119 protein-coding genes and 1 tRNA gene (2 of these 120 only partly in view) are annotated in these 110522 nt (G+C 72.5%); 78 read left to right on the top strand and 42 right to left on the bottom strand.

Annotated features, from left to right (window positions below):
- The 3 genes from JOD66_RS27870 to JOD66_RS27860 form a co-directional block, all read right to left on the bottom strand.
- Positions 1–1282 carry the 5' portion of a flavin monoamine oxidase family protein gene (locus tag JOD66_RS27870; RefSeq protein ID WP_205126152.1) on the bottom strand. The gene continues 404 nt to the left of window position 1, outside the view, so the window shows 1282 of its 1686 coding nt (coding positions 1–1282); it begins with the start codon at positions 1280–1282; its stop codon lies beyond the left edge, outside the window.
- On the bottom strand, positions 1279–2097 hold the full coding sequence (locus tag JOD66_RS27865; protein WP_205126151.1) for a carbon-nitrogen hydrolase family protein: 819 nt from the start codon (positions 2095–2097) through the stop codon (positions 1279–1281). The genes JOD66_RS27870 and JOD66_RS27865 overlap by 4 nt, the downstream gene beginning before the upstream one ends.
- A gap of 235 nt (positions 2098–2332) precedes the next feature.
- On the bottom strand, positions 2333–2788 hold the full coding sequence (locus tag JOD66_RS27860) for an Lrp/AsnC family transcriptional regulator (RefSeq protein WP_205126150.1): 456 nt from the start codon (positions 2786–2788) through the stop codon (positions 2333–2335).
- Positions 2789–2831: 43 nt separating this feature from the next.
- On the opposite strand from JOD66_RS27860, the gene JOD66_RS27855 reads away from it, so the two are divergent.
- The 10 genes from JOD66_RS27855 (at position 2832) to JOD66_RS27810 (ending at position 10149) form a co-directional block, all read left to right on the top strand.
- Positions 2832–3197 (top strand): hypothetical protein, encoded by a 366-nt coding sequence (locus JOD66_RS27855; protein ID WP_205126149.1) that lies wholly within the window; start codon positions 2832–2834, stop codon positions 3195–3197.
- Positions 3190–3630: a hypothetical protein gene (locus tag JOD66_RS27850; RefSeq protein ID WP_205126148.1), complete on the top strand. Its 441-nt coding sequence runs from the start codon at positions 3190–3192 to the stop codon at positions 3628–3630. The genes JOD66_RS27855 and JOD66_RS27850 overlap by 8 nt, the downstream gene beginning before the upstream one ends.
- Positions 3631–3702: 72 nt before the next feature.
- Positions 3703–4362, top strand: a complete 660-nt coding sequence (locus tag JOD66_RS27845; protein ID WP_205126147.1) for a helix-turn-helix transcriptional regulator — start codon at positions 3703–3705, stop codon at positions 4360–4362.
- Positions 4359–5777 (top strand): Fe-S cluster assembly protein SufB, encoded by a 1419-nt coding sequence (gene sufB / locus JOD66_RS27840; protein ID WP_205126146.1) that lies wholly within the window; start codon positions 4359–4361, stop codon positions 5775–5777. The genes JOD66_RS27845 and sufB overlap by 4 nt, the downstream gene beginning before the upstream one ends.
- A complete protein-coding gene (sufD, locus tag JOD66_RS27835; protein WP_205126145.1) occupies positions 5777–6940 on the top strand; it encodes a Fe-S cluster assembly protein SufD in 1164 nt (387 codons plus the stop codon). Before sufB ends, sufD begins: the two co-directional genes overlap by 1 nt.
- Complete coding sequence (locus JOD66_RS27830) at positions 6937–7272, top strand: non-heme iron oxygenase ferredoxin subunit (protein ID WP_205126144.1); 336 nt, start codon at positions 6937–6939, stop codon at positions 7270–7272. Before sufD ends, JOD66_RS27830 begins: the two co-directional genes overlap by 4 nt.
- Positions 7269–8027, top strand: a complete 759-nt coding sequence (sufC, locus tag JOD66_RS27825) for a Fe-S cluster assembly ATPase SufC (RefSeq protein WP_205126143.1) — start codon at positions 7269–7271, stop codon at positions 8025–8027. The genes JOD66_RS27830 and sufC overlap by 4 nt, the downstream gene beginning before the upstream one ends.
- Positions 8028–8029: 2 nt before the next feature.
- Positions 8030–9301 carry a cysteine desulfurase gene (locus tag JOD66_RS27820; RefSeq protein WP_205126142.1) on the top strand — a complete coding sequence of 424 codons (1272 nt, stop codon included), beginning with the start codon at positions 8030–8032 and terminating at the stop codon, positions 9299–9301.
- A 3-nt stretch (positions 9302–9304) separates the two neighbouring features.
- Positions 9305–9769 carry a Fe-S cluster assembly sulfur transfer protein SufU gene (sufU, locus tag JOD66_RS27815; protein WP_205126141.1) on the top strand — a complete coding sequence of 155 codons (465 nt, stop codon included), beginning with the start codon at positions 9305–9307 and terminating at the stop codon, positions 9767–9769.
- On the top strand, positions 9769–10149 hold the full coding sequence (locus JOD66_RS27810; RefSeq protein WP_205126140.1) for a metal-sulfur cluster assembly factor: 381 nt from the start codon (positions 9769–9771) through the stop codon (positions 10147–10149). The genes sufU and JOD66_RS27810 overlap by 1 nt, the downstream gene beginning before the upstream one ends.
- A gap of 8 nt (positions 10150–10157) precedes the next feature.
- Here JOD66_RS27810 and JOD66_RS27805 read toward each other — a convergent pair whose 3' ends face one another.
- The 4 genes from JOD66_RS27805 to JOD66_RS27790 all read right to left on the bottom strand — a co-directional run bounded on the left by JOD66_RS27805 (position 10158) and on the right by JOD66_RS27790 (position 12853).
- Positions 10158–10658, bottom strand: coding sequence for a hypothetical protein (locus JOD66_RS27805; RefSeq protein ID WP_205126139.1), 501 nt, complete (start codon positions 10656–10658; stop codon positions 10158–10160).
- 75 nt (positions 10659–10733) lie between these two features.
- Positions 10734–11957, bottom strand: coding sequence for a type II toxin-antitoxin system HipA family toxin (locus tag JOD66_RS27800; protein WP_205126138.1), 1224 nt, complete (start codon positions 11955–11957; stop codon positions 10734–10736).
- On the bottom strand, positions 11954–12181 hold the full coding sequence (locus JOD66_RS27795; RefSeq protein ID WP_205126137.1) for a type II toxin-antitoxin system Y4mF family antitoxin: 228 nt from the start codon (positions 12179–12181) through the stop codon (positions 11954–11956). Before JOD66_RS27795 ends, JOD66_RS27800 begins: the two co-directional genes overlap by 4 nt.
- 171 nt (positions 12182–12352) lie before the next feature.
- Complete coding sequence (locus tag JOD66_RS27790) at positions 12353–12853, bottom strand: SRPBCC family protein (RefSeq protein WP_205126136.1); 501 nt, start codon at positions 12851–12853, stop codon at positions 12353–12355.
- Positions 12854–12894: 41 nt separating this feature from the next.
- On the opposite strand from JOD66_RS27790, the gene JOD66_RS27785 reads away from it, so the two are divergent.
- Positions 12895–13521 (top strand): acVLRF1 family peptidyl-tRNA hydrolase, encoded by a 627-nt coding sequence (locus tag JOD66_RS27785; RefSeq protein WP_205126135.1) that lies wholly within the window; start codon positions 12895–12897, stop codon positions 13519–13521.
- Here the strand turns inward: JOD66_RS27785 and JOD66_RS27780 are convergent.
- Positions 13505–13960: a GNAT family N-acetyltransferase gene (locus JOD66_RS27780; protein ID WP_205126134.1), complete on the bottom strand. Its 456-nt coding sequence runs from the start codon at positions 13958–13960 to the stop codon at positions 13505–13507. The genes JOD66_RS27785 and JOD66_RS27780 overlap by 17 nt on opposite strands.
- Positions 13961–14047: 87 nt before the next feature.
- On the opposite strand from JOD66_RS27780, the gene JOD66_RS27775 reads away from it, so the two are divergent.
- From JOD66_RS27775 to JOD66_RS27765, 3 genes are read left to right on the top strand one after another with little or no spacing between them, the layout of a single operon-like run.
- A complete protein-coding gene (locus tag JOD66_RS27775) occupies positions 14048–14953 on the top strand; it encodes an ABC transporter ATP-binding protein (protein ID WP_205126133.1) in 906 nt (301 codons plus the stop codon).
- Positions 14950–16500 carry an ABC transporter permease gene (locus JOD66_RS27770; RefSeq protein WP_205126132.1) on the top strand — a complete coding sequence of 517 codons (1551 nt, stop codon included), beginning with the start codon at positions 14950–14952 and terminating at the stop codon, positions 16498–16500. The genes JOD66_RS27775 and JOD66_RS27770 overlap by 4 nt, the downstream gene beginning before the upstream one ends.
- A 10-nt stretch (positions 16501–16510) precedes the next feature.
- Complete coding sequence (locus tag JOD66_RS27765; RefSeq protein WP_205126131.1) at positions 16511–17416, top strand: phosphotransferase; 906 nt, start codon at positions 16511–16513, stop codon at positions 17414–17416.
- A gap of 11 nt (positions 17417–17427) precedes the next feature.
- On the opposite strand, the gene ypfJ is transcribed toward JOD66_RS27765, so the two are convergent.
- On the bottom strand, positions 17428–18393 hold the full coding sequence (gene ypfJ, locus JOD66_RS27760; RefSeq protein ID WP_205126600.1) for a KPN_02809 family neutral zinc metallopeptidase: 966 nt from the start codon (positions 18391–18393) through the stop codon (positions 17428–17430).
- 71 nt (positions 18394–18464) lie between these two features.
- Between ypfJ and abc-f the strand changes: the two genes are divergently transcribed.
- The gene (gene abc-f / locus JOD66_RS27755; protein WP_205126130.1) at positions 18465–20063 is read left to right on the top strand and encodes a ribosomal protection-like ABC-F family protein; all 1599 of its coding nucleotides are present in this window, start codon (positions 18465–18467) and stop codon (positions 20061–20063) included.
- Between the two features lie 84 nt (positions 20064–20147).
- On the opposite strand, the gene JOD66_RS27750 is transcribed toward abc-f, so the two are convergent.
- Entirely contained in the window at positions 20148–22706 is a 2559-nt protein-coding gene (locus JOD66_RS27750) for an ABC transporter permease (RefSeq protein WP_205126129.1), read from the bottom strand.
- Complete coding sequence (locus tag JOD66_RS27745; RefSeq protein WP_205126128.1) at positions 22694–23419, bottom strand: ABC transporter ATP-binding protein; 726 nt, start codon at positions 23417–23419, stop codon at positions 22694–22696. The genes JOD66_RS27750 and JOD66_RS27745 overlap by 13 nt, the downstream gene beginning before the upstream one ends.
- A gap of 81 nt (positions 23420–23500) precedes the next feature.
- Between JOD66_RS27745 and glpK the strand changes: the two genes are divergently transcribed.
- Genes glpK through JOD66_RS27730 form a run of 3 tightly spaced genes read left to right on the top strand, consistent with a single transcriptional unit; the run spans position 23501 to position 27539 of the window.
- Positions 23501–25030, top strand: coding sequence for a glycerol kinase GlpK (gene glpK / locus JOD66_RS27740; RefSeq protein WP_205126127.1), 1530 nt, complete (start codon positions 23501–23503; stop codon positions 25028–25030).
- On the top strand, positions 25027–26784 hold the full coding sequence (locus JOD66_RS27735; RefSeq protein ID WP_205126126.1) for a glycerol-3-phosphate dehydrogenase/oxidase: 1758 nt from the start codon (positions 25027–25029) through the stop codon (positions 26782–26784). Before glpK ends, JOD66_RS27735 begins: the two co-directional genes overlap by 4 nt.
- Positions 26784–27539 (top strand): SDR family oxidoreductase, encoded by a 756-nt coding sequence (locus tag JOD66_RS27730; protein ID WP_205126125.1) that lies wholly within the window; start codon positions 26784–26786, stop codon positions 27537–27539. The genes JOD66_RS27735 and JOD66_RS27730 overlap by 1 nt, the downstream gene beginning before the upstream one ends.
- On the opposite strand, the gene JOD66_RS27725 is transcribed toward JOD66_RS27730, so the two are convergent.
- Positions 27425–28336 (bottom strand): SURF1 family cytochrome oxidase biogenesis protein, encoded by a 912-nt coding sequence (locus tag JOD66_RS27725; protein ID WP_307823769.1) that lies wholly within the window; start codon positions 28334–28336, stop codon positions 27425–27427. The two genes, JOD66_RS27730 and JOD66_RS27725, sit on opposite strands and share 115 nt — an antisense overlap.
- Before the next feature lie 77 nt (positions 28337–28413).
- Here JOD66_RS27725 and moaA point away from each other — a divergent pair, with 77 nt between their 5' ends.
- The gene (moaA, locus tag JOD66_RS27720; RefSeq protein WP_205126124.1) at positions 28414–29406 is read left to right on the top strand and encodes a GTP 3',8-cyclase MoaA; all 993 of its coding nucleotides are present in this window, start codon (positions 28414–28416) and stop codon (positions 29404–29406) included.
- Between the two features lie 11 nt (positions 29407–29417).
- On the opposite strand, the gene JOD66_RS27715 is transcribed toward moaA, so the two are convergent.
- On the bottom strand, positions 29418–29615 hold the full coding sequence (locus JOD66_RS27715) for an acetone carboxylase (RefSeq protein WP_205126123.1): 198 nt from the start codon (positions 29613–29615) through the stop codon (positions 29418–29420).
- Positions 29605–29916, bottom strand: a complete 312-nt coding sequence (locus tag JOD66_RS27710) for a DUF3099 domain-containing protein (protein WP_205126122.1) — start codon at positions 29914–29916, stop codon at positions 29605–29607. Before JOD66_RS27710 ends, JOD66_RS27715 begins: the two co-directional genes overlap by 11 nt.
- A 43-nt stretch (positions 29917–29959) precedes the next feature.
- Here JOD66_RS27710 and JOD66_RS27705 point away from each other — a divergent pair, with 43 nt between their 5' ends.
- The 3 genes from JOD66_RS27705 to fabI all read left to right on the top strand — a co-directional run bounded on the left by JOD66_RS27705 (position 29960) and on the right by fabI (position 31910).
- Positions 29960–30175 (top strand): dodecin, encoded by a 216-nt coding sequence (locus JOD66_RS27705; protein ID WP_205126121.1) that lies wholly within the window; start codon positions 29960–29962, stop codon positions 30173–30175.
- Positions 30176–30415: 240 nt separating this feature from the next.
- Positions 30416–31126, top strand: coding sequence for a 3-oxoacyl-ACP reductase FabG (fabG, locus tag JOD66_RS27700; RefSeq protein WP_205126120.1), 711 nt, complete (start codon positions 30416–30418; stop codon positions 31124–31126).
- 1 nt (position 31127) lies between these two features.
- Positions 31128–31910 (top strand): enoyl-ACP reductase FabI, encoded by a 783-nt coding sequence (gene fabI / locus JOD66_RS27695; RefSeq protein ID WP_205126119.1) that lies wholly within the window; start codon positions 31128–31130, stop codon positions 31908–31910.
- Between the two features lie 3 nt (positions 31911–31913).
- On the opposite strand, the gene JOD66_RS27690 is transcribed toward fabI, so the two are convergent.
- A complete protein-coding gene (locus JOD66_RS27690) occupies positions 31914–32594 on the bottom strand; it encodes a YwaF family protein (protein ID WP_205126118.1) in 681 nt (226 codons plus the stop codon).
- Between the two features lie 18 nt (positions 32595–32612).
- Between JOD66_RS27690 and JOD66_RS27685 the strand changes: the two genes are divergently transcribed.
- Entirely contained in the window at positions 32613–33122 is a 510-nt protein-coding gene (locus JOD66_RS27685) for a SixA phosphatase family protein (protein ID WP_205126117.1), read from the top strand.
- A 100-nt stretch (positions 33123–33222) separates the two neighbouring features.
- On the opposite strand, the gene serB is transcribed toward JOD66_RS27685, so the two are convergent.
- Together serB and JOD66_RS27675 are read right to left on the bottom strand one after the other, a co-directional pair.
- Complete coding sequence (gene serB, locus JOD66_RS27680) at positions 33223–34434, bottom strand: phosphoserine phosphatase SerB (protein WP_205126116.1); 1212 nt, start codon at positions 34432–34434, stop codon at positions 33223–33225.
- Positions 34435–34447: 13 nt separating this feature from the next.
- On the bottom strand, positions 34448–35176 hold the full coding sequence (locus JOD66_RS27675) for an Rv1486c family protein (RefSeq protein ID WP_205126115.1): 729 nt from the start codon (positions 35174–35176) through the stop codon (positions 34448–34450).
- Between the two features lie 30 nt (positions 35177–35206).
- Here JOD66_RS27675 and JOD66_RS27670 point away from each other — a divergent pair, with 30 nt between their 5' ends.
- From JOD66_RS27670 to JOD66_RS27655, 4 genes are read left to right on the top strand one after another with little or no spacing between them, the layout of a single operon-like run.
- Positions 35207–36004: an ABC transporter ATP-binding protein gene (locus tag JOD66_RS27670; RefSeq protein ID WP_205126114.1), complete on the top strand. Its 798-nt coding sequence runs from the start codon at positions 35207–35209 to the stop codon at positions 36002–36004.
- Between the two features lie 9 nt (positions 36005–36013).
- Entirely contained in the window at positions 36014–36487 is a 474-nt protein-coding gene (locus JOD66_RS27665; protein WP_205126113.1) for an NfeD family protein, read from the top strand.
- Positions 36484–37542 carry an SPFH domain-containing protein gene (locus JOD66_RS27660; RefSeq protein ID WP_205126112.1) on the top strand — a complete coding sequence of 353 codons (1059 nt, stop codon included), beginning with the start codon at positions 36484–36486 and terminating at the stop codon, positions 37540–37542. Before JOD66_RS27665 ends, JOD66_RS27660 begins: the two co-directional genes overlap by 4 nt.
- On the top strand, positions 37539–38327 hold the full coding sequence (locus tag JOD66_RS27655; RefSeq protein ID WP_205126111.1) for a sulfite exporter TauE/SafE family protein: 789 nt from the start codon (positions 37539–37541) through the stop codon (positions 38325–38327). Before JOD66_RS27660 ends, JOD66_RS27655 begins: the two co-directional genes overlap by 4 nt.
- 1 nt (position 38328) lies before the next feature.
- On the opposite strand, the gene JOD66_RS27650 is transcribed toward JOD66_RS27655, so the two are convergent.
- Positions 38329–38709 (bottom strand): DUF4267 domain-containing protein, encoded by a 381-nt coding sequence (locus JOD66_RS27650; protein ID WP_205126110.1) that lies wholly within the window; start codon positions 38707–38709, stop codon positions 38329–38331.
- Positions 38710–38758: 49 nt separating this feature from the next.
- Between JOD66_RS27650 and JOD66_RS27645 the strand changes: the two genes are divergently transcribed.
- Positions 38759–39166 carry a DUF4190 domain-containing protein gene (locus JOD66_RS27645; protein WP_205126109.1) on the top strand — a complete coding sequence of 136 codons (408 nt, stop codon included), beginning with the start codon at positions 38759–38761 and terminating at the stop codon, positions 39164–39166.
- A 7-nt stretch (positions 39167–39173) separates the two neighbouring features.
- On the opposite strand, the gene JOD66_RS27640 is transcribed toward JOD66_RS27645, so the two are convergent.
- On the bottom strand, positions 39174–40133 hold the full coding sequence (locus tag JOD66_RS27640; protein ID WP_307823768.1) for an alpha/beta hydrolase: 960 nt from the start codon (positions 40131–40133) through the stop codon (positions 39174–39176).
- 116 nt (positions 40134–40249) lie between these two features.
- Here JOD66_RS27640 and JOD66_RS27635 point away from each other — a divergent pair, with 116 nt between their 5' ends.
- From JOD66_RS27635 to JOD66_RS27625, 3 genes are read left to right on the top strand one after another with little or no spacing between them, the layout of a single operon-like run.
- A complete protein-coding gene (locus JOD66_RS27635; RefSeq protein ID WP_205126108.1) occupies positions 40250–41404 on the top strand; it encodes an LLM class flavin-dependent oxidoreductase in 1155 nt (384 codons plus the stop codon).
- Entirely contained in the window at positions 41401–42045 is a 645-nt protein-coding gene (locus JOD66_RS27630; protein ID WP_205126107.1) for an FMN reductase, read from the top strand. The genes JOD66_RS27635 and JOD66_RS27630 overlap by 4 nt, the downstream gene beginning before the upstream one ends.
- Before the next feature lie 21 nt (positions 42046–42066).
- Positions 42067–43218 carry an acyl-CoA dehydrogenase family protein gene (locus JOD66_RS27625; RefSeq protein WP_205126106.1) on the top strand — a complete coding sequence of 384 codons (1152 nt, stop codon included), beginning with the start codon at positions 42067–42069 and terminating at the stop codon, positions 43216–43218.
- A gap of 147 nt (positions 43219–43365) precedes the next feature.
- On the opposite strand, the gene JOD66_RS27620 is transcribed toward JOD66_RS27625, so the two are convergent.
- Complete coding sequence (locus JOD66_RS27620) at positions 43366–43893, bottom strand: YbhB/YbcL family Raf kinase inhibitor-like protein (RefSeq protein ID WP_205126105.1); 528 nt, start codon at positions 43891–43893, stop codon at positions 43366–43368.
- Between the two features lie 62 nt (positions 43894–43955).
- Here JOD66_RS27620 and cobA point away from each other — a divergent pair, with 62 nt between their 5' ends.
- Entirely contained in the window at positions 43956–45197 is a 1242-nt protein-coding gene (gene cobA, locus JOD66_RS27615; RefSeq protein WP_205126104.1) for a uroporphyrinogen-III C-methyltransferase, read from the top strand.
- Between the two features lie 7 nt (positions 45198–45204).
- Entirely contained in the window at positions 45205–46032 is an 828-nt protein-coding gene (locus tag JOD66_RS27610) for a TrmH family RNA methyltransferase (protein WP_205126103.1), read from the top strand.
- Here JOD66_RS27610 and JOD66_RS27605 read toward each other — a convergent pair.
- A complete protein-coding gene (locus JOD66_RS27605) occupies positions 46029–46922 on the bottom strand; it encodes a LysR family transcriptional regulator (RefSeq protein ID WP_205126102.1) in 894 nt (297 codons plus the stop codon). The two genes, JOD66_RS27610 and JOD66_RS27605, sit on opposite strands and share 4 nt — an antisense overlap.
- A gap of 89 nt (positions 46923–47011) precedes the next feature.
- On the opposite strand from JOD66_RS27605, the gene mdlC reads away from it, so the two are divergent.
- The 5 genes from mdlC (at position 47012) to JOD66_RS27580 (ending at position 52936) form a co-directional block, all read left to right on the top strand.
- A complete protein-coding gene (gene mdlC / locus JOD66_RS27600) occupies positions 47012–48610 on the top strand; it encodes a benzoylformate decarboxylase (protein WP_205126101.1) in 1599 nt (532 codons plus the stop codon).
- A 14-nt stretch (positions 48611–48624) separates the two neighbouring features.
- Entirely contained in the window at positions 48625–49860 is a 1236-nt protein-coding gene (locus JOD66_RS27595; RefSeq protein ID WP_205126100.1) for an MFS transporter, read from the top strand.
- Positions 49857–51245, top strand: a complete 1389-nt coding sequence (locus JOD66_RS27590; protein WP_205126099.1) for an aldehyde dehydrogenase family protein — start codon at positions 49857–49859, stop codon at positions 51243–51245. The genes JOD66_RS27595 and JOD66_RS27590 overlap by 4 nt, the downstream gene beginning before the upstream one ends.
- An 87-nt stretch (positions 51246–51332) precedes the next feature.
- Positions 51333–52448 carry an NAD(P)H-dependent amine dehydrogenase family protein gene (locus JOD66_RS27585; RefSeq protein WP_205126098.1) on the top strand — a complete coding sequence of 372 codons (1116 nt, stop codon included), beginning with the start codon at positions 51333–51335 and terminating at the stop codon, positions 52446–52448.
- Positions 52448–52936 (top strand): carboxymuconolactone decarboxylase family protein, encoded by a 489-nt coding sequence (locus JOD66_RS27580; RefSeq protein WP_205126097.1) that lies wholly within the window; start codon positions 52448–52450, stop codon positions 52934–52936. The genes JOD66_RS27585 and JOD66_RS27580 overlap by 1 nt, the downstream gene beginning before the upstream one ends.
- Here JOD66_RS27580 and JOD66_RS27575 read toward each other — a convergent pair.
- Genes JOD66_RS27575 through JOD66_RS27565 form a run of 3 tightly spaced genes read right to left on the bottom strand, consistent with a single transcriptional unit; the run spans position 52927 to position 55910 of the window.
- A complete protein-coding gene (locus tag JOD66_RS27575; protein ID WP_205126096.1) occupies positions 52927–53844 on the bottom strand; it encodes an alpha/beta hydrolase in 918 nt (305 codons plus the stop codon). The genes JOD66_RS27580 and JOD66_RS27575 overlap by 10 nt on opposite strands.
- Positions 53845–53870: 26 nt before the next feature.
- A complete protein-coding gene (def, locus tag JOD66_RS27570) occupies positions 53871–54476 on the bottom strand; it encodes a peptide deformylase (protein WP_205126095.1) in 606 nt (201 codons plus the stop codon).
- Positions 54477–54485: 9 nt separating this feature from the next.
- Positions 54486–55910: a hypothetical protein gene (locus JOD66_RS27565; RefSeq protein WP_205126094.1), complete on the bottom strand. Its 1425-nt coding sequence runs from the start codon at positions 55908–55910 to the stop codon at positions 54486–54488.
- A 156-nt stretch (positions 55911–56066) separates the two neighbouring features.
- Here JOD66_RS27565 and JOD66_RS27560 point away from each other — a divergent pair, with 156 nt between their 5' ends.
- The 6 genes from JOD66_RS27560 (at position 56067) to JOD66_RS27535 (ending at position 62080) form a co-directional block, all read left to right on the top strand.
- Positions 56067–57503: a hypothetical protein gene (locus JOD66_RS27560; RefSeq protein WP_205126093.1), complete on the top strand. Its 1437-nt coding sequence runs from the start codon at positions 56067–56069 to the stop codon at positions 57501–57503.
- 71 nt (positions 57504–57574) lie between these two features.
- Complete coding sequence (locus JOD66_RS27555; protein ID WP_205126092.1) at positions 57575–58948, top strand: acyl-CoA dehydrogenase family protein; 1374 nt, start codon at positions 57575–57577, stop codon at positions 58946–58948.
- On the top strand, positions 58948–60165 hold the full coding sequence (locus JOD66_RS27550) for an acyl-CoA dehydrogenase family protein (protein WP_205126091.1): 1218 nt from the start codon (positions 58948–58950) through the stop codon (positions 60163–60165). The genes JOD66_RS27555 and JOD66_RS27550 overlap by 1 nt, the downstream gene beginning before the upstream one ends.
- A gap of 325 nt (positions 60166–60490) precedes the next feature.
- The gene (locus tag JOD66_RS27545) at positions 60491–61000 is read left to right on the top strand and encodes an RNA polymerase sigma factor (RefSeq protein ID WP_205126090.1); all 510 of its coding nucleotides are present in this window, start codon (positions 60491–60493) and stop codon (positions 60998–61000) included.
- Positions 60993–61547: a hypothetical protein gene (locus JOD66_RS27540; RefSeq protein WP_205126089.1), complete on the top strand. Its 555-nt coding sequence runs from the start codon at positions 60993–60995 to the stop codon at positions 61545–61547. Before JOD66_RS27545 ends, JOD66_RS27540 begins: the two co-directional genes overlap by 8 nt.
- Complete coding sequence (locus tag JOD66_RS27535) at positions 61544–62080, top strand: carboxymuconolactone decarboxylase family protein (RefSeq protein ID WP_205126088.1); 537 nt, start codon at positions 61544–61546, stop codon at positions 62078–62080. Before JOD66_RS27540 ends, JOD66_RS27535 begins: the two co-directional genes overlap by 4 nt.
- On the opposite strand, the gene JOD66_RS29705 is transcribed toward JOD66_RS27535, so the two are convergent.
- Complete coding sequence (locus tag JOD66_RS29705) at positions 62064–63101, bottom strand: galactokinase (protein ID WP_205126087.1); 1038 nt, start codon at positions 63099–63101, stop codon at positions 62064–62066. The two genes, JOD66_RS27535 and JOD66_RS29705, sit on opposite strands and share 17 nt — an antisense overlap.
- A 23-nt stretch (positions 63102–63124) precedes the next feature.
- On the opposite strand from JOD66_RS29705, the gene JOD66_RS27525 reads away from it, so the two are divergent.
- Positions 63125–63682, top strand: a complete 558-nt coding sequence (locus tag JOD66_RS27525) for a nucleosidase (RefSeq protein WP_205126086.1) — start codon at positions 63125–63127, stop codon at positions 63680–63682.
- Positions 63679–64536 (top strand): patatin-like phospholipase family protein, encoded by an 858-nt coding sequence (locus JOD66_RS27520; protein WP_205126085.1) that lies wholly within the window; start codon positions 63679–63681, stop codon positions 64534–64536. Before JOD66_RS27525 ends, JOD66_RS27520 begins: the two co-directional genes overlap by 4 nt.
- Positions 64537–64540: 4 nt before the next feature.
- On the opposite strand, the gene JOD66_RS27515 is transcribed toward JOD66_RS27520, so the two are convergent.
- The gene (locus JOD66_RS27515) at positions 64541–65134 is read right to left on the bottom strand and encodes a LysR family transcriptional regulator substrate-binding protein (protein WP_205126084.1); all 594 of its coding nucleotides are present in this window, start codon (positions 65132–65134) and stop codon (positions 64541–64543) included.
- Between the two features lie 45 nt (positions 65135–65179).
- Positions 65180–65455, bottom strand: a complete 276-nt coding sequence (locus JOD66_RS27510) for a Fe-S cluster assembly protein HesB (RefSeq protein WP_205126083.1) — start codon at positions 65453–65455, stop codon at positions 65180–65182.
- 137 nt (positions 65456–65592) lie between these two features.
- Between JOD66_RS27510 and JOD66_RS27505 the strand changes: the two genes are divergently transcribed.
- From JOD66_RS27505 to JOD66_RS27440, 14 genes are all read left to right on the top strand, one after another.
- A complete protein-coding gene (locus JOD66_RS27505; protein ID WP_205126082.1) occupies positions 65593–66537 on the top strand; it encodes a helix-turn-helix domain-containing protein in 945 nt (314 codons plus the stop codon).
- A gap of 75 nt (positions 66538–66612) precedes the next feature.
- A complete protein-coding gene (locus tag JOD66_RS27500) occupies positions 66613–66810 on the top strand; it encodes a hypothetical protein (RefSeq protein ID WP_205126081.1) in 198 nt (65 codons plus the stop codon).
- A gap of 27 nt (positions 66811–66837) precedes the next feature.
- Entirely contained in the window at positions 66838–67437 is a 600-nt protein-coding gene (locus JOD66_RS27495) for a methyltransferase (protein WP_205126080.1), read from the top strand.
- 68 nt (positions 67438–67505) lie between these two features.
- Positions 67506–67591: transfer RNA gene (locus tag JOD66_RS27490), tRNA-Leu, on the top strand.
- A 90-nt stretch (positions 67592–67681) separates the two neighbouring features.
- Entirely contained in the window at positions 67682–67900 is a 219-nt protein-coding gene (locus JOD66_RS27485) for a DUF6458 family protein (RefSeq protein ID WP_205126079.1), read from the top strand.
- A 154-nt stretch (positions 67901–68054) separates the two neighbouring features.
- The gene (locus JOD66_RS27480) at positions 68055–68585 is read left to right on the top strand and encodes a DUF1269 domain-containing protein (RefSeq protein ID WP_205126078.1); all 531 of its coding nucleotides are present in this window, start codon (positions 68055–68057) and stop codon (positions 68583–68585) included.
- Between the two features lie 10 nt (positions 68586–68595).
- Positions 68596–69150, top strand: a complete 555-nt coding sequence (locus JOD66_RS27475; protein ID WP_205126077.1) for a tetratricopeptide repeat protein — start codon at positions 68596–68598, stop codon at positions 69148–69150.
- Positions 69151–69256: 106 nt separating this feature from the next.
- Positions 69257–70333, top strand: a complete 1077-nt coding sequence (locus JOD66_RS29700; RefSeq protein ID WP_205126076.1) for an exosporium glycoprotein BclB-related protein — start codon at positions 69257–69259, stop codon at positions 70331–70333.
- Positions 70334–70605: 272 nt separating this feature from the next.
- The gene (locus tag JOD66_RS27465) at positions 70606–72309 is read left to right on the top strand and encodes an ABC transporter substrate-binding protein (protein WP_205126075.1); all 1704 of its coding nucleotides are present in this window, start codon (positions 70606–70608) and stop codon (positions 72307–72309) included.
- Positions 72296–73225 (top strand): ABC transporter permease, encoded by a 930-nt coding sequence (locus JOD66_RS28840; RefSeq protein ID WP_205126074.1) that lies wholly within the window; start codon positions 72296–72298, stop codon positions 73223–73225. The genes JOD66_RS27465 and JOD66_RS28840 overlap by 14 nt, the downstream gene beginning before the upstream one ends.
- Positions 73222–74208, top strand: coding sequence for an ABC transporter permease (locus JOD66_RS27455; RefSeq protein WP_205126073.1), 987 nt, complete (start codon positions 73222–73224; stop codon positions 74206–74208). Before JOD66_RS28840 ends, JOD66_RS27455 begins: the two co-directional genes overlap by 4 nt.
- Positions 74201–75223 carry an ABC transporter ATP-binding protein gene (locus JOD66_RS27450; RefSeq protein ID WP_205126072.1) on the top strand — a complete coding sequence of 341 codons (1023 nt, stop codon included), beginning with the start codon at positions 74201–74203 and terminating at the stop codon, positions 75221–75223. The genes JOD66_RS27455 and JOD66_RS27450 overlap by 8 nt, the downstream gene beginning before the upstream one ends.
- Positions 75220–76008 (top strand): ATP-binding cassette domain-containing protein, encoded by a 789-nt coding sequence (locus JOD66_RS27445; protein ID WP_205126071.1) that lies wholly within the window; start codon positions 75220–75222, stop codon positions 76006–76008. Before JOD66_RS27450 ends, JOD66_RS27445 begins: the two co-directional genes overlap by 4 nt.
- Before the next feature lie 76 nt (positions 76009–76084).
- The gene (locus JOD66_RS27440; protein WP_205126068.1) at positions 76085–76936 is read left to right on the top strand and encodes an alpha/beta fold hydrolase; all 852 of its coding nucleotides are present in this window, start codon (positions 76085–76087) and stop codon (positions 76934–76936) included.
- Here the strand turns inward: JOD66_RS27440 and JOD66_RS27435 are convergent.
- Both JOD66_RS27435 and JOD66_RS27430 read right to left on the bottom strand, forming a co-directional pair.
- A complete protein-coding gene (locus JOD66_RS27435) occupies positions 76923–77885 on the bottom strand; it encodes a LysR family transcriptional regulator (RefSeq protein WP_307823763.1) in 963 nt (320 codons plus the stop codon). The two genes, JOD66_RS27440 and JOD66_RS27435, sit on opposite strands and share 14 nt — an antisense overlap.
- A gap of 527 nt (positions 77886–78412) precedes the next feature.
- On the bottom strand, positions 78413–79384 hold the full coding sequence (locus tag JOD66_RS27430) for an AraC family transcriptional regulator (RefSeq protein ID WP_205126067.1): 972 nt from the start codon (positions 79382–79384) through the stop codon (positions 78413–78415).
- 70 nt (positions 79385–79454) lie between these two features.
- Between JOD66_RS27430 and JOD66_RS27425 the strand changes: the two genes are divergently transcribed.
- The 3 genes from JOD66_RS27425 to JOD66_RS27415 are packed head-to-tail and all read left to right on the top strand — an operon-like array spanning position 79455 to position 83108.
- Positions 79455–80909, top strand: coding sequence for a flavin-containing monooxygenase (locus tag JOD66_RS27425; RefSeq protein ID WP_205126061.1), 1455 nt, complete (start codon positions 79455–79457; stop codon positions 80907–80909).
- A complete protein-coding gene (locus JOD66_RS27420; RefSeq protein WP_205126059.1) occupies positions 80906–82585 on the top strand; it encodes a GMC oxidoreductase in 1680 nt (559 codons plus the stop codon). The genes JOD66_RS27425 and JOD66_RS27420 overlap by 4 nt, the downstream gene beginning before the upstream one ends.
- A 10-nt stretch (positions 82586–82595) precedes the next feature.
- Positions 82596–83108: an aminoacyl-tRNA deacylase gene (locus JOD66_RS27415; protein ID WP_205126058.1), complete on the top strand. Its 513-nt coding sequence runs from the start codon at positions 82596–82598 to the stop codon at positions 83106–83108.
- On the opposite strand, the gene JOD66_RS27410 is transcribed toward JOD66_RS27415, so the two are convergent.
- Positions 83071–83763 (bottom strand): hypothetical protein, encoded by a 693-nt coding sequence (locus JOD66_RS27410; protein ID WP_205126056.1) that lies wholly within the window; start codon positions 83761–83763, stop codon positions 83071–83073. The two genes, JOD66_RS27415 and JOD66_RS27410, sit on opposite strands and share 38 nt — an antisense overlap.
- A 40-nt stretch (positions 83764–83803) precedes the next feature.
- Between JOD66_RS27410 and JOD66_RS27405 the strand changes: the two genes are divergently transcribed.
- Positions 83804–85141: a M20/M25/M40 family metallo-hydrolase gene (locus JOD66_RS27405; protein ID WP_205126055.1), complete on the top strand. Its 1338-nt coding sequence runs from the start codon at positions 83804–83806 to the stop codon at positions 85139–85141.
- 96 nt (positions 85142–85237) lie between these two features.
- Here the strand turns inward: JOD66_RS27405 and JOD66_RS27400 are convergent, their stop codons facing one another.
- Both JOD66_RS27400 and JOD66_RS27395 read right to left on the bottom strand, forming a co-directional pair.
- Entirely contained in the window at positions 85238–85471 is a 234-nt protein-coding gene (locus tag JOD66_RS27400; protein ID WP_372442819.1) for a DUF5703 family protein, read from the bottom strand.
- Positions 85468–86421, bottom strand: coding sequence for an aldo/keto reductase (locus tag JOD66_RS27395; protein ID WP_205126053.1), 954 nt, complete (start codon positions 86419–86421; stop codon positions 85468–85470). Before JOD66_RS27395 ends, JOD66_RS27400 begins: the two co-directional genes overlap by 4 nt.
- Before the next feature lie 96 nt (positions 86422–86517).
- Here JOD66_RS27395 and JOD66_RS27390 point away from each other — a divergent pair, with 96 nt between their 5' ends.
- Complete coding sequence (locus JOD66_RS27390; RefSeq protein ID WP_307823760.1) at positions 86518–87360, top strand: undecaprenyl-diphosphate phosphatase; 843 nt, start codon at positions 86518–86520, stop codon at positions 87358–87360.
- A 2-nt stretch (positions 87361–87362) separates the two neighbouring features.
- On the opposite strand, the gene JOD66_RS27385 is transcribed toward JOD66_RS27390, so the two are convergent.
- Together JOD66_RS27385 and JOD66_RS27380 are read right to left on the bottom strand one after the other, a co-directional pair.
- Positions 87363–88754, bottom strand: a complete 1392-nt coding sequence (locus JOD66_RS27385; RefSeq protein WP_205126050.1) for a DHA2 family efflux MFS transporter permease subunit — start codon at positions 88752–88754, stop codon at positions 87363–87365.
- Positions 88751–89341 carry an NADPH-dependent FMN reductase gene (locus tag JOD66_RS27380; protein WP_205126049.1) on the bottom strand — a complete coding sequence of 197 codons (591 nt, stop codon included), beginning with the start codon at positions 89339–89341 and terminating at the stop codon, positions 88751–88753. The genes JOD66_RS27385 and JOD66_RS27380 overlap by 4 nt, the downstream gene beginning before the upstream one ends.
- A gap of 87 nt (positions 89342–89428) precedes the next feature.
- On the opposite strand from JOD66_RS27380, the gene JOD66_RS27375 reads away from it, so the two are divergent.
- Positions 89429–90034 (top strand): TetR/AcrR family transcriptional regulator, encoded by a 606-nt coding sequence (locus JOD66_RS27375; RefSeq protein ID WP_205126047.1) that lies wholly within the window; start codon positions 89429–89431, stop codon positions 90032–90034.
- 14 nt (positions 90035–90048) lie between these two features.
- On the opposite strand, the gene JOD66_RS28835 is transcribed toward JOD66_RS27375, so the two are convergent.
- The 4 genes from JOD66_RS28835 to corA form a co-directional block, all read right to left on the bottom strand.
- The gene (locus JOD66_RS28835) at positions 90049–90153 is read right to left on the bottom strand and encodes a CorA family divalent cation transporter (RefSeq protein ID WP_239545469.1); all 105 of its coding nucleotides are present in this window, start codon (positions 90151–90153) and stop codon (positions 90049–90051) included.
- A gap of 61 nt (positions 90154–90214) precedes the next feature.
- Positions 90215–90694, bottom strand: a complete 480-nt coding sequence (locus JOD66_RS27365) for a hypothetical protein (RefSeq protein ID WP_205126045.1) — start codon at positions 90692–90694, stop codon at positions 90215–90217.
- Between the two features lie 217 nt (positions 90695–90911).
- Positions 90912–91574 (bottom strand): hypothetical protein, encoded by a 663-nt coding sequence (locus JOD66_RS27360; RefSeq protein WP_205126043.1) that lies wholly within the window; start codon positions 91572–91574, stop codon positions 90912–90914.
- A gap of 37 nt (positions 91575–91611) precedes the next feature.
- Positions 91612–92592, bottom strand: a complete 981-nt coding sequence (corA, locus tag JOD66_RS27355) for a magnesium/cobalt transporter CorA (RefSeq protein ID WP_205126041.1) — start codon at positions 92590–92592, stop codon at positions 91612–91614.
- Positions 92593–92621: 29 nt separating this feature from the next.
- On the opposite strand from corA, the gene JOD66_RS27350 reads away from it, so the two are divergent.
- The 4 genes from JOD66_RS27350 to mshC are packed head-to-tail and all read left to right on the top strand — an operon-like array spanning position 92622 to position 95941.
- Entirely contained in the window at positions 92622–93350 is a 729-nt protein-coding gene (locus tag JOD66_RS27350) for a histidine phosphatase family protein (RefSeq protein ID WP_205126040.1), read from the top strand.
- Between the two features lie 20 nt (positions 93351–93370).
- Complete coding sequence (locus JOD66_RS27345) at positions 93371–93934, top strand: DUF3090 domain-containing protein (RefSeq protein WP_205126039.1); 564 nt, start codon at positions 93371–93373, stop codon at positions 93932–93934.
- An 8-nt stretch (positions 93935–93942) separates the two neighbouring features.
- On the top strand, positions 93943–94683 hold the full coding sequence (locus JOD66_RS27340) for an SCO1664 family protein (protein ID WP_307823758.1): 741 nt from the start codon (positions 93943–93945) through the stop codon (positions 94681–94683).
- Between the two features lie 22 nt (positions 94684–94705).
- Positions 94706–95941 (top strand): cysteine--1-D-myo-inosityl 2-amino-2-deoxy-alpha-D-glucopyranoside ligase, encoded by a 1236-nt coding sequence (mshC, locus tag JOD66_RS27335; protein ID WP_205126038.1) that lies wholly within the window; start codon positions 94706–94708, stop codon positions 95939–95941.
- 334 nt (positions 95942–96275) lie between these two features.
- On the opposite strand, the gene JOD66_RS27330 is transcribed toward mshC, so the two are convergent.
- Entirely contained in the window at positions 96276–97121 is an 846-nt protein-coding gene (locus JOD66_RS27330) for a PAC2 family protein (RefSeq protein WP_239545467.1), read from the bottom strand.
- 136 nt (positions 97122–97257) lie between these two features.
- On the opposite strand from JOD66_RS27330, the gene metH reads away from it, so the two are divergent.
- Entirely contained in the window at positions 97258–101043 is a 3786-nt protein-coding gene (metH, locus tag JOD66_RS27325; protein WP_205126036.1) for a methionine synthase, read from the top strand.
- 3 nt (positions 101044–101046) lie between these two features.
- Here metH and JOD66_RS27320 read toward each other — a convergent pair whose 3' ends face one another.
- Positions 101047–101673 carry a TetR/AcrR family transcriptional regulator gene (locus tag JOD66_RS27320; RefSeq protein ID WP_307823757.1) on the bottom strand — a complete coding sequence of 209 codons (627 nt, stop codon included), beginning with the start codon at positions 101671–101673 and terminating at the stop codon, positions 101047–101049.
- 77 nt (positions 101674–101750) lie between these two features.
- Here JOD66_RS27320 and JOD66_RS27315 point away from each other — a divergent pair, with 77 nt between their 5' ends.
- The gene (locus JOD66_RS27315) at positions 101751–102221 is read left to right on the top strand and encodes a cupin domain-containing protein (protein WP_205126034.1); all 471 of its coding nucleotides are present in this window, start codon (positions 101751–101753) and stop codon (positions 102219–102221) included.
- A gap of 4 nt (positions 102222–102225) precedes the next feature.
- Here the strand turns inward: JOD66_RS27315 and JOD66_RS27310 are convergent, their stop codons facing one another.
- The gene (locus JOD66_RS27310) at positions 102226–102897 is read right to left on the bottom strand and encodes a LysE family translocator (protein WP_307823755.1); all 672 of its coding nucleotides are present in this window, start codon (positions 102895–102897) and stop codon (positions 102226–102228) included.
- Positions 102898–102979: 82 nt separating this feature from the next.
- On the opposite strand from JOD66_RS27310, the gene JOD66_RS27305 reads away from it, so the two are divergent.
- Together JOD66_RS27305 and JOD66_RS27300 are read left to right on the top strand one after the other, a co-directional pair.
- Positions 102980–104425 (top strand): aminotransferase-like domain-containing protein, encoded by a 1446-nt coding sequence (locus JOD66_RS27305; RefSeq protein ID WP_205126033.1) that lies wholly within the window; start codon positions 102980–102982, stop codon positions 104423–104425.
- A gap of 84 nt (positions 104426–104509) precedes the next feature.
- Positions 104510–105163, top strand: a complete 654-nt coding sequence (locus JOD66_RS27300) for an HAD family hydrolase (RefSeq protein ID WP_307823754.1) — start codon at positions 104510–104512, stop codon at positions 105161–105163.
- Here JOD66_RS27300 and JOD66_RS27295 read toward each other — a convergent pair.
- Positions 105126–106073, bottom strand: a complete 948-nt coding sequence (locus tag JOD66_RS27295; RefSeq protein WP_205126032.1) for a RecB family exonuclease — start codon at positions 106071–106073, stop codon at positions 105126–105128. The two genes, JOD66_RS27300 and JOD66_RS27295, sit on opposite strands and share 38 nt — an antisense overlap.
- A gap of 73 nt (positions 106074–106146) precedes the next feature.
- On the opposite strand from JOD66_RS27295, the gene JOD66_RS27290 reads away from it, so the two are divergent.
- The 4 genes from JOD66_RS27290 to arc form a co-directional block, all read left to right on the top strand.
- Positions 106147–106902, top strand: a complete 756-nt coding sequence (locus JOD66_RS27290; protein ID WP_205126031.1) for a class I SAM-dependent methyltransferase — start codon at positions 106147–106149, stop codon at positions 106900–106902.
- Positions 106903–107000: 98 nt separating this feature from the next.
- A complete protein-coding gene (locus JOD66_RS27285) occupies positions 107001–108131 on the top strand; it encodes a site-2 protease family protein (protein WP_307823753.1) in 1131 nt (376 codons plus the stop codon).
- A 17-nt stretch (positions 108132–108148) separates the two neighbouring features.
- Positions 108149–109102: a tRNA (adenine-N1)-methyltransferase gene (locus JOD66_RS27280; protein WP_205126030.1), complete on the top strand. Its 954-nt coding sequence runs from the start codon at positions 108149–108151 to the stop codon at positions 109100–109102.
- 132 nt (positions 109103–109234) lie between these two features.
- Positions 109235–110522, top strand: partial view of a proteasome ATPase gene (gene arc, locus JOD66_RS27275; RefSeq protein WP_205126029.1) — the 5' portion only. 476 nt of this gene lie beyond the right edge of the window; only the first 1288 of its 1764 coding nucleotides appear in the window; its start codon is at positions 109235–109237; the stop codon falls past the right edge of the window.

Raw genomic sequence — 110522 nt, 5'->3', positions numbered from 1 at the left:
GCAGCGCGAGCCACTTCAGCGCGTCGTCGTTCCAGGTGTACGACAGGCAGATCGACGCGGCGCCGTCGTCCTCGAGCAGGTACGTCGCGCGGTTCAGCCGGTCGGTGAGCGTCATGCTCATCACGTCGCGACCGGTCGCCGGGTCGACGTCCTTCCAGAACGGCCGGTCGACGCGGACGAAGGTCTTCGACGACTGCATGTAGTGGGTGCGCTCCATCGCCATCCACAGGTCGGGAGAGAAGAGCGACTCGTCGACGTCGATGCGCGCCGACAGCAGCCAGACCTGGCAGGTGACCACGACGGCGTCGTACGACCGGGTGGTGCCCCAGCGGTCGGTGACCTCCAACCGGTCGCCCTCGCCGCGCGTGATCCGGGCCACGCCGGGCAGCGCCGAGCCGCCGTGCAGGCTCTCCAGGGAGGTGCCGGCAGGCCAGTGCACGCACTCCGGCTCGTCCCGCCACAGCCCCACCGGCAGCTGCTGCGCGCCCCCGTGGATCAGCTGGTGGTCCTCGTCGGCGTTGGTGAAGATCACCCGCAGGATCTCGAGCATCGAGTTCGGGAAGTCGGTGTCCCAACCGCCGGTGCCGAAGCCGACCTGGCCGAACACCTCCCGGTGCCGGAAGGAGCGGGAGCCGAACGCCTTGGAGTTGGCGAGGAAGCCGGAGAAGGTCTCCTCGTCGAGGCTGAGCACCAGCTGGTTCCACAGCTCCTTGAGGGCGGGCACGTCGCGCTCGGCGATCGCGCGCTGGGCGTCGGCGAAGCCGATCTCGCCCAGCGCCTCGTGCCAGGCGTCAGCGACGTCCTTGAGGAAGGCCGGGAGGTCGTCGTACCCGCGGGCGTAGAAGGACTCCCCGCCGAGCTCGACGACGGTGCTCGGCGTGGCCTCCGAGAGCGGGTTCGGGAACGGCGAGGTGCGCAGCCCGAGGTGGTCGATGTAGTGGAACAGGGCGCGTGAGGACAGCGGGAAGCGCATCCCGCCGAGCTCGGCGATCGGACCGTGCGGGCCGCCGAAGGGCTGCGAGCGCAGTCGCCCGCCGATCCGGTCGGCCTCGTAGACCACCGGCTTCAGGCCCAGGCGCATCAGCTCGAAGGCGGTCACCATGCCGGAGAGCCCGCCGCCGACGATCGCGACCTCGCGACCGTGGTGCTCGGCGGGGACCGAGCCGAGGCCGGCGGGGTGGGCCAGGTGCTCGTCGTACCCGAAAGGGAAGTCGGGGCCGAGCATCGTCACCGGAGCGGGTACGACGTGGGCCGGGTCTGGCGTGGTCTGTCCGGTGGTCATCGGGTCAGGCCTCCGTAGACCTCGGGCCGGCGGTCGGCCAGGTGGGTGTTGGCGCGGCGCGCGGCGTCGAGGGCCGCCGAGGTGAGGGTGCCGACGACCAGCCCCGGCCGGTCGTCGGCGCGGGCGAGGTCGACGCCGTCGGGCCCGACGACGCAGCTCAGCCCGGTGTAGGTGAGCTCGTGCTCGGTGCCGGCGCGGTTGGCATAGGCGACGGCCATCTGGTTCTCGAAGGCGCGAGCCGGTACGAGCAGGGTGCTGACGGCGTCGTACGGCGTCATCAGGGCGGTCGGGCACGCGAGCAGGTCCGCCCCGGCGAGGGCGACCATCCGCACCTGCTCGGGGAACTCGACGTCGTAGCAGACCAGCAGCCCGACCCGGTACCCGTCGACCTCGCCGACAGCCGGCGCGCCGTCGCCCGGGACGTAGGCGGCGGCCTCGTCCGGTCCGTAGAGGTGGGCCTTGCGGTGCCGGGCCAGCACGGTGCGGTCGCGGTCGACCAGCTCGGCGGCGATGTGGACCCGGTCGCCGTCCCGCTCCGGCCAGCTCCACGCGATCGCAAGTCCGTGCTTCGCGGCGAGGTCGGCGACGGCCGTGGCCATCGGGCCGCCCGCCGGCTCGGCGAGCTCGCCGGCCTGGGGAGCGACGTCGTACCCGGTCAGGGTGAGCTCGGGACACACCAGCAGCCGCGCGCCGCGGGCCGCCGCTTCGGCCGCGGTGGCGCCGAGGGCGAGGAGGGCGGCGGGCACGTCGAGCAGCGGCCCGTCCGGCTGCCATACGGCGACGACCAGGGCGTCGGCACGGGGGGAGTCGGTCACCCGGACAGCCTAGGAAGGCGGCGGCACAAGATCGAGGGGCGCTCGTTGCTGGGTGGCGGTGATTCGTTTCGCAGATCTGGGATCTGGCGGCGATCTGTTGTGCGTTGGGGTTGCTGGGTGGGTGACGGCGTGGGTGGTCAGGCCAGTCGGCGATTGGGCAGAGACCACAGGTGAATGGGCCGAATTGTTGCGGTTTGGTCCCAAACCGCAACAGCGCGCGGGTCCCAGGAAGACCTCAGTCCGGCAGGCTGCCCTGCTCCCGCCGAACGAGCGGCGAGAGCACCAGCTCACTCCGGGTCCGCGCTACGAACGGCTCACCCGCGATCCGCTCGACCACCTGCTCGAAGTGCCGGATGTCGGCGGCGTGGATGTGGAGGATCGCGTCGGCCTCGCCGGTGACGGTCGAGGCGGAGACCACCTCGGGCAGCCGGTCGACGGCCGCGAGGATCTCGCCGGGTGTGGTCGAGCCCTGGCAGTAGATCGACACGTAGCCCTCGGTCGACCACCCGACCACGGCCGGGTCGACCCGCACGGTGAACCCGGTGATCGCCCCCGACGCCACCAGGCGATCGACCCGCCTCTTGACGGCCGGCGCCGACAGCCCGACCCGCTGCCCGATCTGCGCGAAGGTGGCGCGTCCGTCCTCCAGGAGGGCGCCGACGATCAGGCGGTCGAGCTGGTCGAGCTGCATGCGGGTCATTGTCGCCGACGGCGAGCCGTCTACGCTGACCGCCGTGAATCCCTGGCTGTACGGCGTCGCGCTGGCTCTCGCCGGCGTGCTCGCCGTCGTCCTCGTCGTCGACCTGGTCCGCGACCGGGCGGCTCAGGACTCCCACTTCATCGGGCTGGCCGTGGTCGAGGTGGTCATGCTGGTGCAGCTGGTGGGGGGAGTCGTCGCCCTGGCCCGCACCGAGCGGGACATCGAGGGCGCGGTGTTCGTCAGCTATCTGGTCACCAACCTGCTGGTGCCGATCGTCGCCGCCTTCTTCGCGCTCGCCGAGCGGTCCCGGGTCGGCACCACGATCCTGCTGCTCGGGGTCGCGACCGTCGCCGGCCTCGAGGTGCGGCTGTGGGACGTGTGGGGTGGTCGCGGTGCCTGAGCCGTCCGCCCGCGGCGGCGCCGGCCAGCCGGCGCATCCGCTCTCCGAGGGCTGGGGTCGCGCCCTGGTCTTCGTCTACGGGCTGTTCGCGGTGGCCGCGACCGGCCGCTCCGCCGTCCAGCTCGGCCTGGAGCCCGGCAAGGCGCCGCTGGCGTACTCCCTCTCCCTGGTCGCCGCCGTCCTCTACCTGGTCGCCACCACCTGCCTGCTGCTCGGCGGCAGCACCGGTTGGCGGGTGGCCGGCATCGCGGTCACCATCGAGCTGCTCGGCGTGCTGTCCGTCGGCACGCTGAGCTATCTCGCCACGGACCTGTTCCCCGACAAGACGGTCTGGTCGCACTTCGGTCAGGGCTACGGCTTCCTGCCGCTGGTGCTGCCGTTCGCGGGGCTGGCGTGGCTGCGGCACACCAGTCCGAGCCCGACCGAGCGGTGAGGGTCACCTCACTAAGCCTTGCCTTCCTTGAACCGCCGGAATCAATAACGGCACACTGCTGTTGTGGAATTCGTGACCGAGACCGATCAGCCGACGCGTCAGCGCGTCGCGCGCTCGATCCTGGTCAACGGCCCGTCCACGGCGGCGGCGCTCGCGGAGCGCCTCCAGCTCACCCCCGCGGCCGTACGACGCCACCTCGACCAGCTGCTCGCGGAGGGCGCCGTCGACGCCCGCGACCCGCGTCCCGCCGGCACCCGCGGCCGGGGTCGCCCGGCGAAGGTGTTCGCGCTCACCGAGCGTGGTCGCGACGCCTTCGACCAGCAGTACGACGACCTGGCCACCGAGGCGATCCGCTTCCTCGCAGAGACGGTCGGGGAGGAGGCGGTGCGCGCGTTCGCCGAGCGGCGGGCCGCGTTCATCGAGCGCCGCTTCCCCGAGGTCGCGGCCGAGCACCCGGCGGCGTCGCCGGCCGAGGTGCTCGCGCTGGTGTTCTCCGACGAGGGCTATGCCGCCTCGGTCCGCGAGCTGCCGGTGGTGGGGGAGCAGCTGTGCCAGCAGCACTGCCCGGTCTCCCACGTCGCCCACGAGTTCCCCCAGCTGTGCGAGGCCGAGACCGAGGCCATCGGTCGCGTCCTCGGCACCCACGTCCAGCGCCTGGCCACCATCGCCCACGGCGACGGGGTGTGCACCACGTGCATCCCCTCAACACAGAAGGAGCAGGTCACGTCATGACCTCGATCGAAGAGCTGAACCCCGAGCTCAAGGGGATCGGTCGCTACGACTTCGGCTGGTCCGACAAGAACGACGTCGGCGCCAACGCCAAGCGCGGCCTCAACGAGGACGTCGTGCGCGACATCTCCTCGAAGAAGAGCGAGCCGGGCTGGATGCTCGACCTGCGGCTCAAGGGCCTCAAGCTCTTCGACCGCAAGCCGATGCCGACGTGGGGCTCCGACCTGTCCGCGATCGACTTCGACAACATCAAGTACTTCGTGCGGTCCACCGAGAGGCAGGCCCAGAGCTGGGAGGACCTGCCCGAGGACATCAAGAACACCTACGACAAGCTCGGCATCCCCGAGGCGGAGAAGCAGCGCCTGGTCGCCGGCGTCGCCGCGCAGTACGAGTCGGAGGTCGTCTACCACCAGATCCGCGAGGACCTGGAGGAGCAGGGCGTCATCTTCCTCGACACCGACACCGCGCTGAAGGAGCACGAGGACCTCTTCAAGGAGTACTTCGGCACCGTCATCCCGGTCGGTGACAACAAGTTCTCCGCGCTCAACACCTCGGTGTGGTCGGGCGGCTCGTTCATCTACGTCCCGAAGGGTGTCCACGTCGACATCCCGCTGCAGGCCTACTTCCGGATCAACACCGAGAACATGGGCCAGTTCGAGCGGACGCTGATCATCGTCGACGAGGACGCCTACGTCCACTACGTCGAGGGCTGTACCGCGCCGATCTACAGCAGCGACTCGCTGCACTCCGCGGTCGTCGAGATCATCGTCAAGAAGGGCGGCCGCTGCCGCTACACGACCATCCAGAACTGGTCCAACAACGTCTACAACCTCGTCACCAAGCGCGCGGTCTGCGAGGCCGGTGCGACGATGGAGTGGGTCGACGGCAACATCGGCTCCAAGGTGACCATGAAGTACCCGGCGGTCTACCTGATGGGCGAGCACGCCAAGGGCGAGACGCTCTCCATCGCCTTCGCGGGCGAGGGCCAGCACCAGGACGCCGGCGCCAAGATGGTCCACGCCGCGCCCCACACCTCCTCCTCGATCCTGTCCAAGTCGGTCGCCCGCGGCGGCGGCCGCACGTCGTACCGCGGCCTGATCCAGGTCAACGAGGGCGCCCACGGCTCGAAGTCCAACGTGCTGTGCGACGCGCTGCTGGTCGACCAGATCAGCCGCTCCGACACCTATCCCTACGTCGACATCCGCGAGGACGACGTGTCGATGGGCCACGAGGCGTCGGTCTCGAAGGTCTCCGACGACCAGCTGTTCTACCTGATGTCCCGGGGCATGGAGCAGGACGAGGCGATGGCGATGATCGTGCGCGGCTTCGTCGAGCCGATCGCCAAGGAGCTCCCGATGGAGTACGCCCTCGAGCTGAACCGCCTGATCGAGCTGCAGATGGAAGGTGCCGTCGGCTGATGACCGCCGAAGTCTTGGAGAACGCCCTCGAGAAGGTCGAGAGCCACCTCCACCCCGAAGGATCGTTCGACGTCGACGCCCACGAGGTGCCGACCGGTCGCGAGGAGATCTGGCGCTTCACCCCGCTCAAGCGGCTGCGCGAGATCCACGCCGACGCGCCGCTCGCCGGCACGTCGTACACGCCCACCTTCGACGCCCCCGAGGGCGTCAAGGTCGAGCGGGTCGAGGACGACTCGCTCAAGGGCGTCTCGGGGCTGGTGCCGTGGGACCGCATCTCCGCCCGCGCCCTGGCCGAGACGAAGAGCAGCCTGGCGGTGACCATCCCGGCCGAGGCGGTGCTGGAGCGCCCGGTCTTCGTGACCATCGAGGGCACCGGCACCGACGAGGCCACGGCGGCGCACGCCGTGATCCGCGCCGAGCGGTTCAGCCGGGCCATCGTCGTGCTCCGCTTCGAGGGCTCGATGACCCTGGCCGACAACGTCGAGATCGTGGTCGAGGACGGCGCCCAGCTGACCGTCGTGTCGATCGACGACTGGGCCGACGACGCCGTCCACGTCGGCCACCGCCACATCCGGGTGGGCCGCGACGCGCAGTTCAAGCACGTCGACATCACCTTCGGCGGCGACGTGGTGCGCCACGACACCACCGCCGACTACGCCGGCCCGGGTGGCGCGGTGGAGATGCTCGGCCTCTACTTCGCCGACGCCGGACAGCACATCGAGCACCGCCTCTTCGTCGACCACACCGCCCCCAAGACCAAGTCGAACGTGGTCTACAAGGGCGCGCTGCAGGGCGAGAAGGCGCACACCGTGTGGATCGGCAACGTGCTGATCCGCAAGGTCGCCGAGGGCATCGAGACCTACGAGGAGAACCGCAACCTGGTCCTCACCGACGGCTGCCAGGCCGACTCGGTCCCCAACCTGGAGATCGAGACCGGCGAGATCGAGGGCGCGGGCCACGCGTCCGCGACGGCGCGGTTCGACGACGAGCAGCTGTTCTACCTGCGCTCGCGCGGCATCTCCGAGAAGGAGGCGCAGCGCCTGGTCGTCCACGGCTTCTTCAACGACCTGATCCGTCAGGTCGGCGTCCCCGAGCTCGAGGAGAGCCTCGCCGCCACCGTCGAGGCCGAGCTCGCCAAGAACGTCCTCGAGGGTGCGCTGTGAGCTTCGAGCGCGTGGCGTCGCTGGCCGACGTGCCGACCGACGAGGCCCTCGGGGTCACCGTCGACCGCTACGACGTCGCGATCGCCCGCGACGGCGACGACGTCTACGCCCTACAGGACCTCTGCTCCCACGCCGCGGTCCAGCTCAGCGAGGGCGAGGTCGCCGAGTGCACCATCGAGTGCTGGCTGCACGGCTCGACCTTCGACCTGCGCACCGGCAAGCCCACCAGCCTCCCGGCGACCGAACCGGTCGCCACCTTCCCCGTCGAAGTGCGTGACGGCGACATCTACGTCGACGTCACCACGACCCTGAATGGAGTCACCCCCGCATGAGCACCCTCGAGATCAAGAACCTGCAGGTGTCCGTCGACACCGAGGACGGAGCCAAGGAGATCCTCAAGGGCGTCACGCTGACCATCAAGGACGGCGAGACCCACGCGATCATGGGCCCCAACGGCTCGGGCAAGTCCACCACGGCGTACTCCATCGCGGGTCACCCGAAGTACACCGTCACCGGCGGCGAGGTCCTCCTCGACGGCGAGAACGTGCTCGAGATGAGCGTCGACGAGCGCGCCCGCGCCGGCCTGTTCCTGGCGATGCAGTACCCCGTCGAGGTGCCCGGCGTCTCGATGGCCAACTTCCTGCGCACCGCCAAGACCGCCATCGACGGCGAGGCGCCCAAGCTGCGCACCTGGGTCAAGGACGTCAACGGCGCCCTCGACCGGATGAAGCTCGACACCCAGTTCTCGTCGCGCTCGGTCAACGAGGGTTTCTCGGGCGGCGAGAAGAAGCGCGCCGAGATCGCCCAGCTCGACCTGCTCGACCCGAAGTTCGCGATCCTCGACGAGATCGACTCCGGTCTCGACATCGACGCGCTCAAGGTCGTCTCCGACGGCATCAACGACTACGCCGCACGCGACGGCAAGGGCCTGCTGCTGATCACGCACTACACGCGGATCCTGCGCTACGTGAAGCCCGACGTCGTGCACGTCTTCGTCGACGGCCGGATCGCCGAGTCGGGTGGCCCCGAGCTGGCCGACGAGCTCGAGGCGAACGGCTACGAGCGCTTCACGACCGCCGGAGTCTGACCATGACCCTGGAGGGGCTCCTCCCGGAGCTGGCGGTCATCCGCAAGGACTTCCCGATCCTCGAGCGCACGCTCGCGGGCGGGCTGCCGCTGGTCTATCTCGACAGCGCCAACACCTCGCAGAAGCCGCAGGTGGTCATCGACACGATGGTCGACCACCTCGAGCGCCACAACGCCAACATCGCCCGCGCGATGCACCAGCTCGGCGCGGAGTCGACCGAGGCGTTCGAGGCCGCGCGCGACAAGGTGGCGGCGTTCATCGGCGCGCCCGAGCGCGACGAGGTGATCTTCACCAAGAACGCCTCCGAGGCGCTCAACCTGGTCGCCAACACGCTGGCCTGGGCGGGTCCGCTCCAGGTCGGCGCCGGTGACGAGGTGGTCATCACCGAGATGGAGCACCACTCCAACATCGTGCCGTGGCAGCTGCTCACCCAGCGCACGGGTGCGACGCTGCGCTGGTTCGGCCTGACCGACGACGGGCGGCTCGACCTCTCGAACGTCGACGAGCTGATCACCGAGCGCACCAAGGTCGTCTCGCTCACCTGGGTGTCCAACATGCTCGGCACGATCAACCCGATCGCCGAGATCGCCAGGCGCGCCCACGCGGTCGGCGCCATCGTCGTCGTCGACGCGTCCCAGGCCGCGCCCCAGCTGCCGATCGACCTCGCCGCGATGCCGGCCGAGGAGCGCCCCGACCTGCTGGCCTTCACCGGCCACAAGGTGGTCGGCCCGACCGGCATCGGCGTGCTGTGGGGCTCGCGTGCGGTGCTCGACCAGCTGCCCCCGTTCCTCGGTGGCGGCGAGATGATCGAGACCGTGCGGATGGAGGGCTCGACGTACGCCGGCATCCCTCACAAGTTCGAGGCCGGCACCCCGCCCATCGTCGAGGCGATCGGCCTCGGCGCGGCGGTGGAGTACCTCGGCCACATCGGCCTGGACGCGATCCACGCCCACGAGCAGGCGATCACCGCCTACGCCCTCGACGGCCTGCGTTCGGTCAAGGGCCTGACGGTGCTCGGTCCGCTCGACGCGGCCCTGCGCGGCGGCGCGATCTCCTTCGAGCTCGACGGCGTGCACCCCCACGACATCGCGCAGGTGCTCGACAGCCGGGGCATCGCCGTGCGCGCCGGCCACCACTGCGCCAAGCCGGCCCACGCCCGGTTCGGGGTGCAGAGCTCGACGCGGATGTCGTCGTACCTCTACACCGAGCCGCGTGAGATCGACGCCCTGGTCGAGGCGCTGGAATACACCCGCTCCTACTTCAAGTTGGACTGAGCGATGGCTGCCACCGACCTGGATGCCCTGTACCAGGAGATCATCCTCGACCACTACAAGAACCCCCACGGTAAGGGGCTGCGGGAGCACGCCGACCACACGGCCGAGGTGCACCACGTCAACCCGACCTGTGGCGACGAGGTCACCCTGCGGGTGCACCTGGCCGACGGGGTCGTCGACGACGTGTCGTACGACGCCCTCGGCTGCTCGATCTCGCAGGCATCCGCCTCGGTGCTCTACGACCTCGTGGTCGGCAAGAGCGTCGACGAGGCGATGGAGATCCACCAGGAGTTCCTCACCCTGATGCAGGGCAAGGGCGCCGTGGAGCCCGACGAGGACGTGCTCGAGGACGGCATCGCGTTCGCCGGCGTGGCGAAGTTCCCGGCGCGGGTGAAGTGCGCGCTGCTGTCCTGGATGGCGTGGAAGGACGCGACGGCGCAGGTCGTCGCGGGAGACGGAGACAAGTGATGAGCGAGTCCATCGACAACAGCGACCTGCCCGAGGTCCCCGAGGCCGGCGGCAGCACGAACGCCTCCTCCAACGTGGCCCTCGCCGACATCGAGGAGGCGATGAAGGACGTCGTCGACCCGGAGCTCGGCATCAACGTGGTCGACCTCGGCCTGGTCTACGGCATCCACGTCGACGAGAACACCAACCTCGTCCTCGACATGACCCTCACCTCGGCGGCCTGTCCGCTGACCGACGTGATCACCGACCAGACCGAGTCGGCGCTCGAGGGCCTGGTCAACGACGTCGCGATCAACTGGGTCTGGATGCCGCCGTGGGGTCCCGACAAGATCACCCCCGACGGTCGCGAGCAGCTGCGCGCCCTCGGCTTCAACGTCTGACGACGGGTCTAGCAGGGACCCCGGCCGTAGCGCCAGACGAACGCCGCGACGATCCGCCCCTCCGGCCCGCGGCCGGTCAGCGTCACCCGGTAGCTGCCGTGGTGCGCCGGACGGCGCACCCGGTAGTCGTGCTCGTCGACGCGCCGCACTCGTGCCGTGGCCCGGCAGGACGGGCTGGTCGAGCGCAGGCTCTGGTAGCGCGCCGTCCAGCGCCAGCCGGTCGCGGCGAAGGTGAGCCGGAGCGCGCCGTCGTGGCGCAGCGTCGGCTCCTTGCGCGGGCTGCGGTGGTCGCAGGTGCTGGAGCCGATCTCGCCCTCCGGGGTGACCACGTCGGGGTAGGTCCAGCAGTACTCCTGCACCGTCGGCTCGACCGCCCGGACCGTCGTGCCGACGGTGAGGCTCGGCAGGCCGGTGTCGCCCGCGGCCGCGGGTACGCCGGCCAGGGTGGCCAGCGCGGCCACCAGGGTGACCAGCGGGAGCGCGAGCGGGCCGCGCGGCAGCGGGAGCATCCCGCGACGCTATGTTCTCGCGACGCCGCGGCGTGGGGCTTCGGTCAGGAATTTACGAAACCGGTGCGCGGCGGGTCAGGCCCGGAGTCGCTGGCGTCGATGGTCGATCACCCGGCGCAGCTTGCGGATGCGTCCCGCGTCGAACGGGAGCCGGTCGAGATCGGGTAGCCAACGGTCCGCTCGGGCGGTCAGGTCGTCGAGCAGCCGGCGGCTGGCTCGCTCGGGGACGCCCAGCCGGAGGCCGAGTGCGATGAGGTCGTCGGCGCCGAGGCCGGCGTCGGTGCGTCCGCCGACGGCGAGCGCCATCGTGTTGTCGCCGTAGACCTGCGAGCAGGGCAGGTCGTAGGCGGGAGCGACACGCCACTCGCCGGATCCGTCCTGCAGCACCGAGAAGTTCTTGGCGTGAGCGTCGCCATTGCCGGTCAGGAAGGCGAAGGCCAGCTGACGAACGAGGTCGCGGCCGGCGAGGGCGGGTGCGTCACAGACGGCGCTGAGGGCTCCGAACACGCGGTCGACGCCGAGGCGGTACTTGTCAGCGGGCGGCCGTCCCGCGGCCTGGCACCCGTCCTCGACGGCCAGCGCGCGCACCGTGCCGTCGACCGTGACGCGGTCGAAGCGGCGGACGAGAAGACCGGGGGCTCCCTCCCGGTCGGTCACGAGCTCGTGGGCGGGGACGACGAGGCCGGAGCGGTGGGCGGCGCTGAGGAAGAAGGCCTCGTTCTCGACGAGGTGCGGATACTGGTCGACCGGATTCAGCTTGAGGATCGCGCGCTCGCCGGCCCGGGCGACGGGCAGGTTGATCATCGCGGCGCTCGTCTTCTCCTGGACGCCGGGCAGCGCGGCACGCTGGGCGTGCACGCCCAGCTCGACGAGAAGGTCGGCGAAGCTGATTCGCCCGATGTCCTCGATGGCCACCCGCGGTGGCACCTCGGCGGGGGTGGTGCCCTCGGCGACGGCCTGGACGTCCCCGATCGCGTCCGCGCCCACCGCGAGGAGCAGGGTCAGCTCGTCGTCGGCCGACGTCTTGGTCTCGCGTCGCAGCACGCCCAGGCGACGACCTTCGGGAAGCAGGCCGGCGAAGTACGCCGGCAGCGCGCCCCCGGGGGTGACCAGCGGATCCCTGGTGAGGGGGAGCGTGGTCGCGACCGGCTCCTCGCCGGCGTCGAGCCAGGCGTCGCGATAGCGGAACTCGATGCCGTCGCTGACCCGCGTGAGGGTGGCGGCCGCCCGGCCGCCCTTGTAGACGTCGGCGCGCTCGACGAAGCGCAGTGACGGCAGCTGTGCGGCGGCCTCGCTCACCGGATCTCGCTGTCGGCGCCGCGATGGATCTCCAGGTGGAGGCCGAGCGCGTTGAGGACCGCGACGACCTTGTCGAGCTGCACGGTCCGCTTGCCCTTCTCCAAGGCGTGGACGAAGCGCTCGGAGACGCCCGCCAGGTCGGCGAGCTCGTCCTGGCGGAGCCGCAGCACGGCCCGACGGGCGCGGACCTGGGCAGCCAGGTGGCCGCCCGGGGAGCCAGTCATCGGTGACCTCCTTCGGAAGGAACCGCACGAACGTGCGGCTGGAGTCAACGATAGCCAGTTCGGCGTGGAGAAGCACGCGGTTTCCGCACGTTCGTGCGGGTTGTGGCGGGACGGCGACGGGAGACCCCGCGCTATCCCAGGGTGGCCGCACGAACGTGCGGCTGACGAGGGTCAGGCGGCGTAGCGCGCGTCGGTGTAGCGGCGCAGGCTCCTCAGGAACCACCGGAAGGCCAGGTCGCAGGCCAGGCCGCTGAGCGGCATGAGGTGCCGGCCGGGGCCGCTGACGTCGAGGGCCAGGGTCCAGGTGAGCCGGCAGCCGCGCGGGGTCGGCTCGACGTCGTACCGCTCGGCGAAGGCGCGGATCGAGCGCTCCGAGGCCGCGTTGAACCGGAAGGCCATTCGCCGGCCGGGCTCCCAGAGCAGGAACTCCTCGGCACCCTTGAGTCCGCCGAGCATCGAGACCACGCGGGTGCTGCCGACGCCGGGCGGGAGCGGCGAGGTCCACTCGACGTGCCGGATCACCTTCGCCCAGCGCGGCCACGCGTCGGCGTCGGCGAACACCTCGAACAGCTGGTCCGGGGTGATCGCGAGGTCGACGCTGTTGGCGAAGCGGTGCGGGGCGGTGTCGACGTAGTCGATGCCCACGCGCTCGCAGGGGTGCAGGGCGGCCATGGCGTCAGAGTAGAACAGGTTCTTGTCGATAGGGTCCGGTTGTGCCCGAGGTCCTGGTCCCGCCCGCTCGCTGGCAGCGGTGGCTCGCGAACTTCGCGGCCTCCCACGGTGGTGTCGTGCAGGCGACCGTCGAGGGTGGCGTCCACGGCGCCGGCACCGACGGGTCCTCCTTCACCGCGCGGCTGCCCTTCTCCCGCGACTACGACGGGCCGCCGGACGAGCTGGCCGAGCATGCCGTCGCGCCGGCCGGCTGGGGCGTGCTGCTGGTGCGCAAGGGCGGCTTCGCGATGGCCCGGATCGAGGGCGGTGCGCTGACGGCGAGCAAGGTCGGCCGGCGGCACGTCCAGGGCCGGACCAAGGCCGGTGGGCAGTCGCAGCAGCGCTTCGCCCGGCGGCGGGCGAACCAGGCGCGGGTGGCCTACGAGGCCGCCGCCGATCACGCCGCGACGGTGCTGGCCGGGGTCGGCGAGGTGGTGGCCGGGGGAGACCGGGGCGCGGTGGACGAGGTGCTCGCCGACCCGCGGCTGCACTCGGTCGGCGTGGTCGGGCCGTGGCTCGCCGTACCGGATCCGCGGCGGGCGGTGCTCGAGCAGGCGCTCCGTGACGCCCAGGCGCTGGTGGTGAGCGTCCACAACGCCGGCGCCGCCGGGCTCAGAGCTCCCGGGTGAGGAAGACGCTGTGGGGGTCGAGGACGTAGCCCTCGAACGGGCCGCACTCGGTGAAGCCGCGGCCGAGGTAGAGGGTCCGGGCCGCGGCGAAGTAGTCCTCGGTGCCGGTCTCCAGGCTGATCCGGCGGTGGCCGCGCTCACGGGCCGCGGTCAGCACGTGGTCGAGGAGCAGTCCGGCGATGCCGCGGCGGCGAGCCGCGGTGGCGGTGCGCATCGACTTGAGCTCGGCGTGCTCGTCGGAGAGCCGCTTGAGCGCCACGCAGCCGAGCAGGAGGTCGTCCTCGCGGGCGGTCCAGAAGGTGATCGAGGGCGCGGCGAGGGCGTCGGGGTCGAGCGCGTGCACGCTCTCGGCCGGTGAGGTCGCGTACATGTCGCTGAGGTGCTCCTCGAGCAGGCCGAGCACGTCGGGTCGGCGCGGGTCGTCGGTCGCGATCTGCATGCCCCGATCCTCGCGTACGGCGGCGCGCGAGCCTCCGTCGAGGCCGAGCTCGACTCGGCGGAGGGCCCAGCGCTGCATCATGGAGCCATGACCAGCCCCCTCGTCGAGGTTCGTGGCCTCGTGAAGACGTTCGGCTCCTTCCGCGCCCTCGACGGGCTCGACCTGAGCGTCGAGCCGGGGGAGGTGCACGGCTTCCTGGGGCCCAACGGCGCCGGCAAGTCGACCACCATCCGGGTGCTGCTCGGCCTGCTGCGCAAGGACGCCGGCGAGGTCCGGATCCTCGGCGGCGACCCGTGGCGGGACGCGGCGAGCCTGCACCGGCGGCTGGCGTACGTTCCGGGCGACGTGAGCCTGTGGCCGAACCTGAGCGGCGGCGAGATCGTCGACCTGCTGATCCGGATGCGGGGCGCCGACCCGGCCGCCTCCCGGCGCGAGGAGCTGGTCGAGCGGTTCGCGCTCGATCCCACCAAGCGGGGCCGCGCCTACTCCAAGGGCAACCGGCAGAAGGTGGCGCTGGTCGCCGCGTTCGCCACCGACCCGGACCTGCTCATCCTCGACGAGCCGACCTCGGGCCTGGACCCGCTGATGGAGCAGATCTTCAACGAGTGCGTCGCCGAGCAGACCGCGCGCGGCGCGACCGTGCTGCTGTCGAGCCACATCCTCAGCGAGGTCGACCGGCTCGCCGACCGGGTGACCATCATCCGCGAGGGCCGGGTGGTCGAGAGCGGGCGACTCAGCGACCTGCGCCACCTCAGCCGGAGCCGGATCGTGGCCACCCTGACCGGCCCGGCCCCGGACCTCGGCGCCGTGCCGGGAGTGCACGACCTCGCGGTCGACGGCGGCCAGGTGAGCTGCACCGTGGACCCCGACGGCCTGCCCGCCGTGCTCACCGCGCTGACCGCCGCCGGCGTCACCGCCCTCACCAGCACCCCGCCCAGCCTCGAGGAGCTCTTCCTCGACGCCTACCGCGACCGCGCCGGAGCCGGGCGATGACCGGATGGCGGCTGCTGCTGCGGCTCGCGCTGCGCCAGGACCGGGTCCTCGCGCCGGTGGCGCTCGGCGTACTGGTCCTGATGAGCGTCGCGTCGGCGGCCGCGACCCCGGGCCTGTACGCCGACCAGGCCGACCGGGTGCGGGCAGCCGAGGCCATCAACGCCAGTCCCGCGATCGTCGCGCTCTACGGGCCGGTCCTCGACGTCACCAGCGAGGGCGAGCTGGCGATGACCAAGATGACCGTGCTCTACGCCGTGTTCGTGGCCGTGCTGTTCGTGGTCGTGGTGCGCCGCCACACCCGGGTCGAGGAGGAGACCGGCCGCACCGAGCTGGTCGGCGGCACCGCCGTGGGCCGGCAGGCGGCGCTGGTCGCCACCCTGCTCGAGGCCCTCGTGCTCGCGGTCGCGCTCGGCCTGCTCACCGCACTCGGCAACACCCTCGCCGGGCTGGACCCGGTCGGCTCGCTCGCCTTCGGCGCGCTGTGGGGCGGCACCGCGCTGGTGGCCGCGGGTGTCGGCGCCGTGACCGCCCAGCTCTCCGCGAGCGCCCGCACCTGCGCGGCGTACGCCGCCGGGGCCGTCGGCGTCCTCTACGTGCTCCGCGCGGCCGGGGACACCGGCCCGGCCTGGCTGAGCTGGCTCTCGCCGCTGGGCTGGAACACCCAGGTGCGCGCGTACGGCGAGGTGCGCTGGTGGCTGCTGCCCGGCTACCTGCTGGTGACGGCCCTGCTCGTGGCGGCCGCGTTCGCGCTCCGGTCGCGGCGCGACCTCGGCTCGGGGCTGGTGCCCACCCGGCCGGGCCCGCGGACCGGGTCCCCGCGGCTCGCGGATGCCTTCGCGCTGACGGTGAAGGTGCACGCCACCACGCTGGTGCTGTGGTCGGTGGCGGCGGGCGTCCTCGGCGTGGTGTTCGGCATGATCGCGCCCGGGGTCGGAGACCTGCTGGACTCGAAGGCCGCCCGGTCGATCATCGACGAGCTCGGCGGCGCGCTGGTCGCCGCGATCCTGTCGATCGTCGCGGTCGTCCTCACCTACTTCGCCGTGACCGTGGTCAGCCACGCCGGCCACGACGAGGAGGACGGGCGCGCCGAGCTGGTGCTCGCCACGGCGACCAGCCGCGGCCGGTGGTTCGCCGCGTCCGCGGTCCTGGCCCTGGCCGGCACCGCCTGGCTGCTGCTGGTGACCGGCGCCGGGCTGTGGCTCGGGTACGTCGCCGCCGACGGTCCCGGGATCGGCAACCTGCTCGTCGCGGCGCTCGCCTGGGCGCCCGCCGCCTGGGCGGTGGCCGCGCTCGCCGTGCTGTCGCTCGCCGCCGGCCTGCGCTGGTCGGTCCTGGTCTGGGCCTGGCCGGCTGCCTGCCTGACCCTGAGCCTGCTCGGCGACCTGCTGGACCTCCCGGGCTGGCTGACCGGCCTCTCGCCGTACGCGCACGTGCCGTCGGTGCCCGCCGAGACGTGGAGCTGGGGGAGCGCGGCGGGACTGAGCGCGGTGGCCGCCGCGCTGCTTACCGTGGCGTGGTGGCGGTTCCGCGAGCGCGACATCGGCTAGTTTGCCCACCATGTGGCAGCCCGAGCCCGACTGGGTGGCGCTCCCCGGCGGCACGGGGACGTCCACCGTCGGCGTGTGGCGCACCGCGCTCGGCGGGCGGCCCGTGGTGGTGAAGCGGCTTGCCGCGCCCGCGCCGGGGGATCCGGCCGGGCTCTCCGAGCGCGGTCATGCCGGGTACTGGCGCCGCGAGGCCGACGTCCTGCTGACCGGGCTCACCGCGGCCACGCCCGGCCTGCGCTCGGCGGAGGCGTCGGTCGAGGAGGACCCGGACGGCGTCACCATCGTCCGGGACTGGGTCGAGGACGCCGCGTCGAGCGGGCTGTTCCTGGCCCTGTCGCTGGGCCGGTTCGCCGGCGCTGACCTCGGCCACCCGGCATTTCTCGCGAGCTCGCTGCTCCGTGACCGGATGGCCCGGGTGGCCCGGCGAGGCGGCTGGCCGACCCTGGCCCGCACCACCGTCGCCGATGTCGCCGAGCATCTGTGGACCCACCGCGAGCGGATGCTGAGCCTGCTCGACGTGCTGCCCCAGGTCCCGCAGCACGGCGACCCGACCGCGCTCAACATCCCCGGCCGGGCCGGCGACGACGCGCTCGCCATCGACTGGGGCACGCTCGGCCACGGCCCCGCCGGCGGTGACCTGGGCTACCTGTCGCTGTCGTCGCGCGAGGAGTTCGAGCCGCTGCTCGACGCCTACCTGCTGGGCCTGCCCGACGGTGTCGCGGACCGCGACAGCGTGCTCCTCGGCGCCCAGGTGGTCTCCGTCTACACCGCACTCAACCGCGCCGAGTGGGCGCTGGCGCGGGTCGCCGGCGGCGAGGGGGCGCTGGCCGGCAAGTACCGGCACCCGGCCGTGGCGCCGCACCTGCGCGCGCTGCAGCGCACCTTCGCGCACATGGAGGCCCTGCTGGACCTCTAGCCTCCTCGGCGTCAGACCTTGGGGGCCGAGAAGGTGTCGCAGGCGTCGATGGTGCCCTCCTGGAAGCCCACCATGAACCACTTCTGCCGCTGGGCCGACGAGCCGTGGGTCCAGGCCTCCTGGTCGACGCGGCCGCCGGCCCGCTTCTGGATGTAGTCGTCGCCCACCGACTTCGCGGCCTCGATGGCCTGGTTGATGTCGTCCTGGGTCAGGTCGAGGATCAGCTTCTCGCCCGACGCGTCCTCGGTGGTGGTGGCGTGCTTGGCCCACATGCCGGCGTAGCAGTCGGCCTGCAGCTCGAGGCGGACGCCGTCGCTCTGCGGCCCGGTCTGCTGGCTGCGGACCTTGGCCATGAAGCCGAGCAGGTTGGAGATGTGGTGGCCGTACTCGTGGGCGAGGACGTAGAACTCGACGAAGCTGCCGTCGGGACCGCCGAGCTGGGCCTCCAGCACGTCGTCGAAGAAGGTGGTGTCGAGGTAGATCGTCTCGTCGCTGGGGCAGTAGAACGGCCCGACCGCCGAGGACGCCGCGCCACAGCCGGTGTTGACGGAGCCGGTGAAGGTCACCACGGCCTGCTCGGGGCGGAACTCGCCGCCGAGCTCGCTGCGCCAGTAGGAGGTCAGCGAGTTCTCGATCGCGACCCGGGCGCAGTCCTGGCTGTTGTTGGCGTCCTCGCCGGTCTGGCACCCGGCGTAGCGGTCCGTGCCCTCCTGGGCGTCGCTGAGCCGGGACGGCGAGTAGACGTTGCCGAGCCCGCCGGTGCCGCCCCCGCCGCCGCTGAGCGGGTTGCCGCCGAGCAGGAGGGTGACCACCACGACCAGGATCACGCCGATCAGGCCGCCGACGCCGCCCTTGCCGCCCGGGATGGGGAGCCGCATGCCCCCGCCCCCGAGACCGCCACCCAGGCCACCACCGCCGCCGGAGCCGGCGTCGCGGACCCGGGACTGGTCGAGGCGGGCCTTCGGATTGAATCGCACCACGGCAGCACCCTAGAGGACGGCACCGCCATTTAGGGGGCGCCGAACGGGCGTGGGAGAATGGCCGCCTCATGATCACGGTGCACCAGCTCGAGGTACGCGTCGGTGCGCGGCTCCTCATGGACGACGTCAGCTTCCGGGTCGGCCCCGGCGACAAGGTCGGCCTGGTCGGCCGCAACGGCGCCGGCAAGACCACCCTCACCAAGGTGCTGGCCGGCGACGCGCTGCCGGCGAGCGGCTCGGTCACCAACTCCGGCGAGCTCGGCTACCTCCCGCAGGATCCCCGGGTCGGTGACCCCGAGGTGATCGTCCGCGACCGGATCCTGTCGGCGCGCGGCCTCGACGACGCCGTACGACGGATGCGGGCCGCCGAGGTCGCGATGGCCTCCGACGACCCCGGCGAGCGCGACAAGGCGTTCCGCAAGTTCCAGCGCGCGCAGGACGAGCTCGACGCCGGGGGTGGGTACGCCGCCGAGACCGAGGCGCTCCAGATCGCGCAGAGCCTCGGCATCCCCGACCGCCTGATGGAGCAGCCCCTCGGCACCCTGTCGGGCGGCCAGCGGCGCCGCGTCGAGCTGGCCCGGATCCTGTTCTCCAGCGCCGAGGTGCTGGTGCTCGACGAGCCGACCAACCACCTCGACGCCGACTCGATCCTGTGGCTGCGGGACTGGATGAAGTCCTACAAGGGCGGCTTCATCGTGATCAGCCACGACAACGACCTGCTCGAGGAGACCGTCAACAAGGTCTTCCACCTCGACGCCAACCGCGCGGTCATCGACGTCTACAACATGGGCTGGAAGAACTACCTCACCCAGCGCGAGACCGACGAGGCGCGGCGCAAGCGCGAGCTGATGAACGCCCAGAACAAGGCGAAGACGCTCACCGACCAGGCCAACAAGATGCGGGCCAAGGCGACCAAGGCCTCGGCCGCCCAGCAGATGCTCAAGCGGGCCGAGAAGCTGATGGAGGGCGTCGAGGGCGAGCGCCAGGCCGACAAGGTGGCCGCGATCAAGTTCCCCACCCCGGCCGCCTGCGGCAAGACCCCGCTCTCGGCGCACGACCTGTCGAAGTCCTATGGCGCGCTGGAGATCTTCACCGCCGTCGACCTGGCCATCGACAAGGGCTCGCGCGTGGTCATCCTCGGCCTCAACGGCGCCGGCAAGACCACGATGCTGCGGATCCTCGCGGGCGTCGACAAGCCCGACACCGGCGAGGTCGTCGCCGGGCACGGCCTGAAGGTCGGCTACTACGCCCAGGAGCACGAGACCCTCGACGTCTCCCGCACCGTCCTCGAGAACATGCAGTCCGCGGCGCCCCAGCTGACCGACACCGAGGCCCGCTCGGTCCTGGGCTCGTTCCTGTTCTCCGGCGACGACGTGCACAAGCCGGCCGGCGTCCTCTCCGGCGGCGAGAAGACCCGGCTCGCCCTCGCCTCGCTCGTCGTCTCGGCCGCCAACGTGCTGCTCCTCGACGAGCCCACCAACAACCTCGACCCGGCCTCCCGCGAGGAGGTGCTCAACGCGATCCGGCGCTACGAGGGCGCGATCGTGCTGGTCACCCACGACGAGGGGGCGGTGCACGCGCTGGAGCCGGACCGGGTGCTGATCCTGCCCGACGGTGTCGAGGACCTGTGGAGCCCGGACTACGCGGACCTGGTGGCGCTGGCCTGACCCTGGGCTCGTCGTACCCGGCGATCGGGTCGTCGGATCGACGAGATCACGACCGAGATGCCGGGTGCGACGCCGAGCAGCCCCTCACTCGCTCGCGATCGCCTCCAGCACGTCGAGCCTGCCGGCGCGCACCGCCGGGACCACCGCGGCGAGCACGCCCACCACGATCGCCACCACGAGGAACGCGAGCAGCTGGCCGAGGGGGAGGCCGAGGCTGCTCAGGTCGTCGGAGAGCGAGCGCTGGAGCAGGATGCCGATGAGCAGGCCGAGGACCATGCCGAGCACGGCGCCGAGGACGGCGATGGCGACCGACTCGAGGGTGATCATCCGGCGCAGCTTGGCGCGGCTCATGCCCACGGCGCGGAGCAGGCCGATCTCGCGGGTGCGCTCGATGACGCTGAGGCCGAGGGTGTTCACGATCCCGATCACCGCGATCACGATGGCCAGCGCCAGCAGCCCGTAGATGATGTAGAGCAGCTGGTTGACCTGGTCGCGGATCTGGTCGGCGAAGCCCTGCTTGTCGAAGACGCCGACGATCGGGGCCGACGCGGCGGCGGCGTCGACGGCGTCGCGGACCTTCGCCTTGTCGGCGCCGGGCTCGATGAGGACGCTGAGGGTGGAGTCCTGGCGCAGCACGCCGGCGGCGACCAGCTGGTCGAGCGGGATGCTGACCTCGGAGGTGGTGTCGGAGGACTCGACGATGCCGGCGACCTTCAGCTGCAGCGTGGTGCCGCCCTGGAAGCCGAGGTCGAGCGGGTCGCCGACCTTCACGCCGAGCTCCTTGGCGACCGAGCGGAAGAGCACGGCCTCGGCGCCGGTGGGGGAGGCGACGCCGGACACGACGTCCTGGTGGTAGATCTCGGCGTAGGCCGCATCGTTGCCGGCGACGCTCACCGTGTCGCCCTCGCCCGGCCCCGAGGCGACGTGGGCCGCGGTCCACTGCTGGCGGCTGACCACCTCGACGCCCGGCACCTTCGCGACGTCGTCGCCGATCGAGGTCGAGAACGGCAGGAAGTTGGAGTTCTGCACCAGCAGGTCGGCGGTGAACTGCTCGTCGACGACGTCGTCGACCGAGGCGTTGAGCGAGGCGGCGAGCACGCCGATGGTGGACACCAGGGCCAGGCCGATCATCAGGGCCGAGGCCGTGGCGCCGGTACGACGGGGGTCGCGCAGCGCGTTCTCGCCGGCCAGTCGGCCGGTGGTGCCGAACACCGCGCCGAACAGCGAGCGGCACAGGGCGAGCACGGGCTTGCCGACGACCGGGCTGATCGCGGCGACGGTGAGGATCCAGATCACCGCGCCGACGCCGATCCAGGCCGCGTCGGAGCCTGGCGCGCCGACGACGCCGGCGACCGCGAAGCCGCCGCCGATGACCAGTAGCACCGCCCCGACGAGGGTACGGCGACGCAGCGACCCGCGCTCCGGCACGGCGTCGGCCCGCATCGCCGCCACCGGGGCGACCTTCGCGCCGCGCCGGGCCGGGAGATAGGCCGCCGCCATGGTCACGCCGATGCCGACGACATAGCTGGTCACGACCGCCCGCGGGGTGAGGTCGAGGGCCGCACTGGCGATGTCGAGCCCGATCGAGCGGAACAGGGCCGCGAGCCCGCGGGCCAGGACCAGGCCGAGGCCGATCCCGAGCGTCGTGGCGACCACGGCCAGCACCAGCGCCTCGAGCAGCACCGAGCGGGTGACCTGGCCGCGCCCGGCGCCGAGGGCACGGAGCAGGGCCAGCTCGCGGGTGCGCTGCGCGACCAGGATGGTGAAGGTGTTGACGATGATGAAGCCGCCGACGATCACGGCGATGATCGCGAACACCAGCAGGAAGGTGCTGATGATCCCGAGGAAGCTGCCGACCGCGTCCTGCGACTCCTCGGCGACCTTGTCGCCGGTGACCGCCTCGAAGCCGTCGGGCAGCACCTTCCGAGCGGCGGCGACCAGCTGCTCCTGGGACACCCCGTCGGCAGCGGTGAGACTGATCTGGTTGTAGACGTCCTTGCCGCCGAGGAACAGCTGCTGGGCCTCCTCGGTGGTGAAGACGAGCAGGGTGGCGCCGGCGGTGCCGCCGCCGTTGAACTCGGCGGTGCCGACCAGCGTCGCGGTCCGCTCCAGGGTCCCGAACGGCGCGAGCAGCTTGACCTGGTCGCCGACGCGGTAGTCGCCGGCCTTCGCGGCGGCCTCGTCGAGCACGATCTCGCCCGGCCCGCCCGGCCAGCGGCCCGACGTCAGGAGCAGCGCCCGCTCGCCGTCCATGTTGGGTCCGTCGGTGTGGTTGAAGGCGAGCGTCGGCGCGCCGGTGCCGCCGACGAGGGTGCCGTCGCTGGCGAGCAGGCTCATGCCGAAGCCGGCGACGTCGCCGTCGGCACGGGCGACCTGGGGCAGACCCGCGAGCCGGGTGACGTCGTCGGGGGTGAGCGCCCGGGCCGTCTGGCCGGAGACGCCACCGTCGAAGGACGCGGTGTCGGCGGCCCGCACCACGCCGTCGGGCGTGGAGCCGTGGATGATGCCGTCGAAGGTGGCCGACAGGCCGTTGCTGAACACCAGCACGCCGGACAGGAACGCCACGCCGAGGATGATCGACAGCCCGCTCATCACGAGCCGCACCTTGCGGGCCAGCAGGTTGCGCAGGGTCAGCCGAAGCACGTCATCCGCTCCAGGATCAGCTCGCGGTTCGGCTCACGCAGCTCGTCGACCACCCGGCCGTCGGCGAGGAACACCACGCGGTCGCAGTACGACGCCGCGACCGCGTCGTGGGTGACCATCACGATGGTCTGGTCGAACTCGTCGACGCTGCGGCGCAGGAAGCCGAGCACCTCCGCCCCCGAGGTGCTGTCGAGGTTGCCGGTCGGCTCGTCGGCGAACACGATGGACGGCTTGCTGACCAGCGCCCGCGCGCAGGCGACCCGCTGCTGCTGCCCGCCGGACATCTGCGACGGACGGTGGCCGAGCCGGTCGCGCAGCCCGACGGTGTCGACGACGGTGTCGAACCAGGCCTGGTCGGGCTTGCGGCCGGCGAGGCTCAGCGGCAGCAGGATGTTCTCGCGCGCGGTGAGGGTCGGCACCAGGTTGAACGCCTGGAAGACGAACCCGATCTGCTCGCGTCGCAGCGCGGTGAGGGCCTTGTCGCGCAGCCGGGACAGCGCGACCTCGCCGATCTCGACGTCGCCCGACGTCGGGGTGTCGAGCGCGGCGAGGCAGTGCATCAACGTGGACTTGCCGGAGCCCGACGGGCCCATGATCGCGGTGAACTCGCGGGCGCCGATGTCGAGGGAGACCCCGTCGAGCGCGCGGACCTCCGAGTCACCCGATCCGTAGCGCTTGTGGAGCTCGATGGCGCGCGCCGCGACTGCTGTCATGGCCCCACCCTGACAGAGCCCGCCGACGACCCGCATCCGGAATGTCCCTGAGGCACCCCGCAGGTCCGTAGGCTTCGACCCATGGCTGAGGCACGGTTCGTCGGGGCGATCGACCAGGGCACGACGAGCACCCGGTTCATGGTCTTCGACCACGGTGGCCGCGAGGTGGCCCGGCACCAGCTCGAGCACTCCCAGATCCTGCCCCGGGCCGGCTGGGTCGAGCACAACCCGATCGAGATCTGGGAGCGGACCTCCGCGGTGGTGCAGACCACGCTCGCTAAGGCCCGGCTCGGCGCCGAGGACCTCGCCGCCGTCGGCATCACCAACCAGCGGGAGACCACGATCGTGTGGGACCGCCGCACCGGTCGCCCCCTCACCAGCGCCATCGTGTGGCAGGACACCCGCACCGACGCGATCGCCGCCGCCCTGGACCGCGACGGTCGCGGCGACGTCATCCGCCATCGCGCCGGCCTGCCCCCGGCGACCTACTTCTCCGGCGGCAAGCTGCAGTGGATCCTGGAGAACGTGCCGGGCGCCCGGGAGGCGGCCGAGCGCGGCGACGCCCTGTTCGGTACGCCGGACAGCTGGGTGCTGTGGAATCTCACCGGCGGGCCCGACGGTGGCGTGCACGTCACCGACGTCACCAATGCCGGCCGCACCATGCTGATGGACCTGGAGACCCTGGACTGGGACGAGGAGCTGCTCGGGTTCTTCGGGGTGCCGCGCGCGATGCTGCCCGAGATCAGGGAGTCCTCGGCGCGCACGCCCTACGGCGTGACCCGGGCCAACGGCCCGTTCGGCGGCGAGGTGCCGATCACCGGCATCCTCGGCGACCAGCAGGCGGCGACCGTCGGCCAGGTCTGCTTCGCGCCGGGGGAGGCGAAGAACACCTACGGGACCGGCAACTTCATGCTGCTCAACACCGGCACCGAGATCGTCCGGTCGAAGTCCGGGCTGCTCACCACGCCGGCGTACCAGCTGGGCGACCAGCCCTGCGTCTACGCGCTGGAGGGCTCGATCGCGGTGACCGGGTCGGCGGTGCAGTGGCTGCGCGACCAGCTCGGGATCATCAGCGGCGCCGCGGAGTCGGAGTCGCTGGCCCGGCAGGTCGAGGACAACGGCGGGGTCTACTTCGTGCCGGCCTTCTCCGGTCTGTTCGCGCCGTACTGGCGCTCCGACGCGCGGGGCGCGATCGTCGGGCTGTCCCGGTTCAACACCAACGCCCACGTCGCGCGGGCGACGCTGGAGGCGATCTGCTACCAGTCGAGGGACGTGATCGAGGCGATGTCGGCCGACTCCGGGGTCGAGCTGGAGGTGCTCAAGGTGGACGGTGGGGTGACCCTGAACGGGCTGTGCATGCAGATCCAGGCCGACGTGCTCGGCGTACCCGTGTCGCGGCCGGTGGTGCCGGAGACCACCGCGCTGGGGGCGGCGTACGCCGCGGGGCTCGCCGTCGGGTACTGGCGCGACACCGACGAGCTGCGGCAGAACTGGCAGGAGGACGTGCGCTGGGAGCCGGCGTGGGACGAGGAGCGCAGACGGGCGGGCTACGCCCAGTGGCAGAAGGCGGTCCAACGCACCCTCGACTGGGTGGAGGTGGCGGAGCGGTGAAGGCGGCGCCCCTCTCCCCGCGGGCTCGCACCGCCGCGCTCAGGCGGCTGGAGACCCAGCCGCTCGACGTCCTCGTCATCGGCGGTGGGGTCGTCGGCTGCGGCGCGGCGCTCGACGCCGCCACCCGCGGGCTGTCCGTCGGGCTGGTCGAGGCCCGCGACTTCGCCTCCGGCACCTCCAGCCGCAGCTCCAAGCTGGTCCACGGCGGGCTGCGCTACCTGGAGATGCTGGACTTCCGCCTGGTCGCCGAGGCGCTCAAGGAGCGCGGGCTGCTCATGCAGCGGCTCGCGCCCCACCTGGTGCGTCCGGTGCCCTTCCTCTACCCGCTGACCGGGCTCGGCTGGGAGCGCTGGTACGCCGGCACCGGCGTCGCGATGTACGACGCCATGTCGAAGGCCAGCGGCTACGGCGAGGGCATGCCCGTCCACAAGCACCTCACCCGCCGGGGTGCCCGCAAGGCGTTCCCGTCACTGCGCAAGGACGCCCTGGTCGGTGCCATCCGCTACTACGACGCGCAGGTCGACGACGCCCGGCACACCATGTTCCTGGCCCGCACCGCCGCGACGTACGGTGCCGCCGTCGCGTCCCGCACCCGCGTGCTCGGGCTGATCAAGGAGAGCGAGCGCGTGGTGGGCGCCTCCGTGATCGACCTGGAGACCGGGCACCGCTTCGACATCCGCGCCTCCCAGGTCATCAACGCGACCGGCGTGTGGACCGACGAGACCCAGGCCATGGCCCGCGAGCGCGGGCAGTTCAAGGTCCGCGCCAGCAAGGGCATCCACCTGGTGGTGCCGCGCGACCGGATCCGCGGCGAGACCGGCCTCATCCTGCGCACCGAGAAGTCGGTGCTCTTCGTGATCCCGTGGAAGCGGCACTGGATCATCGGCACCACCGACACCGACTGGGAGCTCTCCAAGGACCACCCGGCGGCGAGCAGCAGTGACATCGACTACCTGCTCGAGCACGTCAACCGAGTGCTGGAGGTGCCGCTCACCCGCGACGACGTCGAGGGCGTCTACGCCGGGCTGCGCCCGCTCCTCGCCGGCGAGTCCGAGGCGACGTCCAAGCTCTCGCGCGAGCACGCCGTGGCCCACAGCGTGCCGGGGCTGGTGGTGGTCGCGGGCGGCAAGTACACCACCTACCGGGTGATGGCCGCCGATGCCGTCGACGAGGCGGTGCACGGACTGGAGACGGTCCTCGGCCGGCGTGCGGGGGAGTGCGTGACCGAGACCGTCCCGCTGGTCGGCGCCGACGGCTACCAGGCGCTGTGGAACCAGCGCCGCGCGCTCGCGGCCCAGTCCGGCCTGGCGATCAACCGCGTCGAGCACCTGCTGGAGCGCTACGGCTCGCTGGTGCTCGAGGTGCTCGACCTCATCGCCGCCGAGCCCGACCTCGGCGAGCCGCTGCCCGGCGCCGAGGACTACCTGATGGCGGAGGCGGTCTATGCCGTCACCCACGAGGGCGCCCGGCACCTCGACGACATCCTCACCCGGCGGCTGCGGGTCTCCTTCGAGACCTTCGACCGCGGGGCCGCGGCGGCGCCGTACGTCGCCGACCTGGTGCGCGGGCACCTGCGCTGGGACTCCGACCAGCACACCCGCGAGCTCCAGCACTACCTCAAGCGGGTGGAGGCGGAGCGCGAGAGTCAGCGGCAGCCCGACGACCACACGGCCGACGCGGCGCGCAAGGGCGCCCCGGACGTCGTACCCGTGTCGCGGATCGCCGAGGAGATCGAGTCGATGGAGTCTTCCTGATGGACCTGCAGCTCACCGACCGCGTCTACCTGGTCACCGGCGGCACCCGCGGCCTGGGCCGGGCCACCGCCGAGGCGCTGGTCGCCGACGGCGCCCGGGTGGTGATCTCGGGGCGGCACGAGGAGTCGGTGCGCGCCACCACGGCGGCGCTCGGCGAGTCGGCCCACGGCGTGGTGGCCGACAACGCGGATGCCGACACCCCGGGCCGGCTGATCGAGGCGGCGCGGGCCACCTGGGGGCGGGTCGACGGCGCGCTGATCAGCGTCGGCGGGCCGCCCGCCGGGCTGATCACCGAGATGAGCGACGAGCAGTGGCGCACCGCCTTCGACGCGGTGTTCCTGGGCGCGGTCCGGCTGGCCCGCGAGGTCGGCGCGGTGCTGGGCGACGGCGGCTCGATCGCGTTCGTGCTGTCCAGCAGCGTGCGCCAGCCGATCCTCGACCTCGCCATCTCCAACGGGCTGCGCCCCGGGCTCGCGATGGCCGCGAAGACCCTCGCCGACGAGCTCGGCCCGCGCGGCATCCGGGTCAACGGGCTGCTGCCGGGCCGGCTCGCGACCGAGCGGGTGGCCGAGCTGGACGCCGGCAGCGGCGACGCCGACGCGGCACGTGCGGCCGCCTCGGAGCAGATCCCGCTGCGGCGCTACGGGCTGCCGGAGGAGTTCGGGCGGGTGGCGGCGTTCGTGCTGTCGCCGGCGGCGTCGTACGTCTCCGGGGTGATGCTGCCCGTCGACGGCGGGATGCTGCGCTCCCTTTGATCGTTGCGCCGCGAGAAGGGCCCACCGGAGCGGCGCTTGGTGCCGACCCGCTCGCCCCGCGGGCCGAGCCTGCGCTCGTCCCACGCGAGGTAGCCGAAGCCGCCGACGGCGAGGACGCCGAAGAACCACCACTGCAGGCCGTAGAAGAAGTGGGGACCCTCACCGAGGTCGGGCAGCTCGACGGCCGCCAGCTCGGTCTCCGGCTCCGGGTCCTCCGACTTGAGCGCCAGGAACCCGGTGTAGACCTCCCGGTCGATCGCCCGGCCGATCGGGCCGCTGGCGATCGCCCGGGTGGAGTGGTCGTCGACCTCGGTGCTGCTGCCCGTGCCGTCGGCGCGGACCCATCCGGTCACCGTCACCCGGCCGGCCGGGGGAGCGGGCAGCTCGGCACCCTTGATCACCGGGTTGTCGGTGCCGTACCACCCGCGATCGACGAGGAGCGTCGTACCGCTGGTGGTGACGAGGGGGACGACCACCTCGACGCCGGGGTAGCCGTTGCGGGTGCGGTAGCGGACCACGACGGTGTCGTCCCGGACGTACTCACCGGTCGCGGTGACCAGCCGCCACTGGTCCTCCTCCGCGACCTCGCGACCGGGCGCGAGCACCTCAGCGACATCGATCGGGTCGCGCTGCTCGTTGGCCCGGACGACGGCGTTCTGCTCCTTGCGGTCCTCGAGGCGCCCGAACTGCCACTCGCCGAGCCACCAGGTCGCCCAGCCGACCAGGATGATGGCCAGGAAGAACAGCACCCAGCGGCGACTGAGCAGGAATCGCCACGAGGACAGCCAGGAAAGCACGGGACAACGGTAGCCATCGGGTCGGCGCGACCCGGCACCAGCCGGGAGCCAACCGGGGCGCCACCTAGACTGGGTGTGTGCAGCCTCTCATCGACCAGCACGGACGGATCGCGACCGACCTCCGGGTCTCGCTCACCGATCGCTGCAACCTGCGCTGCACCTACTGCATGCCGCCCGAGGGCCTGGACTGGATGCCGACCGACGAGCAGCTCACCGACGCCGAGGTGGTGCGGCTGATCGGCGTCGCGGTCCGCGAGCTCGGGGTCACCGAGGTGCGCTTCACCGGCGGCGAGCCGCTCGTGCGCCGCGGCCTGGTCGACATCGTGCGTCAAGTGCGCGCCCTCGACGCCGACGTCGAGATGTCGATCACCACCAACGCGCTCGGCCTGGCCCGCACCGCCTCCGCGCTCGCCGAGGCGGGCCTGAACCGCGCCAACGTCAGCCTCGACACCGTCCGCAGCGACACCTTCCACCAGATCACCCGGCGCGACCGGTTCGCCGACGTCGTCGAGGGCCTGGCCGCCGCCGAGGCCGCCGGTCTCGGGCCGGTGAAGGTCAACGCGGTCCTGCTGCGCGGCGTCAACGACGACCAGGCCCCCGAGCTGCTCGCCTGGTGCCTCGAGCGCGGCTACCAGCTGCGCTTCATCGAGCAGATGCCCCTCGACGCGCAGCACGGCTGGGACCGATCCTCGATGGTGACCGCCGACGAGATCCTGTCGTCGTTGTCCTCCGTCTTCCGGCTCTCGCCGGCCGCCGAGCCCCGGGGCAGCGCGCCCGCCGAGCTCTTCCGCGTCGACGACGGCCCCGCCACCGTCGGCGTCATCGCCTCGGTCACCCGCCCGTTCTGCGGCGACTGCGACCGGGTCCGGCTCACCGCCGACGGCCAGGTCCGCAACTGCCTGTTCGCCCGCACCGAGTCCGACCTGCGCACCGCCCTGCGCACCGGAGCCTCGGACGCCGACCTCGCCGCCCGGTGGCGCACCGCCATGTGGGGCAAGCTCCCCGGCCACGGCATCGACGACCCGACCTTCCTGCAGCCGGACCGGCCGATGTCGGCCATCGGCGGCTGAGCGGACTCCGGTCAGCGCTGCTGCTCGTGGGCGACGGTCTCCTTCAGGAAGCCCCGCGCGCCCAGGAACGCCTCGAGCGACTCCCGGTGCGCACCGCATGCCAGCCAGATCTTGCGCCGGTCGGGAGTGTGCAGCTTCGGGTTGTTCCACAGCAGCTGCCACCCGGCGGGCTCCCGACAGCCCCGCGCCGAGCAGACGTCAGGCTCCATGACCGCCCTGCTCGTCGTGGTGGGCCTGCCCCAGCTGCCGCTGCGCGTCCCCACCACCGGTGAGGGGCAGCTCGCTGCTGCGGGAGTCGCCGGCGTTCGCCATCACCACGGCGACGTACGGCAGCACGATGGCGCCCGCGATCAGGATCGGCCACAGCCAGTGGATCCCCGCCGCGCCGCTGATCGCCGCGCCGACGAAGCACAGGGTGCGGATGGTCATCGCGATGACATACTTCTTTTGACGCCGAGCCAGATCGTCCTGCGGACTGGAGCCGGCCGTGGTGATGCGGATGGCGTCCATGACCCCCACCCTACGCCCGGCACCCGCTGAGTACGCTGCTGGCATGTCGAACCGCACCTACCGCGTCAGCGAGATCGTCGGCACCTCCCCCGACGGCATCGACCAGGCCGTCCGCAACGCCATCGAGCGTGCCAGCCAGACCCTGCGCCACCTCGACTGGTTCGAGGTCACGCAGGTGCGCGGCCAGATCAAGGACGGGGCCGTCGAGCACTTCCAGGTCACGATGAAGATCGGGTTCCGGCTGGAGGACGACGAGTAGGTCGGGGCCTCGGGCGGCCCGCCGATTTGGTGGGTTTCGTTCGGAGCGCGGGGTGGTGGCGTTGCGGTTTGGTCCCAAACCGCAATTCTGACCCCGAATTGTTGCGGTTTGGGACCAAACCGCAACAAGCCCGCACCCCGCAGCTCCACCCCGTTTGTCGGGGTCCTACAACCCAGCGCCGGGAACTTGGTGCCCGCCGCCGGTGAGCCCGGACCACCGCCCCGACTAGCGTCACGGAGCGTGAGCCAACCACGTTCCGTCCTCGTCACCGGCGGCAACCGCGGCATCGGCCGCGCCATCGCCGAGGCCTTCATCGCCGCGGGCGACAAGGTCGCCGTCACGACCCGGAGCGGGGGTGCGCCGGAGGGCGCGCTCGAGCTCACGGCCGACATCACCGACCCGGCCGCGGTCGAGGCGGCCTTCGTGGCGGCCGAGGAGGCGCACGGGCCGGTCGAGGTGCTGGTGGCCAACGCCGGGATCACCAAGGACACCCTCCTGCTGCGGATGTCCGAGGACGACTGGACCTCGGTGATCGACACCAACCTGACCGCCTCCTTCCGCCTGGCCAAGCGCGCCGCGAAGGGCATGCTGCGGCAGAGGAAGGGCCGGATCATCTTCATCTCGAGCGTGGTGGGCCTGCTCGGCTCGCCGGGACAGGTCAACTACGCCGCGTCGAAGGCCGGCCTGGTCGGCATGGCGCGCTCGCTGGCGCGCGAGCTCGGGCCGCGCTCGATCACGGCCAACGTGGTCGCCCCCGGGTACGTCGACACCGACATGACGGCGGTGCTGACCGATGAGCAGAAGGAAGGGATCCGCAATCAGGTCCCGCTGGGTCGGTACGCCGACCCGACCGAGATCGCCGGGGCGGTGCTGTTCCTTGCCAGCCCCGAGGCGGCGTACGTGACCGGCGCGGTGATCCCCGTGGACGGCGGACTGGGAATGGGGCACTGAGATGACTGGAATCCTTGCGGGCAAGAACATCCTCGTCGCGGGGGTCACCCTCGACACCTCGATCGGCTTCGCGGTGGCGAAGTTCGCGCAGGAGCAGGGCGCCACGGTGCTCGTCTCCAACTTCGGCCAGGCGCTGCGGATCACCCGTCGCATCGTCAAGCGGCTGCCGGAGCTGCCGGCGGTGATCGAGCTCGACGTGACCGACGCCGAGCACCTCGCCGCCCTGCCGGACGCCGTGCGCGAGGCGCTGGGCGCGGACGCGACGCTCGACGGCGTCGTGCACTCGATCGCCTACGGCAACCCCGAGACGCTGCTCGGCGGCAAGTTCCTCGACGGACCGTGGGAGGACGTGGCGCAGGCCGTCCAGGTCTCGGCGTACTCCCTCAAGTCGCTCGCCGTCGCCTGCCGTCCGCTGATGACGAACGGCGGATCGGTCGTCGGGCTCACCTTCGACGCCAGCGTCGCGTGGCCGGTCTACGACTGGATGGGTGTCGCGAAGGCGGGCCTGGAGTCGTGCGCCCGCTACCTGGCCCGCGACCTCGGTGGCGACGGGATCCGGGTCAACCTGGTCTCCGCGGGCCCGCTGCGCACCCTCGCCGCGAAGGCGATCCCCGGCTTCGAGGACCTGGAGTCGATGTGGACGACCAAGTCGCCGCTCGGCTGGGACAACACCGACCAGGAGCCGACCGCCAAGGCGGTGTGTGCGCTGCTCTCCGATCTGTTCCCCGCCACCACCGGCGAGATCGTGCATGTCGACGGCGGCTTCCACGCGATGGGCGCCTGACTCCTAGCCCGGCGTACGACGAGCCCACCGCTGCGCCAGCACGGTGAGCAGTGCCCACACCACGACGACGATCCCGATCTCCTCGAGCACGTACCACGGCCACGGCCCGAGGAGGTCGAGGATCGACGTCCCCGGCTTGCGCATGAGGTAGCCGTAGTTGGTGTCGGCCACCCGGTTGAACGCGTACGTCGCGACCGCCCACCCCAACGTCGTGAGCACCGCCGCCCGGTAGTCGCGCCAGCTCGGCGCCCGGCGCAGCCCGATCACCAGGTAGACCGCCGCCCAGACGATGAGCAGGTGCAGCGCCCAGAACGCGAAGTAGCGCGGGTGGGGGAGGTCCTCGTTGAGCGAGGGCGTCAGCACGCCCTGGACGGTCAGGGTCAGCCCCCACAGGTAGGTGAGCGTCACCGGGAACGGGTGGTGCGTCCACAGCGCCCAGGTGGCCGCGATCCACGCCAGGTCGCACAGGTGCAGGGGGAGCGTGACGCCGAGGTCGAAGTCGTAGACCAGGTCGATCACCTGGAAGGGCACCGTCGCCAGGGGGATCAGCACGGCACAGGTCCGGCTGAACCGGGTCGGGCCGTCGTACGCCACCGCGTCCCGGCGGCCCACGAGCACCGCCGCCACCAGGCCCGCGGCGAACACGGCCAGCGGGACCAGATGGGTGATTCCGTACGGCGTCACGGGGACTACGATGCCCGGGTGGAGAAGCAACGGCTGCTCGTCGTCGTCCGACACGCCAAGGCCGAGCAGTTCGCACCCTCCGACGTCGAACGCGTGCTGAGCGACCGCGGGCGGGAGGACGGCCGGGCGCTGGGCGCCTGGCTCGGCGGCTTCGGCGTCGTCCCCGACGTCGCCTACGTCTCCTACGCCGCCCGCACCCGCGAGACCTGGGACGTCGTCGCGGCCGGCGCGGGCTGGCGGCTCGCGCCGCGGATCGACGGCAACCTCTACGGCACCGACGAGGAGGGGGTCTTCGAGCTGATCCGCACCACTCCCGCCGACGCCGACACGGTGGTAGTGATCGGCCACAACCCGACCATGGCGATGCTCGTCCAGCTGCTCGACGACGGCGAGGGCGAGGCGTCGGGAGCAGTCGAGCTCGGCAGCTTCCCGACGAGCGCCGCGGCGGTGTTCGAGGTCGCGGGCCCGTGGGAGGACGTCGCGGCGATGGGTGGGCGGCTGGTGGCCTTCGAGGTGGGCCGAGCCTGACGCTCGGAGCGGTACTTGACGGGCGTTCCTGTCACTTGTCGGGCGTTGCAACGGCCGACAAGTGACGGAATCGCCGGTCGACCGGCGATTCCCGCACCGCTCAGACCGGCGGAGCCGGGGTGACGATCCCGACCGCTGCGTCGGCCGCCTCGATCTCCTCGCGGGTGATGCCGAGGAGGTACATGATCGTGTCGAGGTAGGGCACGTTCAGCGCGGTGTCCGCCGCCTCGCGGACCACGGGGCGCGCGTTGTAGGCGATGCCGAGGCCGGCGGCGGCGAGCATGTCGAGGTCGTTGGCGCCGTCGCCGATGGCGATCGTGGCGTCCTCGGGGACGCCGAGGTCGGCGGCGAACTCGCGCAGCGCGGTGGCCTTGCCTGCCCGGTCGACGACCGGCCCGACGACCTCGCCGGTGAGGCGGCCGTCGACGATCTCGAGGGTGTTGGCGCGGGCGCGGTGGATGCCGAGGTCGGCGGCGAGCCGGTCGGTGATCTGGCTGAAGCCGCCGGAGACGATGGCGAAGCGGTAGCCGAGCCGGCGCAGGGTGCGGACCATGGTGCGGGCGCCGGGGTTGACGACGATGGCGTCGTACACCTGGTCGAGGACCGAGGCGTCGAGGCCGGCGAGCAGCTTGACCCGCGCGCGCAGGGACTCCTCGAAGTCGATCTCGCCGCGCATCGCCCGCTCGGTGACCTCGGCGACCTCGGCGCCGAAGCCGGCGTGCTCGGCGAGCATCTCGATCACCTCGCCCTGGATCAGGGTCGAGTCGACGTCCATCACGATCAGCCGTACGCCGTGGCGCAGCAGGTTGGCGGGCTGCACGGCGACGTCGATGCCGTGCGCGGCGGCGTCGACGGCGAGCAGCTGGCGCAGCCGGTCGGGGCGGGCGCCGGAGACGTCGAGCTCGAGCGCGGTGACGGGATAGCGGGCCATCCGCTCGATCCGGTCGATGTTGCCACCGCAGTCGGCGATCCGCCCGGCGACGGCGGCCATCGCGGAGGCCTTGAGGGGCGCGCCGATCACCGTGACGTGGGCGCGGTCCTTGGGGCGGGAGCGGTTGTCGCCGGAGCCCTTCTCGATCTCGACGGTCATCCCGAGCGCCTCGACGCTGGACTCCAGCCGGCGACGCAGCCGCTTGCGGTCGCGCGGCGCGGTGACCAGGACGCCGAGCACCAGCCGCCCGCGCATCAGGATCTGCTCCAGGTCGACGACGGTGACACCGGAGCCGGCGAGGCTGTCCAGCACCGCGGAGGTGACGCCGGGTCGGTCGGCGCCGGTGACCGTGATCAGGAGGGTGTCGTCGTGAGGGCTCATCGCGGGGTGCAGGCTACCGGTGCGCGTGCCCGGTGGCCGCCGGTGGCCAGCCGTCGGGCGAGCAGGCCGCGGTGAGCGCGTGCCGGGCCGCGCGCTCCAGCGGCTCCAGCGCGTCGCGCCGGGCGGCGGCCGCGCTCGCCGACAGCGCGCCGCCGTCGTCCTGGAGCGCGAGCTCGACGACCGCCTCGAGGTGCAGCGCCCGCCCGGCGAGGTCGACGCAGCGCGCGGGGGTGCCCGACGGCGCGGCCAGCGGTACGCCGGCGCGCAGGTCGTGCAGCTCGTCGGCGACGCGCGGCTGCCAGCGGGCGACGTCGAGGTCGGCGAGCAGGTTCGCCGCGGCGAGCAGCTCGGAGCGCAGCCGCCGGTCCGCTTCGCCGAGGTCGGGCGGGGGGCGCCGCTCGGCGGGCAGCACCGTCCACTCGACGGCCCGCCCGACCTGGCGGGGGACCAGCCCAGCGCCGGGCAGCAGGACCACCTCGCCGGCCTCCACGGCCGCCGCGGTCAGCTCCCGGGGGCCGCGCAGGCCGGCCGGGTCGCCGGGCGCCGGGAAGGCCGCGGCCACCCCGTCGGCGCCGGCGTTGCGGGCGGCGGCGAGCTCCAGGAGGAGGGAGGAGTCCCCACTGACGACATGGGTCACGTCGTCGCCGTGGACGGCGTCGAGGACCTCGTCGGGACCGGCGAGTCCGCGCAGCCAGGCGGTTCCCCACCATGCCAGCCGGGCGGACACGGGGAGTGCGCTCACCCGTCGACCCTACTCGTTAAGGTGGCTCGCATGTCCGCCGTGCTGGAGCTCGCCGAGGTGTCCGTGCGTCGTGGGCAGGCGACCTTGCTCGACCGGGTCAGCTGGGTGGTGCGCGAGGGCGAGCGGTGGATCCTGCTCGGCGCCAACGGTGCCGGCAAGACCACGCTGATGCAGATCGCCGGCGCCCAGCTGCATCCCACGTCCGGGGCCGTCGGGCTCCTGGGCGAGCTGCTCGGCACCGTCGACATCTTCGAGCTGCGCCCGCGCATCGGCGTCTCCAGCGCCGCCGTCGCCGAGCAGATCCCGCGCAACGAGACGGTGCGCGACCTGGTGCTCACCGCGTCGTACGCCGTGCTGGGGCGCTGGAAGGAGTCCTACGACGCCGTCGACCACGACCGCGCCGACGCGCTGCTGCGCGAGGTCGGCGTCGCCGCGCTGGCCGACCGCACCTACGGCACCCTCAGCGAGGGTGAGCGCAAGCGGGTCCAGATCGCCCGGGCGCTGATGACGGACCCGGAGCTGCTGCTGCTCGACGAGCCGGCCGCCGGCCTCGACCTCGGTGGCCGGGAGGACCTGGTCTCCACGCTCTCGGTGCTCGCCTACGACCCGCTCTCGCCCGCGACCGTGCTGGTCTCCCACCACGTCGAGGAGATCCCGCCGGGCTTCACCCACGTCCTGATGCTCCGCGGCGGTCGTGTGGTCGCGCAGGGGCCGCTCGAGGACACCCTGACCGCCGAGGCGCTGTCCGCGACCTTCGGGATGCCGCTGGTGCTCGAGCACCACGACGGCCGCTACGCCGCCCGGCGCAAGCAGCACCACCGCGGCTAGGCTCGTGCCATGGACTGGCTGCGGGAGCACCTGTGGGAGGCCTGGCTCGGCGCGGGCATCGTGCTCGCGGTGGCCGAGCTGGTCAGCCTCGACCTGTTCCTGCTGATGCTCGCCGGCGGCGCCGTCGCGGGCTCGCTGACCGCGCTGGTCACCGACAGCGTGGTGGTCACGGTCCTGGTCGCGTCGGCGGCATCCGTGCTGCTGCTCGGCGCCGTCCGCCCGCCGCTGGTGCGCCGCCTCCACGGCGGCCCCGACCTGGTGCTCGGCCCGGCCAGCCTGGTCGGCAGCCGCGGGATCGTGACCGAGCCGGTCGCCGCCCACCGTGCCGGCCGGGTCAAGATCGGCGGCGAGTCCTGGCTCGCCGTCGCCGAGCCGCCGACCGCCGACCTGGCGGTCGGCGAGGCGGTCGAGGTGGTCTCCATCGCCGGCGCCACGGCCCACGTCCGACCTGTCTCCGACCCCCGACTCGAGGAGCCCCGATGACCGTCCTGGTCCTGCTCGTCCTCCTGCTCCTGCTGGTCATCACCGTGATCGCGAAGTCGATCCGGGTGATCCCACAGGCCTACACCGGCATCGTGGAGCGGTTCGGCAAGTACAAGGAGACGCTGCCGGCCGGCCTCAACTTCGTGGTGCCCTTCATCGACAAGGTCCGCTACGTCATCGACCTGCGCGAGCAGGTCGTGAGCTTCCCGCCCCAGGCGGCGATCACCGAGGACAACCTCACCGTCGACGTCGACACCGTCATCTACTTCCAGGTGACCGACCCGATCGCGGCGACGTACGAGATCTCCAACTACATCCAGGCCATCGAGCAGCTCACCATGACCACGCTGCGCAATGTCGTCGGTGGCATGGACCTCGAGCAGACCCTGACCAGCCGTGAGTCGATCAACAGCGGGCTGTCCGCGGTCCTCGACGAGACCACCGGCCGCTGGGGGATCAAGGTCAAGCGGGTGGAGATCAAGGGCATCGACCCGCCGCCGTCGATCAAGGACGCGATGGAGAAGCAGATGCGCGCCGAGCGCGACAAGCGCGCGCTCGTGCTCACCGCCGAGGGTCAGCGGCAGTCCGCGATCCTGACCGCCGAGGGCAACAAGCAGTCCGCGATCCTCAACGCCGAGGGTGAGCGGGAGTCCCAGATCCTGCGGGCCCAGGCCGAGCGGGAGGCGCAGATCCTGCGCGCGCAGGGTGAGGGCCAGGCCATCCAGACGGTCTTCCAGGCGATCCACGACGGGCGGCCCGACCAGTCGCTGCTGGCCTACCAGTACCTCCAGATGATGCCGAAGATCGCCGAGGGCGACGCCAACAAGGTGTGGGTGATCCCCTCCGAGATCACCAAGGCGCTCGAGGGGCTCGGCTCCTCGATCCACGAGATCGCCGGCATCCCGAAGTCGACGCCCGGCCCGGCCAAGCGGGTCGACATGGGCCCGACCGAGCTCGAGCTGCCCGACACCGGCACGAGTGCCGCCGTCCAGGAGGCGATCGCCGAGGCCGAGAGCGCCGCCCACCCGGGCCAGAAGGATCCCACCGCCGAGTGACCCTCCTCGAGATGGCGGCGGTGCTGCTCGCGGGAGTCGGGGCCGGCACGATCAACGCGGTCGTCGGGTCGGGCACGCTGATCACCTTCCCGACGCTGCTCGCCCTGGGCGTGCCTGCGGTGACCGCCAACATGTCCAACAGCCTGGGCCTGGTGCCCGGCGGCGTCGCGGGCGCCTTCGGCTATCGCCGCGAGCTCGCCGGACAGCGCGAGCGGGTGCTGCGCCTGCTCGCCTTCTCGACGACCGGTGGCGTGCTGGGCGCCGTGCTGCTGCTCGTGCTGCCTCCCGGCGCGTTCCGGGCCGCCGTACCGGTGCTGATCCTGCTCGGCATCGTGCTCGTCATCGTTCAGCCCCGGCTGTCCCGGGCGGTCGCCGCCCGCGCCGCGGAGCGGGGGGAGGGCGCCGCCGAGCGGTCCTGGTGGGTGCCGCTGGCGGTCTTCGGGACCGGCGTGTACGGCGGCTACTTCGGCGCCGCGCAGGGCGTCATCCTGATGGGCGTCCTCGGCATCGGGGTCTCCGAGTCGCTGCAGCGGCTCAACGGCGTCAAGAACGTGCTCGTCGCGGTCGTCAACGGCGTCGCCGGCCTGATCTTCGTGCTGGTCGCCGAGCTCGGCCTGCTCGGCAGCGAGGCCAGGATCGACTGGCTGATCGTGCTGCTCGTCGGCGTCGGCGCGGTGTGCGGCGGCCTGCTCGGCTCCGCCGTCGGCCGCACCCTGCCGCCGATCGCGCTGCGCGGCGTGATCGTGGTCGTCGGCCTGGTGGCCGTGGCCACGATGGTGTGGTGAGTCAGGCGGTGGCCTTCGCGCGGCCCCGGCCGCGGACCAGGGCGAGCACGCCGGAGCCGACCGCGCCGGCCGCGGCGCCGATGAGCATCCCGCTGGAGAGCTTCGAGACATTGCGCTGACCGAGCTCGATCACGCCGTTGGCGAGGTCCGCGCCGTCGACGGCGATCCCGACCACGGTGAGATTGCGGCGCAGCGGTCCGCGGGCGACCAGGGTGACCGCGCCGAGGGCGATCTCCCGGGCGCCGAACATCCGGCCCATGTAGCCGAGCTGCGGGTTGCTGGCCGGGTCCAGGCCGAACACCCGGGCGGTGGTCGAGGGAGCGGCGAGCGCGCCGACGCCGATGGCGATGCGGCCCAGGGAGAGTCCGGTGACGGGGTCCATGAGGGGAACCCTAGTGGTCGGGCCCGCGCCCCCGTGGGATCCTTCCGCCATGACGACTCCGCCCTCCGGGAACGACCCGTACCAGCCCTACGGCCAGCCCCAGGCGCCGTACGGCCAGGCGCCGTACGGGCAGCCGGCGCAGCCGTACGGGTACCCGACGCCGCCGACGACCAACGGCCTGGCGATCGCCTCGCTCGTGGTCAGCGTCATCTCGCTCACCGCCTGCCTGGGTGCGACCGGCATCATCGGCGCGATCCTCGGCCACGTCGCCAAGAGCCAGATCCGGCAGCGCAACGACCAGGGCGGCGGGCTGGCGCTGGCCGGCATCATCGTCGGCTGGGTCGGCTTCGCGCTCTTCCTGCTCGGCGTGGGCGCCATCATCGCGCTCGGCGTCTGGGCCGAGAGCAACGTGGACGACTGCTACACCCGCTCGGACGGGGTCTACCGCTGCAGCTGAGCGCGGCTCAGGTCCGGACGTAGGCGCCCAGCCAGCGCTCGATCTCGTCGTACGCCCGCGCCCGGGGCTCGCTGCGGGAGAGTACGACGTCGTGCACCGCCCCGGGGACGGCGACATAGGTGACATGGCGGCCGACGGCGACCGACCAGCGCCGGATCTGCTCGACGTCGAGGACGATGTCGGTGGTGAAGACCTCCTCGTCCATCGCGGTCGGGTGTCCGCTGCGGTCCGAGGAGAGCACCAGCACCGGCGCCGGCACGTCCAGCCCCGCCTGCAGCCGGGCATGGCCGTGCCGGACCGCGCGCAGCCAACCGAAGCGCACCGGGAAGGACTCGACCGGCTTCCAGGTGAGGTCGAAGTCCCACTCGCCCTCGTGGTCGCGGTGCAGGCTGCGGGCGTAGTAGCCGCTGACGTCGCGGGGCAGCTCCCGCAGCGGCCGCCGGCGTCCGGCCTCCTCGATGATCCGGTTCGCGACGGGGGAGCGCATCCAGGCCCGCCCCTGCAGGTCCAGCCAGGGTGAGTTGAGCAGCAGTCCGGCCAGCTCGGGCGGCTTGCGGTCGTCGGCCCACAGCGCCACGACCAGGCCGCCCGTCGAATGGCCCGACAGCACCACGCGTCGATGGCCGTCGCGGACCGTGATCCGCTCCCACGCCGCGTCCAGCTCGGCGAAGTACTCGCTCAGGTCCGCGACGTACGTCGCCGACTGGTGCGGGCGCAGCGAGCGGCCGTACTTGCGCAGGTCCAGGCCGTAGGTCGCGAACCCGCGCTCGCGCCACCACGCGGCGTACTCGGTGTGGAAGAAGTAGTCGGAGAAGCCGTGCACGTGCAGGGTGGCGAGTCCGGTCGGCTCCGCGGCCGGGTGGCTGACCAGGGTCGCGACGACCTCGCCCTCGAAGTCGTCGTCGAGAGCGATCGTCTCCGCCATCCACGGCTCACCCAGGATGTCGACGGTGCTGGTCTCGGTCACGGCCCGAGTCTAGAGAGCACGGTGCGGCCCGGTGTCCGCGATGGACGGACGATGGAATATAGTTGACATGTCACCTGTTGAGCCGGGTGACTGACCACCACCACCAGGAGCGGACCATGCAGATCGGCATCTTCACCGTCGGCGACGTCACCACCGACCCGACGACCGGGCACACCCCGTCGGAGTACGAGCGGATCAAGGCCACCGTCGCGATCGCGAAGAAGGCCGAGGAGATCGGGCTCGACGTGTTCGCGACCGGCGAGCACCACAACCCGCCGTTCATCGCGTCGAACCCGACGGCGACCCTCGCCTACATCGGGGCGCAGACCGAGCGGATCATCCTCTCGACCGCCACCACGCTGATCACCACCACCGACCCGGTGCTCATCGCCGAGGACTACGCCAAGATCCAGCACCTCACCGACGGCCGGGTCGACCTGATGATGGGCCGCGGCAACACCGGTCCGGTCTACCCCTGGTTCGGCAAGGACATCCGCCAGGGCATCAACCTGGCCGTGGAGAACTACGCGCTGCTGCGCCGGCTGTGGACCGAGGCGAACGTCGACTGGGAGGGTCGCTTCCGGACCCCGCTGCAGGGCTACACCTCGACCCCGCGCCCGCTCGACGGCGTCGCGCCGTTCGTGTGGCACGGCTCGATCCGCAGCCCCGAGATCGCCGAGCAGGCCGCCTACTACGGCGACGGCTTCTTCCACAACCACATCTTCTGGCCGAAGTCGCACACCGAGCAGATGGTGCGCCTGTACCGCGAGCGGTTCGCGCACTACGGCCACGGCACGGCCGAGCAGGCCATCGTCGGCCTGGGCGGGCAGTTCTTCATGCGCCGCAACAGCCAGGACGCGGTGCGGGAGTTCCGCCCCTACTTCGACAACGCGCCGGTCTACGGCCACGGCCCCTCGCTCGAGGACTTCACCGAGCACACCCCGCTGACCGTCGGCTCGCCGCAGCAGGTGCTGGAGCGGACCCTGTCCTTCCGCGAGTACGCCGGGCACTACCAGCGCCAGCTCTTCCTGGTCGACCACGCGGGCCTGCCGCTGAAGACGGTGCTGGAGCAGCTCGACCTGCTCGGCGAGATCCTGCCCGACATGCGCAAGGGCTTCGCCGAGGGCCGGCCCGCCGACGTGCCGGACGCGCCGACCCACGCCTCGCTGGTCGCCGCGGCCGGGGGAGCGAAGGACGTGAGCGTGCACGCCGAGGACACCATGACCGGCACCACCGACCGTGCCGAGGAAGCCGAGGAGGTCCAGGCATGACCACCCGGATCGTCGTCGTCTCGGCGGGACTCTCCGTCCCGTCGTCGACCAGGCTGCTCGCCGACAAGCTCGGCGACGCCGTCGAGCGCGCCGTAGGAGCCCGCGGCCAGGAGGTCGACGTCCAGCACGTCGAGCTCCGGCCGCTGGCCCACGCGCTCGCCGACCACCTGCTGACCGGCTTCGCCACCGGCGAGCTCGCCGAGGCGATCGAGGCCGTGCGGCACGCCGACGGGCTGGTCGTCGTGACGCCGGTGTTCTCGGCGTCGTACTCGGGACTGTTCAAGACCTTCTTCGACGTGCTCGAGAACGGCCTGCTCGACGGCAAGCCGCTCGTCATCGCGGCGACCGCCGGCACCGCCCGGCACAGCCTGGTGCTCGACCACGCCCTGCGGCCGCTGTTCGCCTACCTGCGGGCGGTCGTCGTCCCGACCGGGGTGTTCGCGGCGAGCGAGGACTTCGGCGCCACCGACGACGGCTCGCTCGACAAGCGGGTCGAGCGGGCGGCCGGCGAGCTGGCCGCGCTGCTCGGCGCCGGGTCGGCCCCGGCGGCGCCCCGCCGTCGTACCGTCGAGGACGAGTTCGCGGCCCCGACCCCCTTCGAGCAGCTGCTGCGCGAGGCGGGTGGCAGCTCGGTGCGTTGACGCCGGTGGCAGCATGAGCGCATGCGCCGCACAGTGTTCAACGAGGACCACGAGGACTACCGCCGGACCATCCGGGCCTTCCTGGAGACGGAGGTGGTCCCGCACTACCAGGAGTGGTACGACGCCGGGCAGGTCTCCCGCGAGCTCTACGCCAAGCTGGGGGACCTGGGTGTCTTCGGCATCGAGGTCCCCGAGGAGTACGGCGGCGCGGGGATCCACTCCTTCAAGTTCTCCGCGATCCTCACCGAGGAGTGCGCCCGCGCCGGCGTGAACCTCGGCGGGTCCGGCGTGCACGTGGAGCTGTGCCTGCCGTATCTCCTCAAGCTCGGCACCCCCGAGCAGCTCAAGCGCTGGATGCCGGGCTTCGTCGCCGGCACCGAGATGTGGGCGATCGCGATGACCGAGCCCGGCACCGGCTCCGACCTCGCCGGCATGCAGACCACCGCGAAGCGCGACGGCGACCACTACGTGCTCAACGGCGCCAAGACCTTCATCACCGGCGGCGTGCTCGCCGACCGCGTGATCGTCTGCGCCCGCACCTCCCCGCCGCTCGAGAGCAACCGCCGCTTCGGCATCTCGCTGTTCTGCGTCGACACCACGTCCGAGGGCTGGGCGGTGGGGCGCAAGCTCGACAAGCTCGGACTGCGGACGTCCGACACCGCCGAGCTGTCGTTCACCGACGTCATGGTCCCCGCCGCCGACCTGCTCGGCGAGGAGAACGAGGGCTTCTCCTATCTCGGCCAGAACCTCCCCCAGGAGCGCCTCGGCATCGCCTACGGCGCCTACGCCCAGGCCGCCGCCGCGATCCGGTTCACCCAGGCCTACGTCGAGGAGCGCAAGGTCTTCGGCGCCACCGTCGCGTCCTTCCAGAACACCAAGTTCGAGCTCGCCGCCTGCCAGAGCGAGGTCGACGCCGCCCAGGCCGTCTGCGACCGGGCGCTCGAGGCGCACGACGCCGGGGAGCTCACCGCCGTCGACGCCGCCTCCGCCAAGCTGTTCTGCACCGAGGTCGCCGGGCGGGTGATCGACCGCTGCCTGCAGCTGCACGGTGGGTACGGGTACATGAACGAGTACCCCATCGCCCGGCTCTACGCCGACACCCGGGTCACCCGGATCTACGGGGGGACGTCCGAGGTGATGAAGCTGATCATCGCCAAGTCGATGGGGTTGTGACGGGGGTGCATGAATCGCCGGTCGACCGGTTGTTCTGTCACTTGTCGGGCGTTGCAACGCCCGACAAGTGACAGAAACGCAGGTCAAGTGTCGGCAATGCAGGTCAAGTGACAGTTTCGCCGGTCGACCGGTGATTCCTGCACCCGCTCAGTGCTGGTACGTCCCGTACAGCACCGCCCGCCCCAGCGTCTTGAACGCCAGGTTGAACGACACCACGGCGGGGGAGGCGTCGGAGTCGACGCCGAGCGTCTCCTCGCCGACGGCGTGCACCACGAAGTAGTAGCGGTGCACCTGGTCGCCCTGCGGCGGCGCGGCGCCCATGAACGCCTTGGGGCCGCCGTCGTTGCGGCACATGAAGGCGCCGCCCGGCAAAGTGGCGCCCTCGGCGCCGGCGCCGGTGTCGAGCGAGGTGACGTCGGCGGGCAGGTCGACGAGGACCCAGTGCCAGAACCCGCTCGGGGTGGGGGCGTCGGGGTCGAAGCAGGTCACGACGTACGACTTCGTGCCCTCCGGGGCGCCCGACCACGACAGCTGGGGCGAGGTGTTGCCGTGGGCGGCGACCTGGGCGTCGTCGAGCGGCTGGCCGTCGGTGACGTCGGCGCTGGTCACCGTGAACGACGGTACGGCGGGGAGCAGGGTGTAGGGGTCCGGGCTGACCGGGCGATCGAGACTCATGTCACCGAACGTAGTCCGGGGACTGGGCCCATGTCAGGGGCGCCCCGGTGGATGCCGGGAGAATGGGCGATGTGAGTGACTTCCCGCCGTACCCCTCCGGACTGCGCCTGGCCGGGCGCCGTGTGCTCGTCGTCGGCGGGGGGCACGTCGCCCAGCGCCGGGTGCCGCAGCTGATCGCCGTCGGCGCCGACGTCCACGTCGTGTCGCCGTCGGTGACCCCGGCGATCGAGGGCCTGGTCGGCTCGGGCGAGATCACCTGGCACGAGCGGGCCTTCGCCGACGCCGACCTCGACGGCGCCTGGTACGTCATCGCGGTCACCGATGACCGCGCCGTCAACGACCACGTCTCTGCGCTGTGCGAGGCGCAGCGGGTGTTCTGCGTCCGCTCCGACGACGCGACCCTCGGGACGGCGTGGACGCCCGCGGTCGGTCGCGAGGCCGGTATCACCGTGGCCGTGGTCGGCAACCGCGACCCCCGCCGCTCGGCGTCGGTGCGCGACGAGATCCTCGCCGGGCTGCGCGACGGCACTATCGCCGCGCCCCACCATCGCGACGGTACGCCGGAGCGCACCCCCGGCGTGACCCTGGTCGGCGGCGGCCCGGGCGATCCCGAGCTGATCTCGATCGCCGGGCGCAAGGCGCTGATGGCCGCCGACGTGGTGGTCGCCGACCGGCTGGCCCCGCGCGAGCTGCTCGGCGACCTGCCCAGCGACGTCGAGCTGGTCGACGTCGCCAAGCTGCCCCGCGGCCGCTCCGCGCAGCAGGAGGAGATCAACCGGATCATCGTCGAGCGGGCACTGGCCGGGAAGCGGGTCGTGCGGTTCAAGGGCGGCGACAACTTCGTCTTCGGCCGCGGCTTCGAGGAGATCATCGCGTGCCGGGCGGCCGGCGTACCCGTCACGGTGATCCCGGGCCTCACCTCGCCGGTCTCGGTCCCGGGCATCGCCGGGATCCCGGTCACCCACCGCGGCGTCACCCACGAGTTCACCGTCGTCTCCGGGCACCTGCCGCCCGGTCACCCCGAGTCGCTGGTCGACTACGACGCCCTCGCCCGGATGCGCGGCACCGTCGTGGTGATGATGGGCGTCGAGAACGCCCCCCACATCGCGAAGTCCCTCGTCGCCGGCGGGCGTCCCGACGCCACGCCGGTCGCGGTGATCTGCGACGGCACCATGCCGACCCAGCGCACCGTCCTCGCCACCCTCGGGACCCTCGCCGACCGGCTCGCCGAGGAGGCCGTGAAGCCGCCCGCGATCATCGTGATCGGCGAGGTCGTCGCGGTGGCCCACCCCGACGCCTTCTGAGGACACGATGGCCGAGCTGGTCGAGATCGCCGACCCCGCCGACCCCCGGCTGGGCGACTACCGCGACCTGCGCGACGTCGAGCTGCGCAAGCATCTCGAGGCCGAGCACGGGCTCTTCCTCGCCGAGGGGGAGAAGGTCGTCCGCCGCGCGGTCGAGGCCGGCTACGCACCCCGGTCCTTCCTGATGGCGCCGCGCTGGCTCGACGGCCTGGCCGACGTCCTCGACCGCAGCGAAGCGCCCTGCTACGTCCTCTCCGAGGCCCTCGCCGAGCAGGTCACCGGCTTCCACGTGCATCGCGGCGCGCTCGCCTCGCTGCAGCGCCGGCCGCTGCCCTCGCTCGACGACGTGCTGGCCGGCGCGCGCTCGGTGCTGGTCCTGGAGGACATCGTCGACCACACCAACGTGGGCGCCATCCTGCGCAGCGGCGCCGCGCTCGGCTTCGACGCCGTCCTGCTGGCCCCCCGCTGCGCCGACCCGCTGTACCGCCGGGCGATCAAGGTCGCGATGGGCGCGGTGTTCGCGCTGCCGTGGACCCGCCTCCCCGACTGGTACGACGCGCTGCCGGACCTGAGCGCGCGGGGGTTCACCACGGTCGCGCTGACCCTTGCGCCGGACGCGGTGCCGATCGAGGAGGCGGTGCGCGGACAGGACAAGGTCGCGCTGGTGCTCGGCTCCGAGGGTCACGGCCTGTCCCCGCGGTGGGAGCAGGCCGCCGACCGGCGCGCGATCATCCCGATGGCGCGCACCATCGAGCACGGCGTGGACTCGCTCAACGTCGCCGCCGCGACCGCCGTCGCCTGCTATGTCACCGCTCGCCGCCAGGACCCGCTCTAGGCGAGCCGCCGCTGCGAGAGCGTGGTGACGACGAGGTCGGCGAGCCACTGCTGCGCCGGGCCGGGCGTACGCCGGGTGTAGGCCGCGACGTCGATCGGCGCGACGTAGAAGGGCAGCTCGACGACCTGGAGCCCGTGCCGCCGGGAGAACACCTCGGCGATGTGGCGCGGGACGATCGAGATCAGCTCGGTCGCGGCGACGACGTAGGGCGCCGACGAGTAGCTGGTCAGCTCGAGCTCGACCTGGCCGCGCAGTCCGACCTGGTCGAGCAGGCGGGTGGGCCCGTCGTGCCCGGCGCGACTGCGGACGTGGATGAAGCGCTCGGCGGCGAACTGCTCGGCCTCGATGACCGGCTGGCCGATGCGGGGGTGGTCGGCGGCCACGATGATCGCCCAGCCCACGCTCATGAACGGACGCCGCTCCAGCCGCTCGTCGTCGATCAGCGACCCGGTCAGGGCGAGGTCGACCCGGCCGCGGACCAGCTGCTCGATGACGTCGTCGACGAGGAGACTCTCGACCCGCAGCCGGGCCCGGGGTGCGTGCCGGGCCAGCTCGGGCAGCAGCAGCGGGAGGAAGGACAGCTCGCCGAACTCCGAGAGCAGGGCCGTGAAGACCCGGTCGGTCGTGGCGGGGTCGAAGCCGTCGGCGCCGGCCACGGTCCGCTCGATGGTCAGCAGGGCCTCACGCAACGGGCCGTACATCGAGGTGGCCTGGGCGCTCGGCTCGAGCCCGGAGCGGGACCGGGTGAACAGGTCGTCGCCGAGGCGGCGCCGCAGCTTGGCGAGGGTGTAGCTCACGGTCGGCTGAGTGACGTGGAGCCGCTCTGCGGTGCCGGTGACCGAGCCGGTCTCGTAGAGCGTGACGAAGGTGCGCACCTCGTTCAGGTCCACGCCGGCCTCCCTGGATATCGATGCGATCTATGTCGGGGTGTCGCCGATTCTATTGGTCATCGATGGTGTCGTGAACCTACGGTTCCCGTGTGACGACCGCCACCATCCGCGACCACAGCCACGCCCTGCTCGAGCAGGCCGGGGTCTCCGTCATCTTCGGGAACCCCGGCTCCAACGAGCTGCCGTTCCTCGCCGGCCTGCCCCAGGGGATGCGCTACGTCCTCGCGCTGCACGAAGGCGCCGCGATCGGCATGGCCGACGGCTACGCGCAGGCCGGCGGCGGCCTCGGCGTGGTGAGCCTGCACGCGGCGTCGGGCACCGGCAACGCGATGGGCGGGCTCAGCAACGCCGCCGTCTCCCGCTCGCCGCTGCTGCTCCTCGCCGGCCAGCAGGTCCGCTCGACCGTCGGCCAGGACGTGATGCTCGCCAATGTCGACGCCGGTCAGCTCACCCGGCCGCTGACCGGCTTCGCCGCCGAGCCGCTGAGCGCCGACGACGTCCCGCGCACGCTCGCCGAGGCGATCCACAGCGCGACCGCCGGCCGGCGCGGGCCGTCCTTCGTCTCCGTCCCGTACGACGACTGGGAGCGCCCGGCGCCCGCGGGCTCCGAGCTCGTGGTGCACCGGACCGTCCGCCGGGCCCAGGGCGTCGATCCCGCGGTCGTCGACGAGCTCGCCGGCCGGCTCGCAGCGGCCAGCGCGCCGCTGCTCGTGCTCGGGTCGGACCTGGACGGGACGGTGCCGGCGGACCTGCTGGTGCGCCTCGCCGAGCACCTCGACGCCCCGGTCGCTGTGGCCCCGTCGCCGTACCGGCTGCCGTTCCCCAACCGGCACCGCCTGTTCCGCGGCGTGCTCCCCGCGAGCATCCGTGCGGTCCACGACGCGATGACCGGCCACGACCTGGTCGTGGTGCTGGGCGCGCCCGTGTTCCGCTACCACCAGCACGAGCCGGCCCCCTATCTCCCCGCGGGCACCGCGCTGGTCCACGTCACCGACGACGACGCCGCCGCGGCCCGCGCGCCGTTCGGCGACGCGCTGCTCGCCGAGCCCGCGGCCGTCCTCGCCGGGCTCGCCGAGCGCCTGGGCGTCCCCGCGGAGCAGGCTCCCGACACCCGGCGCTGGGTCGCCTGCCCCGAGCCGGCGGCCGGCGAGGACGGCCGGCTGCGGCCCGCCGAGGTCTTCGCCGCGCTGCGCCGCACCCAGCCCGCCGACACGGCGTACGTCGTCGAGTCGACCTCGACGAGCGCGGACTTCTGGGAGCAGATGGACCTGCGCGCCCCCGGCAGCTTCTACTGGCCCGCCTCCGGCGGCCTCGGCTTCGGCCTGCCCGCGGCCGTCGGTGTCGCGTTGGCCCGCCCCGAGCGCCGCGTGGTCGGCGTGATCGGCGACGGCTCGGCCAACTACGGCATCACCGCCCTGTGGACCGCCGCGCAGCTGCGGCTCCCGCTCACGATCGTGATCCTGCGCAACGGCAGCTATGGCGCGCTGCGCTGGTTCGCGGGACTGCTCGGGACCCCCGACGTCCCCGGCCTCGACATCCCCGACCTCGACCTGGTGCCCGTCGCCGAGGGCTACGGCGTGCCGGGCACTCGGGTCAAGGACGTCGCCTCGCTCGAGCGGGAGCTCGCCCGTGAGCCCGACGGACCACGACTCGTCCAGGTCGACACCACCCTCACCACGCCGCACTGATCCCAGGAGCACCGATGACCGCACCCGACCGGACCCAGACCTGGGTCCGCGCCCTCTGCTGGGCGACCGTCACCCTGGAGGGCTTCGACATCGTCGCCCTCAGCGCCGCGCTGCCGACGATCCTCGACGGCGGGCACGTCGGCATGGACAAGGCATCGGCCACCTTCGTCACCACCGTCTCCCTGGTGGGGATCATGGTCGGCGCGATCCTGGTCGGGCCGCTGTCCGACCGCTGGGGGCGGCGCCGCTGCATCCTCGCCTCGATCGCGCTGTTCTCGGTGTTCACCCTCGCCGTGCCGCTCGCGACGAACCCGGAGACCTTCGGCGCGCTGCGCTTCGTCGCCGGACTCGGTCTCGGCGCCTGCATGCCGGCCGCGCTGACGATGATGAGCGAGGCCACGCCCGAGAGCCAGCGCGCCCGGGCGACGACGCTGACCATGACCGGCTACCACGTCGGCGCCGTGCTGACCGCCCTCGTCGCGCTCGCCGTCGTCCCGGAGTGGCACCTGCTGTTCGTCATCGGCGGCGTCGCCGGTCTCGTCATCCTGCCGCTGATGTGGCTCAAGCTCCCCGAGACCAACACGGTCGCGCTGGCCCGCCGCGGGGCCGGTACGACGGACACGCCGGCGCCGCGGGCGTCGGAGATCCTGCGGGCGCCTTACCGCACCGCGAGCCTGGCGACCTGGGCCGCCTGCTTCATGGGCCTGCTGCTGGTCTACGGACTCAACAGCTGGCTGCCGACGATCATGCGCGAGGCGGGCTACGAGATCGCGGCGTCGCTCACCCTGCTGCTGCTCCTGAACCTCGGCGGCATCGCCGGCCTGGTGCTCGCGGGCATCGTCGGCGACGCGAGGGGGATCCGGCGCAGCACGCTCGGCTGGTTCGCCGCCGCCGCGGTGCTGCTGGCGGTGCTGAGCGTGCACCTGCCGACGGTGCTGCTCAACGGCGCCGTGTTCCTGACCGGTGTCTTCGTGTTCAGCGCCCAGGTCCTCGTCTACGCCTGGATCACCCGCTACTACCCGCCCCACCTGCGGGGCACCGCCCTCGGCCTGGCCTCCGGCGTGGGCCGGCTGGGCTCGATCGTCGGGCCGGCGATCACCGGTGCCCTGGTCACCGCCGACCTCGCCTACCCGTGGGGCTTCTACGTCTTCGCCCTCGTCGCGGTCCTCGCCGCGGTCGCCATCGTGGTGATCCCGCAGCGGTTCGAGCGCATCTCCACTCCCGTCCCGACCCAGGAGGTCCCGGCATGATCGACGTCACCGACAAGTCCACCGGCGAGGTGCTCGCCTCGCTCGACGAGGCATCCGCCGCCGACGTCGACCGGGCCGTCGCCCGGGCCCGGACCGCGCAGCGGGCCTGGGCCGACCTGCCCTACGACCGGCGCGCCGCCGTCCTGCTGCGGGCGGCCGCGATCGCCGAGGCAGCGCCCGAGCGGCTGATCCCGTGGCTGCAGCGGGAGGCCGGCTCCGCGCCCGGCAAGGCCGCCTTCGAGCACGGCCTGGTGGTCTCGGAGCTGCGGGAGGCGGCGGCCACGGCGTCCGCGCCGTACGGTCGGATGCTCCGCTCGACCCGTCCCCGGCTCTCGCTCGCCCGGCACGTGCCCGTCGGCGTGGTCGGCGTGATCTCGCCGTTCAACTTCCCGGCGATCCTGTCCATGCGCTCGGTGGCGCCGGCGCTCGCCCTGGGCAATGCCGTCGTGCTCAAGCCCGACCCGCGCACGGCGGTGTCCGGCGGTGTCGCCCTCGCCGAGATCCTGCACGAGGCCGGGCTGCCGGACGGGGTCCTGACGGTGCTGCCCGGGGGAGCGGAGGCCGGGCAGCGCCTGGTCGCCCACCCCGACGTCCCCTGCCTGAGCTTCACCGGGTCGACCGCCGCGGGACGGGCCATCGCGGCGACCGCGGCGCCGATGTTCAAGAAGGTCCACCTCGAGCTCGGCGGCAACAACGCCCTGCTCGTGCTGCCCGACGCCGACCTCGACCGGGCCGCCTCCGCCGGGGCCTGGGGCTCGTTCCTGCACCAGGGCCAGATCTGCATGACGACCGGACGGCATCTGGTGCCCCGCGCCCTCGCCGACGAGTACGTCGACTTGCTGGCCGCGAAGGCCGAGGCGCTGAGCGTCGGCGACCCGTTCGCCGGCGACGTCGCGCTCGGCCCGCTGATCGACGCCGGCCAGCGCGACAAGGTGCACGGACTGGTCACCGACACCGTCGCCGCCGGCGCGCGCCTCGCCGCGGGAGGGACCTACGACGGCCTGTTCTACCGCCCCACCGTGCTCGCCGGCGTCCGCCCGGACCAGCCGGCCGCGCGCGAGGAGATCTTCGGCCCGGTCGCGCCGGTCATCGCCTACGACGACGTCGAGGAGGCGGTCGCCCTGGTCAACGACGACCCCTACGGGCTCTCGGTCGGCGTGCTCACCGGCGACGCGATGCGCGGCTTCGAGCTGAGCGCGCGGCTGGAGTCGGGGATGGTCCACATCAACGACCAGACCGTCGACGACGAGGCCGTCATCCCGTTCGGGGGCATCAAGGCGTCGGGGAGCGGCGGTCACTTCGGCGGCGCCGAGGCCAACCTGGACACCTTCTGCCACCTGCAGTGGGTGACCATGCAGGCCGAGATCGAGCGGTACCCCTTCTGAGGACGCCGGCGAGTTCATGAAGATCTCTCAAAAACTGACACGCTGTCGCACTACCGCTCGCGCCCCGGGCGGCCTAGGGTCCCATCCATGGCGGATGAGAACACGTTCTACCGAGCAGTGCCGGTCGTCGTCTGGGGCACGGGCAACATGGGCCGAGCGTCCATCCGGGCGGTCGCGGCCCACCCCGGGCTGACCCTGGCCGCGGTGCTCGTCAGCGACCCGGCCAAGGCCGGCCGCGACGCCGGCGAGCTCGCCGAGCTGGGCCGCTCCCTGGGCGTCGCGGCGACCACCGACGTCGACGCGGCGCTCGCGACGCTCGACGGTGCCGGGGCGGTGGCCTACACGGCATCCGGCGAGCTGCGCCCCGACGAGGCGATCGCCGACATCGGCCGCGCGCTCGCCGGGGGAGCCGTCGTCGTGACGCCGTCGGTCTACGCGCTCTACGACCACCGCGGCGCCCCGGCCGAGCTGACCGACCCGCTGAGCAAGGCGTGCGCCGACGGAGGCAGCGCGCTGTTCGTGAGCGGGATCGACCCGGGCTGGGGCAACGACCTGCTGCCCGCGCTGGTGAGCGGCCTGGCCTCGGAGATCGAGCAGGTCCGCTGCCAGGAGATCTTCGACTACTCGACGTACGACGCCGAGGACTCGGTCCGCTACATCGTCGGCATGGGCCAGCCGATGGACTACGAGCCGCCGATGGTGGCCGAGGGCATCCCGTCGATGGTGTGGGGCGGTCAGATCCGGTTGATCGCGCGGGCGCTCGGCGTCGAGGTCGACGAGCTCCGGGAGACGGTCGAGCGCCGCGCGCTGGACGCCTCGGTGCGCACCGCGCTCGGCGACTTCGAGGCCGGCACCCAGGGCGGCCTGCGCTTCGAGGTGCAGGGCATCGTCGGCGGCGAGCCGCGGATCGTGATCGAGCACGTCACCCGGATCAGTGCCGACTGCGCCACCGACTGGCCGCTGCCGCCCGACGGTGGCGACGGCGCCCACCGGGTGATCGTCGAGGGCCGGCCGCGGATCGAGATCAACGTCGAGGCCACCGACGAGGGCGGCAACCGGGCCGCCGGCGGCAACGCCACGGCGGCCAACCGGCTGGTCAACGCGATCCCGTGGCTGCGCACCGCCGCGCCGGGGCTCTACGACGGCCTGGACGTCCCGCTGGTGCCCTCGACGTACCTGCGCACCAGGCCCGAGGAGGCGTGATGTTCCTCGAGATCCCCGACGGCAAGGACCCGATCACCTACGTGTGGGGCGAGCTGGTGCCGGGCATCGGCCCCGCCGCCTCGACCCTGGCGATGAGCGTCTACGAGCACAGCACCCTGGGCCTGCGGGAGTTCGAGGCCGCGCGGCTGCGGATCGCGCAGATCAACGGCTGCCTGTTCTGCCAGGACTGGCGCACCGAGCGCGACGGCCAGAAGGTCGAGGAGACCTTCGACCGTGCCGTCCAGGACTGGCGCACCACCCGCGACCTCGACGACCGGGCCCGCCTCGCCGCGGAGTACGCCGAGCGCTACGCGCTGGACCACCACGGGATCGACGACGGATTCTGGCAGCGGATGCGCACCCACTACTCCGACCGCGAGATCGTGGAGCTGTCGATGTGCCTGGGCTCGTGGCTCGCGTTCGGCCGGCTCAACCGGGTGCTCGGCCTGGACGCGGCGTGCGTGCTGCCGAGCCACGCTCAGGCCTGAGCGAGCAGCTCCGCGAACTGCGCGACGGTGTCGTCGGCGGCGGCCTGGCAGGCCGGTGACCACGGTCCCATGTCGAAGAAGCCGTGGATCAGGCCGGGATAGGTCGTCTGCCGCACGGGTACGCCGGCCGCGGCCAGCGCGTCGGCGTACGCGATGCCCTCGTCGCGCAGCGGGTCGAACTCGGCGGTGACGACCACCGCCGGCGGCTGGCCGGTGAGGTCGCCACGCAGCGGGGAGAGCCGCGGGTCGCTGAGGTCGGTGTCGGCGTCGACGTAGTTGCCGACGAACCAGACCATGGTCGCGTCGTCGAGGAAGTAGCCGGTGCCGTTCTCCTTGCGGGAGGCGTAGTCGCCGAGCACGTCGGTCGCCGGGTAGATGAGCAGCTGGGCGGCGATCCCGGGGACGTGCTGGGCGGCGACCGCGGCCAGGTTGCCGCCCGCGGAGTCGCCGGCGACCGCGAGGACGTCGCTGCCGCCGTAGTCCCCGAGCCGGGACCGGATGTCGCGGACCGCCGCGATCGCGTCCTCGGCGGCGGCCGGGAACCGGGCCTCGGGGCCGAGGCGGTAGTCGACGGCGACCACCACGGAGCGGGTGCCGGCGCAGATCGAGCGTGCCATGGCGGCGTGGGTGTCGAGGTCGCCGACCACCCAGCCGCCGCCGTGGAGCAGCACGACGGTCGGGACGGGCCCCGCGCCCTCGGGTCGGTAGACCCGGGCCCGCAGCGCTCCGGCGCCACCGGCGACCTCGTCGTCGGTGACCGACGCGACCGGGGCCAGCGTCCCGGGGGCGCGGCCGCCCACGGTCAGCGCGCGGAACGCCGAGCGGGCGTCGGCGGGGGAGAGCTCGGACATCGGGGTGCCGGCCTCGATCGCCAAGAGGAGACCGGCCAGGGACGGGTCGACGGGCATGGCCAGACGCTAGCCCACCGGGTCGCTCACGCGGGCCAGTCCGCCGGATACTCGTCCGCGGCGGCGTCGTGCTGCTTGCGCAGCCTCTTCATCGCCTTGGCCGAGATCCGGTCGCCGAACACCGTGCCGAGGGTGTGGTCGGTCTCGTGCTGCAGGCACTTCGCGAGCAGGCCGTCGCCCTCGAAGCGCACCGGCGCGCCGTCGAGCCCGGTGCCCTCCACCACGGCGTAGTCGGGGCGGGCGCAGTCGACGAAGGCGCCGGGGAAGGACAGGCAGCCCTCCGGGCTGTCGTCGAGGCGCCGCTCGACGCCCTCGGGCTCGACCAGGACCGGGTTGCAGACCACGCCGACCACCCGGCGGCCCTCGGCGTCGGGGCAGTCGAAGACGAACATCGCGACGTCCTCGCCGATCTGGCAGGCGGCCAGGCCGACCCCGTCGGCGGCGTACATGGTGGCGACCATGTCGGCGGCGAGGGCCGCCAGCGCGTCGTCGTAGACCTCGACCCGGGCCTGGGGCCGGTGCATCACCGGCGTGCCCCAGCGGGTCATCGGGCGGACCCGGCCGCCGCGGGGCAGCGGTCCGTACGGCGCCAGCACGGCGTGCGCTGCGGTGTGGTCGAGGTCCTCGGGCATGGCCCCATGCTAGGAGAGCCGCTGCGACGGCCTGAGCCGGTGGTGCGCGGACGGCGGGACCGTGCCCTTGGGCTCCTCGGCCGGGACGTGGGTGACGGGCACCGGGACGTAGACGGGGGCCGGAGCCGGCTGCGGCTGGGGCTGGGGACGGGGCACGACCCTGATCCGGGTGCCCGGTGTGACGCTGGCGCCATTGCCCTTCGCGGCCGCGACCGACACCCGGACGGTCCAGCGGCCGACCCTGTTGGCGTCGACCCGCAGCGCGAACCGGCCGCCGGCCCGGGTCCGCGCCCGGTCGACGGTGCGCCAGTGCTTGCCCACCTTGCGTTGGAGGCTCACCCGCACGCCGGCGTCGCCGGGTGCGATCCGGCCCCGGACCCGGATCGGCTGACCCTGGCGGACCCGCGTGGCGGGGGCGCGGGCGTTGACCTGCCGGGCCACGGTGACCAGCAGGGTCGCCGACGCGCTGGCCTCGAAGGTGTCGTCGCCGCTGGTGCGGACCTGGTACTCGGTCTGCCGGTCCGGCTGGACGTGGAACTGCGCATAGGAGTCGGTCCCGAAGCCGCCGCTCGCGACGGGGGAGAAGCCGGGCGCGCCCCACGGCCGGGCCCACAGCGTCGCCGTGCCGGGGACGTAGCCGGGCGACCAGACGCCGTCGCCGGGCGTCTTCGCGTCGGCCAGCAGGTAGTGGTCCTGGCCCTTGACCAGGTCCAGGCGGGTGATCCCCCGCTCCAGCGCGGCGCTGTGGTGGGTCGGCGCCGCCGAGATGTAGGCCTGGCTCGGCACGCCCTCGAAGTCGTAGGTGGTGGTGCCCGCCGAGGTCCGCAGCCGCAGGTCGTCGAAGAAGAAGTCGCGACCACGGCAGCCGAACTCGAAGTCGAGCCAGGCGCCGCCCGACCCGGGGCCCCAGTCGCCGGCGACCTCTGGAAGCGTCCAGCCGGCGTACTCCTGGGTGGAGTCGTCCGACCAGTACCAGTCGGTCGCGATGTCGGCGACGTCGTCGCCGAGGTGCCAGCCGGTCAGGTTCGACACGTCGTAGCGCCCGACGAGCCAGGACGTCTGGAAGCCGTTCCCGAACGCGTCGAACGCGATGGTGATGTGCCCGTCCACTCCGGGTGTCCCCGGCAGCGGGCTCGGGTGGTAGGTCGCGAGGGCGGCGTCCAGCAGGTCGCCGGGGTCGGACACCCAGGCCGAGACGCCACCCATGCCGCCCGGGTGTCCACCGAAGGCGAGCCCGATGGCGTGGTCGCCGAGCACGCTGCCGGCGCGGTAGGCGGCGTACGGCGTCGCCGTGCCGGTGCCCGTGCAACCGCCGGCGACATACCGGAGGCCCGCGGGGAAGGCATAGCCGGCCACGACCACCGTCTGCGACGCGGCGATCGCCGGGGGCGCCGGCACGATGCCGAGCACGGCGAGGACGGCCGCAGCCGTCACCAGGATCCTTCGCATCATCGCCCCCAGGTGTCCGCGATCAGTCAGCGTCGGTGCTGTCGAACCTACGGTCGCGGTCGCGGCCGTGCCGTCCCCTGAACTCGGTATAGATGGGGCGGGGCCGGGGCGTATGGCGGGCGCCGGTGCCATGGTGCTGGGGTGGAGACCCACCACGAGCTGGCCGCCCTGGTGGCCCGGCTGGGACCGGCGGTGCTCGACGACCCGGTGGACTTCCGGGCCGCCTTCGACGACTACGCCTCGACCGGCCGGACGACCGACGGCCAGGTGAACCTGCTGACCGACGCCATCCGGCTCGGCACGCTGGCCCGTGTGCGGGCCCAGCTCGCCGACGGGGCCCAGCCCCGGCACACCCTCGACGCGCAGGCCTTCCGGCTGGCCGCGCTGCGCGGGGGCGCGGACGTCATCAGCGCCCGCTGGGCGCTCGCCGCCCTGCTGTTCGGGCTCGGCGCGGTGGCCGAGGACGAGGTCGTCGGGTCGCAGCCGCGCACGGTGCTCCCGGACGAGCGGACCGTGCTGGCCGGCCCCCTGCTCCCGTCGTCGCCCGCACACCCGTCGGCCCCGGCGAGCCGGCCGGCCGGCCGGAGCGGGCTGACGGTCGCGGTCCTCGTGGGCGTCGCGGTCCTGGTGGTCGTCGTGCTCACCGTCGCTGCGGTGCTCGTGTCGCGGGGCGCCGCCCCGCCGGGGACCGGTCCCGCCGGCCGCGCCGCACCGGCGGGCCCGCGCCTCGTGCCGCCCGGGACGATCGTGGCCACCGGCGCCGCGGCCGGCTCCGGGGTCACCGCCGCGACCCTGGCCGGACGCACGGCCGGCGTCCGGGTGGGCGGCCTCGGCACGCTCGAGCAGGCCGAGGACGGGTCCGGCGCCTTCCGGGCCGCGCCCGGCGCGGTGCTGCGCGCCTTCACCCTCGCCGACGGCCCGTGCCAGGAGCAGCCGTGCGTCCCGTGGTCCGCGGCGGGTCTGGCGGTCGTCGTCGACGCGACGTCCGTGCCGCTGCCACCCGGCGGGCCGTCGTACGTCGTCGCGGCGGGGGAGGACGCCGTCGTCGAGCTGCGACTCGACGCCGACGGCTACGACCAGCGGGTCTCGCTGGTCGACGGCACGGCGACGGGACGCAACATCGCGGTCCTCGCCCGGCCCAGGCTGCGCGCCGACGTCGACGCCGACGTCGTCCTGCGCCCGACCGCGGACGCGCCGCTCGGCCGGGACGCCGTGCGCTCGGTGCACGTCGGCGCGGCCCGGCTCTTCTTCTTCAACGGCCCGCACGGGCTGCGGGACCCGGGTCGCGCCTACCTGGCCGTGGAAGTCACCTACACGACGCCGGACGACCCGCGCCCACGCGCTTTCGAGCTCGCCGAGCTCCACCTCGAGGCGGCCGACGGGACGGCGTACCCGCGCCGCGATCTGTCGCCGGACACGCCCGTGCCGGACCCCGCGTTCGTCGTGCCGGCGTCCTTCACCTCGGGGACGCTGGTGATCGAGGGGACCCGGCGGGTCACCACCCGCACCAGCACGGGCGGGACGGGCAGTGTGCTGCTGACCCTGCCGCGCACCACCGTCGCGGTGCGGATCGACTGACGCCCAGATCACACCGGGTGATTTCGGACCAGCTGTAGCGCAATGTGTAACTCATAGTTACATTTGCTGTCATGTCCTTGATCAGCAACCTCAAGCCGGGTGGCAAGCACGGGGTTCCGAGCAGCGAGAGCCGGGACCCGATCGGCTACCTCGTCGCCGGTCTCAACCGGCTCGCCCAGACCGACCTCCTCGACAAGGTCCGCCTCCGCAAGCCGGCCGAGCAGGCCGTCTTCTCGGTCACCCGCACCGGGTTCAAGACCATGACCAACGCCAGCCGGACCTTCGCCAAGGCCGGCAAGAAGGGCCAGCCCGGCGCTCGGCCCGCCGCCGCGTCGGCCGCGGCCAGCGGTGTCTTCGACCTCACCCCGAGCGAGGACGAGCAGATGCTCGTCGACGTGGTCACCGAGTTCGCCGAGGTGGTCCGCGAGGCGGCCTTCGAGGCCGACAAGGCCTGCGCCGCGCCCGACGACGTGCTCAAGGCCAGCCTCGAGATCGGCCTGCCGATCCTCGGCCTGCCCGAGTCGCTCGGCGGGGTGTCCGAGGAGCGCTCGGCCATGGCCGGCACCCTCGTCGCCGAGGCCCTCGCCCAGGGCGACATGGGCCTGGCCGTCGCCACCCTCGCGCCCGGCTCGGTCGCCACCGCCATCGGCCTGTGGGGCACCGACGCCCAGCAGCAGACCTACCTCCCGGCGTTCAGCGCCGAGGACGGCACCGTCCCGGCCGCCGCGCTCGCGCTCAACGAGCCCACCGTGCTCTTCGACGTGCTGAGCCCGTCGACCACCGCCACGAAGTCGGGCGACGGCTACGTCCTCAACGGCACCAAGAGCCTGGTCGCCCGCGGCGACCACGCCGAGCTCTTCGTCGTGGGCGCCAGCCTCGACGGCAAGCCGGTCCTCTTCCTCGTCGAGTCCTCCACCGAGGGCCTCTCCATCGAGGGCGACCCGGCGATGGGAGTGCGCGCGGCGTCGCTGACCAAGCTGGTGCTCGACGACGTCAAGGTCCCCGCCGACGCCGTGCTCGGCGAGACCGACGGGACGACCTACACCGAATGCGTGCGGCTGTCCCGCCTCGCCTGGTGCGCGCTCGCGGTCGGCACCGGCCAGGCGGTGCTCGACTACGTCACGCCCTACGTCAAGGAGCGCGAGGCCTTCGGCGAGCCGATCGCCAACCGCCAGTCGGTGGCCTTCATGGTCGCCAACATCGCGATCGAGCTGCAGGGCATGCGTCTGCTGACCTACCGCGCCGCCGCGCGCGCGGCGGCCGGCAAGGACTTCGCCCGCGAGGTCGCGCTCGCCCGCAAGGCGTGCACCGACAAGGGCATGCAGATCGGCCTCGACGGCGTCCAGCTGCTCGGCGGTCACGGATTCGTCAAGGAGCACCCGGTCGAGCGGTGGTACCGCGACCTGCGTGCCATCGGCATCATGGAAGGGACGGTGCTGGTCTGATGGCCATCAACCTCGAGGTTCCGAAGAAGCACCGGGCCCTGGTCGACCAGGCCCACCAGGTCGCGATGAACATGCTGCGACCGATCTCCCGCAAGTACGACATCGCCGAGCACGAGTACCCCAAGGAGCTCGACATGCTCGCGGCGATGATCGACGGGCTCTCCGAGTCCGGCGCGAGCGAGGGGGCCGGGGCGACCGGCGTACGTCGGGACAGTGACGACTCCGACAAGAAGACCGTCAAGAACGGCGCCAACCTGGCCTCGGTGACCTCGGTCGCCGAGATGTGCTGGGGCGACACCGGACTGCTGCTGTCGATGCCCCGCCAGGGCCTCGGCAACTCCGCGATCGCCTCGGTCGCCAACGACGAGCAGCTCGAGCGCTTCAAGGGCCGCTGGGCCTCGATGGCGATCACCGAGCCGTCGTTCGGCTCCGACTCGGCGGCGATCTCGACGACCGCCGTACTCGACGGCGACGAGTACGTCATCAACGGCGAGAAGATCTTCGTCACCTCCGGCGAGCGCTCCGACTGCATCGTCGTCTGGGCGACCCTCGACAAGTCGCTGGGCCGCGCGGCGATCAAGTCCTTCGTCGTCGAGAAGGGCACGCCCGGCGTCAAGGTCGAGCGGCTCGAGGAGAAGCTCGGCATCCGCGCCTCCGACACGGCCGTGATCACCTTCACCGACGCGCGGGTCCCGAAGGAGAACCTCCTCGGCTCGCCCGAGATCAACGTCGAGCAGGGCTTCGCCGGCGCCATGGCGACCTTCGACAACACCCGTCCGCTGGTCGCCGCCATGGCCGTCGGCTGCGCGCGGGCGTCGCTCGACCTCACCCGTGACCTGCTCGCTGCGGCCGGGATCGAGGTCGACTACGACCGCCCGGCGCTGCTGCAGAGCGCGGCGGCCGCGAAGTTCCTGCAGCTTGAGGCCGACTGGGAGGCCGGGCGGCTGCTGACCCTCCAGGCCGCGTGGATGGCCGACAACCGCAAGCCCAACTCGCTCGAGGCCTCGATGGCCAAGGCCAAGGCCGGCCGGGTGGGCTCCGACGTGACGCTCTCCTGCGTCGAGCTGTGCGCGTCCGTCGGCTACAGCGAGGAGGAGCTGCTCGAGAAGTGGGCGCGCGACTCCAAGATCCTCGACATCTTCGAGGGCACCCAGCAGATCCAGCAGCTGATCGTGGCGCGTCGGGTGCTGGGGCTGTCCAGCGCCGAGCTCAAGTGAGCTGACCCGCGGGGAGGTCATGGCCCGCTCTCGCTACGGCGAGGGCGGGCCACGGCTGTTTTTGGTGGTCAGGCCAGTGGGGGATTGGGCAGAGACTGCAGGTGGTCGGCCGGAGTTGTTGCGGTTTGGGACCAAACCGCAATCGGGGTCGGGGGAGCTCTCGTTGTCGGCGGGTTGGGTTTGGGGGCGGTGGTGGGGTGGTCAGGCCAGCGGGGGATTGGGCAGAGACTGCAGGTGGTCGGCCGGAATTGTTGCGGTTTGGTCCCAAACCGCAGACCGAAACAGCCACGTGACACCGGGGCGGCGTCGTGCGAAGAAGGTCGGGATGCAACCAGGAACCGGCGGGTTCGCCGAGGTGTACGCCGAGCACGTGACGCCCGTGTGGCGCTACGTGCGCCTGCGCGTGCCCGCGGATGCCGATGCGGAGGACGTGACGAGTCAGGTGTTCGAGCGGGCGATCCGCTCCTGGGACCGGTACGACGGCGCCCGGGGTGGGGTGGGGGCGTGGTTGATGGGCATCGCCCGCCACACGGTGGCCGACTGGTGGCGGCGCAACGGCCGGGAGCTGCCGACGGATCCGGCCGCGCCGGGGCTGGCGGGTGGGACCGCGGAGGACGATCCGGAGGGCGAGGTGCTGCGCCGGCTGGGTGCGGACGAGGTGCGACGGCGGCTGGGTCACCTGACGGCGCGGGAGCGGGAGGCGGTGGCGTTGCGATTCGGTGGTGAGCTGAGCTCGCCGGAGATCGCGGCGCTGCTCGGGGTGACGCCGAGCGCGGCGCGGATGCTGGTGCACCGCGCGGTGGCCCGGCTGCGCGAGGTGCTCGACGATGCCTGACGAGTCGTTGCCTGACCACCCGAGGCCCGACGCCCTCGACACCGTCCTGTGGCTGACCGACGCGGCGCGCTCGACGCCGCCGCCCGCCCTCGTGGCCCGGATCGACGCCCGGATCGGCGCCCGGGTCGACGCCCGGGCCCCCCGACGTGCCGACCGGCCGAGCCGGGGGATGGCGGTGGTCGCGCTCGCCCTGGCCGCCGCGTTCGGGTTCCAGGCGGTCGGCAACCTGGTGGCGGGCGAGTGGATCGCGGAGGGGATCGGCGAGCCGTTCGCGCCGCATGCGCTGTTCGAGATGTCGTTGGCGCTGGTGGCGGCGGCGGTGTGTGCGGCGTCGGCCGCCGTCCGCCGGGCCTGGGGCGGGTTGTCGGTGCTCACCTGCACGCCGTTGGCGCTGAGTCTCGGCGTGCACGGGGTGGGGGAGTTCGGGCAGTTCGCGGCGGGCTCCGCGCTGCACACCGTCGAGGGGGTGCTGGGGGTGGCGCTGCTCGGCACCTGGTGGTGGCAGTGGCGTGACACCCGGCGCGGCACCCGCGAAGGAGGGACATGAGCATCCTCGAGCGGATCTGGGTCCACGTGCGTGTCCTCGCCTCCGCCAAGCGCAACCGCGGCGACCTCGCCGGCCGGTTGGTACGCCGCCCGCAGCTCTTGGTCGCGCAAGGCACCTACGAGACGTCGCTGCTGCTGATGGGTCGGCTGCCCGCCCACCTCAAGACCCTGGCCACGGCGAAGGCCGCGATGGTCGTCAACTGCGAGTTCTGCCTCGACATCGGGGCGGCGCTCGCGCGCAGCGAGGGCGTGCCGGAGGACAAGCTGGTCGCGCTGCTGGAGCCCGACGGCAACCCGGCCCTCACCGACGACGAGCAGCTGGTCGTGGCCTTCGCGGCGGCGATCAGCGCGTCGCCCGCCGTCGTACCCGACGAGCTGCGGGCCCGGCTCGAGGCCCGGTTCAGTGGCGCTCAGCTCACCGAGCTCGCGGCCGAGGTCGCCTGGGAGAACCAGCGCGCCCGGCTCAACCAGGCGCTCGGAGTACGGCCCGCCGGCTTCTCCGACGGCGCCTTCTGCCTCATCCCGCAGCGCTGAGCAGCGCCGCACCCGGCCCGGGCTCGACGAGGTGGTGGGCGGGGGCGGACCAGCCTCGGTCGTGGAAGGCGCTGTCGACCGCGGTGCGTACGGCGGCGGCCCGCTCGGCCGCGACCAGGGTGATGGTGCACCCGCCGAACCCGCCGCCGGTCAGCCGCGAGCCGAGCGCACCCTCGCCGACGGCGGTCTCGACGACCAGGTCGAGCTGCGCCACGGACACCTCGTAGTCGTCGCGCAGCGAGGCGTGGGAGGCCGTCATCAGGCTGCCGAGGCCAGGCCAGTCCTGGGCGCCGATGGCGGCGACCGCGGCGCGGACCCGGTCGTTCTCGGAGGCGACGTGGCGCAGCCGGCGTCGGTCACCGGCCGCGCACTCCCGCCGGCGCTGGGCGTAGCCGCCGTCCCCGTCCGCGAGCACGTGGCGCACCCGGGTGTCGGTGACGAGGAGCACCAGCCCGGCGGCCGCGACGGGCAGGGGTACGGGGGTGGTGACCGGCGACCGGGCGTCGGCGAAGTCGATGAGCAGCGCGTGGCCCGCGGAGCCGAGCATGCTGGCGAGCTGGTCCATGCCGCCGGTCGGCGCGCCGACCTGGTCGGTCTCGGCGCGACGGCAGATCTCGGCGAGCTCCCGCCGCCCGGCGCCGTCGAGGGGGATCCCGAGCAGCCCGGCCAGCGCGGTGGCGACCGCGCACTCCAGGGCCGCGGAGCTGGACAGCCCGCCGCCGAGCGGCACGGTCGAGGTGAGCGCGAGGTCGAGCCCGGGCAGCTCCCAGCCGGCGCGGCGCAGCTCGGTGACGACGCCATGGACATAGCGCTGCCAGTGCGGGTCGTCCGGCGCGGCCTGGTCGCTGCTCATCCGGATCCGGTCGTCCGCGCGAGCGGCGACGGTGGCCGTCGTGGCGAGCTGGATCGCGAACGGCAGGCACAGCCCGCCGTTGTAGTCGGTGTGCTCGCCGATCAGGTTGACCCGGCCGGGAGCGCGGGCGACGACGGTCTCGCCCGTGGCCTGCCGAGGAGGATGCACGGGCTCACACTAGGGTGAGCGCCGTGCCCCGCCCGCTCGTCGTCGCCGCCACCCGCGCCGAGGTCGCCCACGTGCCCGCCGGCATCGAGGTGCTGGTCACCGGGATCGGCAAGACCGCCGCCGCCACCGCACTCGCGCGCCATCTGGCGGTCCGCGACGATCTCGGCGACCTCGAGATCGTCAACCTCGGCACCGCCGGCGCCCTGCACGACGGGCTGGCCGCCGAGCACGGCCTGTACGAGGTCGGTACGGTGCTCAACCACGACATCAACGCCGACGCGATCCGGGCCCTCGGCTACGACCCGCGCGAGCGCCTCGTCGTCGGCACGGGCGAGACGGTGCTCGCAACCGGCGACGTCTTCGTCACCGACCCGGTCGTTCGGGCCCGGCTCGCCGAGCAGGCGCAGCTGGTCGACATGGAGGGCTACGCCGTCGCGTACGTCGCCCAGGAGCTCGGCGTACCGGTCCGGCTGGTCAAGCACGTCTCCGACAACGCCGACGAGGGCGCGTGGGAGTGGGCCGCCCTGGTGGACCGCAGCGCCCGGATCCTCGGGGAGTGGGCGGCGGAGCATCTCGGATGAGCAGGTCCCGCGCGCTCGTGCTCGGCGGTGGCGGCGCCACCGGCAATGCCTGGCTGGTCGGCGTGGTCGCCGGACTGCTCGAGGAGGGCGTCGACGTGATGGACGCCGGCCTGGTCGTCGGTACGTCGGCCGGCTCGACCACGGCCGTCCAGCTGTGCGGGGTGGCCGCCACCGAGCTGCTGGACGCGGTGCTCGAGGCGCCGGTGCCGCGGCGCCCCGCGCGACCGCGGCCGGCGCGTGCGGTGCCGGATCAGCTGGAGCGCATCGACCGGATCATCGCGGCAGCCACCGACCCCGCGGACCTGCGTCGTCGGCTGGGTGCGGCTGCGCTGGAGCTGGCGGGCGACGGGTCCTGGCAGGAGCGTTGGCGCAGCACGGTGGCGGCCCGGCTGCCGGACCGGCACTGGCCCGCGCGGAAGCTGCTGGTCACCACCGTCGACGCCGCGACCGGTGAGCCGGTCGAGCTGGACCGGCACAGTGGGGTCGACCTGGTCGACGCGGTCGCGGCGAGCTGCTCCAGCGGGCCGGCGTACCGGATCGGGGAGCGGTCCTACATCGACGGCGGCTACCGCGCGAACGCCGACAACGCCGACCTGGCGCTGGGCTGTGAGCGGGTGCTCGTCCTGTCGCCTTTCGGCGGCCGGTCACGGGCGCCGGCCGCGTGGGGGCTGCATCTCGCCAGCCAGGTGGCGCGGCTGCGGTCAGCAGGGAGCCGGGTCGAGACGGTGCTGCCGGAGGCCGAGGAGCTGTTCGGCCGCAACGCGATGGACCTGTCGCTGCGGCCCGCCGCCGCGCGCGCGGGCCGCGACCAGGGCCGGGCGAGCGCGGCGCGGGTCGGCGCGCTCTGGTCCTGACCGGTCAGCGGCTGCTGCTCGCTCGCCGACCGCGGACCACGCCCACGAAGTCCTGGTGGAGCGGGCTGTCGGCGTCGCGCAGCCAGACCAGGGCGACGGTGGTGGGATCGAGCTCGACCGGACGCTGCACCACGTCCTTGCGGTGGTGCAGCCGGGCGATCGACATCGGCACGATCACGATGCCGGTGCCGGACGCGGCGACCTCGATGGCGTCCTTGACGCTCATCGCGGGGAAGGGCAGCTGCTCGACGTCGGGCGTCCATCCGGACTGATGGGGGAGCACCAGCTGCTCCTCGGCGAGATCGCTCAGCGGAACCGGGGTCTCGGGGTCGGCGGCCGCGACGAAGTGCTCCCGGCCGGCGACGACGACCGGCACCTCGTCGTAGAGGCGCACGCAGTGCAGCGGCGCGGGTGACTCGAGGTCGACCGGCAGCCGGACCAGCGCGAGGTCGGCGCTGCCGTCGTCGAGGACGGCGCGCTGCTGGTGCTCCTCGATCGGGAGCAGGTGCAGCCGGATCCGCGGGTGGCGCTCGCGCCAGACCCGCGCCCACTTGTCGGGGGTCACTCCAGGAGCGAAGGCGATGCGCAGATCCTGCATGCACCCACGATCCCAGAGTGATCCCGTCAGCGGCTCATCCGCGCGCTAGGCCTGGGCGAGCAGCCCGAACTGCAGCGTGCCGGCGTCGTCGATGCCGGCGTCGAGCACCATCGCGTCGAGCTGGGTGGCGGAGCCGGAGTCGAGGTAGACGGTGGCCCCGTCCTGCTCGACGACCTGGTCTCCGGGTTCGGCCTGGTCGGCCGCGGACACGGCGAAGCCGGCCTCGGCCTGGGTGATGCGCAGTCCCGCGGAGTCCGGGACGTCGGGGGCGTCGGTCATCTGCTTGACGATGGTGCAGGCGTTCTCAGTGAGGGTGAGCATGGCTTGCCTTCTCGGTTCGAGGTCAGAGACCTTCCCCACCGTGGCATCTGTCGGGCGCTGGTTCAAGGGCGCGGACGGTCAGGACCGTCGGCGCCGGGTACTACAGTCGAGAAGCCGTGCGCGGAAGGTGGGTCCGGATGTTGTTCGAGAGCGACGGTCTCGAGGAGACCGAGGAGTTCCTGAGCGCCCACTACGCCCCGATGCGGATCGGCAGCACGACCGCGAGCGCGCCGACCCGGGTCGTCCGGGCCGCGGCGCCCGAGATCAGCGTCGACCGGCTGGACCTCCGCTTCGAGATGTCCTACGACGTCGAGCCGCTCGGCATGATCAGCCTCTGCCACATCGAGGCAGGCAGCATCGACGCGCACGGCCCCGACGGGGCAACGGCCGAGGACTTCGGTGCGGGAGAGCTGTTCACCCTCGCGCCGCCGGAGCGGGCCTACGCCGGGACGATCAACCGGGCCACCTACACCGTCACCAGGCTCGATCCCGACGTACTGGCCCGTGTCGCCTCGCCCGCCCCGGGACACACGAGTGTGCGGCTCACCGGCCACCGACCGGTCAGCGCCGCCGCCGCACGCCGGGTGCGCGCCGCCGTCGACCACCTCGACCGCACCGTCCTCGCCGACCCGGAGGCGGCTGCCAGTCCGCTCGTCCTCGGCACCGGGCTGCGCTACCTCGCCGCACAGGTGCTGGAGGCCTTCCCCAACACCTCCGTCGCCGGCCCCAGCCGCGCCGAGGGACGCGACGCCCATCCCGCCGCCGTACGCCGGGCGCTCGCCTACATCGACGCCCACGCCGACCTCGACCTGTCGCCCGCGCAGATCGCGGCCGCCGCCCACGTCAGCGTCCGGTCCCTGCAGCTCGCCTTCCGCCGTCACCTCGACACCACCCCCACCGCCTACCTGCGTGAGGTCCGCCTGGCCCGGGCCCGCAAGGACCTCGCCGCGGCCCGGCCCGGCGACGGGGCGAACGTCGCCGACATCGCGCTGCGCTGGGGCTTCGCCCACCAGGGCAGGTTCGGGCAGTCCTACCGGATGACCTACGGCGAGACGCCCGGCACCACCCTGCGCCGCGGCTGAGGCATTCGCTGGGCGGCCACCGAGACTGGCGCCCAGCGGATACCGGCGGGCCGCGCCGCTGCCTAGCGTGGTGGTGTGACCTCCCCTCCCTCTCTCGGCCGCCCCACGGAGCCGCCCGCCGACGAGTCCAGCGAGGTCCGGAGCCTGGAGTGCCTGGCCTGCGCGCGGAGGACCGACCACGTCCGTGGGAGCGTCACCCACGCCGCCGACGGCTCCGTCCTGGTCCAGTGGTGGACCTGCCTCGTCTGCTGCGAGTGCGAGACGCTCGGCTGAACGGTGGGCGGACCGGACGAGCGGACCATGACCTTCGGCTCCCTCAGCATCGCGTACGACGACCGGGTGCTCGCCCCGCGCGCCTGGACCCGATCCCAGTCGGCCTGGGCGCGGGAGCTGCTCGACGTCGTTCCCCCGGGCCCGGTGCTGGAGCTGTGCAGCGGCGTCGGCCACATCGGCCTGCTCGCCGTCGCCGGCACCGAGCGCCGGCTGGTCTGCGTGGACGTGGACCCGGTGGCCTGTGCGTACGCCGAGCGCAACGCCGCCGCGGCCGGCCGCGGCCACCTGGTCGAGGTCCGCAACCACGCCCTGGACGCCTTCGTCTCCGACGAGGTGTTCGCCCTGGTGATCGCGGACCCGCCGTGGGTGCGCAGCGAGCACGTCGGCTGCTTCCCCGCCGACCCGGTGCTGGCCATCGACGGTGGTGCCGACGGTCTCGACCGCGCCCGCGAGTGCGTGCGCCTGATCGACCGCCACCTGCACGCCGACGGGGCCGCCCTGCTCCAGCTCGGCTCCTACGCCGAGGCCGAGGAGCTGTCCGCCGAGCTTCCCGCCACGCTGCGGATCGCGGTGAGCGAGGCGGAGCCCGGCCGCGGCCTCGTGGTGGAGCTGGTGCGACCCCGGTGACCGGCGTCCGGAATCGGGGTGCCGATTCCACGTCTGCGGCCAGGCTTTGCTACGGTTTCACCGCACTCGTCCGGGTGGCGGAATTGGCAGACGCGCTAGCTTGAGGTGCTAGTGCCCGTATTAGGGCGTGGGGGTTCAAGTCCCCCCTCGGACACCGACGAGGAACCCCAGGTCTCACCTGGGGTTCCTCGCTTTTTACCGACCGCGGCGGTATGGCTCCGCGGGGCGCGGGCACCGCCTCGTCATGTACATCGGACTGGGAATCGTTCTGCTGGTGCTCGGCCTGATCCTCGTCATGGACGTGATCACCGTCGACCTGAGCTTCGTCGACGACGGTGCCCTCGGGACGATCCTGATCGTCGCCGGGGTGCTCGCCATCGTGCTGTCGCTGCTCTACGCCCCGCCGTGGCGTCGCGAGGCCCGGGACACCGTCGTCCACCACCGTGACGACCCGCGGATCTGAGGGTGCTCGTCAGCTGAGTCGTCGACCGAGAGGCCGGCCCGTCTGCACGCGGGCCGGCCTCTTCGCCGTCCGCCCTCGCTGTCGACCTGCTCGCGTCAGGTCGGTGTTCTCGGCGCAGTGGGTACCACGGAGAAGTACGGCGGAAGGGGGGCAGATGACCGAGCGGGACGCCTGCACGTCCGGGCGGTGGCGGGCCGCGCCGTCGCTCACGATCTGGGTCTACGACTCCCCGTTGGGAGCCACGGCGGGGGAGATCCGGTTCCAGGAGCTAGCCCGCCGGGGCGCGGTGGTGGTCGCCGAGGCTGCCGTGGTGACCTGGGTGCGGGGCAGCCATCGGCCCCATGTCCGTGTCCTTCGGCGGCGAGCATCGCCGCCTGAGATGTCGGTGCTGGGCGAGCTGGTGCGGCTGTTGGCGCGTCCCGGAGTGGAGTCGGCTGATCCGATCTCGGCACTGGCGGAGCGGATCGCGGGCGCGGGGATCGACCAGCAGCTGCTCGTCGAGGTGCGACGGGCGCTGGCTCCGGGGACCTCGGCGCTGCTGGTCCTGGCGAGTGACGTGGACCTGGGTGTCGTACGTCCCATCGTCGAGCACGGCCGTGCCCGACGCGGGGTGGCCATGCTGCACGCCGATCTGACGCCGACGGCGCTCGACGTCCTGCGGCAGGCACTCCTCCCGCATCCCTAGACTGACCGCCGTGTCCCGCCCCACGCTCGCCGCCCTCGCCCTCGCCACGCTCGTCCTCGTCACCGGCTGCAGCGGGGACGACGAGAAGAAGCCGGCCCCGGCGGCGGAGTCCTCGGCGGGCCCGTCGGCCGCCGACACGCTGGTCCACACCGGGTTGCGGCAGCTCGAGGCGGGCGAGGACGCCAAGGCGCGGGCCACCTTCGAGAACGTGCTCGAGCTGGATCGCGAGAACGTCTACGCCCACTACAACCTGGGTCTGCTGGACCAGAAGGCCGGCCGGACGAAGGACGCGGGCGCGCACTACGACGCAGCGCTGGCCACCGAACCCGAGTTCGCGCCGGCCCTCTACAACAAGGGCATCCTGCTGGAGGCGAGCGACCTCGAGGGAGCGGTCGACCTCTACCGGCGCGCACTCGACGTCGACCCGAAGCTGGCCGCCGCGCACATGCGGCTCGGCTTCGCCCTGCTGCACCTCGGCGAGACCAAGGAGGCCGAGGAGCATCTCGCCACCGGTGTCGAGCTGGACCCGTCGATGGCGAACGTCGAGGCACCGTCCTACGACTGAGCCGTCCTACGACTGAGCCGTCGTACGGCTGACCGAGCGGCCGGGACGAGGTCCCGACTTTCGCCGATCGCGAGTGCGGCGGCACGGCGGCCACTAGGTTGCGGCGGTGACCAGCTTCCGGCCTCGTGCCCTCATCTCCCTGTCTCTCGCGACCCTGGCGACGGCGACCCTCGTCGGCTCCGGTGGGGCGGCGCAGGCCGTCGACCGCGGAAAGCCGGAGGTGCGGGTCATCAGCGCCTGCTTCAGCACGAAGACCGGCAAGATCCGCGTCGTCAAGAACGTCAAGCAGTGCCGGCCCGGCGAGAGCCACATCCGCTGGACCCGCGGCGGGGACCGCAACCGCGGCCCGCAGGGCACCGCCGGAGCTGACGGGGTCGCCGGACCGGCCGGTCCCGCGGGTGCCCCCGGGGCGACGGGGGCGCCGGGCGCGACCGGTGCGCCGGGTGCGACCGGCGGCATCGGCCCGGCGGGTCCGATGGGGCCGACGGGCGCCACCGGTGCGACCGGCGCCGCGGGCCAGGCCGGCCAGGACGGTGGCATCGGCCCGGCCGGAGCGACCGGTGCGACCGGACCCGCCGGCCCGGTCGGCGCGACCGGAGCGACCGGTCCCGCGGGCGAGCCGGGAGCCACCGGGGCCACCGGCCCCGCGGGCGCTCCGGGCTCCGGGACCATGCTGTCGAGCAGCAGCGGCCAGGTGGCGGTCACGACCACGGTCCTCGGCGGCCTCAACAACACCGTCACCGTGCTTCCCATCAACGGCGCCGGATCGGTCAGTGGCGTGCAGATCGTCGGAGGCATGATCGACGCGTCCGGCAACGCGGTCGCGGGCCTCGCCCAGCCGATCACCGGCGACAGCACGCTCACCGCCATGCACGGCTACTTCACCAACACCGGCGCGATGTCGCTGGTGGGGACCAGCCTCAGTCTCCAGGTGCAGCTGTGGACCTCGGCGACCCCGAACAACGTCTTCACCCCGGTCCCGGGCGCGACCTGCACGCTCGCCCCGGCCCTGACCGGGATCCTCCCGATCGGCACGATCGCGGACTGCAGCACGACCGGTCTCTCGGTCCCGCTGACCGACCAGACGCAGGCCATCCTGGTCGTCCGCTCGACCGTGACGGCGGGGATCGACGTCACCACGTCGCTGGCGGGCTACTGGTCGGCGGGACTCAAGCTGTCCTGATCCTCTCCATGGCGCCTGAGCGCGCCGCCGGGTCCTCTGCACCTGGGCTGCCGACATGTAGCCCAGGTGCACGTCGACGTCTTCCGAGCAGCACCATCGGCCGCTATGGTGGTCCACGCGCGCGCGGAGCCGTCTGATCGTTCAGATTCTCTTAAACATCCGGTGCAGAACTCCTCGATGGACGCGCCCTCCCGCTCGCCAAGAGACTCCCTTCCTGAGATCCAAGCCGCGGACCCGATCGGATCGGGACCGCCTCACAGGAAGCGCGATCCATGACGAAACGAACCCGGAGAGTGGTGCCCGTCGGGCTCGCGCTCGTCCTGGCCCTCGCGGCGGCCGGCTGCAACGCCAACTCGTCGTCGTCCGACTCGACCAGGGACAAGACGACCAGCGCGATGGAGTCGGTGCCCCAGGGCGGGACGCTGCACTACCTCTCGCGGAAGGCGACCGAGTCCTTCGAGACCGCCAACGCGCAGATGGTGCCGACCAGCCGGCTGCGGTGGGTGCACCGCGGGCTCACGTCCTGGCAGACCTTCCCCGACAAGGACACGATCCTCGTCCCCGACCTCGCGACCGACACCGGTACGACGACCGACGGCGGCAAGACCTGGACCTTCGAGCTCCAGGAGGGCCTTGAGTTCTCCGACGGCAGCCCGATCACCGCGCAGGACGTGAAGTACGGCATCGAGCGCTCCTTCGCCCCGATGTTCCAGGGCGGCCTCGGCTACCACAAGACGCTGCTCGAGGGCGCTGCCGACTACGACGGGCCGTACGACGGCAAGGAGCTCGACTCCATCGAGGTCGTCGACGAGCACAAGATCGTCTTCCACCTGACCCGCCCGTTCGGCAACTGGCCGTGGATCGTGAGCATGCCGGCGTTCGCGCCCGTGCCCAAGGCGGCCGACACCGAGCCGGAGACGTACGGCGAGCACCCGGTCGCGAGCGGCCCCTACATGGTGACCAGCTTCAGCAAGGGCACCCAGGCCGTGCTGGAGCGCAACCCGAACTGGAAGGCGGACACCGACCAGGCCCGTCTCGCCGGCCCGGACAAGATCATCCTCGACATGGGCCTGAACAACGACACGATCGTGCAGCGGCTCATCGACGACAAGGGCGACGACAAGGACGCGATCAGCAATGCGCTCATCTCGCCGTCGCAGTTCCAGCGCATCGAGTCGGACAAGTCCATCTCGGACCGGCTGGCGAACGGACCGTCGGGCTACTTCCGCTACCTCGCGATGAACGTCAAGCGGCCCGGCCTGTCGGACCTGCGGGTGCGCCAGGCGATCAACTACGCGATCAACAAGGCCGAGATCCAGAGCGTGTACGGCGGCCCGAGGTTCGGGGGCCAGATCACCTCCTCGATCATGACCGAGGGCATCCCCGGCGCCACTGACTACGACCTCTACGACGGCGGCGACACCGGCGACGTCGACAAGGCGAAGGCGCTCCTCGCCGAGGCCGGCGTGACGGACCTGAAGCTCACGCTGACCTACCCGACCGACGTCAGCGCGATCGAGGAGAAGGAGGCGCAGAGCGTCAAGAACTCGCTCGCGCGGGTCGGCATCGACGTGGAGCTCGAGGGCCTCGACAGCAGCACCTGGTACGAGCTGATCTCGTCGAAGGACGGTGACTACGACCTGACGACCAACGGCTGGGGCGCCGACTTCCCGAGTGGCATGAGCACCATCCAGCCGCTGTTCGCCTCGAGCGAGATCGGCAACGGCGGCGGCAACGCCTCGCAGTACTCCAACCCCGAGGTGGACGCCGCGATCGACGCCGCGATCTCGGAGCCGGACCTCGACAAGGCCGCCGAGATGTGGGCCGCGATCGACAAGCAGATCATGGCGGACGCCCCGATCGTGCCCTTCCTCGTGCAGCGCACGCAGGCGCTCGCGGGATCGAACATCCTGAACTACTTCATGCCCGCCTACCCGCCGTTCGCGAACGAGCTGGTCGTCGGTGTCGATCACTGAGATCGAGCAGGCGGAGGGCCGGCGTACGTCGGTCCTCCGCCGCTTCCTCCGCAAGCGGTCCGGGGTGGCCGGGCTGGTCATGCTCGTCGTGCCGCTGGTCGCGGGGCTGTGCGCCCCGCTGCTGGTCCGGCTCGAGGGCCAGGATCCACACACCTTCCACACCGACCTGCTCGACCCGGACGGTGGCCGCCCGCTCGGTGCGCTCGGCGGCGTCAGCGGCGAGCACTGGCTGGGCGTCGTACCCGTCACCGGGGTCGACCTGTTCGCGCAGATCGTCTACGGCATCCGGTCCTCGCTGTTCATCGCGTTCGGCGCGAGCATCCTGGCCATCGTCGTCGCCGCGGTTCTGGGCACCGCGATGGGCTACTTCGGCGGCTGGTTCAACGCCGTCGCCGGGCGGGCGATCGACTTCATGTTCGGCTTCCCCGGCCTGATGTTCGTGATCGCGATCATGGCGATCGCGCCGCCGGAGCTGCCGCGCTGGCTGGTGCTGGTGCTGGTGCTCGCCTTCTTCGGCTGGACCGTGCCGGCCCGGATCATCGGCGCCCAGGCGAGCGCGATCAGCGCCCGCGCGTTCGTGGAGGCCGCCCGCGCGACCGGCGCCCCGCCGTGGCAGATCATCCGGCGCGAGATGCTGCCGCACCTGTTCGGCCTGGTCGTCGTGCTGTTCGCGATGTCGCTGCCGGCCAACGTCAGCGTGGTCGCCGGCCTGTCGTTCCTGGGGGTCGGCCTGCGCGGCGACATCCCGGACCTCGGCAAGCTGCTCTCCGACTCCCTGCCGTGGATCTACAGCGGCGCGGACGTCTGGTACATGCTCTTCCCCGGCGCCGTGGTGTTCCTGATCGTCTTCGGCGCCACGCTCGCCGGCGACGCGCTCCGCGACGTCCTCGACGTGCGCACGGAGGATGCCGCATGATCGCCTACATCGCCCGTCGCATGGTCACCGCGGTGTTCATGCTCCTCGCGATCGCGTTCGTCACGATCGCCCTCTTCTTCGGCGCCTCCAAGGACCCGGCCCGCGCGATGTGCGGCAAGCCGTGCCCGGAGGAGACCAAGGCCAAGGTCAGCGCCTACATGCAGACCGACCAGAGCGTCGTGTGGCAGTACGGCCAGTTCGTCAAGGGGATCGTCGCCGGCCGCACGTACGGCGAGGGCTCGCAGCAGGTCGAGTGCGCGGCGCCGTGCTTCGGCTACTCGTTCCCGAACAGGAGCGACGTCACCACCCTCATCGGCGAGCGGCTGCCGGTGACGCTCTCGCTCGCGCTCGGCGCCGGCGTGCTCTGTCTCGTGGTCGGGATCGGCCTGGGCGCGCTGTCGGCGATCCGCAAGGGCGGGATCCTCGACAGGTTCTCCACCGGCTTCGCCATGTTCGGCCTCTCGGTGCCCACCTTCCTGGTCGGCCTGCTCGTGGTCCAGGTCTTCGGGTTCATGCTCAACGTGCTGCCGTTCTCCGGCTTCGTGTCGTTCTCCGAGTCGCCGGCGCAGTGGGCCTGGCACCTGATCGGGCCCTGGATGGTGCTCTCGTTCATCCTGGCCGCGAGCTACATCCGGATCACCCGCACCCAGCTGCTCAACGAGCTCTCCGGCGAGCACCTGGTCGCGATGACCGCGCGCGGGGCCTCGCCCCGGCAGGTCAACCGGCATGCCGTGCGCGGCGTGCTGGTCCCGGTCAGCGCGATGTTCGCGCTCGACGTCACCGCGCTGCTGGGCGGCTCGGTGATCGCGGAGAAGGTGTTCAGCCTGCACGGGCTCGGCGACCTGCTGCTGTCGGGCGTCAACGAGTCGGACCTGAGCATCGTCGTCGGGGTCACCCTCTTCTCGGCGTTCCTCATCATCGTCGGCAATCTCGTCGTCGACCTGCTCCTGCCGCTTCTCGACCCGAGGATCCGCCGTGCCTGACCCCGTGCTCCAGGTCGAGGACCTGACCGTCTCGTTCACCTCGGGCGGGCGCACCTTCGACGTCGTCCGCGACCTGTCCGTCAGCCTGGACGGCGGCCGCACGCTCGCCGTGGTGGGGGAGTCCGGCTCGGGCAAGACCATCACCGGCCGCGCCATCATGCGGCTGCTGCCACGAGGGGCGAGCGCCCGGGGCCGGATCCTCGTCGCGGGCCGCGACCTGCTCGCCGCCGACGAGCGCGCGCTGCGCCGGGTCCGGGGCGCCGACGTCGCGATGGTGTTCCAAGACTCCATGTCGGCGCTCAGTCCCTATCTCGACATCGGCACCCACATCGCCCAGGCCGTGCGCCTGCACGACCCGTCGGTCTCGCGCCGCGACGCCCGGCGGCGGGCGGTCGACATGCTGGAGCGGGTCGGGATCCCGGAGCCCGCGGCCGCCGTGCGCCGCTACCCCCACGAGTTCTCCGGCGGGATGCGCCAGCGCGCGGTGATCGCCATGGCGCTGGTCAACCGGCCTGCCCTGCTCATCGCCGACGAGCCGACCACCGCGCTCGACGTGACGGTGCAGGCCCAGATCCTGGCGCTGCTCCGCGAGCTGCAGCGGGAGTTCGGCATGGCGATGCTGCTGATCAGCCACGACTTCGGGGTGGTCGCGAGCGCGGCCGACGACGTGCTGGTGCTCTACGCCGGCCGCGAGGCCGAGTACGGCAGCCTGCGCGACATCTTCGTGGAGCCGGCCCATCCCTACACCGCGGGCCTGCGCGCCGCGACGCCGCGGCTCGACGCCCGGCTCGACGACGGCGGCGAGCGGACCCGGCTGCGGGCCATCCCGGGCGCGCCGACGTCCCTGCGCGACGCCGGTCCCGGCTGCGCGTTCGCGCCGCGCTGCGGGCTGGCCGACCGGGTCGGCGAGCGGTGCGTCGTCGAGGTTCCGCTGCCGACCTTCCGCCCTGGCGACGCCCACCGCGCGGCCTGCCACCTCGACCAGCTCCCGTCCCTCGAGGAGGTCGCCCGATGAGTGAGCCGATCCTGGAGATGACCGACGTCAGCAAGCGCTACCGGACGCCCGGCGGCTTCGGCCGGCGACGCCACGGCCACCTGGCCGTGGACGGCGTCTCGCTGCGGGTCGAGCGCGGTGAGGCACTCGGCCTGGTCGGCGAGTCCGGGTCCGGGAAGTCGACGCTGGCGCGGATGGCCAACGGGCTCGTCGTACCGACCTCGGGGAGGGTGCGCACCGACGGCCAGGACCTGGCGACGCTGGGCCGGCGCGGGCTGCGCCGGCTGCGGCGCAACGTGGCGATGGTCTTCCAGGACCCGCTCGCCTCGCTGAACCCGCGCCAGACCGTGCGCCAGACCCTGGAGAACGTCTACCGCGCGCACGGCGAGAGCACGTCGACGGCCGAGCTGGTGGCGCTGCTGGAGTCGGTGGGCCTGGGCCCCGACTATCTCGGGCGCTACCCGCACGAGGCCTCCGGCGGGCAGCTGCAGCGCGTCGCGGTGGCGCGGGCGCTCGCACTCAAGCCGGACCTGATCATCGCCGACGAGCCGACCTCCGCGCTCGACGTCAGCGTCCGTGCCCAGATCCTCAACCTGCTCGCCGACCTGCAGCGCGACCAGGGGATCTCCTTCCTCCACGTCAGCCACGACCTGGCGGTGATCCGGCTCTACAGCGACCGGGTCGCGGTCATGCAGCGCGGCCGGGTGGTCGAGACCGGGCCGTCGGAGGAGATCTTCCGCGCGCCGCAGCACCCCTGCACCCAGGCCCTGGTCGCGGCGACCCCGGAGGCCGAGCTGCCGACCTGACCTTCGCCCGAGCGCTGCACGACGCCGACGAGCCGTGCCACGATCAGCACATGACGCACCGATAGAGAGAAGACACGTGGGAACCGACCTGTTCGTCCGGACGTACGGGCGGGACGCAGCCGATGCGCCCGCCATCCTGATCCTGCACGGCGCCGTGGAGTCCGGCGAGTGCTACGGCGACGCCGTGGACCGCTGGGGCGGCGAGTTCCACATCGTGGCGCCCGACGCGCGCGGCCACGGGAGGTCGCCCGGCCGCCGGCCCGACCACGAGGGCGTCCCGTCGACCGACGTGATGGTGCAGGACGCGATCGACATCCTCACCGACCTGCTCGAGGCGACGGGTCGCCGTACCCTCGTCGTCGGGCACTCGATGGGCGCCCGGATCGCGGCCTTCGTCGCGGCCGACGCGCCCCACCTGGTGGCCGGCGTCGTGCTCGAGGACCCGCCGTGGTGGGTGCCGGAGGCCGGACCCAACCCGTGGCTCAGCGTGCCGGCCGACCAGCGCGAGCGCGACCCGTTCGACGAGGTCGACAGCTCGACCGTCGAGGAGCTGGTCGACCTGCAGCGCGAGCTGAAGCCGCACTGGCCCGAGCAGGAGCTGCGGCCGCTCGCCGAGGCGATGAAGGCCGTCGACACCGACTACATGGACCAGCGGCTCCACGAGAAGCGTCGGATCTGGACGCCGACCGCCCGCCAGATCACCGTCGGCCCGGCCGGCGTACCCGCGCTGCTGGTCACCGGCACCGGCGACGTGATCGTCGACAAGCACTCCCGCGACCGGCTCACCGCCGTGGCTCCGGGCTTCGACGTGGTCGTGATCGAGGGCGCGGGGCACTGCGTGCGCCGCGACGTGCCCGAGGAGTACCACCGCCACGTCGACGCCTTCCTCCGCGAGAGCGCCCCGACGGTGGCGGTCACTCGACGCTGAAGGTGTCCGAGCGCGCGAGCGGGCCGTAGATCTCCGCGTCCGGCGCGGCGAGCGCGGCCCGCATCGCCTCGAGTCCCGCGCGGACGACGGGATGTCCCTGGTTGTCGCGCCGGGTCGTCATGATCACCTTGCGCAGCGGCGCGATGCCGCGGGTCGGCAGCACCGTCACCAGGTCGGCGTCGCGCGCCGACAGCGCCGACTCCGGGACCAGACAGATGCCGGCCTCGGCGGCGACCAGCGCCACCGCCGCGCGGTAGTCGTCGGAGACATGGGTGATCGGTGGGTGGAAGCCGACCTCGGCGCACGCCTGGAGCACCATCGTGCGGCACGGGTTGCCCGGCGAGGGCATGATCCAGCCCTCCGTCGCGAGCTGGGTGAGCTCGATGCCCTCCTCGCCGGCGAGGGGGTGGCCGTGCGGCAGCACCGCCTTGAACCGCTCGATGTAGAGCGGGAACTTGGCGATGTCGGGCGAGTCGCGCTCGGGGTCGGACTCGTACTCCAGGCTGACGGTGACGTCGATGTCGCCGCGCATCAGCATCCGGTGGCTCATGTGCGCCTCGGCGTCGACCACCGTGACGTCGACCCCGGGCGCCTGCCGGCGCAGCTCGACGATCGCCGGCGCGACCACCCACCCGATCGCGGTCGGGAAGGCACCGATCCGGAGCTGGCCGAGGACGCCGCCCGCATGGGCCGCGAGATCGGCCTCGGCCAGCTTCAGCCGGGCGCTGATCTCCTCGGCGTGCTCGGCGAGGATCCGTCCGGCCGGCGTGAGAGCAAGCTTGCGCCCGGTGCGCACGACGAGCGCGTGGCCGACTTCGCGCTCCAGCGCGCTGAGCTGCTGCGAGACGGCGGACGGGGTGAGGTGGAGTGCGGCGGCGGTCGCGGTGACCGAGTCGGAGTGCACGAAGGCGCGCAGCACCATCAGACGGCGGGGGTCGATCGTGGGCACGCTGCTCCGTCGCGTCGTGGGTCCGGGACGGTCGGGGACCGTCGGACGGGGCCGGGAGTTCCGATGCTATCGGGCGTCCTGGGCGACGAGTGCCGGGCTCGTGCGGACCGCCAGGCTCGGCCCCGATCCGGCAGCGCCGCTGCGGGCCGCCGAGCTGGCCTGCCTGCCTGCCGAGGGGCTGAGGGGGCTGTCGCGCTGTAACACGGAGTTCGCTGCTCTCCCGGACCCTGACCTGCTGTAGCGGACCCGTACGACCCGCTCCAGGCGACGTCTCGGGTCGGATAGGCCGGCGAACTGCGTGTTACAGCGCGCCGGTGGTGCAGCACGGGATGGCCGGGCGCTACGTGCGGTGTCGAGCAGTCCGCGTCCAGGGCGTGTCCCGCTGTAACACGCAGTTCGCTGCTCTCCCGGACCCCGACCCGATGTAGCGGACCCGTACGACCCGCTCCAGGCGACGTCCCGGGTCGGATAGGCCGGCGAACTGCGTGTTACAGCGCGCCCGGGGTGCACGACCGGACGACCGGGCGCTACCTGCGCGCGCTCGCCGACTGAGCGCGGGGGGTGCGGCCGGTCCAGCGGCGGTAGGCCACCACCAGGCTGGACGCCTCGGCGTACCCGAGGCGCAGGGCGACCTCGTCGAGCAGGAGTCCCTCGGCGAGCAGGTCCTCGGCGGCGGCGGAGCGGACCTCGTCGAGTACGCCGCGGTAGGTGGCGCCGGCGTCGGCGAGGCGGCGGCGCAGCGAGCGCTCGCTGAGGCCGAGCGCGGCGGCGACGTCGGCCATGGGGGCGCCGGACTCGAGGTGCTGGGCGACGAGGATGCGGACCTGGCCGGTGAAGGTGTCGCGTCCCCGGCGGGGCGAGACCAGGTCGCGACACAGGGCCTCGGCGAGGGCGCAGGCGTGGGTGTTGGCCTGGGGGAGCGGCTGGTCGAGCCAGTGGGTGGGGAACCGGAAGGCGCGGCCGGACGGGTCCCAGGTGGCGCGCAGCCCGGCGAGGCTGCCGCAGATCTCGTGCAGCACGGTCCAGATCGCGGTGAGGTCGCGCTCGACCAGGAAGTGCCGTACGTCGTCGGGGACGCCGCGGTCGTCGGCCCGGACGACGACCTGGTCGTCCGCGACGGTGGCCGTGGGGATGGTGAAGGTGAAGCTGAGGTCGATGAACCGCAGCGCCAGGTTCGCGGCCGCGCCGAGCGTGGGGCTGCTGAGCAGGGCGAAGCCCAGGGGCCCGAAGGTCGAGGCGTGGTAGGCCGACCCGACCCGGGTGCCGGTGACATCGGGCGCGGCGGCGAGCAGGTTGCGCACCACCCGCAGCTCCTGCTCGGCGGTCACCTCGCGCCGGGGGTCGGCGACGTCGCGCGCGCCCAGGCCGCTGCCCCGCAGCAGCGTCGCCACCGGTACGCCGGCCTCGGCCCCGACTGTGACGAGCAGCGCCGTCCCGGCCACATGGCGGGGGAAGCGCCAGTCGCGGGCGGCGGCGGGCTCGAAGGGCACGGACATCATGGCCGGAATTATGGATCGCCTGGCCGGAGCTCGCTGGCACCGGCCCCCTGATCGTTCCTAGCGTGCAGGCGTGCCTCCTTCCGTGATCGTCATCGGCGCCGGCTTCGGCGGCCTGGCCGCCGCCCACCACCTCCGGGCGGCCGGCGTCGCCGACGTCACCGTGCTGGAGCGGGCCGCCGACGTCGGCGGGGTGTGGCGCGAGAACACCTATCCGGGCGCGGCGTGCGACGTGCCGTCGGTGCTGTACTCGTGGTCCTTCGCGCCCAAGCACGACTGGTCCCACCGCTACGCCCGCCAGCCCGAGATCCTCGACTACATCCGGCAGCACGCCCGGCGCAGCGGGCTGGCCGACCTGGTGCGCACCGGCGCCGAGGTCACCGGCGCGACCTGGTCCGACGCGGACCGGCGGTGGACGGTGCGGCTCGCCGGCGGGGAGGAGCTGCACGCCGACGTGCTCGTCTCGGCGGTCGGCCAGCTCTCCCGTCCCTCCGTCCCTGCCCTGCCCGGCCTGGAGTCCTTCGCCGGATCCGCCTTCCACACCGCCACCTGGGACCACGACGTCGACCTGACCGGCCGGCGGGTCGCGGTCGTCGGGACCGGCGCGAGCGCGATCCAGGTGGTGCCGGCGATCGTGGACCGGGTCGCCGGGCTCACCGTGTTCCAGCGCTCGGCGCCGTACGTCGTGCCGAAGCCCGACGGCGCCTACTCCCCGCGCCAGCAGCGCCGCTTCGGCCGGCGTCCGCGCCTGCACCGGCTCACCCGGGAGGGCGTCTTCCACCTGACCGAGCAGCTGAACCGGACCCTCGACTCCGACGGCCGGCTGGCCGGCGTCCTGCACCAGGCCTGGCGGCTGCACCTGCGCCGGCAGGTCCGCGATCCCGAGCTCCGGGCCCGGCTGGTGCCGGACTACCCCCTGGGCTGCAAGCGGCTGCTGTTCTCCAACGACTGGTATCCCGCGCTCAGCCGGCCCCACGTCGACGTGGTCGACGAGCGGATCGAGGCGGTCGAGGCCGGCGGGATCCGGACCGCCGACGGCGTCCTGCACCCGGCCGACGTCCTGGTCTTCGGGACCGGGTTCGCGGCCACCGAGTTCCTGGCGCCGATGGAGATCCGCGGCCGCGCCGGCCGCCGGCTCGCCGACGCCTGGCAGGGCGGCGCGCGGGCCCATCTCGGCATCACCGTCCCCGCGTTCCCCGGCCTGTTCGTGCTCTACGGCCCCAACACGAACCTCGGCGGCAGCTCGATCATCGGGATGCTCGAGGCGCAGGCGCGCTATGTCGCCGAGGCGGTCACCTCGCTCGGCGGGGCCGGGCCGATCGAGGTGCGGGCGGACCGGGCCGCGGCGTACGACGAGGAGATGCAGCGCCGACTGGGGGAGAGCGTGTGGAGCGGGTGCGCCAGCTGGTACCGCGACCCCAGCGGCCGGATCACGACGAACTGGCCGGGGACGGTGCGCGAGTACCAGCGCCGTACCGAGCACGTCGACCCCGCCGACTTCCGCGTCACCGAAGGAGCCTCCCGATGACCCACTACGACGTCGTGGTGATCGGCTCCGGCTTCGGCGGCAGCGTCACCGCGCTGCGCCTGGCCGAGAAGGGCTATCGCGTCGGCGTGCTCGAGGCCGGCCGGCGCTTCGCCGACGACGAGCTGCCGACGACATCGTGGAAGGTGCGGGACTACCTGTTCCACCCGGCGCTCGGCTGCTACGGCCTGCTCCGGATGACGCTGCTCAAGGACGTGCTGGTGCTCACCGGCGCCGGTGTCGGGGGTGGCTCGCTGGTCTACGCGAACACCCTCTACGAGCCCCCGCGGGCGTTCTTCGACGACCCGCACTGGTCCGGCATCACCGACTGGGCCGACGAGCTGGCGCCGTACTACGACCAGGCGCGGCGGATGCTCGGCGTCACGCCGTACCCGCGCCGCTCGCCGTCCGACCTGGTGATGCGGGCGGTGGCCGACGACCTCGGCGTGGGCGACAGCTTCGGCCCGACGCCGGTCGGGGTGCTCTTCGGCGAGCGGCCGGGCGAGCGGGTGGCCGACCCCTTCTTCGGCGGCGCGGGGCCCGAGCGCACCACCTGCACCGACTGCGGTGCGTGCATGACCGGCTGCCGGGTCGGCGCCAAGAACACGACGGTGAAGAACTACCTCCATCTGGCCGAGGCGGCCGGTGCCGTGGTGCACCCGATGACGACGGTGACCGACGTGCGGCCCCGTCCCGGCGGCGGGTACGACGTCGCGACCCGCCGCACCGACGGCAAGGTGCGCCGGGGGCGCAGGGCGTTCACGGCCGACCAGGTCGTCTTCGCGGCCGCCTCGCTCGGCACCCAGCGGCTGCTCCACCGGCTGCGCGAGAGCGGCAGCCTGCCCGCCGTCTCGCCGCGCCTCGGCGAGCTGACCCGCACCAACTCCGAGGCGATCCTCGGCGTCCGGGCCCGTGGGGACGAGGTCGACTACTCCCGCGGCGTGGCGATCACCTCCTCGCTGCACGTCGACGACCACACCCACGTCGAGCCGGTCCGCTACGGGCGCGGCAGCAACCTGCTCGGCCTGCTCATGGCGACGCTCACCGACGCCCCCGCCGACGGCCGCAGCCGGGCCGTCGCCGGGCTGCGGGAGATGTGGCGCCGGCGCCGCGACCTGCCCCGGTTGCACGACCCGCGAGGCTGGTCGGAGCAGACGATCGTGCTGCTCGTCATGCAGAGCCTCGACAACTCGCTCACCACCTACCTGCGCCGCCGGCCGTGGGGCCGCACCCTCACCACCCGGCAGGGGACCGGCGCCGCGAACCCGGTCTGGATCCCGCAGGGCCACGAGGTCGCCAGGAGCGTGGCCGAGGAGATCGACGGCATCCCCGGCGGCACCTGGGCCGACCTGGTGAACGTCCCCGCCACCGGGCACCTGATCGGCGGCTGCGCGATCGGGGAGTCCGCGGCGACCGGCGTGGTCGACCCGTACCACCGCCTCCACGGGTACGACGGTCTGCACGTCATCGACGGCTCCACCGTCGCCGCGAACCTCGGTGTCAACCCGTCGCTGACCATCACCGCCATGGCCGAGCGGGCGGTGGCGCTGTGGCCCAACCAGGGTCAGCCCGACCCGCGCCCGCCCCGGGGATCGGCGTACCGACGGGTGGCGCCGGTGGCGCCCGTGCGGCCCGCCGTGCCGGACGACGCCCCGGCGGCCTATCGGGTCACGTCCTAGCATCGTCGTCATGAGCGAGCCCGACCCGACCGCCCCGACCGACCAGTCGGCGCGGGCGATCGCCGCAGCCGAGGCGCTCGGCCTGGAGTTCGCGGTGACCCGGCACGGTCCGGTCGGCTCGCTGGAGGAGGCCGCCGCGGCGCGTGGGATCGAGCCGCGGCAGATCGTGAAGACCATGGTGGTGCGGGTGGCCGAGGGCGACCACCGGTTCGTGCTGGTGCCCGGTGACCGCGAGATCTCCTGGCCGCTGCTGCGCGCGCTGCTCGGCGTCAACCGGATCTCGATGCCGTCGGCCGACGCCGCGCGGGAGGTGACCGGCTACGTCCGTGGCACGATCACGCCGCTCGGCTCGCTCACCCCACTGCCCGTGATCGCGGACAGCCGGGTGACCGGCACAGTGTCGATCGGGGGCGGTGCGTACGGCGTCGCCCTGACCGTCGACGGCGACGCGCTCGTCAATGCGCTGGCCGCCACCGTCGCGGACGTCACGACGCCGGGTGGACCTCCACCTGGGTCCCGTTGAGGTCGTACTCGATGTAGGCGGTCTGGTTGAACTCGTTGCTGGCGTAGGCCGAGATCCAGGCCGGAGTCTCGTCGTCGGCGTCGGGCTTCTCGATGATCAGGTAGCAGTTGGTCGGGTCCTCGACGAGCTTCTCTACCTGCGGGCACAGGGCGTCGAGGACGCTGCTCTCGACGCTCGTCAGGTCGAAGGCCTCCTCGTCGCCGGTGGTCTTGGACGGCTCGTTCAGCTCGCCGTCCCAGTAGTAGTCGAGCTGGCGCTCGTCGCTCGGGTCGTCCGGCTTGTAGGGGACCGAGACGCTCGCGTACTCGGGATAGATGACCGCTCGGCGCACCAACGTGGAGTCCCGCTCCTCCCGCAGCGCCGCCACCAGGGCGTCGAAGCCCTGGTCGGTCTGCGGCTGACCCGCGGCGGCGTCGTCGTCACCCCCGCCGAGGGCGACGATCAGGGTCGTGGCGGCGGCGACGGCGACCAGTCCGCCCACGATCAGCTTGGCCGACGGGCCGCCCGTCCGGCGTACGGTCCGCTCCTCGAGGCTGCGGACCGGCTTCGGCTGCTTCGGCGGCGTGTACGGCCGGTGCGTGGGCGGCTGCGCCGGCGCACCGTCGGGCTCCGGGGTGCCGTCGGGACGGTACTGCTTCCATCTGCGAGGGGCCACTGGAGCACGCTAGTGGTGGGGGGCGTGCAACGATGACGACATGGCCGAATCGACGACTCCCACGCCGACGTCCGAGCACGATCCCGCGGCCGAGGTCGTCGAGCTGTGTCGCGAGCTGATCCGGATCGACACCTCCAACTACGGCGGGGGCGAGGGGCCCGGCGAGCGGAAGGCGGCGGAGTACGTCGCGGGGCTGCTCGACGAGGTCGGCATCGCCGCCGAGGTGATCGAGACCAAGCCCGGCCGGGCCAACGTGGTGGCGCGCTGGGGCGGCTCCGGGGATGGGTCGGGGCGGGGTGCGCTGCTGCTGCACGGCCACCTCGACGTCGTACCAGCGGCGGCGGAGGACTGGCAGGTGGACCCGTTCGCGGGGGAGGTGCAGGACGGGTACGTGTGGGGCCGCGGCGCGGTCGACATGAAGGACTTCGACGCGATGCTGCTCTCCGTGGTCCGGGCCCGCCAGCGCGCCGGCCGGGCGCCCGAGCGCGAGGTGGTGCTCTGCTTCACCGCCGACGAGGAGGCCGGCGGCCACGACGGAGCCCAGCTCCTCGTCGAGAACCACGCCGAGTGGTTCGAAGGCTGCACCGAGGCCGTCGGCGAGGTCGGCGGCTTCAGCACGACGGTGCGCGGACGCCGGCTCTACCTGATCGAGGCCGCCGAGAAGGGCATGGCCTGGATGCGGCTCAACGCCCGCGGCCGCGCCGGCCACGGCTCCATGCTCAACGACGACAACGCCGTCACCCGGCTCGCCTCCGCGGTCGCGCGGATCGGCGCCTACGACTGGCCGGTCCGGCTCACCCCGACCATGCGGACCCTGCTCGCCACCGTCGGCGAGCTCGCCGGCGTCGAGGCCACCCCCGAGAACGCGCCCACGCTGGTCGAGGAGTTCGGCGGTGCCGCCCGGATGCTCGGCGCGGTACTGCGCAACTCGACCAACCCGACGATGCTGTCCGCGGGCTACAAGGTGAACGTCATCCCCACCGACGCCACCGCCCACGTCGACGGCCGCTTCCTGCCCGGCTACGAGGACGAGTTCTTCGCCACCCTCGCCGAGCTCACCGGTGAGGGCGTCGACATCGACTTCGTCTCGCGCCAGGCGCCCTGGGAGACGCCGTACGACGGCGCGTTGGTCGACGCGATGACCCGCAGCCTGCTCGCCGAGGACCCCGAGGCGCTGGTCGCGCCGTACCTGATGAGCGGAGGGACCGACGCCAAGCACTTCACCAAGCTCGGGATGCGGTCCTTCGGGTTCGCGCCGCTCCGGCTGCCCGAGGACCTGGACTTCACCGCTCTCTTCCACGGGGTGGACGAGCGGGTGCCGGTGGAGGGATTGGAGTTCGGGGCGAGGGTGATGGATCGGTTCGTCGAACTGGTCTGACCACCTGGCCTCTTGACCACCTGACCGGCTGCGGTTTGGGACCAAACCGTGTGTTCAGGGCCCGAATTGTTGCGGTTTGGGACCAAACCGCAACAGTCACGCAGTCCGCACAGCCCGGATGATCTTCCGCCGCAGCACGACCCGCCGCCGCCCATCCGGCCCGATCTGCACCCGATCGAGCTCCCACCCACCATGCTCGGCCCGCTCGACGAGCAGCTTGGCGACCATGTTCCGCGAGAACCCGCGGTCGAAGGTGACTCGCTCGAACTCCCACTCGACGCCGCGACCCAGGCCGCGCATCACGCCGGGTCGGAGCAGGGAGACGTTCATGCGGCACCTCCGGAGACGTCGTCGAGCGCGGCCCGGATCTCGGGTGGCAACGTCTTCGCCTCCGAGCCGAGCGCCCCGGCGAGCTGGGCGGCGGTCCGGGCGCCGACGACCGGCGCGGTGACGCCGGGGGAGTCGCGCACCCAGACCAGGGCGACTTCGAGCGGGGTCCAGCCGAGGCCGTCGGCGGCGCGGGCGACGGCTTCGACGATGCCGCGGCTGTGGTCGTCGAGGTAGGCGTCGACGAAGCCGGCGAAGACGGGCGACGCGGCGCGGGAGTCCGACGGGGTGCCGGTGCGGTACTTGCCGGTCAGTACGCCGCGCCCCAGTGGTGACCAGGGGAACAGGCCGAGGCCGAGCGCCTCGATCGCGGGCAGCACCTCGCGCTCGATGCGGCGGTTGACCAGGGAGTACTCCATCTGGGTGGACGCGATCCGCGCCCGCCCGGCGGCGGCCTCCTGGAGGGTCACCGCCCGTGCGGTCTGCCAGCCGTTGAAGTTCGAGATCCCGACGTACGTCGCCCGGCCGCTGCTCACCGCGAGGTCGAGCGCGCCCAGGGTCTCCTCGAGCGGGACGTCGTCGCTCCAGATGTGGACCTGCCACAGGTCGACGTGGTCGGTGCCGAGGCGCTTCAGCGAGGTGTCGAGGCCGCGCAGCATGGCGCCGCGCGAGGTGTCGGTGAGCCGGTCGGTGCCGCGCCGCCAGATGCCGGCCTTGGTCGCCAGGACCAGGTCGTCGCGGCGGACGACGTCGCCGATCAGGGAGCCGAGGAGGGCCTCGGAGCGGCCGTCGGTGTAGCCGGCGGCGGTGTCGATCGTCGTACCGCCGGCCTCGACGAAGGCGGTCAGCTGGTCCCGCGCCTCGTGCTCGTCGGTGTCCTTGCCCCACGTCATCGTGCCGAGGGCGAGCCGCGAGACCTGGAGGCCGCTGGCGCCGACGTACCGCTGCTGCATGGGGCACAAGGTATCGGCCCGGCCGAGCGGGACGCGCCGGGCACGCCGGGCGCGCCGATGACGGTCGTCACCGGAGTGTCCCTAGGATGGCCCCTCGTGGCGGACTTCCTGCAGGCAGTGTTCCTCGGCGTACTCCAGGGGCTGACCGAGTTCCTCCCGATCTCCAGCAGCGCCCACCTGCGGATCTTCCCCGAGCTCTTCGGCTGGGGCGACCCGGGCGCCGCCTTCACCGCGGTGATCCAGATCGGCACCGAGCTGGCCGTGCTGGTGTACTTCCGCAAGGACATCTGGCGCATTGCCCGAGCGTGGGTGCTCTCGCTGTTCAAGCCGGAGTACCGCGGCGCGCTCGACGCCCGGATGGGCTGGTACATCATCGTCGGCTCGCTGCCGATCGTGATCCTCGGCGTGCTGCTGAAGGACGTCATCGAGCGCGACTTCCGCAATCTGTGGATCATCGGCTGCACCCTGATCGTGCTCGGCCTGGTGCTCGGCCTCGCCGACCGGGTCGGCAGGAACGAGAAGGCGATGAAGCAGATGCGCCTGCGCGACGCCGCGCTGATGGGCGGTGCCCAGGCCCTCGCCCTGGTCCCCGGCGTGTCCCGCTCCGGCGCCACCCTGTCCATGGGCCGCTTCCTCGGCTACGAGCGCGAGGCCGCGACCCGGTTCGCCTTCCTGTTGGCCATCCCGGCCGTCGTCGGCGCCGGGGTGTTCGAGCTGAAGGAGATCGGCAACGTCGGGGTCGCCCACGCCGGCGAGGCCAACTACGGCTGGGCTCCGACGGCGGTGGCCACCGTGGTCTCCTTCGTCGTCGGGTACGCCGCCATCGCCTGGCTGCTGAAGTGGGTCACCACCAAGTCCTACACGCCGTTCGTCGTCTACCGGGTCGTGCTCGGCGCGGCGGTGCTGGTGTTTCTCGCCACCGGCGTGCTGACGGCCTAGGGTCACCCGGCCCGCGGGGGGCCGGCTCGTTGCACGCGGGTCAGCAGGAGCGCCCCGACCACCGACAGGGCGGCCGCGCCGAGCTGCCAGGCGAAGGCGTGGCGCAGGGCCACGGCGGGTCCTGCGGCCAGGTCGCGGTCGATGACCACCACGAAGATCGCCGCGCCGAGCGCTCCGCCGATGCGGTTGACGATGTTGACCTGGACGGCCGCGTCGGCGAGCCGGTGCGGGGGCACGGCCGCGTACGCCGCGACGGTGAGCGGTACGGCGAGCAGCGCGGTCCCCGCCCCCTGCAGCAGGAGCAGCAGCTGGATGACGAGGATCGGCTGGTCCACCCCGACGCTCACCAGCTCGATCGAGACCGCCAGGTCGAGCAGGCCGCCGGCGAGTGCCACCCGGCCGCCGCCGTACCGGTCGACGAGGCGGCCGGCCCGCGGCAGGGTGAGGGCGGTGCCGAGGCCGAGCGCGAAGGTCAGGAGTCCGGTGGTCAGCACGTCCTCGTGGCGGGCGAGCTGGAAGTAGAGCGGGTAGAGCAGGGTCGAGCCGAAGATCAGCACCCCGGCCACCGCCATCGTGGCGCCGGCCGCGCGGAACGCCGGGATCCGCAACAGGCCGAGGTCGAGCAGCGGTTCCGGGCGGAACCGGCTCCGTACGACGTACAGCGCGAGGGCGGCGAGGCCGATGACGAGGATCGGCACGGGGTGGAAGCCGCCGGCGCCGAGAGCGGTGAGGCCGTACACGGTGCACGGCAGGCCGATGCTGAGCGCGGCGAGGCCGACGCCGTCGAGCGGCGTGCCGGCGCTGCCGGGCGGCGTGGGGAGCAGTCGCCGCGCCGCCAGCAGGACCACTGCTCCGATCGGCAGGTTGACCAGGAACAGCCAGCGCCAGCCGAGGTCGTCGAGGAGCAGGCCGCCGAGGACCGGTCCGAGGGCCGGGGCGAGCGCGACGGCCATGCCGAGGCGGGACATCACCCGACCCAGGCGTCCGGGTCCGACCGCGCGGCCGAGGATGGTCTGGCCGGCGGGCACGAGCAGGCCGGCGGCGAGTCCCTGGAGGACGCGGGCGGCGACCAGCAGCTCCAGGCTGGGTGCGGCCGCGCAGAGCCCGGAGGCGACGGTGAACGCCGCCAGCGCGCCCAGCCACAGCCGGCCGGTGCCGAGCCGGTCGCCGAGCCAGCCGCACACGGGCAGCGAGACCGCGAGCGCGATCAGGTAGCTGGTCGAGACCCACTGCGCCGCGGCCAGCGTGACGTCGTACTCGAGCTGGATGGTGCGCAGCGCGACGTGCACCACCGAGGTGTCGAGCCCGGTGGCGAAGGCGCCGCACGCGATCAGCCACGCCAGCCGCCACACCTCGCGCGGGATCTCCGTCTCGGTCGCCTCGACCGTGGTCATCGCACAGCCGGCGCGGAGCGCAGCGGCGCGAGCGCGGTCGACCACGCCACGACCTCGTCGAGCAGGGTGGCCAGGTCGCGCTCGTGGTGCTCGGCGGGCCGGTAGCTGCCGGGCTCGGTCGGGTCGACGATCTCGAAGTCGGTCATCAGGTTGACCGCGACCTGCTGGCGGACCGTCGCGACGTGCAGCTCGGCCAGCACCAGGCGCAGGCTCTCGGCGGCGCGGTAGCCGCCCTGGATGCCGTACGTCACGAAGCCTGCGGCCTTGTGCGCCCACTCGTCGAAGAGGAAGTCGATCGCATTCTTGAGGCCGCCGGGCTCGGCGTGGTTGTACTCCGGCGTGATGAAGACGAAGCCGTCGCACGCCCCGACGGCGGCCGACCACCGCCGGGTGTGCTCGTGGTCGTAGCGCCCCCACTTCGCCGGGAGCGGCTCGTCGAGGACGGGGAGGCCGAACTCCAGGAGGTCGAGCCCGACGTACCCCACGCCGTCGTCGCGGGCGGCTGCCCGCCGGGCGACCCACTCGCCGATGAGGTGGCCGCGGCGGCCGGGCCGGGTGCTGCCGAGAACGAGTCCGATGGTGGTCATGTCTGTCTCCCAATGTGCAACGTACGTTGTAGTTCTGGTCGTCAACCAAAGTACAACGTTCGGTGCAAATTGGTAGGATCCCGTCCCATGAGCCCCCGAGCCGCCAAGCGTCAGGACCTCCTGGCCGGGGGCCTGACGCTGTTCGCCCGCGACGGCTACACCCGGGCCAGCGTCGACGCGATCGCCGAGCAGGCCGGCGTGTCGACCCGCACCCTCTACAACCACTTCGGCGACAAGGCGGGGCTCTTCCAGGCGGTGATCGCGGCCAGCTCGGCCGAGGTGGCCGATCGGCACATCGCGATCATCGAGCGCCACCTGGGCGACGTGAGCGAGCTGGAGCCGGCGCTGGTCGCGCTCGGGCTCGACTGGGGCCGCCGGAGCGCCGAGGACCTGTCCGAGCACTGGGCCCTGGTCCGCCAGGTCAGCGCCGAACGCGACCACATCCCCGAGGCCGCGCTCCGCGCCTGGCGCGAGGCCGGCCCGCTCGCCGTACGCCGGGCCCTGGCGGCGCGCCTCGCCGAGCTCGCCCCCCGGTTCGGCCTCGACCTCCCCGACCCCGAGCTGGCCGCCCGGCACCTGCTGCAGCTGATCGCCGCCGACGACTTCCCCGGCGGCGCCGGCTCACCCGCCCACGAGGCGGTCGTTCGCACCGGGGCGCGGGTGTTCCTGCGGGGCTATGCCGGCGAGGGGTGAGTGCGCGTGGCCGCTCAGAACCACCCCGACCTCTTGAAGAAGATCCACAGCCCCGCCATCGTCGAGGCCATCAGCAGCAGCGCGAACGGGTACCCGAACGACCAGTCCAGCTCGGGCATGTGGCGGAAGTTGTCGCGGTGTTGTTCCCGACAGGCGCTGACGGGGAGCGGGCGGGACCACTCAGGCCAGTCGCTGTCCATAGGCGATCAGGCGCGCCCTGCTCGGTGAGGCGACGACTGCGACCTCACCATCGTGCGGCAGCTCGATTGCTATCTCGACCTTCTGTCCTTCCAACGCCGAACGGCGTCCCGCTAGTGATGCGGGAACGCGGAAAGCGGGCGCTGGACGCTCCCGGAACTGGAAGCAGCCCAGGCCACCACCCGCGAGACCCTGAGCCCGCAGGTGGACGCCGACACCTCGCGCCTCGACTGGCGTGACGAGGAGATCGAACGAGTGGTGACGAACGAGACGTGGCCGGGCCACGTCGTTGGGGCCGACGCTCACTACCGCCTCGTGCCAGTCAGAGTCGCCGTCCCACGTCTCGATCAGCACGAAGGGAAACTCGGGATCGAGCGCACCGAGCAACTCGTCGGCGTGACCCGGGTTGACCGAGACGCACCACAGGCCGTCGGCCTGCTGATAGGGCTCAGACAGATCCACGACGGCAGCGTAGCTGCCTCTGGTGGTCGGGCAACTGCAGCAGTGAGGCGACGTCGCCAGCGGACTACAGCCAGCCTGACCGTCTGAAGAACCAGAACAAGCCACCCGTCGAAGCCCCCTTCAAGGCGATGGCGAACCAGAACCCATGGGCCGAGTTCTGGGAGGGCCTTGGGTGAGAGTTCTTCGAGCACCATGCCCGTCGTTCTTTGTTCGCAGGTCAGGCAGTGGACCAAGCGTCGACGGTGGACTCGATCCAGGTGGTCAGGTCCGGCGCCGCATCGATCGTCATGAGCGAGTACGGCGGACTTCCAGCCAGTGCTGTCACCCCGTCGAAGGCATGATCGGGGGCGAACAACAGCACGGCGCCACTGCCGCGATGAGCGAGGGTCAAGTTCCCGTTGGCCTCGACGGCAACGGCGTAGAAGTCGTCGGGGTCTACGGGGAGCTCCAGGCCGTCGTCCGTCCACAGCCACGAGTAGTCGGTCAGCACCGCGGCCACAGACAATCCCGCGGCCGACAACGTCAGCACCTCGTTCTGGTTGTTCCACCAGCACGGAGGCTCACCGAAGAACTCCACGATCCCGCCGATGCGCTCCAGCAGCCTGAGGTGGTCAGGATGGAGTCGACCGGGTAGGGGCGACTTCTCAGGCGGGAGACAGAGCCAGCCCCGGCGGTGCTCTGGTGGTCCCCAGGCAAGCAGTTCGTAGGACCGGTCGTCTCGAACGACCGGCGTCACGGTCGCGGACTCCAGAAGGCGGCTCATCCCCGGGAGGGTCAGCACCGAGCCGCGGGACCATCGCGACGGCGCGCCCACGCGGATCTGCCTACTGCCGTCGGCGAACCACGTCACCTCTCGAACGAACTGGTCCCAGTCGGTCACGAGGCGAGCATCTCACTCCGAGGCCGGGCCAACGGGTTCAGAACCAGCCCGACCTCTTGAAGAAGATCCACAGCCCCGCCATCGTCGACGCCATCAGCAGCAGCGCGAACGGGTACCCGAACGACCAGTCCAGCTCGGGCATGTGGCGGAAGTTCATGCCGTAGACCCCCGCGATCAGCGTCGGCACGACGACCAGCGCCGCGCCCGCCGAGATCTTGCGCATGTCGTCGTTCTGCTGCATGGCGATCCGGGACACGTGCGCGTCGAACGCCGACGACAGCAGCAGGTCGAGGGTGTCGATCTCCTCCGCGGCCTGGGCGAGGTGGTCGCTGACGTCGCGGAAGAAGGGCGCGGCCTCGGCCTCGACGAGGTCGACGGCGCCGGTGGCGAAGCGGCGCATCGGCTCGCGCAGGGGCAGCACGGCGCGGCGTACCTCGGAGAGCTCGCGCTTGAGGATGTAGATCCGGTCGCCGTCCTGGGTGCGCTTGTCGGAGAAGACCGATGCCTCGACCTCGTCGACGTCGACCTGCAGCTCCGCGACGACCGCGGTGTAGCCGTCGACGACGGCGTCGCAGACGGCGTAGATCACGGCCGAGGGGCCGTGGTCGAGGACGGCCTGCTTCTTCTCCAGGTCGTGGCGGGCGTCGCTGAGCGCCGATCCGCGGCCGTGGCGGACGGTGATCACGAAGTCGGCGCCGATGAAGACGTTGATCTCGCCGGTCTCGACGGCGTCGTCCTCGTCGACGTACCAGAGCGTCTTGAGGACCAGGAACAGGCTGTTGTCGTAGCGCTCCAGCTTGGGGCGCTGGTGGGCGACGACCGCGTCCTCGACGGCGAGCGGGTGCAGGTCGAAGGCCTTCGCGATCTCGCCGAGCTCGATGTGGCTGGGCTCGTACAGCCCGACCCAGACGAAGTCGTGCTCCGCGCTGGCCGCCGCCCGCAGCGCGGCGTAGTCGTGGAGATGGCAGTCCACCGGGAGGCGGACGCCCTGGCGGTAGACGGCGCTGTCGACGATCACGCGCCAACGCTATGGCTAGGCTCCCCGCCATGGCCACCTTGCTGCTCGTCCGCCACGGCCGGACCACCGCGAACGCCTCCGGCCTGCTCGCGGGCCGTACGCCGGGCGTCCGGCTCGACGAGCTCGGCATCGAGCAGGCAGCGCGGGCCGGCGGCCGGATCGGGACGGTCCCGCTGGCGGCGTTGGTGACCAGTCCGCAGGAGCGCTGCAAGCAGACCGCGAAGGCGATCGCGGTCGCCCAGCGCGAGCGCGGGCACGCCGTGACGAGGGCGGTCACGGAGAAGGGGCTCGCCGAGTGCGACTACGGCGAGTGGCAGGGCCGGGCGATCAAGGAGCTGCTGCGCGAGCCGCTGTGGCAGACCGTCCAGCGCCAGCCCTCGGCGGCGGTGTTCCCCGGCGGCGAGTCGATGGTCGCGATGCAGCACCGGGCCGTGGCCGCCGTACGACGCATCGACGCCGCCGTCACCGAGGAGCACGGCCCGGGTGCGGTCTGGGTGGCGGTGAGCCACGGCGACATCATCAAGTCGGTGCTCGCCGACGCCCTGGGCATGCACCTGGACCTCTTCCAGCGGATCAACGTCGACCCGGCCTCGGTGTCGGTGGTCAGGTACGCCCCCGACCGGCCCTACGTCCTCGCCAGCAACACCCACGACGGCGACCTGTCCTGGCTGGCCCCGAAGCCGGGCCGCAAGCGGCGGGCGAAGGCCGAGGGCGCCGTGGTCGGCGGCGGCGCGGGTCCTGGCTCGGCGGACCACTAGTGGACCACTAGGCTCGGAGCATGCCGATCGTCCACGGATTCGACCCGCCCGAGCGCTTCGTCGCCGGCACCGTCGGCGAGCCCGGCAGTCGCACCTTCTTCCTGCAGGCCCGGGCCGGCGCCCGGCTGGTGTCGGTCGCGCTGGAGAAGCAGCAGGTCATCGCGCTCGCGGAGCGGATCGACGAGCTGCTCGACGAGGTGATCGCCGACGGGCGCACCCAGGGCGTCGTCCCGGCGATGGCGCCGTTCGGGCTCGCCGACGACCAGCCGCTGGAGCTGCCGATCGAGGAGGAGTTCCGCGCCGGCACCATGACCCTGTCGTGGGACCCCGACGACGAGCGGGTCGTGGTCGAGGTGTTCCCGGTCGGCGAGGAGCCGGTCGAGCTCACCGACGGCGAGGACCCGGCCGAGCTGCTGCTGGTCCGCCTGGAGCCTGGCCAGGCCCGGGCGTTCGTCCGCCGGGCCGAGAACGTCGTCGGCGCCGGCCGCCCGACCTGCCCGTTCTGCGGCCAGCCGATCGACCCCGACGGGCACCTGTGCGTGCGCGCCAACGGGTTCAAGCGGCGCGAGCCCACCGAGCAGTGATCCTGCCGGTGAGCCTGGAGATCCGCGGCCGGATCATGCCGGCCTCGAATGCCACCTTCCTCGCCGAGCTCGACGGACGCGAGGTCGTCTACAAGCCGGTCGCGGGGGAGCGGCCGCTCTGGGACTTCCCCGACGGCACCCTCGCCGACCGCGAGATCGCGGCGTACGCAGTCTCCGAGGCCACCGGCTGGGGCCTGGTGCCGCGTACCTGGTGGGGCGAGGGACCCCACGGCCCGGGCATGGTGCAGGAGTGGCAGGAGGTCGACCCCGACGACGACGCGGTCACCCTGGTCCGCTCCGGCGAGGTGCCCGACGGCTGGCTGGAGGTGGTCGAGGGGCTCGACGAGCGCGACCACCCGGTGACCCTGGTCCACGAGGACTCGGCGGCGCTGCGCCGGCTCGCGGTCTACGACGTCCTGGTCAACAACGCCGACCGCAAGGGCGGGCATGTACTCGCGATGCCCGGCGGCCACCGCTACGGCGTCGACCACGGCGTCGCCTTCCACCACGAGCCGAAGCTGCGCACCGTGCTGTGGGGCTGGGCGGGGCTGCCGCTCACCTCCGAGGAGACCGAGGTCGTCACCGCGGTGCTGGCCGCGGTCCGGGGCGAGCTCGGCGAACGGCTGGCCACCCACCTCGCCGAGCACGAGATCCGCGCGTTGGAGCGGCGTACCGAACGACTGCTCGCCGCGGGCGTGCTGCCGGGCCCGTCGGGGAGCTGGCCGGCGATCCCGTGGCCGCCCTTCTAGAGCCAACCCCTAACATCAAGGCATGCGCGCATGGAACGCACCGGGCCTCCCGGTGCTCCCGGTCACCGGCCCCCAGGTCGTCCTCCACGACACCGCGACGGGCGGCAAGGTCGAGAGCCGCCCCGACGGCGCCGCGCGCCTGTACGTCTGCGGGATCACCCCCTACGACGCCACGCACATCGGCCACGCCAACACCTACGTCGCCTTCGACCTACTCAACCGCGCGTGGCGCAACGCCGGACACGACGTCCGCTACGTCCAGAACGTCACCGACGTCGACGACCCGCTGCTCGAGCGGGCCGACAAGGTCGGCGTCGACTGGGTCGAGCTGGCGGAGCGCGAGACCGAGCTGTTCCGCAAGGACATGGAGGCACTGCGGGTGCTCCCGCCGGTCGAGTACGTCGGCGCGGTCGAGTCGATCCCGCTCGTCATCGAGCTGATCGAGCGGCTCGAGGCCGCGGGCTCGATCTACCGGGTCGACCAGGACCTCTACTTCTCCGTCGCCGCCGACCCCGCCTTCGGCGCGGAGTCCAACTACGACCGCGACACGATGCTCCGCTTCTTCGCCGAGCGCGGCGGCGACCCCGACCGCGACGGCAAGAAGGACCCGCTCGACTGCGTCGTGTGGCGCGGCGAGCGCGAGGGCGAGCCGTCCTGGGACAGCCCGTTCGGCCCCGGCCGGCCCGGCTGGCACATCGAGTGCGCGGCGATCGCGCTGCAGCACCTCGGTGGCGCCTTCGAGGTCCAGGCCGGCGGGAGCGACCTGGTCTTCCCGCACCACGAGATGTGCGCGGGGCACGTCCAGGTGGCGACGGGCGAGCCGTTCGCGAAGGTGTACTCGCACGCCGGGATGGTCGCCTACGACGGCCAGAAGATGTCGAAGTCGCTCGGCAACCTGGTCTTCGTCTCCGCGCTGCGCAACAGCGACATCGACCCGATGGCGATCCGGCTCGCCCTGCTCCGCCACCACTACCGCACCGACTGGGAGTGGACCGACGCCCAGCTGTGGCAGGCCGTCGACGACGTCGCCGCCTGGCGCCGGGCGCTCGCGCTCGGTGCGGGGGCGCCGGCCGCGCCGGTGGTCGAGGAGATCCTCGCGGCGCTGGCCGACGACCTCGACGCGCCGCGGGCCACCGCCGCCGTCGACGCCTGGGTCCGGGCCACGCTCGGCACCGACGGGCTCGCCGACACCGGTGACGCCGAGGCGGCCGTCACGCTGCTGCCCGTGCTGGACGCGGCGCTCGGGCTCGCGCTGTAGCGGGCGCCGTACGGGGGTTGGTCGGTCCTGGTTGGTCGGTCCTGGCGGGTCGGTCGGGTGATCGGCGGGCCGGTTGAGGTGGTCTGACCAGTTCACGTTTGGGCGGAAACTGCAGGTCGAGGGCGCCGAATGTTGCGGTTTGGGACCAAACCGCAAGCGGGCTGCTCGGTCGCCGGCCGGCGTGGAGCTCCTGTCGGAACGGGCGCGGGGGCCGTCGTCCACCGAGCGGCAGCTGGTCAGACCACCTCGGGTTTGGGCGGAAACCGCAGCTGGAGGGCGCCAAAAGTTGCGGTTTGGGACCAAACCGCAACGGCGTGGCTCAGCCCGAGGCTGACTAGGACTCCTCGCCCCGCCGCTTGAGATACCGCTCGAACTCCCGGGCGATCGCCTCGCCGGACGCCTCGGGGAGGTCGGCGGTGTCGCGCGACTCCTCCAGCGAGCGGACGTAGTCGGCGATGTCCTCGTCCTCCTCGGCCAGCTCGTCGACCCCGCGCTCCCAGGCCCGCGCCTCGTCGGGCAGGTCGCCGAGGGGCATCGGGATCTCGAGCAGGTCCTCGAGCCGGGTGAGCAGCGCCAAGGTGGCCTTGGGGCACGGCGGCTGGGCGACGTAGTGGGGGACCGCGGCCCAGTAGGACACCGCGGGGATGTCGACCCGGGCGCAGGCGTCTTGGAGCACCCCGACGATCCCGGTCGGTCCCTCGTACGTCGACTGCTCGAGGACCAGCCGGTCCATCAGGTCCGCCTCGGTGGTGGAGCCGGACACCGGGATCGGCCGCGTGTGGGGGCTGTCGGAGAGCAGGGCGCCGAGGGTGACGAACAGCTCGCCGCCGAGGTCGTCGATGGTGGCGAGGATCTCGGCGGTGAACTGGCGCCAGCGCATGTTGGGCTCGATCCCGCGGACCAGGATCACGTCGCGGTCCAGGTCCGGGGGAGAGGCGACCGCGATGTGGGTGCTGGGCCAGGTCAGCTTGCGGAAGCCGTTCTCGTCGATGCCGACGGTGGGCCGGTTGACCTGGAAGTCGTAGAACTCCTCCGGGTCGATCGCCGCGACGACCCGGGCGTCCCACGCCTTCATCAGGTGGTCGACCACCGCGGTCGCCGACTCGGCGGCGTCGTTCCATCCCTCGAACGCCGCGATCACCACGGGCCGGACCAGCTCGGGGACCGTCTCGATCTCCATCACTCTCCTGAGCCTAGTCGCGGACCCGAGTAGGATCGGCACCAACCGAGAGGCGTTGCAACGGACCGTCCACCCTGGACGCTCCGCCACGCTCGGCCGAGGAACCAAGGACGCCTTCCGACAGGAAGGATGGGACATGTCCGAGATCGCGGGTCACGACGCCACGACCCCCCAGTGGCGCCCCGACGCGACCGACGAGCTCACCCAGCTGCTCCGCGAGCGCATCGTCATCCTGGACGGTGCGATGGGCACGGCCATCCAGCGCGACCGTCCCGACGAGGCGGGCTACCGTGGCGAGCGCTTCGCCAGCCGCGAGGAGTGGCCGAGCGACCTGGTCGGCAACAACGACCTGCTCTCGATCACCCAGCCCGAGATCATCGCCGGCATCCATCGCGAGTACCTCGACGCGGGCGCCGACATCGTCGAGACCAACACCTTCAACTGCAACGCGATCTCCCTGAGCGACTACGGCATGGCCGAGCTCTCCTACGAGCTCAACGTCGCCGCCGCCCGGCTGGCCCGGGGCGTGGCCGACGAGGTCGCCGCCGCGACCGGCCGGCCGAGGTACGTCGCCGGCGCGCTCGGGCCGACCACCCGCACCGCCTCGATCAGTCCCGACGTCAACGACCCGGGCGCCCGCAACGTCTCCTACGAGCAGCTCGTCGACGCCTATCTCGTCGCCGCCCGAGGCCTGGTCGACGGCGGCTCGGACCTGCTGTTCATCGAGACCATCTTCGACACGCTCAACGCGAAGGCCGCGATCTTCGCCGTCGAGACGCTGTTCCAGGAGACCGGCCGGCGCTGGCCGGTCGTCATCTCCGGCACCATCACCGACGCCTCCGGCCGCACCCTCTCGGGCCAGGTCACCGAGGCGTTCTGGGACTCGGTGCGCCACGCCCAGCCGCTCGCCGTCGGCCTCAACTGCGCGCTCGGCGCCAAGGAGATGCGGCCCTACGTCGCCGAGCTGTCGCGGCTCGCGGACTCGTTCGTCTCGGTCTACCCGAACGCGGGCCTGCCCAACGCCTTCGGTGAATACGACGAGTCGCCGGCCGACACCGCCGGCGTACTCGTCGAGTTCGCCGAGTCCGGCTTCCTCAACATCGTCGGCGGCTGCTGCGGCACCACCCCCGACCACATCGCCGAGATCGCCCGCCGGATGGAGGGCCGGGCGGTCCGCGAGCCGGTGGCCCTGGAGCCGGCGATGCGGCTCTCCGGCCTCGAGCCGTTCACCATCACCGACGACAGCCTGTTCGTCAACGTCGGTGAGCGCACCAACATCACCGGCTCCGCGCGCTTCCGCAACCTGATCAAGGACGGCGACTACGACACCGCGCTCTCGGTCGCCGCGCAGCAGGTCGAGGCCGGCGCCCAGGTCATCGACGTCAACATGGACGAGGGCATGATCGACGGCGTCGCCGCGATGGACCGCTTCGTCAAGCTGATCGCCAGCGAGCCCGACATCAGCCGGGTGCCGCTGATGATCGACTCCTCGAAGTGGGAGGTCATCGAGGCCGGGCTGCGCTGCGTCCAGGGCAAGCCGATCGTCAACTCGATCTCCATGAAGGAGGGCGAGGAGAAGTTCATCGAGCAGGCCCAGCTGTGCAAGAAGTACGGCGCGGCCGCGGTCGTGATGGCCTTCGACGAGGACGGCCAGGCCGACAACCTCGAGCGCCGCAAGGCGATCTGCGAGCGGGCCTACCGGATCCTGGTGGACCAGGTGGGCTTCCCGGCCGAGGACATCATCTTCGACCCCAACGTCTTCGCGGTGGCCACGGGCATCGAGGAGCACGCGACGTACGGGCTCGACTTCATCGAGGCGACCCGCTGGATCAAGCAGAACCTGCCGGGGGCCAAGGTGTCCGGCGGCATCTCGAACGTCTCGTTCAGCTTCCGCGGCAACAACCCGGTGCGCGAGGCGATCCACGCGGTGTTCCTGTTCCACGCGATCGAGGCGGGCCTCGACATGGGGATCGTCAACGCCGGCGCGCTCGTGCCCTACAGCGAGATCGACCCCGAGCTGCGCGACGCGATCGAGGACGTCGTCCTCAACCGCACCGACGACTCGCTGGCCGCCACCGAGCGACTGCTCGAGCTGGCCGAGGCGCACCGCGGCAACGGCGAGAAGGTCGAGGCGGCCGCCGAGGAGTGGCGCTCGCTGCCCGTCGGCGAACGGATCACGCACGCCCTGGTCAAGGGCATCGACGGCTTCGTCGAGGGCGACACCGAGGAGCTGCGCCAGGAGATCGCCGCCCGCGGTGGCCGCCCGATCGAGGTGATCGAGGGTCCGCTGATGGACGGCATGAACGTCGTCGGCGACCTGTTCGGCGCCGGGAAGATGTTCCTCCCGCAGGTCGTGAAGTCGGCCCGGGTGATGAAGAAGGCCGTGGCGTACCTGATCCCCTTCATCGAGGAGGAGAAGGCCAACAACCCCGAGCTGGCCAACAGCAAGGACACCAACGGCACGATCGTGCTCGCCACCGTGAAGGGCGACGTCCACGACATCGGCAAGAACATCGTCGGCGTGGTGCTCTCGTGCAACAACTACGAGGTGATCGACCTCGGCGTGATGGTGCCGGCGCAGAAGATCCTCGACACGGCCAAGGAGGTCGGCGCCGACATCATCGGCCTGTCCGGCCTGATCACGCCCAGCCTCGACGAGATGGTCGGCTTCGCCACCGAGATGCAGCGCCTCGGGCTCGACATCCCGCTGCTCATCGGCGGTGCGACGACCTCGCGCGCCCACACCGCGGTCAAGATCGACCGGAAGTACGACGGTCCGGTGGTCTGGGTCAAGGACGCCTCCCGGTCGGTGCCGACCGCGGCCGCCCTGCTCGACGACAAGCAGCGTCCCGCGCTGCTGGAGGCGACCCAGGCTGACTACGACTCGCTGCGCGCGCGGCACTCCCAGAAGTCCGAGCGGCCTCAGCTCTCCTTCGCCGACGCGCAGGACAACAAGTCGCCGATCTCGTGGGACGGCTACGCGCCGCCGCAGCCGCGGACGCCCGGCGTGCACGTGCTCGCCGACTACGACCTCACCGAGCTGCGCGAGTACATCGACTGGCAGCCGTTCTTCAACGCCTGGGAGATGAAGGGCAAGTTCCCCGACATCCTCAACAGCCCCACCCACGGCGAGGCCGCGCGCAAGCTGTACGACGACGCGCAGGCCATGCTCGACAGGCTGGTCGAGGAGAAGTGGCTGAGGGCCAACGGCGTCTACGGGCTGTTCCCGGCGGCGAGCACCGGTGAGGACGTCGTCGTCTACGCGGACGAGTCGCGGGCGGCGGTCCGCGCGACGCTGTACCAGCTGCGCCAGCAGGGACAGCACCGCGAGGGCGTCCCGAACCGGTCGCTCGCCGACTATGTCGCCCCGATCGGCGCGGACCTGGCACCCGGCCCCGGCGACTGGGTCGGCGCGTTCGCGGTCACGGCCGGGCTCGGCACCACCGAGCGGATCATGGCGTTCAAGAAGGACCTCGACGACTACTCCGCGATCCTGCTCGAGGCGCTCGCCGACCGGCTCGCCGAGGCGTTCGCGGAGCGCCTGCACCAGCGGGTGCGCACCGAGTTCTGGGCGCACGTCCCGGAGGAGCAGCTCAGCAACGAGGACCTGATCGCCGAGAAGTACACCGGCATCCGGCCCGCCCCCGGCTACCCGGCCTGCCCCGACCACACCGAGAAGCGGACCATCTGGGAGCTGCTCGACGTCCGGGCCGCGACCGGCATCGAGCTCACCGAGTCGATGGCGATGTGGCCCGGCGCGTCCGTGTCCGGCATCTACTACAGCCACCCCGAGGCGCAGTACTTCGTCGTCGGGCGGCTGGGCCGCGACCAGGTCGCCGACTATGCCGAGCGGAAGGGCTGGACGGTCCAGGAGGCCGAGCGGTGGCTCTCGCCCAACCTCGGCTACGACCCGGAGGACTGAGGATCACGTCTCGAAGAGCGCCCGGATCCCCTCGGTGAGCCACCGCTCGTAGGCCCGCCGCGACCACCCCTGGCCCACGACCAGGCGGTGGTAGTGGTCGGTCGCCATGAGCAGCCAGAGCAGGTCCTGGGCGCGGCGGACGGGGAGAGCGGGCGCCGCGTGGAGGCGGGCGAGCAGGTGGCCGGCACCGACGTGTCGCTCCGCCTCGCTCGTCTCCCACAGCGCGGCGACCGCCGGGTCGGCGCCCGACGCGCCGCGGATCACCTCGTGGACCTCGTCATAGCGTGCGTTGACGTCGACGATGTGGCGTGCGGTGAGCGCGATCGCCCGGTCGAGGTCACCGGCCGCGGCGATGGCGGCGACGTCCTCGCGCTCGGTGACGGTGCGGGGGGCGTCGTCGCCGGCCATCGCCACGTCTCGGACCACTTTGAGCAGGGTGGCCTTGTTGCCGACGGCGGTGAAGACGGTCGGCTTGCTGACCCCGGCGCGGGCGGCGACCTGCTCGATGGTCGTGCGGCCGTAGCCCTGCTCGACGAAGAGCTCCCGCGCCGCGCGCAGCACCGCGGCGCGGGACGCCTCGGCCTGCTCACTGCGCAGGGGTGAGTGATAGCGCCTCTTGACCTCGGCCACCCGGGGATCCTACCGTCCATATATTGGTTAGACGGTGGGTAGTCGAATCGACACCACCTCGACGACGGGAGAACCCGATGAGCCTCGCCTACATCGCCCAGGCCAGCGACCACGACCGGATCGAGTGGATCGAGGGCTCGGAGCTCCAGATCCTGCTCGACGGCTCCCATACCGCCGGCCAGGTCACCGTCGTGCGGAGCACGCTCGGCGCCGGCGCCGCCTCGCCGCTCCACCTGCACCGCAAGGAGGACGAGATGTTCGTGCTCCTCGACGGGCACGGCGTGTTCTGGGTCGGCGACGAGCGGCACGAGGTCGGGCAGGGCGGCGCGATGTTCCTGCCGCGCGAGGTCCCGCACGCCTACCGGTTCACCTCCCCGCACGTCGACCTGCTGACCATCTGCACCCCCAGCGGGATGGAGGCCTTCTTCCGGGGCGCGGGACGACGGGTCACCGACCCCCGCCCGGACGGCTGGGAGGTCGGCCTCGGCGCGCTGGTGGCCGCCGGCGTCGCCGGTGGCCAGGAGATCCTCGGCCCGCCACCGGCCTGATCGCTCAGCCGCCCGCGCCGGTCCCGGTCGCGGCCGCCGCCGCGATCGCCAGGTAGACCCCGGCCACGGGCAGCCCGGCCAGCCTCGACCTCGACCCAGCGTCGCGCCGAGGCCCGCGGGCGGCGCGCAGCCGGCGACCCAGGCCGCCCGCGACCACGGCGTAGGTCAGGTCGACGGCCAGCGCGACCAGCACCGTGACCAGGCCCAGGGCAAGCACCTCGGCCTGCGCCGCGGCGCCGGTCGCGCCGGGTGTCAGGAACTGTGGCAGGAAGGCCAGGAAGAACAGTGCCACCTTCGGGTTCAGCAGGTTCATCAGCAGCCCGTCGCGGTACACCCGGCCCAGTGCGGCCGGTCCGGTCTCCGCCGGATCCCCAGGCCGGCGGCGACGGCGGAGCTCGCGCACGGCGAGCAGGACCAGGTAGGCCGCGCCGAGATAGCGGATCGCCGCGAACCCGGTCGGACTGGTCGCGATCAGCGCCGACAGCCCGAGCGCGGTCGCGGCGGCGTACACGGCGGTGCCGCTCTCCACGCCCAGCACCGACACCACGCCGGCGCGGGTCCCGTGGGCGAGGGCGCGGGTGGTGATGTAGATCGTGTTGGGGCCGGGCATGCCGACCAGGACGACGGACGCGGCGGCGAAGGCGAGCAGCTGGCCGGGCTCGAGGGCGGGACTCACGGCGGACTCCGTTCGGGTGGCGAGGACGTCCTCTAGCGTGGGCGCCGACCGCCCGGGCGGACCCGGGCCAATGGAGGCGCAAGTGGACCGTTTTCGCGACCCCGTCGAGCTCGCGCGGGTACTCGGCGACGCGCTGTCCGGCACCGGCGCGCTCTACCGCCAGCTCGCCGCGGCGCTCGCCGGCGCCGTGAGCGACGGCGCCCTCGTCGCCGGCGACCGGCTGCCGTCGGAGCGCGACCTGGCCCGGGCGCTGCACGTCAGCCGGGCGACGGTGGTGGCGGCGTACGACGAGCTCCGCGGGCGAGGCGTCCTCGAGAGCCGGCAGGGGAGCGGCAGCCGGATCGCGGCCCCGGCCGACCGCGAGCCGGCCGCGGTGACCCGCCGGCTGCGGCGCGGGCTGTCGGCCGCGACCGTGCGGCGCTTCGACGACGCCCCCGACGGGCTGATCTCGATGAGGTACGCCCTGGAGCCCGGCGACCCCCGGATCTCCTCGGCGCTGGCCGACGTCGTCGAGGAGGACCTGCCGAGCCTGCTCGACGAGGTCGGGTACCTGCCGCGCGGCCTGCCCGCGCTGCGCCAGGCCCTCGCCGACCACCACACCGGCCTCGGGCTGCCGACGTCAGCGGAGCAGGTCCTGGTCACCACCGGCACCCACCAGGCCCTCGCCCTGGTCTCCCAGCTGCTGCTGGAGCGCGGCGCCACCGTCGCCGTCGAGTCGCCGAGCTGGCCGGGCTGCTTCGACACCTTCAGCGCGGTCGGCGCCCGGATGGTCGGCGTACCGACGGACGAGGAGGGCCTCCGGGTGGACCGGCTCCGCGAGATGCTCGTCGCGGAGCAGGTGGCGGCGCTGTTCGTGATGCCGAGCTTCCACAACCCGACGGGCACCCTGATGTCGGCCCGGCGCCGCGCCGAGGTCGCGCGGGCCGCCGCCGAGCACGGCGTACCGGTCGTCGAGGACCTCGCCTACGCCACCGCGCTCACCCATGACGGCCCACTCCCGCCGCCGGTCGCCGCCTCCGCCTCCGCCGGCGGACGGGTGCTCACCGCCGGCTCGCTGTCGAAGACCCTGTGGGCCGGCCTGCGCCTGGGCTGGGTGCGAGCCAGCGAGCAGGACGTCGAGGAGCTCGCCCGGCTCAAGGCTCACGCCGACATGGGCACGCCCCTGCTCGACCAGGCGGTCGCCGCCCGCCTGGTGCCGGACCTGGCCGCCCTCGCCGCCGACCGGACCGCCGTCGCCCGCGACCGCCTCGCGCACGCCGGCGCGCTGCTCCGCACCCACCTGCCCGACTGGTCGTGGCAGGCCCCCGCCGGCGGCACCGCGCTGTGGATCCGGCTGCCCGGCTACGACGCCGGCATCCTCGCGCAGGTCGCCCTGCGCCACGGTGTCGAGGTCACGCCGGGCCGCGAGACCGACCCCACCGGCGCCTGGGACGACCACCTCCGGCTCCCGTTCACCTTCGAGCCCGACCTGATGACCGAGGTGGTGCGGCGGCTGGCGGCCGCCGTCGCCGACCTCCGTCGCCCCTGATGGCGCGGTGCGGCCACCGGCGGGTCCCGGACGGTCGGGCTCGCCGATGAGCAGCCGCGGGGCTCCGGCTCCTAGGGTGGGCTCGTGAAGCTTCCTGCTGCGGTCCTGTGGGACATGGACGGCACCCTCGTCGACACCGAGCCGTACTGGATGGCGACCGAGGAGGCCATCGCGGCCGAGCACGGCGGCACCTGGACGCACGAGGACGCCATGCACCTGGTCGGCAACGACCTGCTGGTGTCGGGGGAGTACATCAAGGCCAAGCTCGGCCTCGCCCAGTCGGCCGAGGAGGTCGTCGAGCTGCTGCTCGACGGCGTCGTCGCCCAGGTCCGTCACGCCGTGCCGTGGTGCGCGGGCTCTCGGGAGCTGCTCCTCGCCCTGCACGACGCGGGCGTGCCGTGCGCCCTGGTCACCATGTCGTACCAGCGGTTCGTCGCGCCGATCCTCGAGCACCTGCCGCCCGAGACCTTCCGGGTCATCGTGACCGGGGACATGGTCGACAACGGCAAGCCCCACCCGGAGCCCTATCTCACGGCTGCCGCCGCCCTCGGCGTCGACCCCGGGGACTGCGTCGCCATCGAGGACTCGCCCACCGGCGCCACGTCGGCCGCCGCCGCCGGCTGCACGGTGCTCGTCGTCCCCAACCACGTCCCGGTGCCGCCCGGGCCCGGCCGGGCGTTCCGGGACACGCTCGAGGGGCTCACGCCGACGGATCTGGGCGCGCTGGATCCGGCCTGACCACCTCCTCGTCCGTCTCCGGCTCCTCGTCTCTCGTCACCTGCTCGACCGGGTAGGGCGGGGGCGTGCCGCCGTAGGCCGGGCACAGCGCCTGGTGGGCGCACCACGCGCAGACCGCGCCCTTGCGCGCCTCGAACTGCCGCCGCTCGGTAGCCGCGCGGATCGCGTCCCAGACCGCCAGGACCTTGCGCTCGGTGGCGAGCAGGTCGCGCTCGTCGGGCTCGTAGCGCAGCACCTCGCTGTTGCCGAGGTAGACCAGCTGGAGCATCTTCGGCACGACCCCGCGCATCCGCCACAGGACCAGGGCGTAGAACTTGAGCTGGAAGAGCGCCTTGGCCTCGAACATCTCGTGGGGGCTGGCCGAGGTCTTGTAGTCCACCACCCGGATCGCCCCGTCGGGCGCGACGTCGACCCGGTCGATCACGCCGCGCAGCAGCAGCTTGGCGTCGGTCAGCGTCTCGACGTAGAGCTCACGCTCGGCGGGCTCGAGGCGGGTGGGGTCCTCGAGGTCGAAGTACTTGGCGAGGGTGTCGTGGCAGGAGGCCAGCCAGGCGGTGATCTCGGGGCCGTCCTCGGGGAACATCGACGTGACGGCGGGCTCGAGCTCCTGCAGCTCGGCCCAGGCCGGGGCGAGCAGGCGGTCGGCCTGGTCGGGGGTGCGCTCGGCGGCGGGCAGGTCGTAGAGCTGCTCGAGGACGCGGTGGATGACCGTGCCGCGCACGGCGGCGGGCGACGCGGGCTCGGGGAGGCGGTCGATGCTGCGGAACCGGTAGAGCAGCGGGCAGTTGAGGAAGTCGCCGACCCGGGACGGGGACAGCGCGCCCAGCACCTCGACGCCGTCGACGCGGGTGCCGCCCCGCTCGGACGGATCGGCCGGCTCGACGCCGGGAGCCGCTGGTGTGGTGGTCATGCGATCGACACTAGGACAGCCCTCCGACAGTATGCCGGCCGCCGCAGAAGTCGGGCGGCGGCAGACTGCTCACATGACTGACGTGTTCGGCGAGAGGCTGGCGGCCTGGCGCGAGTACACACAGACCCCGTGGGCGCGAATCCGGTACGGCGTCGTCGGCGAGGTCCTGCGCCGTCAGACCGAGCACCTCGGCGACCGGATCCGCGTTCTGGACGTAGGGGGCGGCGACGGCATGGACGCCGTACCACTCGCGTCGGCGGGGCACGAGGTGACCATCGTCGATCCGTCGGCCGAGTGGCTCGCCGAGGCCGAGCGTCGCGCAGCAGCCGCCGGCACGAACGTCACGACCGTGCTGGGCGGGCTCGACGACCTGCCCGCTGGTGAGTGGGACCTCGTCATGTGTCACTTCGTCCTGCGCTACCGCAGCCGCGACAGCGCTGACCTCGCAGCACTCGCGACCCGCGTTCGTCCTGGCGGGCGGCTCTCCATCATGGACGTCAACCCCGACGGCCGCGTCCTGCGGGAGCTGCTCAACGGCGGCCCGGCCGCCGCACTCGCCGAGCTCCACGCCGAACGCGCCGAGGTCGAGACCTTCCAGACCGAAGCCCGCAAGGTAGGCGTCGACGCCACCACGAACGAGGCCACCGCAGTGGGGCTCACGCCCGTAGGCGTCTACGGCAACCGGATCGCCAACGACCTCCTGGTCGACAACACGGCCAAGCACGACCCTGCCTTCTTCGAAGAGCTCCTGGCCCTCGAGGTCGAGCTGTGCGACCGAGAGCCGTTCAACCGCATCGGGTTCGCTTGGCAGCTCGTCGTCGAGCGCTGAGCCAGGCTCCGCTCGGCTCTGAGGTCGACAGGAGCATCACTTCGACGAGCAACCGGGCCGACGACGTCCGGCAGCCGATTCCCGGATAGCCTCGTCACGTGTCCGGAAGTCGACGTCCCGCCCAGGAGCGCGCGCCCCTGCCCCGGGGCATGTTCCGGATCGGCCGGATCGCGGGCAGCGACGTCCTGGTCTCGAGCTCCTGGTTCCTCATCGCGGGCCTGATCGCGGTGGTGATGAGCCCGCGCGTGGAGCAGGTGCAGCCCGGCCTCGGCGTGTGGACCTACGTCGTCGGCGTCGCCTTCGCGATCGCGCTCTACCTCGCCGTCCTGCTCCACGAGGCCTCCCACGCGGTGGTGGCCCGCCGGTTCGGCTTCACGGTCCACTCGATCACCCTGCACTTCCTCGGTGGCGCGACCGCCATCGAGGGCGAGGCGCGGCGCCCGCGTCAGGAGTTCTGGATCGCGGTGGTCGGTCCGATCACCTCGATCGCGGTCGGGGCGGCGGCGCTGGCGGCGTGGTTCGTCACCCCCGACGGGCTGCTGCGCCTGGTCGTGGAGGGGCTGGCCGGCGCGAACCTGATGATCGGTGTACTGAACCTGGTGCCGGGCCTGCCGCTCGACGGCGGCCGGGTGCTCAAGGCCGGCGTCTGGGCGATCACCGGCCGGGTCCACACCGGCACCGCCGTCGCCGCCTGGACCGGACGCGGTACGGCGGTCCTGGTCGCGGTGTGGGCGCTGTGGGCCTCCCGTGACGGCTCGCTCGTCAACCCGCTCGTCCTGCTGATCGTCGCCCTCTTCCTGTGGACCGGCGCCAGCCAGGCGCTGGCGGTCGCCGGGATCACCCGCCAGTTCGACGGCGTGGTCGCCAGCGACCTCGCCCGGCGCGCCCTGAGCGTCCCCGACGACCTGCCGCTCGCCGAGGCGATGCGCCAGGCACGCGAGGCGGGCGCCGGCAGCATCGTCACCACGACCGCCGACGGGCGGCCCGTCGGCGTGGTGGACGAGACCGCCGCCCGCGCCGTACCCGCGGAACGGGCGCCCTGGGTGGCCGTCTCCAGCGTCGCGCGCACCCTCGAGCCGGGCCTGGCCCTGCCGGTGCGGATCACCGGCGCGGCGCTGCTCGACAAGGTGCGCACCACCCCGGCCTCGGAGTACGTGCTGCTCGACGACGACGGCCGGGTGTACGGCGTCCTCTCCGCCGCCGACCTGATCCGAGCCGTGCGCAGGTGAGCCGGTAGATTGCGCCGGTGACCGATGCGCCCCACGACCCCACTGGCGACGTACCCCCCGAAGCCTGGTCCGGTGTCCACCGCGGCCCATTGCGTGCCGGCGAGTGGGTCCGGCTGGTCGACGGGAAGGGCCGGAAGCACAACTTCGAGCTCGTGCCCGGCAAGCGCTTCTTCTCCAACAAGGGCCACCTGGAGCACGACGAGCTGATCGGCCGCGAGGAGGGCTTCGCGGTCACCTCCTCGGTCGGCGGGGAGTACCTCGTCTTCCGGCCGCTGCTCTCGGAGTTCGTGGTGTCGATGCCGCGCGGCGCGGCGGTCGTGTACCCGAAGGACTCCGCGCAGATCGTGGCGATGGCCGACATCTTCCCCGGCGCCCACGTCGTCGAGGCCGGCGTCGGCTCCGGGGCGCTCACCTGCTCGCTGCTGCGGGCCGTCGGGCCGTACGGCCGGGTGTCGTCGTACGAGCGGCGGGAGGAGTTCGCCGACGTCGCCCGCCGCAATGTCACCCAGTTCTTCGGTGGCGACCACCCGGCCTGGCGGCTCACGCTCGGCGACCTCGCGGAGGCGCTGCCCGCGTCGGGGGAGCGGTGCGACCGGATCATCCTCGACATGCTCGCCCCCTGGGACTGCCTCGACGCCGCCGCCGACGCGCTGCTGCCCGGCGGCATCGTGTGCGCGTACGTCGCCACGACCACGCAGCTGTCGAAGTTCGTCGAGGCGGTGCGGGTGCACGGCGGGTTCACCGAGCCGGCGCCGTGGGAATCGCTGGTGCGGGACTGGCACGTCGAGGGGCTCGCCGTGCGGCCGGGTCACAAGATGATCGGGCACACGGCCTTCCTGGTCACGGCGCGGCGGATGGCGCCGGGGGAGCGAGCGCCGCTGAAGAAGCGCCGGCCGGCTCCCGGGGCGTACGGGCCGGACTACAAGGGGCCGCGGCCGCCGGGGGTGCCGGAGACGTCGGCCGACGACTGAGGGGGTCCGGACGTTGCGGTTTGGTCCCAAACCGCAACAATTCCGGCCCGAAACATGCGGTTTGGGACCAAACCGCATTAATCACTTCCTTGTAACACCCGCCCGAGTAGTGTCGGACCAAGGAGGTGTGCCATGACGAGCATGGGAGAAGGCACGACAGGCGGACACCGCTCCCCGAGCCGGGAAGAGCTCGAGGACCAGGTGCGCTACCTCGAGGAGGAGGTGGGCGATCTCCGGCGCCGTCTGGTCGACAGCCCGTCCGGCGCGGCCCGTTCGCTCGAGGGGCGGCTGGCGGAGGCGCAGCGGTCGCTGGCGGCGGTGACGGCCCAGAACGAGCGGTTGGCGGGGACGCTGCGCGATGCCCGCGACCAGATCCTCAAGCTCAAGGAGGAGGTCGACCGCCTGGCGCAGCCGCCGGCGGGATTCGGCACCTTCCTGCAGCGCAACGAGGACGACACAGTCGACGTGTTCACCGGCGGTCGCAAGCTGCGGGTCACGGTGAGCCCGAGTGTGGAGCTCGACACGCTGCGGCGCGGCCAGGAGGTCATGCTCAACGAGTCGCTCAACGTGGTCGCCGCGTTCGACTACGAGACGGTCGGCGAGGTCGTGATGCTCAAGGAGGTGCTCGCTGACGGCGAGCGCGTGCTGGTGATCGCCAACGCCGACGAGGAGCGCGTCGTGCGGCTGGCCGAGCCGCTGCTGAGCGAGACCCTGCGCGCCGGCGACTCGCTGCTGCTCGACTCCCGCGCGGGCTATGTCTACGAGCGGGTGCCGAAGTCGGAGGTCGAGGAGCTGGTACTCGAGGAGGTCCCCGACATCACCTACGACACGATCGGTGGCCTCGGCAACCAGATCGAGGCGATCCAGGACGCCGTCGAGCTGCCGTACCTCTACCCGGAGCTGTTCGCCGAGCACGAGCTCAAGCCGCCGAAGGGCATCCTGCTCTACGGCCCGCCGGGCTGCGGCAAGACCCTGATCGCGAAGGCGGTCGCGAACTCGCTGGCGAAGAAGGTGGCGGCGAAGACCGGCCAGGAGGGGAAGTCGTACTTCCTCAACATCAAGGGACCCGAGCTGCTCAACAAGTACGTCGGCGAGACCGAGCGCCACATCCGGCTGGTGTTCCAGCGGGCCCGCGAGAAGGCCAGCACCGGTACGCCGGTCATCGTGTTCTTCGACGAGATGGACTCGCTCTTCCGCACCCGCGGGTCGGGGGTCTCCTCCGACGTCGAGAACACCATCGTCCCCCAGCTGCTCAGCGAGATCGACGGCGTCGAGCTGTTGGAGAACGTGCTGGTCATCGGGGCCTCGAACCGCGAGGACATGATCGACCCGGCGATCCTGCGGCCCGGCCGGCTCGACGTGAAGATCAAGATCGAGCGGCCCGACGCCGAGTCGGCGCGCGACATCTTCAGCAAGTACC

Source organism: Nocardioides nitrophenolicus (genome assembly GCF_016907515.1).
GTDB classification, from domain to species: Bacteria; Actinomycetota; Actinomycetes; order Propionibacteriales; family Nocardioidaceae; genus Nocardioides; species Nocardioides nitrophenolicus.
This window is presented reverse-complemented; position numbering and strand designations above follow the sequence as displayed.

Coding starts and splice junctions, on each gene's coding strand:
- JOD66_RS27860 (WP_205126150.1), bottom strand. CDS start 2,788: ATGCAGCTCGACCAGCTCGACCGCCTGATCGTCGGCGCCCTCCTGGAG.
- sufB (WP_205126146.1), top strand. CDS start 4,359: ATGACCTCGATCGAAGAGCTGAACCCCGAGCTCAAGGGGATCGGTCGC.
- sufD (WP_205126145.1), top strand. CDS start 5,777: ATGACCGCCGAAGTCTTGGAGAACGCCCTCGAGAAGGTCGAGAGCCAC.
- sufC (WP_205126143.1), top strand. CDS start 7,269: ATGAGCACCCTCGAGATCAAGAACCTGCAGGTGTCCGTCGACACCGAG.
- JOD66_RS27820 (WP_205126142.1), top strand. CDS start 8,030: ATGACCCTGGAGGGGCTCCTCCCGGAGCTGGCGGTCATCCGCAAGGAC.
- sufU (WP_205126141.1), top strand. CDS start 9,305: ATGGCTGCCACCGACCTGGATGCCCTGTACCAGGAGATCATCCTCGAC.
- JOD66_RS27810 (WP_205126140.1), top strand. CDS start 9,769: ATGAGCGAGTCCATCGACAACAGCGACCTGCCCGAGGTCCCCGAGGCC.
- JOD66_RS27805 (WP_205126139.1), bottom strand. CDS start 10,658: ATGCTCCCGCTGCCGCGCGGCCCGCTCGCGCTCCCGCTGGTCACCCTG.
- JOD66_RS27795 (WP_205126137.1), bottom strand. CDS start 12,181: ATGACTGGCTCCCCGGGCGGCCACCTGGCTGCCCAGGTCCGCGCCCGT.
- JOD66_RS27790 (WP_205126136.1), bottom strand. CDS start 12,853: ATGGCCGCCCTGCACCCCTGCGAGCGCGTGGGCATCGACTACGTCGAC.
- JOD66_RS27780 (WP_205126134.1), bottom strand. CDS start 13,960: ATGCAGATCGCGACCGACGACCCGCGCCGACCCGACGTGCTCGGCCTG.
- JOD66_RS27775 (WP_205126133.1), top strand. CDS start 14,048: ATGACCAGCCCCCTCGTCGAGGTTCGTGGCCTCGTGAAGACGTTCGGC.
- JOD66_RS27770 (WP_205126132.1), top strand. CDS start 14,950: ATGACCGGATGGCGGCTGCTGCTGCGGCTCGCGCTGCGCCAGGACCGG.
- JOD66_RS27765 (WP_205126131.1), top strand. CDS start 16,511: ATGTGGCAGCCCGAGCCCGACTGGGTGGCGCTCCCCGGCGGCACGGGG.
- abc-f (WP_205126130.1), top strand. CDS start 18,465: ATGATCACGGTGCACCAGCTCGAGGTACGCGTCGGTGCGCGGCTCCTC.
- JOD66_RS27745 (WP_205126128.1), bottom strand. CDS start 23,419: ATGACAGCAGTCGCGGCGCGCGCCATCGAGCTCCACAAGCGCTACGGA.
- glpK (WP_205126127.1), top strand. CDS start 23,501: ATGGCTGAGGCACGGTTCGTCGGGGCGATCGACCAGGGCACGACGAGC.
- JOD66_RS27730 (WP_205126125.1), top strand. CDS start 26,784: ATGGACCTGCAGCTCACCGACCGCGTCTACCTGGTCACCGGCGGCACC.
- JOD66_RS27715 (WP_205126123.1), bottom strand. CDS start 29,615: ATGGAGCCTGACGTCTGCTCGGCGCGGGGCTGTCGGGAGCCCGCCGGG.
- JOD66_RS27710 (WP_205126122.1), bottom strand. CDS start 29,916: ATGGACGCCATCCGCATCACCACGGCCGGCTCCAGTCCGCAGGACGAT.
- JOD66_RS27705 (WP_205126121.1), top strand. CDS start 29,960: ATGTCGAACCGCACCTACCGCGTCAGCGAGATCGTCGGCACCTCCCCC.
- fabI (WP_205126119.1), top strand. CDS start 31,128: ATGACTGGAATCCTTGCGGGCAAGAACATCCTCGTCGCGGGGGTCACC.
- serB (WP_205126116.1), bottom strand. CDS start 34,434: ATGAGCCCTCACGACGACACCCTCCTGATCACGGTCACCGGCGCCGAC.
- JOD66_RS27670 (WP_205126114.1), top strand. CDS start 35,207: ATGTCCGCCGTGCTGGAGCTCGCCGAGGTGTCCGTGCGTCGTGGGCAG.
- JOD66_RS27665 (WP_205126113.1), top strand. CDS start 36,014: ATGGACTGGCTGCGGGAGCACCTGTGGGAGGCCTGGCTCGGCGCGGGC.
- JOD66_RS27660 (WP_205126112.1), top strand. CDS start 36,484: ATGACCGTCCTGGTCCTGCTCGTCCTCCTGCTCCTGCTGGTCATCACC.
- JOD66_RS27650 (WP_205126110.1), bottom strand. CDS start 38,709: ATGGACCCCGTCACCGGACTCTCCCTGGGCCGCATCGCCATCGGCGTC.
- JOD66_RS27645 (WP_205126109.1), top strand. CDS start 38,759: ATGACGACTCCGCCCTCCGGGAACGACCCGTACCAGCCCTACGGCCAG.
- JOD66_RS27635 (WP_205126108.1), top strand. CDS start 40,250: ATGCAGATCGGCATCTTCACCGTCGGCGACGTCACCACCGACCCGACG.
- JOD66_RS27630 (WP_205126107.1), top strand. CDS start 41,401: ATGACCACCCGGATCGTCGTCGTCTCGGCGGGACTCTCCGTCCCGTCG.
- JOD66_RS27625 (WP_205126106.1), top strand. CDS start 42,067: ATGCGCCGCACAGTGTTCAACGAGGACCACGAGGACTACCGCCGGACC.
- JOD66_RS27620 (WP_205126105.1), bottom strand. CDS start 43,893: ATGAGTCTCGATCGCCCGGTCAGCCCGGACCCCTACACCCTGCTCCCC.
- cobA (WP_205126104.1), top strand. CDS start 43,956: ATGGGCGATGTGAGTGACTTCCCGCCGTACCCCTCCGGACTGCGCCTG.
- JOD66_RS27610 (WP_205126103.1), top strand. CDS start 45,205: ATGGCCGAGCTGGTCGAGATCGCCGACCCCGCCGACCCCCGGCTGGGC.
- JOD66_RS27595 (WP_205126100.1), top strand. CDS start 48,625: ATGACCGCACCCGACCGGACCCAGACCTGGGTCCGCGCCCTCTGCTGG.
- JOD66_RS27590 (WP_205126099.1), top strand. CDS start 49,857: ATGATCGACGTCACCGACAAGTCCACCGGCGAGGTGCTCGCCTCGCTC.
- JOD66_RS27585 (WP_205126098.1), top strand. CDS start 51,333: ATGGCGGATGAGAACACGTTCTACCGAGCAGTGCCGGTCGTCGTCTGG.
- JOD66_RS27580 (WP_205126097.1), top strand. CDS start 52,448: ATGTTCCTCGAGATCCCCGACGGCAAGGACCCGATCACCTACGTGTGG.
- JOD66_RS27575 (WP_205126096.1), bottom strand. CDS start 53,844: ATGCCCGTCGACCCGTCCCTGGCCGGTCTCCTCTTGGCGATCGAGGCC.
- def (WP_205126095.1), bottom strand. CDS start 54,476: ATGCCCGAGGACCTCGACCACACCGCAGCGCACGCCGTGCTGGCGCCG.
- JOD66_RS27555 (WP_205126092.1), top strand. CDS start 57,575: ATGTCCTTGATCAGCAACCTCAAGCCGGGTGGCAAGCACGGGGTTCCG.
- JOD66_RS27550 (WP_205126091.1), top strand. CDS start 58,948: ATGGCCATCAACCTCGAGGTTCCGAAGAAGCACCGGGCCCTGGTCGAC.
- JOD66_RS27545 (WP_205126090.1), top strand. CDS start 60,491: ATGCAACCAGGAACCGGCGGGTTCGCCGAGGTGTACGCCGAGCACGTG.
- JOD66_RS27540 (WP_205126089.1), top strand. CDS start 60,993: ATGCCTGACGAGTCGTTGCCTGACCACCCGAGGCCCGACGCCCTCGAC.
- JOD66_RS27535 (WP_205126088.1), top strand. CDS start 61,544: ATGAGCATCCTCGAGCGGATCTGGGTCCACGTGCGTGTCCTCGCCTCC.
- JOD66_RS27520 (WP_205126085.1), top strand. CDS start 63,679: ATGAGCAGGTCCCGCGCGCTCGTGCTCGGCGGTGGCGGCGCCACCGGC.
- JOD66_RS27515 (WP_205126084.1), bottom strand. CDS start 65,134: ATGCAGGATCTGCGCATCGCCTTCGCTCCTGGAGTGACCCCCGACAAG.
- JOD66_RS27510 (WP_205126083.1), bottom strand. CDS start 65,455: ATGCTCACCCTCACTGAGAACGCCTGCACCATCGTCAAGCAGATGACC.
- JOD66_RS27505 (WP_205126082.1), top strand. CDS start 65,593: ATGTTGTTCGAGAGCGACGGTCTCGAGGAGACCGAGGAGTTCCTGAGC.
- JOD66_RS27495 (WP_205126080.1), top strand. CDS start 66,838: ATGACCTTCGGCTCCCTCAGCATCGCGTACGACGACCGGGTGCTCGCC.
- JOD66_RS27485 (WP_205126079.1), top strand. CDS start 67,682: ATGTACATCGGACTGGGAATCGTTCTGCTGGTGCTCGGCCTGATCCTC.
- JOD66_RS27480 (WP_205126078.1), top strand. CDS start 68,055: ATGACCGAGCGGGACGCCTGCACGTCCGGGCGGTGGCGGGCCGCGCCG.
- JOD66_RS27465 (WP_205126075.1), top strand. CDS start 70,606: ATGACGAAACGAACCCGGAGAGTGGTGCCCGTCGGGCTCGCGCTCGTC.
- JOD66_RS27455 (WP_205126073.1), top strand. CDS start 73,222: ATGATCGCCTACATCGCCCGTCGCATGGTCACCGCGGTGTTCATGCTC.
- JOD66_RS27445 (WP_205126071.1), top strand. CDS start 75,220: ATGAGTGAGCCGATCCTGGAGATGACCGACGTCAGCAAGCGCTACCGG.
- JOD66_RS27430 (WP_205126067.1), bottom strand. CDS start 79,384: ATGATGTCCGTGCCCTTCGAGCCCGCCGCCGCCCGCGACTGGCGCTTC.
- JOD66_RS27420 (WP_205126059.1), top strand. CDS start 80,906: ATGACCCACTACGACGTCGTGGTGATCGGCTCCGGCTTCGGCGGCAGC.
- JOD66_RS27415 (WP_205126058.1), top strand. CDS start 82,596: ATGAGCGAGCCCGACCCGACCGCCCCGACCGACCAGTCGGCGCGGGCG.
- JOD66_RS27405 (WP_205126055.1), top strand. CDS start 83,804: ATGGCCGAATCGACGACTCCCACGCCGACGTCCGAGCACGATCCCGCG.
- JOD66_RS27400 (WP_372442819.1), bottom strand. CDS start 85,471: ATGAACGTCTCCCTGCTCCGACCCGGCGTGATGCGCGGCCTGGGTCGC.
- JOD66_RS27395 (WP_205126053.1), bottom strand. CDS start 86,421: ATGCAGCAGCGGTACGTCGGCGCCAGCGGCCTCCAGGTCTCGCGGCTC.
- JOD66_RS27385 (WP_205126050.1), bottom strand. CDS start 88,754: ATGACCACGGTCGAGGCGACCGAGACGGAGATCCCGCGCGAGGTGTGG.
- JOD66_RS27380 (WP_205126049.1), bottom strand. CDS start 89,341: ATGACCACCATCGGACTCGTTCTCGGCAGCACCCGGCCCGGCCGCCGC.
- JOD66_RS27375 (WP_205126047.1), top strand. CDS start 89,429: ATGAGCCCCCGAGCCGCCAAGCGTCAGGACCTCCTGGCCGGGGGCCTG.
- JOD66_RS28835 (WP_239545469.1), bottom strand. CDS start 90,153: ATGCCCGAGCTGGACTGGTCGTTCGGGTACCCGTTCGCGCTGCTGCTG.
- JOD66_RS27350 (WP_205126040.1), top strand. CDS start 92,622: ATGGCCACCTTGCTGCTCGTCCGCCACGGCCGGACCACCGCGAACGCC.
- JOD66_RS27345 (WP_205126039.1), top strand. CDS start 93,371: ATGCCGATCGTCCACGGATTCGACCCGCCCGAGCGCTTCGTCGCCGGC.
- mshC (WP_205126038.1), top strand. CDS start 94,706: ATGCGCGCATGGAACGCACCGGGCCTCCCGGTGCTCCCGGTCACCGGC.
- JOD66_RS27330 (WP_239545467.1), bottom strand. CDS start 97,121: ATGGAGATCGAGACGGTCCCCGAGCTGGTCCGGCCCGTGGTGATCGCG.
- metH (WP_205126036.1), top strand. CDS start 97,258: ATGTCCGAGATCGCGGGTCACGACGCCACGACCCCCCAGTGGCGCCCC.
- JOD66_RS27315 (WP_205126034.1), top strand. CDS start 101,751: ATGAGCCTCGCCTACATCGCCCAGGCCAGCGACCACGACCGGATCGAG.
- JOD66_RS27295 (WP_205126032.1), bottom strand. CDS start 106,073: ATGACCACCACACCAGCGGCTCCCGGCGTCGAGCCGGCCGATCCGTCC.
- JOD66_RS27290 (WP_205126031.1), top strand. CDS start 106,147: ATGACTGACGTGTTCGGCGAGAGGCTGGCGGCCTGGCGCGAGTACACA.